This is a genomic window from Mycolicibacterium sp. MU0053 (assembly GCF_963378095.1).
GTDB classification, from domain to species: Bacteria; Actinomycetota; Actinomycetes; order Mycobacteriales; family Mycobacteriaceae; genus Mycobacterium; species Mycobacterium burgundiense.
Map to the genome: position 1 here is coordinate 57,672 of NZ_OY726397.1, position 115,343 is coordinate 173,014.

A 115,343-nucleotide genomic window follows, 5' to 3' on the forward strand; every position below is an offset into this window, starting at 1 on the left:
GGCGGGTCCTCGAGGCCGCGCGCGCCGATACCCGGATGCCGGCGGACTCCCCCGTCGCACAGCGAGAAGCGTTGCTCCGGAGGATCGCTCGGTTGCGGGCGCAGCACGGCCACGTCAGCGCCGCGCGCCGACGCGCGGCTTTGCGGATGGCCCTGCTGCGGGCATTGCGCTACCGGTTGCTACGCCGCGGGCTCAGAGCGGGCGGACCCAAGCTGGCCCCGACCAGCGGCCGCGCCGCGCTGGCCGTGCGCGCCGCGCTGTCCCGGCTCGGCCGCCCCTACGTGTGGGGCGCGACCGGGCCGGACCGGTTCGACTGTTCGGGGCTCATGCAGTGGTCCTACCGGCAGGCCGGAGTGGGGATCGGGCGCACCACCTACGACCAGATCGACGACGGGGTGGCGGTGCCGCGATCGCAGATCCGCCCGGGGGATCTGGTGTTCCCGCATTCCGGCCACGTGCAGATGGCGATCGGCAACGGCATGGTCGTGGAGGCCCCGCACGCCGGCGCGACGGTCAAGATCAGCCCGCTGCCGAACGATGTGGTGATCCGCCGACCGCTGCCGTGAAGGTCTCGGCGGTGAATTGTTGGCGACGTGGCACCCGAGTAACTTGAGGGCATGGCCGAGCCCGGAGGTAAAGCGGCGTCCGCGTTGGACGCCCGCCAGGCCGCCCTGCTGGCCCGCCACAACAGCGTGGCCAATGCCGATCGAGCGCTGGCCGCGATCGTCGCCGACGCGCATCAGGCCACCGTCGCCGCGCGAAAGCGGTTGGACGACATCGAGGCTGAGGTTGAGGCGCTGGTGAGCCAGCAGGACGAGTTCGCGCTGGACACCCCCGCCGGGATGCGCGCGGCCCACCGACTGTTGGCGACCAAACTGCGCGAGATCCACACGGTGGTCGCCGACGCCGCGACCGACGCCGCGGCGAAGACCGCGGTCCTCGACGAGTTGCTGACGCACTACACGGCCGAGCGCACCGAATAGTCCACCGGCGCAGCCAAGGTGAATTGTCGGCCCCGGTGACCCTGCGTACTGTCCGCGACATGGAGGCAGTCCGGTGACGACCCAGCGCGAGTTCCAGGACATCGTCTCGCGTCTGCACGCCGGCACCGGCGACCCGAACGCGTGGATGACGGGGCTGTCCCCGGCCGAGGTCCAGTCGGCGTTGTTCTACAGCATCGGGACCGACGAACCGGCCCTGAACCCGATTCTCGCCAAGATCCGCGCCAACCACCCGGGGTGGTTCGACGGGGCCGCCGCGGCGCCGACCCCGCCCGGCCCGACGGCCGGGGGCCAGCCCCAGACCGGGGCGGCCGCCACCGCCGTCAAGAAGGCCGAAAGCGATCTGGCCCAGCAGAACTCGGCCACCGCCACGTTGGATCTGATGGTGATCTCGGCCGTGCTGAACGCGCACGCGACCAGCACCGAGGGCGCCGAGACCCTGCGGGCCCTGCAACGCGAGATCGATGACGCGGTCCGGACCAGAACCGACCTCGACACCCCGGCCGGCGCCCGCGACTTCCAGCGGTTCCTGGTGGGCAAGCTGCGTCACATCGGCCGGGTGGTGGAGGAGGCCGGCCTCGACGACCGCTCGAAGGCGGCGTTGGCCACGGCGTGGACCGCGCTCTACGAATCCACCAAACGGGTCGACGACGCACCGCCCGCGCCGCCGCCCGACGAACAGGCCCCGGCACCGACCAAACCGGCCGCCGCGGCCGCACCGGCGCCCGAACTGCCGCCCTACGGGGCGGAGCTGCCGATGGACCTGATGGCGGACCCCTTCGCGGGCCTGCTGCCGCCCCCGAGCGCGCAGCCGGCCGTCCCGGCCGCCGCGAGCGTCCCGCCGTCCCCGCCCGCGGTGCCGGCACCGGCGCTGCCGTCGCTGCTGCCGCCGGCGCCCGGTGGCGGTCTACCGGGGGCCGCACCGCCGGGTCTGCCGTTGCCGCGGGGCGAGGATGCCGTCGGCGCGCTGCGCCCGCCGGGGCCGCAGGAGCCGAGTCTGGAGGCGCTCGAAGAGCTTTTGGCAGCGGAGGAGGCCGCGTTGGCGGCGGAGGAATCCGACGCCGAGCCGGACCGAGACGAGCCCGTCGAGGACGAGCAGGCCGAATCCGCGGTCGACGAACCAGAATCCAGTGTCGTCAAACTGCCCGACGGGGAACTGATCAGTGCTCCCACCCCCGCGTTGGCCAGGGTGCTGCGGGCCGCACTTGCCGGCACCGCCATCGTGGACGCGTTTCACCAGCAGGGGCTCGCCATCGCGCCGCCGGGCACGCCCGTGCCGGATCCGGTCGACCCGGCCAGGATCGGTACCGGGGACGTCGCGATGTTCACCGATCGCCAGGGACTCGCGTTGGACCGGCACCGGGCACTGCTCGACGGGCAGATTCGCCCGGTCGACGCCGTCAGCGGCCCCAGTTTCCTAGGCTGGCTGCATCCCCCGGCCGCCGACGACCCCGCGCCGCCGGCCACGACCCCGAACAGTTCGACCGCACCAGCACCGACCCGGCCGGCTGCCACGGCCCAACCCGCACGATAGGAAGAAGCTGATGGAGATCAACGTCGACCTGGAGAACCTGCGTGCGGCCGCCACTCACCACGCGCAGGCCGCCGAGCAGTTGCGCGTCGTGCCGCAGAACCACCCCGGGATCCAGGAAAGCCTGGACTCGCTGGGCCCGATATTCGCCGAACTGCGGGAGGCGGGCCGGGCGCTGCTGGAGCAGCGCCGCGCCTGCTACGAGCAGCAGGCCGACGACCACGTGGACATGGCCCGCTTCCTCGAGCACGCCGCGGCCAGCTGGGAGGCCCACGAGCGGGACGCCGCCGCGCAGATTCAGGCGGTCCGGGAAGATCGATGACCGAGCCGAATCCCGACTTCGATGCCGTACACCCCAGCGGGCACATCCTGTTCCGCAGCTGCCGCGGCGGCTATCTGCACAGTGTCGTGCTGACCGAACCGGCGATGTCCACCGACGCGGACACCCTGGCCGAGGCCATCCTGCGGACCGCCGAGGTGTCCTACCTCAAGGCGCTGATGGAGGTGCGGGCCGAGATCATCGCCGCCGGCCACACGCCCTCGGACGAGGTTGCGGGACCGGCGGAACTGGTGCAGGCCATCGAGCAACTGCGCGAGCATCGACTCAGCGCCGAGCGGTGACGACTCAACGCACCCAGGTGTCGACGGTGCCGGCCGGCGGAACGATGGCGGCTGGCGGTTCGACGGGATTGGCGCCGAACAGTTCCCGCGCCCGGGCGAGCAGGGCGCGAACCTCGTCCAGCTGTTGCTGCAGCACCGAATCTGCCATGGTTGCGACGGTACTCAGACCGGCAACGGCGCACAATTCAGCGCGCAGAAATGTGTGAAGTGACCTGCACAGCAACCCCAGTACGATTGCCCAGTGGCGATCTTCGGTAGGAGGACGGCGCGCCAGCGCATGCGCAGGGCATCTCAGCAGGCCCTGTCGATTCCTGCGTTCCGGACGCCGGTGGACTGCACGCCGTGGGTACTCGGTGGACTGTGGCCCGTTGAACTCAACCAGGTGAGCCCCGAAACCGCTTCGCTTGCAGAGTATCTCCGCAAGGATCTGCAGCGCATCGCGGATTCGGCGAATCAGAAGCTGCGGGAGATCAGCGAGGCACCACTGGAGGAGCCGGTGCGCCAGGCCGAGGAGGCCAGGGTCATCAACGTGGCCCGGGCGTTCGCGGTGCTGCGGGTGGAATCGACGATCCGGCACCTGCGCAAAGAGCCCCTCGGGTTTCAGCCCGAATACCTGAGTCTGGGGGTGGCACCCGAGGAGCCCACCCAGGTGGTCCGGCGCGCCGCGGCGCCTCCGGTGGAGACGACGATCGTGCTCGAGCAGCACGACCAACCGCCGGACCGCACCCCCGAGGCCGCGCCGGTTTCCGAGGCACCGGCAGCCGAGCCCACCCCGGCGCGCGTCGACCCCGAGCCGGTTCCCGACCCCGAACCGCCACCGCCGGTGCCGGTCCCGACGGCCGCGCCCACGCCTCGGCCGCGGCCGGCGCCCGTATCCGTACCGGCCCCGCCGCGGCCCGCCCCCCGGCCCGAGCGGAGCCCGGCCTCGCAGGTCGAGTCCGCTGAGGCGCGGCTGCGGCGGCTGATCGCCCACGTCGCCCGTCAGGAACCGGGACTGGCCTGGGCGGTCGGCGATCGCGCCGATGGTTCCACGGTGTTGGTGACGGATCTGGCGCACGGCTGGATTCCGTCCGGCATCGCCGTGCCCGCGGGGGTGGAACTGCTACCGCCACAACGCCGCCGCGGAAACCCCACCGCTCTCATGGGTCCCACCGAGCGCAACGTCACCTACCGTCCCGGCGACGCATTCCGGCCGATCACCGAGCTGGATGTGACGGCGTCGGACCCCCACGTGCGCGCCGCCGAACCGGTGCCGGACCTCGGCTGGCAGCTCACCGAGGCCACGCATTGGCGCGACGGGCTGCCGCGAATGGTGCACACCATGGCCAAGGCCGGTGCGGCCGGCACCGGGGTTGTCGACGCGGAATTGGACGTGCTGCGGGTGCACCTCGATACCGCCCGCTACCAGTTGTTTGCGCAATATCCGGACGTGACCGACCGGCTGTTCTGTAATTGTCTGCTGCTGGCCGCGACCGAGGCGATCGCCGGTGGGGATCCGGTGGCGGCGAACTACCATTTTGCCTGGTTCCTCGCGGTGACGGCCGCCGACGGGAGCGGTTGGGCCCAATAGCCCTAATCCTGGGGTTATTGGTGACTCCTGAGGTTTGGGTCCGCGAAGTGAATTGACGTTGCTGGGTGGCGCTCTCCATACTGTGTCGGTGTCGGGGCCCCAGGGTGCGGAGGAACGTGCCGACAAGGCTCTGGTCGACGCGGTTCTCCGCGAGTTGAGTGAAGCGGCTGACAAATGGGAAGCGCTCGTGGAAGAGGCCGAGCGGATAACTTTCACGGTGGATTTGGGGGATATTCATGCGGTTGCCAACGCCGACGGAAAGCTCGTGCAGTTGAACCTGCATCCGCGAGCCACCGAATACTCGCATGTCGAACTCGCCGACCGACTCAACCTGGCATTTGCCGCGCTTCGCGACGAAGCGGAGGCCGATAACAGTGCCAGGTACGGCGGCAGCCTGCGCTGATGGGGACGCAGCGCGCCGTGTGCCGCACTGGTGCCCATTCCCGGGCCGGGTCCTGCCCGGCCCGAATTTTGGTGTCACGGGGGGTGTTCGGGCGCGGATATCGTAAGCAGGCAGCCGATGCGCGACCGTTGCGCAGTTCGGTGGCAGGGCATGCGGACGATCCGCCGGAAGGACTTCAACCGTGCCGCTGAATTTGTCGAACCGGGACCAGAACTCAGGTCACCTCTTCTACAACCGCAGGTTGAAGGCGGCGATCACCCGGTTCTCCGTGCGGATGAAGCACGACGATCGCAAACAGCATGCCGCGCTGGCGTTGTCGATCGTGTTCGTCCTGATCGGCGTCGGCTGGATGGCGCTGCTGCACTTCCTGAAGCCGGCCGGACTCGTCGGCGAGTCCAGCATCATCGGGGACCGGGAGACCGGTGCGGTCTACGCCAAGATCGACGGCCGGCTCTACCCCGCGCTTAATCTCACCTCGGCGCGGTTGGCCACCGGTTCCAACGCGGCCCCGACATGGGTGAAATCCGCTGAGATACGGAAGTTTCCGACCGGTCCGCGCATCGGGATCCCCGGCGCCCCGGACGACCTGGCGGTGACCGGCGGCGGCGTGTCGGCGTGGTCGGTGTGTGACACCGCGGCGGCCCGCGGTTCCGCGGCCGGACCGGTGGTGACCTCGATCGCGGGGCAGCTGTCCCGCTACGGGCGCGCCGCGGCGATGGAACCGAATCAGGCCGTGCTGGCCACCCACGGCGGCGCGACCTACCTGGTGTGGAACGGGCAGCGCTCCCGGATCGACCCCCGCGATCGGTCGCTGACGTTCAACCTGGGTCTGGATCCGGGCCAAACCTCCCCCATCGCGATGTCCAATGCCCTGTTCGACGCGCTGCCGGCCACCGAACCCCTGGTGGTCCCGGCCATTCCCGAGTTGGGCCGGCCGTCGCGCTGGCTGCCCGAGGTTCCGGTGGGCACCGTTCTGCAGAGCAAGGACGCCGCGGGCACGGTCAGCGGCTTCTACGTGCTGTTGCCGGGCGGCGTGCAGAAGATCAGCGCGTTCGTCGCCGACCTGTTGCGCACCGCGGTGTCTCAGACGTCGGCCGCGCCGCTGCTGGTGACCCCGGACAAGCTGGTGGGCATTCCCGATGTCAGCGAACTCAACATCGGCTTCTACCCGAGTGCGCGCCTGAACTTCATTGACACCGACGCCAATCCGGTGACCTGCGTGGGGTGGGAGAAGATGGCCACCGACCGGCAGGCAGGAGTCACCGTGTTCAACGGCAAGGGCCTGCCGGTGTCGCCCAGCATGGACTCGCATCTGGTCAAGCTGGTCCGGGACGATCGGCATCCGGATTCGGTGGTGGCCGACCAGATTCTGCTGTTGCCGGGCGCCCCCAACTTCGTCGCCACCACCAGCGGTGTCGTCACCTCGGATACCCGGGAAAGTCTGTTCTGGATCTCCCCGCAGGGGGTCCGGTACGGAATCAGTTGGGATGATCAAACTTTGAACGCCATCGGGCTCAATCCGGGCAGCGCTGTGCAGGCACCGTGGCCGATCATCCGGACCTTCGCGTCGGGTCCGGCGATCAGCCGCGAGGATGCACTGCTGGCCCGGGACACCCTGCCCAGCGGGGGAACGGCCGCACGCATTCCAGGCATGGGAGGGTAACGATGTCCAAACGGGGTTTCGTCCGGGCACCGCGTAAGCCGGCACCATCGGTGCCGCCGGCCCGCGTCGCGGTCAACGCGCCGCTGGAGTTGCCCGAGCGCGAACCGCGCAACATCCTGCTGATGATCGCGATCCCGGCCCTGCTGGTGGGCATCCTGGGAATGCTGGTGGTGATGTACACCTCCGGGGCGCGCTCGATGCGGGGCGGCTTCTTCCCGATGATCGGCCTGATCGGGTTTGCGGCAATGATGTTCAGCGGCCGGTTCGGCCGCGCCCGTAAGATGACTTGGGGCGAGCAGGAGAAACAACGCCGGATCTACCTGCGCCAGCTCGACGAGGACCGCGACGAGATCCAGCGCGCGGCCCACGATCAACGGCACAGCCAGCTGTTCGTCCACGGCGACCCGCAGCAGTTGGACACCGTGATCGGCGGTCCGCGGATGTGGGAGCGGCGCAACACCGACGTCGACTTCCTCGATGTCCGCCTCGGCATCGGCGTCCAGCAATCCAGCGAATCGGCGGTCTCGCTGCAGTGGCCCGAGGTGCCGGTCGGCGAGGAACTCGAGCCCGTCACCGGGCGCGCCCTGCGCGACTTCATCCTGGAGCAGAGCAAGATTCGCGGCATCGGCAAGGTGCTGAGCCTGCGGTCCAAACCGGGGTTCAGCTTTCTCGGGCCGGAACCGGACGAGCTGCGCAGCCTGATGCGGGCCGTGCTGTGCTCGCTGGCGGTGTACCACAGTCCCAGCGATCTGAAGATCATGGTAGTCACGCGGCATCCCGAGGCCTGGCAGTGGGTGGTGTGGCTGCCGCACAACCAGCACGACGAGATGTTCGATGCGTGCGGACTGCGACGGTTGGTGTTCGCCTCGCCGATGGACCTCGAGGTCGCCCTCGATGCCGAACTGCACCGCAAGGGCCGCGGCCCCTGGGCGCCGCCGTCGGGCAGCAGCCCGCTGTCGATGCCCTCGCCGATGGAGGCGACGGGAGGCTCGGCCCTGGGCCCGCACTGGGTGATCATCGACGACAGTGTGGGCACCCCCGAGCAGTGGGAGGGCATCACCGGCCAGAAGGGCATGGCCGGAATCACCGTGCTGCGGTTGGCGACCCGCCCCGGCGTCGGGGTCGGGTTCGCCGAGCAGGACGAGCGCTTCGAACTGCGGGAAGGACGCCTGCGGCATCGCGAGGCCTTCTACGCCGTGGCCGACATGCTGGCCGAGAGCACCGCGGACCGCTATGCGCGCGCGATCGCCCGCTGGTCGCCGACCACCGCCGGCGAGCTTTCCGAGACCGACAGCCAGGGCGGCGAGTTGCTGCGGCTGCTGGGCATCAGCGACCCACGCAAACTCGAGGTGGACCGGCTGTGGGCGGAGAGCCGCGGGCGCGGCGACCCCAAATGGGGCATGGTCCCGGTGGGCGTGCGCCCCAACGGGGAGCTCGAACACATCATCCTGCGCGCCAAGGACTTCGGTGGCTACGGCTTCCACTCGGTGGTGATCGGCACGTCGGGTTCGGGTAAGTCGGAGTACTTCCTGTCGTTGTGCAACGGGATCGCGTTGACGCATTCGCCGGAGACGTTCATCGTCATCTTCGTCGACATGAAGTTCGAATCGGCCGCCCAGGACCTCGAGGGCCTGCCGCACGTGGCCGGCTCGCTGTCGAACCTGGGCAAGGACGACCGGCATCTGGCGGAACGGATGCGCAAGGCGATCAACGGTGAGATCGCCCGTCGCTACCGGCTTTTCAAGGACGCCGGTGCGCGTGACGCCAACGAGTACGAGGAGATGCGGCTGGCCGGCCGGGATCTGGAACCCGTGCCGATCCTGCTGGTCATCATCGACGAATACCTCGAACTGTTCCACCACCATCAGGACTGGATCGACCTCGTCATCCACATCGGGCAGGAAGGCCGCGGCTGTAACGTCTTCTTCACGCTCGGCGGGCAGCGACTGGACTTGTCGTCGCTGAGCAAGGCCAAGAGCAACATCGCCTTCCGGGTCGCGCTGCGCGCCGAGACCGCCGAGGATTCGCGCGACGTGATCGGCAGCGACGCCGCCCTGCACCTGCCGTCGCAGAAGAACGGCTACGCGCTGTTGAAGGTGGGCCCGCGCGAACTCGAACAGTTCCGCTGCTTCTACGTGTCGGCGCCGTTCGTGTTGCCGAAGAAGACCAGCACCGTCGACAAGACGGTGGACCTGAGCTTCGGTCAGCCGCGCGCCCTGACCTGGGAGTACCAGCCGCTGTCCGAGGAGGACAGTGCGGCCCTGGCGGTCGCCGACGATCCCGAGGAACCCGACGAATACCTATATCACGCCGACGGATTCAAGAAGAAGAAACTACTGGAGGTCATCCGGGACTCGCTGCTGGCGCACCCGGCGCGGCCTCCGCATCGGATCTGGCTGCCGCCGCTGGAGGAGTCCGAGTGCGCCGACGCGCTGGTGCAGCGGTTCCGGGGGCGGCCCTGGCACGTCGACTACGGCCAGAACCCCGGGCTGGTGATTCCCGTCGGCGTGGTCGACATCCCCGAGGATCACCAACAGAACGTGCACGTCCTCGATGTCGAGATGGACAACGTGATGGTGGTGGGCACCGCGCAGCGCGGCAAGTCCAGCACGCTGATGACGTTGATGATGTCGGCGGCGCTGATGTATCGGCCGGATCGGGTGACGTTCTTCTGCATCGGCGCCACCCTGTACGCGATCGAGGATCTGCCGCACGTTGCCGGCGTGGTCAGTGTGACTGACACCGAAGGGGTTTCGCGCACCATCGCCACCCTGGAGGGTTTGATCCGGGCCCGCGAGGCGGCGTTCAAGCACTATCAGATCGATATCTCGGAGTTCCGCGAACGCCGGTTCGGCGCCGCCGGTGGCGGCGGAACCGACCCGGACGACAAGTTCGGCGACGTCTTCCTGGTGGTCGACAACTTCGGTGACCTCTACGAAAAGGACATGGCCCTCGGCGACCGGGTGATCGCGCTGGCCCGGCAGGGCCTGTCCTACGGGGTGCACGTGATGACGAGTAGCAACGGGTGGCTGGTCGGACAGCGCCAGGCCCTGGTCGGGGTCTCGAACGCACGAATCGAGTTGCGGCTCAGTAACCCCGACGAGACCGCGATGAACACCGGCATCGAGCACCGCAAGGCGGCTCGGCGGGTGCTGGACCGGCCCGGCTTCGGTATCACCCGCACCAGCCACGAACTGTTGGTGGGCATCCCGGAGATCACCGGCCCGGGCGGGGAGCGCATCGGCACCCGCCAGGTGGGCCGGGTCATCGCCGGGGTGACCGGCGCCGATCGCGTCGAGGCCCTGGTGCGGCTGCCCGATCGCGTCGGCCTCGGCGAACTCGTCACCGCACACCGGGCCAGCCCGGCCGCCGTCGACCCGTGGGCGATCCCGTTCGCGCTCGGGGAGACCGCACTGCAGCCGGTGACTCTCAATACCCGGGTGTCGCCGAACCTGTTGGTGGTGGGGCGGCAGGGCTGCGGCAAGACCTCGACGCTGGCTGCCGTCGGGCAGTCGGTGATGGCCGCGCTGTCGCCCGAGCAGGCGCAAATTATCATCATCGACCCCAAGACCAGCCTGATCGGCAAGGTGCAGGGCCCGCACGTGCGCGCCTACGCCTACACCGCCGAGGACGTCGACCAGGTGCTCGAATCCCTGGCCGCCGAGTTGCAGGACCGGCTCCCGCCGTCCGGACTCAGCCAGGAGGAGTTGCTGAGTCGGACGACATGGCAGGGTCCGCACTATTTCGTGCTGATCGATGACGAGCAGGAGTTGCGCCCCTCCGGCGCGGTGCTGGGCAAGCCCGCGGCGGTGGGTCCGCTGCTTCCGCTCATCGAACGCAGCCGCGAAGTCGGCCTGCACATCGTCGTGTCTCGTTTGCCAGGAAACTGGGCCGGTGCATCGGCGATGAACCCGCTGATGCAGCGGCTGACCAGTTCCCGGACGCCGACGCTGTTCATGGACAACGATCCGACCGTGGTCAAGGTCTACGGCCGGATCTCCGCGCAGCAGTTGCCGCCCGGCCGGGGTCAGCTGGTCTCGACCGAGGGTGAGATCGAGGGGGTGTTGGTGGGCTTTCCGGACCCCGCCACGTCCACATCCGCAGAAATAACGTCCGCACCACAGCCCAGCACACCTTAGGATCATCGATACCGCAGTTGACGGGGTGCGGGGGAAACCTCAGCAACAACAGGAAGGTAATGCCATGACGAACCCGATTGTCGATGTCACGCCACCCATGGTCGGTTTGTCCGCGGCCACCGAGGCGGGCGTCGCCGCCGCCCAGGGGGCCAGCGCGGGGGCCGCCTCGGCGGCGCTGCTGGGCATCTTGGAGATGGCCGGCGATGTCACTTCGATCGCCTTCGCCAACGCCCTACGGGCCTCCGGCGCGGCCTACGTCGCCGCCCTCACGGAACACACCGTGCAACGTGGCATGTTTGCCGGTGCGCAGGGGATCGCGGGTGCCACCTTCGAGGCGACCGAGACCGCGCGCAGCGCCGCAGCCGCCCTGACTTCAGCGGTGTTGTAGACCCGGTCGTCAGGGGGACCAATGATCGACCCAGGCTGGGCGATACGCACGCCCGACCAGAATGATTTGCTGCTCAAGGCGGCCCCGGGGGGCCTCCCGAGCATGATGGCGGCCCTGGCGGCCTACACCGCCGAGATGGCGTCCACCGAGACCGCCGCGGGTGTATCGACGTCGAACATGTTGGCGCTCAGCGCCGAGTTCCAGGGTGCGACCAGCGTGGCCTCGACCGCCACCGTCACCGGGATCAACACCGTGGCGCATCTGCTGTTCGGGTGGCTCGCGGAGAAGCCCCCGCTGATCGGGACCGCGGTCAACGCGTTCACCACGGCCTATTCCTCGATGATCCCGGCCGCACTGTGCGTGCTCAACCGCGAGGAGTGGGGGATGTTCAACGCACTGAACACGGTCCTGCCGGGCATGTTCGTGATCCCCATGGCCGACCGGGACCGCGAGTACTTCGGCCACTTCTGGCCGAACAATGCCAGTACCGGCGCCGCCTACTCGGCGACGTTGACCTCCCTGATGCCGTTGTTGGCGGTGCCGCCGCCGATCACGCCGCAGAACGCGGCCCCTGCCATGCCGGCGGCCGCGGCGTCGGCGATGGCGGAGACCGCCGCCACGACCGCGGCCGGCGACGCGATGCGTGCCTCCAGCAAGGCGGCCGGTCAATTCTCCTCGGCCGGCGGCAACGGCGCGGGATCGTTCATGGATGTCGCCCAGAACGCGCTCGGTCCGGCTCAGAAGGCGTTCGACGCGCTGCCGCAGGCCTTCGAGGGCATCCTCGGAATGCCCACGTCGATGATGCAGCCCGCGATGTCGGCGGTGCAGGGCTTGACCGGAATGTTCGGCGGTTCGTTCAACGGAGCCAATGCGGGCGCCGCCGGGGACGCGATCCGGCCCGGCGGGGCGGGGATGCCGGGCGCCGGTGGACTCGGCGTGGCCACCGGCGGTGGCGGCGGCGGCATCGGATCCCCCGCTGCCGCACAGGGTATGACGAGCTACGTGCGTCCGGCGAGCGGTTTCGCGCCCGAGAACGGCGGCCGCGCGACGGGGCTGCGATCCCCGGGGCTGCTCAACGCGACGGAGATGCGCGGGCCGGCGATGGCGGGCGGCGGCGCGATGCCGATGGGACCGGCCGGCATGCTTGCCCGTGGCCAGGGTGAGGGCGGGCAGGAACAGGTGACCCGCGCGCGCATCGTGACCGAGGGGGACCGGGACAGAACCTAGCCGGGAAACCAGCAGCAGCGCGTCCGACCGCACCCGAGGGAGATAGCCAGCGGAGTGGGGTTTGAGGCGGCTGTTTACCAAATCCCACCATTCACACTGATCACAGGGGTGGAGACTGGGCCCCATCGCGGTTACACTCCAGCAGTCGCATTTGCTAATTGGTGAAGTGACACCGTCCGGAATGCACTTAGACTCACATTTACGTCCCCACAAGCGGGGGGAATAACCAAAGGGAGAGGGACAGAAATGGCATACGAAGTCGGCGGGCAGGGCACGATCGATGTACCCCCGGAGCAGTTGCGGGAGACCATGAACTCGGTGGTCTCGGCCATCATGCAGAGCGGAAACCTGAGCAATGACTGCATCAACCTGATTCAGGATCTGGTGGGCGGGGGCGCATTCCGGGGCCCCGCGGCCGTGATGGCCGGCCAGACCATGAATGAGATCAATGAGGCCATGCAGAAGATCCTCACGCACGGCACCGCGCTGGCCGAGCACCTCGGCGATACCGCTGACTTCATGGACAACAACGAAGGGGATTCGGCCGCTCAGATCCAGGCCGTCCTCGGCAGCATGGCCCGCTAGCTCCCCACCGCCTGATACTTCCAAGGAGACAAGATGACTCAGATCACGTACAACAAGGCAGCCATCGCGGAGGCCGCCGACCGGGTGATTCACAACGCCGCCGGGATGGGCGACGACTACACCGACGTCCACAACCGGACCAGTGCCCTGCTCGGCGAGTTCTCCGGCAAGAACGCCGTGACCTACGCCGAGCATCAGACCCAGTTCATGCAGGGTTTCGAGAGCCTGATCGAAACAGTGATGCAATTCGGCGCGACCGTGCACGCGGTGTTGGGCAATGCGACGGCCACCGACGTGACGCTGGCCAGCAGGATGTGACCTGACAAATCGACCGGTGGGGTGCGCGCCTAGGTGCGCACCCCACCGCATGTCCGGGGGAGAGACTCATGCTGACCACCACGATCGATGGACTCTTTGTCCTGCAAGTGCTTTCGGGCATCGAGGTGCTGGCGCCCGAGCTCGGGCTGCGGCCGCACCTGCCCAGTGTCGAGAGCAAGGAGGCGGCGCTGGAGCTTCCGATCGCGGCCGAGCTGCGGGAGCAGGGCGTCATCGACGAAGCCGGTGGTGTGGACGGGCCGGTGCTGGAATGGCTCACGGTGGTCGCCCGGCGCGACGTCGCACTGCTGCTGCACGTGCTGACCCCGGATCACGACGGCCAGCCCAGGCGAGTGCTGCTGGCGCGGTACGCGCAGTGGTGGGTGGCCCTGGAACGCACGGATCATCTGATCCGACTCAGTCCGGCCGGGACCGCGACGGCCGAAGGCACCGCGAGCACCGTCGTCACCGACCAGCTCAACCGGCTCTGCGGCAGCCAGGCACCGGCCCCGCTGCGGCCGGTGACCCTGGATGCGGCAGCGCTGGTGGAATCCGTACAAGACCGCGACGGGTTGCGGCGCTACCTGATGACGCAGTCCCTCGACGCCGACCAGATCCGGCTGCTGGTATTGGCCGGGGACCCAAGCCAATCGGCGCAGGCGTCGATCGCGGCCGTGCAGTCGGGGGTGGCGACCGAATCGCCGACCCGGGCGGTCAGCGGCGCCGACTCGGCGGCCATCGTGGACACCCCCGAGGGTCGACTGGTCTACGAGACCATCCGGCGCGACGGCAAGAAATGGCTCTTGGTGAGTCCGGGTACAACGAAGTGTATTGCCGATGCCGTGGGCCAGATCCTGCGCGGACTCCCCGCCAGTGCTGACTGGTATTCGTACCGAAAGGTTGTGTAAGTGAGTACCTTCGCGCCCGTGTTAGCGTCGAAACCGTGACGGCTCCATGGGGGAATGAACCGGGCAGTGTTCCGGACAACGAACAATCGAGACACCGCGAATCCGCCGGGGGTTTCCACCGGCACCCGGATTCGGTTTCCGGTTCGTTGCGGATTTCCGACATGGTGGCCCCCCGGAAGATTCCACCGGGCTCGGGATGGCGAAAGTTCGTTTATCTTGCGACGTTCAAGACTGTCAATTTCGGCGAGTCGCCGGCCGAGCGACACTATCGCGAACTCCGCGAACGCATCCGCCGCCACATCCGCAAGCAGTACGTCGTCGGCGTGATCTCCGGCAAGGGCGGGGTCGGCAAGACCACCATGACCGCCTCGATCGGCGCGGTGTTCCGGGAGTGCCGCCCGGAGAACGTCGTCGCGATCGACGCGGCACCGGGTTTCGGCACGTTGGCCGGCCGGATCGACGAGACGCCGCCGGGTGATTACTCGGCGGTGCTCAACGACACCGATGTCCAGGGCTATGCCGATATCCGAGAACACCTGGGACAGAACGCCGTCGGCCTGGACGTGCTGGCCGGCAACCGTGCCTCGGATCAACCTCGACCGCTGGTCCCGTCGATGTTCACCGGGGTGCTGTCGCGGCTGCGCCGCACCCACAACGTGATGCTGGTGGATACCGCCGACGACCTCGAGCACCCGGTGATGAAGGCGGTCTTCGACGCCTGCGACACCCTGGTGTTCGTCTCCGGTCTCACGGCCGACACCTCGCTGCCGGTGACCCGCGCCATCGACCTGCTGCGGTCGCTGGGCTACCACGAACTGGTGTCGCGCAGCATGGTGATCCTCAACGACAGCCGCAACAAATACGACGCCGACGCGCGCAAGTATCTCGTCGAGCGTTTCAGCCAATCCGGCGCGACCGTCGAATTCATGCCCTATGACCCGCATCTGGCCAAGGGTGGAATCATCGACGTGCAACATGAATTGAACAAAGAGACGCGACTGCGGTTGTTCGAGATCACCGCGGCCATCGCCGACAAATACACACCCGATGCCGATCGGCCGCGCTAATGGCGAAGGTTTCCTTTCCCGCGCGGTGCGCCGTCGCCGTGGTGTGCGGCGAACATCTCATTTCGCAGGTGTATCCCGCGTCGGTTCCCGTTGAGGTTTTCCTCGACGACATCGTCGAATTGCTCGACGACGAGTTGAAGCGCCGCGGTCTCGGCGGGTTGGAATCGGGCCTCGGCTACGAGTTGCAGCGCGCCAATGGCACCCGCCTCGAAGTCACCAAGACACTCGACGAACTCGGCGTGGAGGATGGCACCACCCTGGTGCTGGTGCCCGCCGGACAGGGCGATTCCTTTGCGCCGCAATATGAGTCGCTGTCGACGGGCCTGGCCCGGGTGGGCAAGAAGCTGTTCGAACCGGTCACCGCCGCGACCGCGGCGCACACCGCGATCGCGATCGCGGCGATGTGCGCCGCCGCGATCCTGGTGCTGGCCCTGCGTCATCGCACCGTCGACGACGCCCTGCTGCCCACCATCGTTACCGGCGTCTTCGGACTGCTGCTGGCCGGCGGCGCGGGCGCGATGGCCAGCTGGTGGCCGCAGCGCCAGGACCTGCTCAGCGGGTTCGCGTGGCCGGCGATACCGCTGCTCGCAGTCAGTCTGGGTGCCGCCGCCCCGGGCGGGCTCGGGTCCGCCCATCTGTTCATCGCGGGCCTGGCGGTGCTGGCGATGACCTGCGGGCTGATGGCGCTGACCAAGCGCCACATCACCGTCGGGGCCCTCATCGTGACGCTGTGCGCGTTGGGCGGTGCGGTGGCGTTGGCGCGGATGTGGCGGCCGATCCCCGCGCAATGGCTCGGCATGTGCGGGCTGATCGCGCTGCTGCTGCTGGTGACGCTCGCGCCGACGTTCGCGCTGTGGGCGGCCCGGATCCGGCCGCCGCACTTCGGTTCGATCACCGGCCGGGACCTGTTCCGGCGCAGCGACGGCCTGCCCGTGGACGCCGTCGAACCGGTGCCCGACGAAGGCTTCGAGGACGCCGAGGGCGAAGCGGCCGAGGTGAATCCGGACACCACCCCACGGGGCGCGGAGATCGCCGCCGCGGCCCGTCGGGCGAATCAAGTGCTCACCGGGATCTGTGTCGCGGTCGCGGCGGCCCTGCCGATCGCGGTGTGGGCGACGTTGCTGCCGGGACAGGCCAAGAGCACCGCCGCCACCGTGTTGGCCATGCTGTTCGTGTTCATCTTCATCAGCCGCGGCCGCAGCTTCACCGCCAAGCAGCAGGCGGTGGCGTTGGTGTGCGGCGCGTCGGCCGCGGTCTGCGTGGGCGTCGTGAAGTACGTGCTGGCCGCACCGGCGGACTCGGGTTCGGCGGTGCTGTGGGGGACGCTGGCGCTGGCGGTCTTCGCCGGCCTGGGTCTGCTGGCGGGACTGCTGGTGCCGGTCACCCGGTTCACGCCGTTGGTCCGGATGCTGGCCGAATGGCTTGAGCTGCTGGCGATCGTGGCCGCGCTGCCGCTTGCCGCGTGGATCGGGGGACTGTTCACATGGGTTCGAATGCGATGAGGTCGGCGGGCCTGGCCAAGCGGGGCCGCGCGCTCGGGGCGGCGACCGCCGCGCTGCTGTTGGTCGCGTTGAGCACCAATCTTCCTGTCGCCCACGCGATTGCGCCGCCGTCGGTCGATCCGGAGATGGTGCCCGCCGACGGCCGGCCCGGACCCGATCAGGCGATGCGGCAGAGCAACATGTGCGCCCAGACCATCACCGTGGAAGATCCCAACGTGACCGTGACGGCGCCGGGCTTCACGATGCTCAACATCGCCAAGGCGTGGGAGTTCTCCACGGGACACGGTGTCCCGGTCGCGGTGATCGACACCGGCGTCAACCCCCATCCGCGGCTGCCGGTGGTCGCCGGCGGCGACTACATCATGGGTGGTGACGGCCTGCTGGACTGCGACGCCCACGGCACCATCGTGGCCTCGTTGATTGGCGCTGCGCCCCAGGGCAGTCCGATGCCGCCGCCGATGCCGCCGCGGCCGGCCTTCCCGCCGCCCGAGGGACCCGCGCCGGTCACCGGCGGCCCGCCACCCCCGGCCGGGCAGCCCGCGCCGCCGGCGCCGCCCCCGCCGCCGGCGCCGGTCACGGTGACCGAGATCCGGCCGGCGCCCCCGGCCGAACCACCCCCGCCCCCGCCGCCACCGGCACTGCCCGCCAACGCTCCCGGCCGGCCGCTACCGGACCTGCCCCAGAATCCGGCGGTCCCGCCGCCGCCGCCGGACTCGCCCGACGGCGTGGCCGGCGTCGCCCCGCACGCGGTGATCATTGCGATCCGGCAGTCCTCGCGGGCGTATGAGTTCGTCGACCCGCAACCAGGGGACAACGAGGCACGCCGCAAGGCCGGCACCATCCAGTCCCTGGCCCAGGCCATCGTGCACGCCGCGAATATGGGCGCCAAGGTGATCAACATCAGTGTCACGTCCTGTGTTTCGGCCGCCGATCCGCTGGATCAGCGCGCCCTCGGCGCCGCGGCGTGGTACGCGGCGACCGTCAAGGACGCCGTCATCGTGGCGGCCGCCGGCAACGAGGGCGAAGAGGGGTGCGCGCAGAACCCGTTGTTCGATCCGCTCAACGCCGACGACCCCCGGGACTGGCGACAGGTCAAGACCGTCTCGTCGCCGTCGTGGTTCGCCGATTACGTGTTGTCGGTGGGTGCCGTCGACAACTCCGGCGCGCCGCTGCCGAAGAGCCTGGCCGGACCGTGGGTGTCGGCGGCCGCTCCCGGGGTCGGGATCATGGGGTTGTCCCCGAACAACGGTGCCCCGGTGAACGCCTACCCGCCGAGCAAGCCGGGTGAGCCGAACACGCCGTTCTGGGGGACCAGCTTCTCGGCGGCCTACGTCAGCGGCGTGGCCGCGCTGGTGCGCGCGAAGTTCCCGGAACTCACCGCGCACCAGGTGATCAACCGGATCCGGCAGACCTCGCACAACCCGCCCCGCGGCGTCGACAATCAGGTCGGCTACGGCGTGGTGGATCCTGTTGCGGCACTGACCTTCAACGTCCCGCCGGGCGAGCGACTCGCGCCGGGCTCGGAAAGTCGACTGGTGGTGCCGCCGCCACCGCCGGCACCGCCGGACCATCGGGCCCGCAACGTCGCGCTGATCTTCGGCGCCGCCATGCTGGGCGCGGTGCTGCTGGCGTCGCTGGTGGCGCGGGCCAGGCGGGCCCGATGAGCGCCGCCACCCGCATTGCCGTCATTGTCGCGGTGTTCGCCGCGGGCCTGCTGGGCTGGGGCGTCGGCGGTTACCTCGGGGCCGGCATCGGGTTGGTGTTCGGGGTGGCCGTCGCCGTGATCCGGTGGTGGCGGCTGCCGCTGTGGTCGTGGTGGGCGCTGTTCCGCCGGCGCAACCGCGGGATCGAACTCGTCGAACCGATCACCGTCGCCAACGACCGCTCCGGCGGCGGGGTCCGCTATCAGGATCAGGTCGCGATCGTCGCGGTGCACGTGTTGGGCAAGGCCCACACGCCCACGGTGTTCACCGGATCCACCGCGGCTGTCACCGAGAACACCGTCGATCTGGCCGCACTGCGGGATCTGCTGCGGCACAGCCTGGGACTCACGGTCGAGTCGCTGAGCCTGGTGACCGCCGGTGCGCGTCGCCGGGCGACCGGTGACTATCCCCGGGTGTACGACACGTTGATCGGCACGCCGCCGTATGCCGGGCAACGGGAAACCTGGGTGATCGCCCGGATTGCCAGCTTCCCGAACGCCGACGCCCTGCAGTGGCGGATCTCGGCCGGGACGGCCGCGCTGGCCGCCGCGCAGCGCATCAGCGCCGAACTGCGCCACCGCGGTATCCGGGCGAAGGTGGCCACCGCAACCGACATCGTCGAGATGGAACGCCGCATCGGGCATGCGGCGCTGGGGCAGGGCCGGCAGAAGTGGCGTTCGGTGCGCAGCGACAACGGCTGGCTGACGTCGTATTGGTATCGACCGCAGGACATTACGCCGGAAACCATGGATCAGGCCTGGTCGCTGCGCGTCGACGGCGTCATCCAGAACTGGACGCTGTTCGCCGACGGCACCGCGACCGCCACCGTGACGGTGCGCACCACCCAGCCGCCCACCGCGCCGCCGAGCGTCATCATGCGCACCCTGCCGGGGGAGCAGGCCGCGGCCGTCGCCGCGAGCATTTGCGGGCCCACCCGGGCGTTGCGGCGCATCCGGCGCGGACCGGCGCCGGCCGCACTGCCCGTGCCGGTGGGCCCGTCGGGCGTCCTGATCGGCAAGGTGGGCGCCGGCGATCGGTTGCTGTTGCCGTTCGGCGACCCCGGCGAGTTCAGCCGCGTGCACATCGCGGCCGACGACGTGGTGGCCAAACGCCTGGTGGTGCGCGCCGCCGGGGCCGGCGACCGAATCACCATCCACACCCGGGATCCGCAGCGGTGGGCCACCGTGCGGATGCCCGACATCGCGGTCACCGAGGGCACCCGGCCGGCCGCCGGCACCACCGTCAGCGTGACCGACGGTGTGCTCGCGCCGGCGCCGCGGCCCAACACGGTGATCTCGATCGGGCGTCCGGGCGAGCCGGTCCGGGGGACCGCCGACGTGCACATCACCCAGATCGGACCCGCCACCGTCGAGGTGAGCGCGCGCGGCTGGGCGCGGACGGTCGAGGTGGAGCTGTTCCGCGCCGAGAACCGCTACGTTTCGGCCGAACCGACCAGCATGTTCGAGGACCGGGAACTCGTTGAGGAAAGGCGCTGACCCGCAAGCGATGACGACCAGTACCAGCATGACCGCGGCCGCCCGTAGGCACTTCGACCAGGGTATGGCCTTGCTTGCCGCCGAACCGGACGCCGCGCAGGCGAAGTTCCGGGAGGCCACCGAGACCGACCCGGCGATGGCCGATGCCTGGCTCGGGCGGATCGCGGCCGGTGACGACGCGCTGTCGTCCCTGCAGGAGCTCTACGCCTACGGGGCGCGGCTGCACCGCGAAACCAACCGGATCGGCGCGACGCTGGCCGCGCACATCAAGGCCGGCCCGTACCTGGCGATCACCGTCACCGAATCGTCGCACGCCGGGCTCGCGTTGGCCTCGGCGTTGGTCGATGACGGTCAGTTCGAGAAGGCCGAAGCGCTGCTGGGCGATTCGGCGCTGCTGGACACCTGGGAGAACCACCAGTGGCAGCAGTATCTGCGGGCCTATCTGATGTTCGCCACCCAACGCTGGCCCGATGTCATCTCGGTGGCCGCGACGGTGCTGCCGCCGCAGGCGATCATCATGTCGGCGGTCACCGCGGCCACCAACACCCTGGCCGCGCATGCGGCCGCGCACCTCGGGCAGGGGCGGGTCGCGCTGGATTGGGCGGACCGCATCGATCTGCGGGCCCGCGGTGAACATAGCGCGGAGGCGCGGCGTCGGGATCTGACCGACGCGATCGTCGCGGCGATCGACCCCGCCGAATTCCCGCTGATCGCCGCGGATCTGGCCTACGTCCGCGGGATGGCCCACCGGCAGCTCGGCGAGGAGGACAAGGCTCAGGTCGCGCTGTCGAAGGCGACCATCAACGGCGCCCTGATCGCGTGCGCGCAGGAGGCGCTGGCCGATCCGAATCTGCGGCTGGTGGTGACCGACGAGGCCACCATCAACAGCCGCACCAACCGGTGGGACGTCAGCACCGAGCAGAGCCTCGAGGATCGCCAGCAGGAGGAGAACGAGGGCCGCCGCGCCGAACTCCTGGAGGAGGGGCGGGCGCTGCTCAACCATCAGGTGGGGCTGGCCGACGTCAAGCGCGCCGTCGCGGAGCTGGAGGACCAGATCGAGGTCCGGGCATTGCGATTGGCCCACGGCCTGCCGGTCACCAACCAGACCAACCACATGTTGTTGGTGGGTCCGCCGGGCACCGGTAAGACCACCACCGCCGAGGCGTTGGGCAAGATCTACGCGGGCCTGGGCATTGTGCGCCACCCGGAGATCATCGAGGTCAAACGGGCGGACTTCTGCGGCGAGCACATCGGCTCGTCGGGGCCGAAAACCAATGAGCTGATTGATCGTTCGCTGGGGCGCATCCTGTTCATGGACGAGTTCTACAGCCTGGTGGAGCGCCACCACGACGGCCGTCCGGACATGATCGGTATGGAGGCCGTCAACCAGCTGCTGGTGGCGTTGGAGGTGCACCGGTTCGACTTCTGTTTCATCGGTGCCGGCTACGAGCGTGAGGTCGACGAGTTCCTCACGGTGAACCCGGGTTTGGCGGGACGGTTCAACCGCAAGCTGCGGTTCGAGTCCTACAGCCCGGATGAACTGGTGGAGATCGCGATGCGCTACGGGCAGCCGCGCGCCACCGTGATCGAACCCGCCGCGCGCGACGCGCTGAATGCGGCGTGCCGGGCGCTGCGCGCGTACCTGGCCCCGGACGGCAGCCACGGCGTGGACGTCATGCAAAACGGGCGATTTGCCCGCAACGTCGTGGAACGCGCTGAGCGGCTGCGCGATTCGCGGGTCGCCGCCCAGCATCGCACCGACAAGGGGTCGGTCACCATCACCGATCTGGAGACCGTCCGGACCCAGGACGTGATGGCGGCCGTGCGGGATGCCTGCGCCGAGAAGAACGTACCGATCGAGCTGTAGGGGGGCCTAGGGAGTGATCGCGTGCTGTGGGTTGAACGCGTCGGCGGGCTGCGCGAGGGCCAGCGCGACGCTGGTCCCGATCGGCCCCTCGCGGTCGAACAGCGTGGCCGACCCGGTCGCCACCCCGTCGGCGCCGTAATGGCTGTGCGCGGCCAACCCGATCAAGTCGTCGACCGGCAACCGGCCCAGCGTCACCGTGAAGTCGGCGTTGATGTAGCGCAAACCGCCGGTGCCCCAGTGGGTCAGCGAGCTGGTGATATCGCCGACGAAGGCGACGCGGCTGAACGGCGTCAGCGGTTCGCCGGCCACGATGGGACGGTCCAAGCGCACCCAGGCGAATTTCTGGGAGTCCGACTGCTCCCACGCGGCCGGCACCAGCCCGGGCTTGCCCGCGTCGTGGCCCGACCCGTAAGTCCACATCTGGAATGGCAGATCCGGCGGCATGCCGTCGAACACAGTGGGCGGCGGGGGCATGGTGACCGGCGCGCTCCACACCTGACCGTCCGGGTGCTCACCGCGCCGCAGGAACAGCGCGCTGGCGCGGGCCACCGGCCGGCCGTCCTGCATCAAGGTGGCGTCGACGAGCTTGATCCGCCTGCCTTCGCGCTGCACCAGCGTCCGGATCTGCACCGGCTGGAGGAACACCGGTCGCATCAGGTCGATCGTGAAGCGCGCGGGTTGTAGCTCGGCAGCACCGTGCTGATCGAGGGCCCAACCGAGCAGTCCGCCGACGATCTGCCCGGCCATGGTCTGGCCCCAGGGGCCGCGGGCCAGATCGCTGGGCAGGAAGCTGTCGCCGTCGGCGGTGAACAGGGCCTCGGAATCGGTGCACACGGCGCTCAACTGGAGGCACCCGGCACGGGATGCGGGGGCACCACGGAGAAGTGACCGGCGATCGCCGCGGTGATCTCCAGGAAGCGCAACCGGGTGGTCGGCGCCATCTCCCGGGTGACATCGATGACGCCGCCGGGCCGCAGATGCGGGTCGAACGGCACTTCGACCACCACCTGTCCACGGCTGGTGAACTGCTGGGCCAGCGCGGCCTTGGTCTTCTTGTCTGCGTGGCCGTCGGAGTCGTTGAGGACCACGACCGTGCGACGCAGCAGTTCGCCCATGCCGTGGTTGGCCAACCACTCCATGGTCTGGGCGGCGGCGCCGGCCCCGTCGGCCCACGGCGAGGACACCACGATGAGCGCGTCCAGGTCGCGCAGCGCTTCCTGAGTCACGGGCGAGTCCATGGTGGAACCGCAGTCGATGATCGAGATCGTGAAGTGCCGGTCCAGGCGCAGCGCGGCCTCGCGGTAGATCGCCGCGTCCAGCACCCGGCGCCGGGTGCTGGCCGGCTCACCGGCCAGCACGTACAACCCGGCCGCGTTGTTGCCGATCCGGGCCCGCAGGTCGGCGAAGGACTCCAGGTTCCGGTCGCCGGCCAGTTCCCAGTAGGAGCCACGCGCGTTGGGATCCACCCGGCTGCCGAGGCGCCCGAACGCCGTGTCGGCGTCAATGGCGACAACGCGGTCCGACGGTCGCAATTCGGCGAACACGGATCCGACGCTGGCGGCCACCGAGGTCTTGCCGACGCCACCCTTGCCCAGCACGCCGACCTTGTAGTAGCTGCGCAGCGGTGCCTGGATGATCGCCTGCAACTGGGCGGCGCGGCGATCCGAGCGGGACGGACCGAGGTTCACCAGGCCGAAGGTGGCGGCATAGACGGCGCGGCGCCATCCGCGGGCCGGGCGCGGTCGGCGCGGTTGGGGTGCGGGTGCGCCACCGAAGTCGGGCCAGTGCGGCTGCTGCGGGCCGGGGACCTGGGGTGCGGGATATCCCGGCGGCGGGCCGGCCGAATGGGGCGGGGCGGGCGCCGTCGCCCAGTTCTCGGGCGGCATCGTCCACTGCTCGGTGGGTGGGCCCTCGGGCGGGGACGAATACTGCGGCGGACCGGACTGACGATCGCGGAGAAAGTCTTCACGTTCGGTCACTGCAGGAGACCTCCTTGGACGGACTGCGTGGTGCGCGCGGCGGCGGTCCGGCGGGACAGCGGACCAGACCTACCCAGTATCGACTATCACGGTTCGCGGCCCCGCGGGCCTGCTGCGACCGTTCCGGTGCGCGCCGGCACGGAGCGGCGACGGTCGGAAACCGAATCGGTGCTACGACATTTGCGTGGCGTTCGGCCGCTTCGAGCTGCATATTCGCGCACGTCGGCGGCGCCCGCCTGGGCGCCCCTGAGCGTGACATCAGGGTTCAACCTGCACTTCGGCGGTATGGGGGTCTGGTCGAGCGCGACCCGAAGCGCTGCGGTTAAACCGTTGCAGTGCGACGGTTGCGACTGCTACGGTTCAGTCACAGCGACCGCGCCAGAGAGGAAGACTCATGACAAGCGCACTCAGCCCGGGCCAGCCCGGCTACGACTGGGCAACCCCCTACGACGTCGTCGGCGCCTGCGTCACCGACCCGGACCGGTGGGCCGTGGCGGCCGACGAGGTGGCCAAGGCCATCTGCCGGACCTGCCCGCGGCGCTGGCTGTGTGCCCGCGATGCCGTCGAGACGCCGGGCGCCGAGGGGGTCTGGGCCGGGATCGCGATCCCGGAATCCGGTCGCGGGCGCACCTTCGCACTGCGCCAACTGCGGTCGCTGGCCGAACGGGGCGGTTACCCGGTCCGGGCCTCGCGCCGGCGCCGATTCACCGAACCCGACGACACCGGACATGGGCCCGCAGCCGGCTGAGCGATACAGGTAGTGGACTACGCGTGCCGTGTCACTGCGCCCGGACGACAGTGAGATCTCAAGGGGGCGGGCTGATCCGGGAGCGGCCCACCCACCATGAGCCGAGACCGCGGTTGACAGGTCGGCCGGATGACGGCCACCGTCGAGGGGCGACCGCGGTCTCGGCTGCCGTCCGGGGGCCGAACCGGACGCAATCTAAGAATCGGCCTAACTTTTTGCAAACATCCGCTGAACGTCCCAGCTGGGGCGGCGTGGCCGCCGGGGCGGCGGTCATGGGCGCCGAACCGGGGCGCTACCAGGAAAAAAGTTCCGACAGCCGGCACGGGACGCGGGGTCGGGTGTGGTGAAGCACACGCCCCGAATTGAGCCCCCAGCAAACTTCCTAAGAGTTGATCGGCGACGGAACCGCGCCGACCGGAAAATCGAACCGGAACGCATTCGCGACGAAATCGCGTTCGACACAGTAGGATTCGATCCACGGTCGGTCGCAAGGCGCATTGCGGAGCTTGGGGATGGGCAAAGGTTAGTTAGGCTCCACTAAGTTGGCGTGTGGGGCGGTGTTTGCTTTATCGTTTTACAACTTGTTGTGACCTGATGATCGGGCCGCCGTTCAGTGCTGCACGGGCCTTCGTACAACGGTTGGGGTCACGACGAATAACCGAAGGGGCCCAGCCCGCTTCCTCCGAGTTGCGGCGCAGGGCCTGATCAGCACACGAAGAGCTGACGAAGCTCTTCACGAAGGATTCAGGTGGGTTTGCCGGTGAAAAGAGCGCCCAGCACTGTCGGACTGTACAACCCCGCATACGAGCACGACTCGTGCGGCGTTGCGATGGTCGTGGATATGCATGGCCGACGCAGTCGCGACATTGTTGACAAGGCGATTGCGGCCCTGGTCAACCTCGAGCATCGGGGTGCTCAGGGCGCCGAACCCAACACCGGCGACGGGGCCGGAATCATGCTGCAGGTGCCGGACCGGTTCGTGCGCTCCGTGGTGGAGTTCGATCTGCCCGAACCCGGCAGCTACGCCACCGGGATCGCCTTCCTGCCGCAGTCGGCCAAGGATGCGGCCGCGGCCTGCGCGGCGGTCGAGAAGATCGTCGAGGCCGAGGGACTGGAACTGCTCGGCTGGCGCGACGTCCCGACCGACGAGTCGTCGCTGGGAGCGTTGGCGCGCGACGCGATGCCGACCTTCCGGCAGTTGTTCATCGGCGGCGCCTCCGGCATGGAACTCGAGCGGCGGGCCTATGTGATCCGCAAGCGTTCCGAGCACGAATTGGGCACGAAGGGCCCGGGCCAGGACGGCCCCGGCCGCGAGACCGTGTACTTCCCAAGCCTTTCCGGGCAGACCTTCGTCTACAAGGGCATGCTCACCACACCGCAGCTCAAGGCGTTCTACCTCGATCTGCAGGACGACCGGCTCGAGAGTGCGCTGGGCATCGTGCATTCCCGCTTCTCCACCAACACCTTCCCGTCCTGGCCGCTGGCGCACCCCTTCCGGCGGGTGGCGCACAACGGTGAGATCAACACCGTCACCGGCAACGAGAACTGGATGCGGGCCCGGGAATCGCTGATCCACACCGATGTCTTCGGCTACCACAACGACCTGAACAAGATCTTCCCGGTCTGCACGCCCGGCGCCTCCGACACCGCGCGCTTCGACGAGGTACTCGAGCTGCTGCACCTCGCCGGCCGCAGCCTCCCGCACGCGGTGCTGATGATGATCCCCGAGGCCTGGGAGCGGCACGAGTCGATGGACCCCGCCCGCCGCGCCTTTTACGAGTTCCACGACTCGCTGATGGAGCCGTGGGACGGTCCGGCGTCGGTGTGCTTCACCGACGGGACCGTCGTCGGCGCCGTGCTCGACCGCAACGGCCTGCGGCCCTCGCGCATCTGGGTCACCGACGACGGACTGGTGGTCATGGCGTCGGAGGCCGGCGTGCTGGACCTCGACCCCAACAAGGTCGTGCAGCGGATGCGCCTGCGCCCGGGCCGGATGTTCCTGGTGGACACCGCGCAGGGCCGGATCGTCTCCGACGACGAGATCAAGGACGAACTGGCCGCCGAGCACCCCTACCAGGACTGGCTCGACGCGGGGCTGTTCCCCGTCGACGAACTGCCGCAGGGCAACTACGTCAAGATGCCGCACCACCGGGTGGTGGCCCGGCAGCAGATCTTCGGCTACACCAACGAGGACCTGAACCTGCTGATCGCGCCGATGGCCCGCAGCGGTGCCGAGGCGCTGGGCTCGATGGGCACCGACACCCCGATCGCGGTGCTCTCGCAGCGGCCCCGGATGCTGTTCGACTACTTCCAGCAGCTGTTCGCCCAGGTCACCAACCCGCCGCTGGACGCCATCCGCGAAGAGGTGGTCACCAGCCTGCAGAACACGCTGGGCCCCGAGGGCGACCTGCTGAACCCCGACGAGAACTCCTGTCGCCAGATCGTGCTGCCGCATCCGATCCTGCGCAACGCCGAACTGGCCAAGCTGATCAACGTCGACCCCGATCACGAGATCCGCGGTCGCAAGCACGGCATGAGGGCCGCGGTGGTCCAGTGCCTGTTCCCGGTCGCCGACGGCGGCCAGGGCCTGCGGCGCGCGCTCGAGGATGTCCGCACCCGGGTCTCGCAGGCGATCCGCAACGGCGCGCGCATCATCGTGCTGTCGGACCGCGAGTCCAACGAATGGCTCGCGCCGATCCCGTCGCTGCTGTCGCTGGCCGCGGTGCACCACCACCTCGTGCGCGAACGCACCCGGACCCAGGTGGGTCTGGTCGTGGAGTCCGGGGACGCGCGCGAGGTGCACCACATGGCAATGCTGTGCGGCTTCGGTGCCGCCGCCATCAACCCCTACCTCGCGCTCGAGACCATCGACGACATGATCGAGCGCGGCGTCATCACCGGTCTGAGCAGCGACGAGGCCAAGAACAACTACGTCAAGGCCGCCGGCAAGGGTGTGCTCAAGGTGATGTCGAAGATGGGCATCTCCACGTTGGCGTCCTACACCGGCGCGCAACTGTTCCAGGCGGTCGGCGTGTCCCAGCGGGTGCTCGACGAGTACTTCACCGGATTGCACTGTGCCACCGGCGGTATCGGCCTGGACGATATGGCCGACGACGTCGCCGCCCGGCACGATCTCGCCTATCTCGAGCGCCCCGACGAGCGCGCGCATCGCGAACTCGAGGTCGGCGGGGAATACCAGTGGCGCCGCGAGGGCGAATACCACCTGTTCAACCCCGACACGGTGTTCAAGCTGCAGCACTCCACCCGCACCGGCCAGTACCAGGTGTTCAAGGAGTACACCAAGCTGGTCGACGACCAGAGCGAGCGGATGGCCTCGCTGCGCGGCCTGCTGAAGTTCAAAGAGGGTGTCCGGCCGCCGGTTCCGCTCGACGAGGTGGAGCCCGCCAGCGAGATCGTCAAGCGGTTCTCCACCGGTGCGATGAGCTACGGCTCGATCTCCGCCGAGGCGCACGAGACGCTGGCCATCGCGATGAACCGGCTTGGTGGACGGTCGAACTCGGGTGAGGGCGGCGAGTCGGTGGACCGCTTCGAGCCGGACGCCAACGGTGACTGGCGGCGCAGTGCCATCAAGCAGGTGGCCTCGGCGCGCTTCGGGGTCACCAGCCATTACCTGACCAACTGCACCGACATCCAGATCAAGATGGCTCAGGGCGCCAAACCCGGTGAGGGCGGCCAGCTTCCGGGGCACAAGGTGTATCCGTGGGTGGCCGAGGTGCGGCATTCGACCCCGGGCGTCGGGCTGATCTCGCCGCCGCCGCACCACGACATCTACTCGATCGAGGATCTGGCGCAGCTGATCCACGACCTGAAGAACGCCAACCCGGCCGCGCGCATCCACGTCAAGCTGGTCAGCGAGAACGGGGTCGGCACGGTCGCCGCGGGCGTCTCCAAGGCGCACGCCGATGTGGTGCTGATCTCCGGCCACGACGGCGGCACCGGCGCCACGCCGCTGACGTCCCAGAAGCATGCCGGCGCGCCGTGGGAGCTCGGCCTGGCCGAAACCCAGCAGACGCTGCTGCTCAACGGGCTGCGGGACCGGATCGTGGTGCAGGTCGACGGTCAGCTCAAGACCGGCCGCGACGTGATGGTGGCCGCGCTGCTCGGCGCCGAGGAGTTCGGTTTCGCCACCGCGCCGCTGGTGGTCTCGGGTTGCATCATGATGCGGGTCTGCCACCTCGACACCTGCCCGGTGGGGGTCGCGACCCAGAATCCGGTGCTGCGTGAGCGCTTCACCGGCAAGCCCGAGTTCGTGGAGAACTTCTTCCTGTTCATCGCCGAGGAAGTCCGGGAACTGATGGCCCAGTTGGGCTTCCGTACCCTCAACGAGGTCGTCGGCCAGGTGAGCACGCTGGACACCACCCAGGCCGCCGAGCACTGGAAGGCCTACAAGCTGGACCTGTCCCCGGTGCTGCACGAGCCGGAGTCGGCGTTCATGAACCAGGACCTGTACTGCAGTTCGAGCCAGGACCACGGCCTGGACAAGGCGCTCGATCAGCAACTGATCGCCCAGTGCCGCGAAGCGCTGGACCAGGCCACCCCGGTGCGGTTCCGCACCAAGATCGCCAACGTCAACCGCACGGTCGGCACGATGCTCGGCCACGAGGTGACCAAGGCCTATGGCGGGCAGGGGCTTCCGGACGGGACCATCGACATCACCTTCGAGGGTTCGGCGGGCAACAGCTTCGGTGCGTTCGTGCCCAAGGGCATCACGCTGCGGGTCTATGGGGACGCCAACGACTACGTCGGCAAGGGCCTGTCGGGCGGCCGGATCGTGGTGCGCCCGTCGGACAACGCGCCGGAGGGCTATGTCGCCGAGGAGAACATCATCGGCGGCAACGTGATCCTGTTCGGCGCCACCAGCGGCCAGGCGTTCCTGCGCGGTGTGGTGGGCGAGCGGTTCGCCGTCCGCAACTCCGGCGCCCATGCGGTGGTCGAGGGGGTCGGTGACCACGGTTGCGAGTACATGACCGGCGGCCGCGTCGTCATCCTCGGCGAGACGGGACGCAACTTTGCCGCCGGCATGTCGGGCGGGGTGGCCTACGTCTACGACCCGGCCGGCGTGCTGCCGGACAATCTGAACGGAGAGATGGTCGATCTTGATGAACCCGATGACGCCGACCTCGAGTGGTTGCACGGCATGATCACCGCCCACGTGGACGCCACGGATTCGGCTGTCGGGCAGCGGGTGCTGTCGGACTGGGCGGCCCAGAGCAAGCACTTCGCCAAGGTGATGCCGCGCGACTACAAGCGCGTGCTGGTGGCGATCGCCGAGGCCGAAGAGGCCGGCACCGACGTCGGCACCGCGATCATGGCGGCCGCTCGTGGCTGATCCCTACGGCTTCCTCAAGCACACCCAACGCCAGACGCCGCCGCGTCGGCCGGTTCCGCTGCGCCTCCAGGACTGGAAAGAGGTCTACGAGGAATTCAGTCACGAGACCCTGCAGGTGCAGGCCTCGCGCTGCATGGACTGCGGTATCCCGTTCTGCCACAACGGCTGTCCGCTGGGCAACCTGATCCCGGAGTGGAACGACCTGGTGTTCAACGGTCGGTGGCGCGACGGCATCGAACGGTTGCACGCCACCAACAACTTCCCCGAGTTCACCGGCCGGCTGTGCCCGGCGCCGTGTGAGTCCTCGTGCGTGTTGGGCATCAACCAGGATCCGGTGACCATCAAGCAGGTCGAAGTCGAGCTGATCGACAACGCCTTCAACGAGGGCTGGGTGGTCCCGTTGCCGCCGTCGGTGCTCACCGGCAAGAAGGTCGCGGTGGTGGGTTCGGGGCCGGCCGGTCTGGCCGCGGCCCAGCAGCTGACCCGGGCCGGCCATCACGTGACGGTGTTCGAGCGGGCCGACCGCATCGGCGGCCTGCTGCGCTACGGCATCCCCGAGTTCAAGATGGAAAAGCGCCACATCGACCGCCGGCTCGAGCAGATGGCGGCCGAGGGCACCGAGTTCCGCGCGGGCGTCAACGTCGGCATTGATATAACAGCGCAGCACCTCCTCTCCGATTACGACGCGGTGGTGCTGGCCGGCGGCGCGACCGCCTGGCGTGACCTGCCGATCCCGGGCCGCGAGCTCGACGGCATCCACCAGGCCATGGAGTTCCTACCGTGGGCCAACCGGGTGCAGTTCGGTGATGATGTGCTCGACGAGAACGGGCAGCCGCCGATCACCGCCAAGGACAAGAAGGTCATCATCATCGGCGGCGGCGACACCGGCGCCGACTGCCTCGGCACCTCGCACCGGCAGGGCGCGGTCAGCGTGCACCAGTTCGAGATCATGCCGCGGCCGCCCGAGACGCGGGCCGAGTCGACGCCGTGGCCGACGTATCCGCTGATGTTCCGGGTGTCCTCGGCGCACGAGGAGGGCGGCGAGCGGGTGTTCGCGGTCAACACCGAGAAGTTCCTGGGCGAGGACGGCCACGTCACCGGGCTCAAGGCCCACGAAGTGGTGCTGAACGCCGGCAAGTTCGAGAAGGTCGAGGGCTCGGACTTCGAGCTGGCGGCCGATCTGGTGCTGCTGGCGATGGGCTTCGTCGGCCCGGAGCGCGAGGGGCTGCTGACCGAGCTCGGTGTCGAGTTGACCGACCGCGGCAACGTCGGTCGCGACGATGATTTCCAGACCTCGGTGCCCGGCGTGTTCGTCGCCGGGGACATGGGCCGCGGCCAGTCGCTGATCGTGTGGGCGATCGCCGAGGGACGCGCCGCCGCGGCCGCGGTGGATCGGTTCCTGGTCGAGGAGACGGCGCTGCCGGCGCCCATCAAGCCGACCGACGTCCCGCAACGGTAGTCACACCCGTCACTCCAGAATCATCCGATCATTCATCGGCGCGCCTCGAGGGGTTTGCCGGCTCTGCGGTGTTAAATACATCACACCGGGCATTGCGGTATGGTGGTGGCTCGGTCCAGCTATAACGACCGCAGGAGTGATAGCAGTGCACGTCAACCCGATAACTCGGACACGAGTGGGGCGAATCGCCTGGTCATTGTTCCGGCACCCCGTCAAGAGCCGTGAATTCCCGGCCAAACACGAGCGTTTGGTGACCCGGGCCGAACTGCTCCGCTACGGCGTCTAGCAACTTTTCGCGCGTGCTGGACGGTCATCGCTGACGTCCGCGCAACTTTGCCCGCCCCATGGCGGCGCAGTTGCTGGCCGAATTTGCGGCCACCGGCGACGAATTCGAGGGCCGCGCCCAGGTCACGCCTGCAGGCCCGAATCCCGGATGGCCTCGGCCAGCGGTTCCAGCACCGCCGGATCGTGCGGCGGCGGTAGGTACACGATCGCCAGGTCCAGCCCCTCGGCGCCGAGCGCGGCGGCCTCATCAACCGCGCGCTGGTAGTCGAGGTTTGGATTCAGCCGCACATGCGCGGACACCGTGATCTCCGCCGGATCCCGCCCGATGTCGGCGCAGTGCGACGCCAACACGGCCCGCTTGCGGGCGAACTCCTCGGGCGGACCACCGACAAAGTTCCAGTGGTCGGCATAGCGGGCGGTGATGCGCAGCGTGCGCTTCTCGCCGCTGCCGCCGATGCAGATAGGTGGATGGGGCTGTTGCGGGCCCTTGGGCTCGTTGCGGCCTCGACCAGTTGGTAGTAGGTGCCGTCGAACGTGGTGGTCTCCTGGCTCAGTAGGCCTTTGAGCACCTCGCAGGCCTCCTCGAAGCGATCGAAGCGCTCCTTGATCGAGCCGAGTTCGATGCCGTAGGCCCCGGACTCCTCCTCATTCCAGCCGGCGCCGATGCCGAGTTCGAGCCGACCATTGGACACGATGTCCAGCGCCGAGGCCATGTCGGCCAGCACGGCCGGGTGACGGTAATGGATGCCAGTGACCAGCACGCCGACCCGCAGCCGCCGGGTGGCCTGCGCCAGCGCGGTCAGCGTGACCCAGCCCTCCAGACACGGCCCCGATGGGTCGGCGAAGATCGGATAGAAGTGGTCGAACGTCCAGCCGGACTCGTACACGTCGATGTCGTCGGCGGCCTGCCAGACCGCGAGCATGTCGGACCAGGCGGTGTTCTGAGGGGAGGTTTTGAACGCGAATCGCATTGGCTCGAGCTCAGTCCGTCCGCGCCGAATCGAGGCACTATGGAAGGCATGGCACCCCTGGATCCGGCCGCCGCACTGCGTCAAATCGCCTACTTCAAGGACCGCGCGCGCGAGGACAGCCGTCGGGTGATGGCCTACCGCAAGGCCGCCGACGCGGTGGCGGCGCTGACCGAGGAACAACGCGAGAAGCTCGGCCGCACCGACGGCTGGCAGTCGCTGCCCGGGGTCGGCCCCAAGACCGCCAAGGTCATCGCGCAGGCGTGGTCCGGGCGCGAGCCCGACACCTTGGTCGAGTTGCGAAGCACGGCAAAGGATCTCGGCGGTGGAGAGATCAGGACCGCGTTGAAGGGCGATCTGCACCTGCACTCGAACTGGTCGGACGGCTCGGCCCCGATCGAGGAGATGATGGCGACGGCCAGCGCGCTCGGACACCAGTACTGCGCGTTGACCGATCACTCGCCGCGGCTGCGGATCGCCAACGGTCTATCGGCCGACCGGCTGCGCCACCAGCTCGACGTCATCGACGAACTGCGTGAGAGGTTCGCGCCGCTGCGCATCCTGACCGGGATCGAGGTCGACATTCTCGAGGACGGCACGCTGGATCAGGAGCCCAAACTGCTCGACCGTCTCGATGTGGTGGTGGCCAGCGTGCATTCGAAGCTCGCGATGGACGCGCCGGCGATGACCCGCCGGATGGTGCGGGCGGTGACTCATCAGCGGGTCGCGGTGCTCGGGCACTGCACGGGCCGACTCGTGGAGGGCAACCGCGGCCTGCGGGCCGAATCCAAGTTCGACGCCGAAAAGGTGTTCACCGCGTGCCGCGACCACGGTACGGCCGTCGAGATCAACTCCCGGCCGGAGCGCCGGGATCCGCCGTCGCGGCTGCTGAAACTGGCCGCGGAGATCGGGTGTCATTTCTCGATCGACACCGACGCGCACGCTCCCGGCCAGTTGGACTTCCTCGGCTACGGGGCGCAGCGCGCGCTGGATCACGACGTCCCCGCCGAGCGGATCATCAACACGTGGGCGACCGAGGAGCTGCTGGCCTGGACCGGGGGCTGACCGGACGCGTCGTTAGACTCCGGCGATGCACGCCGAACTCGGGATCGACACCACACTGACGCTGCTCGCCGCCGGGCTGATCTTCCTGCTGGCGCTGATCCTCGGGATCTGGAAGTACCGCGAGATGGCGACCTCCGAGAATCATCTGGCCCACCCCTACGTCGACATCGCGCACCGGGCCGCGCTGCTGTACTCGTTCGCGACCCTGCTGGCGGCGGTGTTCGTGGAGTTGAGCGCCTGGCCCACGGCGGTGAACCTGACCGCGGCCGGGGTGCTGGTGTTCTTCTTCGTCTTCGCGATCGCCACCTACATCGTGCACGGAGCCAAGCGCGACACCACCAACCAGTTCAGCCACCCGGACGGCGCGCTGCACGCCGGCATGGCCCTGCTGATCATCGGCGAGGTCGGCGGCTTCGGGGTGCTGCTGACCGGCTTCATCGCCGGGCAACTCCTCTAGTCGGGCAGCTGCGGCACCTCGATTCCCGGATCGCGCCCCAGCAGCACGCCGCGGGTGAGCGCGGCAGTGCCGAACCGGCGCCGCACGTCGTCGACCGCGAGATCCACGGCCAGTAGGTCGGCGCCGGCGTCCAGCGGCAGTTCGAGCTGCTGGGCCCCGCCGCGGTCGATGTTGGACACCGCGAAACCGATCAACGTGAGCCCGCGTTCGGCGGTCACCGGGGTCGCGTCGGCCACCAGGGCGCGAGCGGCCGACAGGATCGGTTCGGTCGACGCGGTCGCGCGCGGCAGGGTGTGGGAGCGGGTGGCACGACCGAAGTCGGCGAACCGCAGTCGCAGCGTCACGGTGCGCCCGGTGCGCTGTGCCGCACGCATCCGTCGGGTGATGCGATCGATCAGGTTGACCACCACGGCATCGACCTCGGCGGCCGTCATGGTGTTCCCGGCGCGGCCCAGTGCGCGTTGCGCGCCGACCGAGCGGCGCCGCACCCCGGTCACGACGCGGCGCCGATCGATGTTGCGCGACAGGCAGTAGAGCTGGTGGCCCATGGCGCCGCCGACCATCGCGGCCAACGTCGTCTCGGTCAATTCGGCGACCTGCGCGACGGTGTGGATCCCGTGCGCCCGCAACTTCTCCTCGGTCTTGGCGCCCACGCCCCACAGCCGTCGCACCGGCAGCGGATGCAGAAACGCGAGCTCGCCCTCGGCGGGGACCAGCAACAGACCGTCGGGTTTGGCGACCTGGCTGGCGACCTTGGCCAGGAACTTGGTGCGCGCGATGCCGACGGTGATCGGGAGACCGACGCGCTCGCGGACCTGTTCGCGCAGCCGCGCCGCGATCGTCACCGGATCCCCGGCGGTCCGCGCCAGCCCGCCCACATCGAGGAACGCCTCGTCCACCGAGATCGGCTCGACCAGCGGGGTGGTGTCGTGGAACACCTCGAACACCGCGGCGCTGGCCTGCGAATAAGCCGTCATCCGGGGCGGGACCACGATGGCATCTGGGCACAATTGCCGCGCCTGCCGTCCGCCCATGGCGGTGCGCACCCCGCAGGCCTTGGCCTCGTAGCTGGCCGCCAGCACCACGCCGGCCCCGACGATCACCGGGCGGCCGCGCAGCGCCGGGTCGTCGCGCTGTTCCACGGCGGCGTAGAACGCGTCGAGGTCGGCGTGCAGGATCGCCACGGGGGCGGCATCGGACACGAACATATGTTCGCATTGCGGTGTGACAGCGCCGCCGAGATTGACGAATTGCCGGAAGCCACTCGCACAAGGTGGCCCAACCGCACCTTTGGGCGTTTTAGGCGGGGCCGTAGATGCTGGTCATCCAGATGTGGGTGAGGGTGTCGACGAGGCGGTCGGCCGGGACGGCGCCCGATTCCTCGGAGATCGCGGCGATCATGGCGCGTTCGTTCATCTGATTGAGCGCGGTCGCGAGTTCCCGGGCGGGCAACGTGTCGGGCGCGGCGCCGCGCCCGCGTTCGGCGGCGATCAGCGCCGCGGTCTGGTCGATCCACTTCTGCATGAACCCCGACCACAGGGCGCGCACCTCGGGGTTGGTGGAGATGGCCTCGGCGCCGGCGCGGGTCAGCACGGGATCGGACGCGAATGCGCTGTAGAACGTGTCGATGCCGTCCCGGAAAGCCCGGCGCGGGTCGGCGGGCACGGCGCTGATGTCGGACAGTCCGGTGTCGGCGTGCTGGATCAGCGGGTCCAGCAGCGAGAGCAGCACCGCCTCCTTCGACGGGAAGTAGAAGTAGAACGTCGGGCGCGACAACCCGGCCCCCTTGGCCAGGTCGACGACCGAGATCTCGGCGAACGCGCGCTCTTCCAGCAGCCGGCGCGCGGTCGCCAGGATGGCCTGTTCGCGGTCGTCGCCCGAGGGGCGGGAGGGACGACGCCCACGGTTCGCCCGGACGGGGCCTACTGTTGTCACACCGGGTACTTTACAGGGTGTCGATGTTCTCGACACCCGTTGACGCGATCAACACCCTGTTGATAGGTTGACGTCATGACCGAATTTGTCGACGTTGTCATCGTCGGGGCCGGAATCTCCGGCATCAGCGCCGCCTGGCATCTGCAGGACCGCTGCCCGGCCAAGAACTACGTGATTCTCGAACGCCGCGACGACCTGGGCGGCACCTGGGACCTGTTCAAGTACCCGGGCATCCGGTCGGACTCCGACATGTTCACCCTGGGCTTCCGCTTCAAGCCCTGGAAGTCGGCGAAGTCGATCGCCGACGGCGCCTCGATCAAGGCCTACATCAAGGAGGCCGCCGAGGAGAACGGGATCGACCAGCACATCCGGTACGGCACCACGGTGACCGCCGCCGATTGGTCCGACAGCGAGAACCGCTGGACCGTCACGTTCGAGCGGGACGGCCAGCAGAGCCAGATCCAGTGCGGCTTCGTGTTCGCCTGCAGCGGCTACTACGACTACGACGAGGGCTACACCCCGAAGTTCGAGGGCGCCGAGGACTTCGGCGGCACCATTGTGCATCCGCAGCACTGGCCCGAGGACCTCGACTACGCGGGCAAGCAGATCGTCGTCATCGGCAGTGGTGCCACCGCGGTGACTCTCATTCCGGCACTGGTCAATTCGGGCGCCGGGCATGTCACGATGCTGCAGCGCTCGCCGACCTTCATCGGGACGCTGCCCGAGGTCGATCCGATCGCGGTGAAGGCCAACAAATACCTGCCGGAAAAGCTGGCGCACTTCGTCAACCGCTGGTGGGCGATCGGCTTCAGCACCGGTCAGTATCAGGTGTCGCGGCACTTCCCGGAGTTCATGCGCAATCTGCTGTTGACGCGGGCAAAGCGCCGGCTACCCGCGGGCTACGACGTCAAGACGCACTTCAATCCCAGCTACAACCCGTGGGATGAGCGGCTGTGCCTGGCACCCAACGGCGATCTGTTCAAGGCGATCCGCCGCGGCAAGGCCGAGGTCGTGACCGACACCATCGACCGATTCACCGAGACCGGCATCAGGTTGACCTCCGGTCGGGAGTTGGCGGCCGACATCATCATCACCGCAACGGGTTTGAACATGCGGCTGTTCGGCGGCGCGGCCGTGACCCGCAACGGTGCGCCGGTCGACATCTCCGAGCGGATGACCTACAAGGCGATGATGCTCTCCGACATCCCGAACATGGCGTTCACCATCGGCTACACCAACGCGTCCTGGACGCTGAAGGCCGATCTGGTGTCCGAGTACGTCTGTCGGCTGCTCAACTACATGGACAAGCACGGCTACGACGCCGTGGAACCCCGGCATCCCGGCCCCGAGGTGGAGCCGCTGCCGTTCACCGACTTCTCGCCGGGGTACTTCCAGCGGGCGCTGGACCAGCTGCCGAAGTCCGGCTCCAGTGGGCCGTGGAAGGCCAAGCAGAACTACTTCTTCGACATCCGTGCCATCCGGCAGGGTCGGGTCGACGACGATTCCTTGCAGTTCACCAAGCACCGGGCGCCGCAGCCGATCTCGAGCTGATCGCCCGGGCCGGCGGCCGGGGTCAGACCACCACGATGCCGTCGTCGTCGCTGTAGGCGGTCTGCCCCGGAACGAAGGTGACCCCGCCGAAGGACACCTCGACATCGCGCTCACCGGCGCCGGTCTTGGTGCTCTTGCGCGGGTTGGTGCCCAGCGCCTTGACGCCGATGTCGAGGGTGCGCAGGATCGCGGAATCGCGTACCGCGCCGTTGATGATCAGCCCGGCCCAGCCATTGGAGCGGCCGAGTTCGGCGATGACGTCGCCGACGAGCGCGCTGTGCACCGACGCGTCGCCGTCGATCACCAGCACGCCCCCGTCGCCGGGCTCGGACAGCACCGACTTGAGCAGGGCGTTGTCCTGAAAGCAGCGCACCGTGCTGATGCGCCCGGCGAACATCGACCGGCCGCCGTACTGGCGCAGTTGGAGGTCGCAGCTGCGGACCTCGGGGCCGATGTCGTCGACCAGGTCGGCGGTGGCGCGCGGTTCAACAGTCACGGGAGGAAATCCTAGCGGCCGATCGCCGTGGTCAGTCCTGGTCGTCGCGGCGCAACCGGCGCACCCACAGGATGGCCACCAGCGTCACCGCGAACGCGACGATGAACGGGACCGGCGAGCGGGACCCGTCGTCCAACGGGGCGGGCACCGGCGGCGGCACCGCGTCGGCGGCCCGCTCGACCGCCGACTTTGCCTGCGCGGCAGCCTCCTTGGCGCCGTCGGGTCGCGCCGAGCCGTTGCCGGCGGCCAGCGGGGCCGGGGCCGGCGGGGGCGGGGGCGGGGGCGGAGCGGCCTTCTTGGCCGGGGCTTTCTTGGCGGGAGCGGCCTTCTTCGCCGCAGCCTTCTTGGCGGGGGCGGCCTTGGTGGCCTTCTTCGCCTGGGCCTTCTTGGCGGGTGCCTTCTTCGCTGGGGCCTTGGCGGCCGGTTCAGTGGGAGGCGGGGTAGCCGCAGGCACGTCGGGTGCTTGGGACGCCGGCTCGGGGCGTTCGTCAGGCTGGTCCCGCTGCTCGGCCATGTGGGCTGCTCCTTTGCAGTTCGTCGTCACCAATCACCGCAGTGCCACCCATCATGCCAGGTGGGTCCGCGCGCCCAAGCGCTCAGCCGGTCACCGTCAGGCCGGCGGCCAAGGTGAGCGCCGCGGTGAGCAGCCCCAACTCCACCAGGCAACGGCGCAGCGAATCCCGGGCGCCGAGCCGGTGGGACGTCGCCGCGACCAGCCAGCCGGTGCGGTGCGCCCAGGCCACTGCCAGGACGGCCGCGGTGACGCCGATCTTGGCGAGCAACACCCGGCCGTAACCCGTCTGGACCAGGTCGGCGGCCGAGCCCAGCGCGGTCAACGCGGTCAAAACCCCGGTGCCCACCAGCACCGCCACGGTGGGCAGCGCCACCCGGGAGAACACCGGCAGCACGCGGGCCCACTGACCGCGGGTCGACACCGTCAACGCCAGGGCCGCCAACGTCCCGAACCACAGGGCGGCGGCCAACGAATGCACCACCACCGAGATCGAGGACAGCAGCCCGTCGGCGACATGACCGGTGACCGCGCGCGCCGCGATCCCGGCCGTGACCACGCCGACGGTCGCGGCACCGACCCCGGGCGAGCGGGGGGCCGCCAACACCAGCACGCACACCACCGCCGCCGCGGCGACACTGAACAGCGCGGCCCGGCCGGGCGCGGTGCTGCCGGCGAAGTCGACCAGGGTGGGCAGCGACAGCGCGGTGACGGCGCCGCCGCTGGCCTGGGCGGCCGCGAGCACCAATCGAATCAGCTCGGCGACCAGCCACGTCGCCGCGGCCACCGCCAGCGGCCCGGCGGCCCGGTTGACCACCTCGTCGCGGTAGCGGGGGCCGTCGAGGCGCGCCACGAGCGCCAGGCCGAGACTGGTGGCGGCGGCGAGGTCGGCCACGGCCCGCGCGGCCGTCATCGCCGGCGACAGCTCCGCGCCGCTGACCAGCCACGCCAGCGTCGTGGTGGCCAAGACCAGCGCCACGCCGAACCCGACCGCGACAACCCGCGGCCGGACCCGGCGCTCGGTCACGTCCGGCGCCGGAGGGCCCAGACGACGGCGCCGGCGACGACGGCGATCGCGGCCAACGCGAACGGCCAGACCGGCAGCGAGGAGTCCGCGGGGGCTTCGGCCAGCGGCGGCCCGGGGTCACCGGCACCGGCGGAAGTCAGCTCGAAGGCCCATGAACCCGAGACGACGTGGCCGTCGGCCGAGGTGGCCCGGTAGTTCACGGTGTAGGTGCCGGCGGGTCCCAACGGCCGCACCGGCACGCTGATCACCGCACCCTCGACGACCGGGTCACCGTCGGTCCACAGGTTGCCGTCGGGTCCCACCACCGTCATCGCCGCGAACGTCGGCTGCATCGGCTCGTTGAAGGTCGCGCTGACCCGCTCGGGGCCCGAGGTCAGCGAGGTGCCGTCGACCGGGTCGGTGCTCATCAAGGTCGCATGTGCGGCCGCCACCGCGGTACCGGCGAAGGTCAGCATCGCCACCAGAGCCGCCACCACGCCGAACCGCCGGACGGTCCGGGCGGGGCGGTGCGCACTGATCGGGAGGGAGGTCATGGCCACACTTTCTACGAGCCTGCTACGGCACTTCTCGGGGTTTCGGGATGGGGCGGCGGGACGGCAGTCACAGCACGCCCAGGCGCGCCATCAGGTCGGCGTCGATGCCGTCGAGTTGATCCGAGATCGCCGTGTGCGCGGCCCGGCGCTGGCTCACGGGCATGTTCTCGGCCGCGGCCACCGCCGCGGACAGGTCGGTCAGTCGCCCGGTCATGGCCTCGACGAACTGCTTGGTCTCGGTGTCCTTGGGACTCTTCTGGGCGACGGTGCCCAGCGTTCGCTCGGCGCCGGAAATCCGCGCCGACAGTTCGCCACCGTGGCCGGAGAACTGCCCGATCTGGCTCAGCGGGACGCCGAGGCGCTCGGCGCGGCGCTCGTCGAGCAGCCCGCGAGCGGCGGTGGCGGCCCGGTAGGCCAGCGGGATCAACACCGGGGCCAACAACCGTGCGACGGTCAGCACCCGTCGAACCCGGATGGGGGAGAACAACTTTCCTTCGCGGGCGGCCCGCAATTGGGTCTCGGCGATCTTCAGTGCCGCGCGATCGCTGGCACGTTGGGCCTTGAGTTGAGCCTGCAGCGCCTTGTTCTGCGCGCGCTGTTCGGCCTTGAAGCGGCGTACCTCGTTCTTGGCCTCGAGCTTGGCCTCCAGCCTCGCCTTTGCCTTGAGCGCCTTGGCCTCAGCGCGACGCGTCGCACGACTCTTGCGCTTCTTGAGCAGCGCCATTCCGGCCGCCTTCCGTGTTCATTGCGCACTTTTGCCGGGCCGATGGACAGGCCCGGCAACCCTGTGCCAACCCTAGCGCCTGGCGCTATCCGGCAAATCGCCACCTGCGGATATGCCACAATGTCTGCAGATATTTCTGGGGGCGGACCCGGGTTCGCCGGACGACGAAAACAGGGCAAAGTGGACGGGGCGCGAGTGCAGGGCGCGGCGATCGGCGGGATGGTCGCCTGCGGTTTGCTGGTCGGGGGTGTCGGTGGCCTCGGCGTGGCCGTGGCGTCCGCGGCCCCCGGTGTCACCCGCGATGCCGACAGCACACAGCGCGGCGATCGCACCCCGCGCGCCGAGGACCGCACCAACGAGCAGGACCGCAAGCTCAACCGCCGGGGGCCGGAGCGAGCGCGGCCCGCCGCCGAAGCCGACACGGCCGAGGACGGCGACGCGGACCGGTGGCGCGGATTCACGCGCCGGGCGGTGCGGACCGCGGGCGACGAGAAGTCCGAGGGTTGGTCCAAGCGGAAGGGGCCGCGGGAGTACCCGACCTGGCACCGGCGGCACAAGGATCGGCACGACTTCCCGGACGGCCAGTGGCGGCCGCCGAGGGACTGTGATCACCACGATCCGGATCCGGAGGAGCCGACCGAACCCGAGGTCCCCGACATCGTGGAAAGCGGCGGCTCCGACGGTCCCCGGATCCAGTGGGGCGTCCAGCGCGACCAGCCCGAGGCGGCGGCCGAGGCCGAGACTTCGACGCGGACCCTGGACGCGGAAAAGGTGCTGCGAGCCGCCATGGCGGCCCCGCCGCCCCCGCCGCCCCCGCCGGCGGCCGCGGTACCGGTGATCGCCCCAGTGCCCGTGCCGGTCCCCGTCCCCGTGCTGGTGGTCCCCGGTCCGGCCGCGGCACCGCAACCCGCGGTCCCGCCCCCGCCGCCGCCCGCACCGACGGCGGATCGGCCGGCGGCGGACGCCGACGTGGCCGCGGGCCGCGACGACGACCGGCGGGCCGCCCCGGTCGTGCCCGCGGCGTTCCGCGCCGGTTATCCGGACTATCTGCGCACGGCGGCGATGACCGAGATCGCCGGCTTCGCGCTGACCGGTGCCGCCGGACTGCTGGGCTTGACCGCCGCCGGGGGGTTGGTGGGCTACCGACAGGCCAAGGCGGGCCACGCCGTGCGGGCCGCCGGGACGGCGCGATTCCTACAGTGATGGGCCCCGCCCGGGGCATGAAGGGAGGGGCATGTCGGCGAGTCGTCGCGTGACGCGCGCCGTCGGAGAGGTGCTGGACCTGGCCCCCCGGCGTGGCGAGGTCTCGCTGCACCGGTTGGTGGAAGCCGTCAGCGCCAGCCGCGGCCGCACCATCGAGATCACGATGGCCGATCTGCCCGACGGGGTGTGCGGGCAGTGGCGGCAGTACGCCGACCGCGACGAGTTCCTGATCCAACGGGGGCTGCCGACCTGGGATCGGACGCTGGCCCACGAACTCGGTCATCTGGTGTTGGGCCACGAGGGGATTGCCGTGGCCGAGATGGCCCGGATGTCCTCCGAGGTCGCCAGCGACGACCTGATCAGCTACATGCTGAACCAGCGCACGGGCTGCATGGGCCCCGGCGGCGAGGACATCGAACAGGAAGCCGAGGACTTTGCCGCCCTGCTGATCTACCGGCTGGGCCGCATCCCGTCGGATCGCTCCTCGATTGTGCAGGTCCGACTCGGCGAGGCGTTTGGTTGACCATCTGGGTGATCGCCGGTCTGCTCGCGATGGCGACGGGCGTCCGGATCGGCTGGGCGTTGGTCAACAAGCAGTCCCTGGTGAGTACGGCGATGATTGTTGCGCTGGGCAGTTTGGCGTTGGTGGCCGCACTGAACTGGCCGCCGCTGACGCTGCTGATCGACACCTGGCTGCGCTGGCCGAACCTCGCGGTGGGCCTCAGTCAGCTGGCGCTGATCGCCTGCGCCGCCGGCAGTTGCGTGATGATCACCAGCGTCGCCTCGCCCCGCAGGGCCGACACGGTGCGTCGAATTGCCTTGGCGCAGTATGGTTTGGCCGCTGCCGTGGCGGCTTTGACCCTGGTGCTGTTCTTCCGTGCCGGCCGGCAGCCGGAGATGGCCCCGCAGGAGTATCTCGCGAAGAATCTCGGCTCGAGCGGCCTGGCGCTGCCATGGCTGGTGCCGCTGCTGTACGTGATGCTGGCGTTGACGATGGTGGCGTGGGCGGGGGCGCGCCATTCCAACCGGACCCGCCGGGGGCGGGCGCTGCTCGTCTTCACGTTCGGGATCACCCTGATCCTGCTCGCCAGCGCCTTCTTCCTGATCCGCGCGGTCAGCGCCACCCCGTTGGTGGGCATCGGGACCGCGGTGGTGCTGCTGGGCAGCGCGATGGCGGTGGTGGGCGCGGGGTCGCTGCTGCCGACGGTCGAGGATTGGTTTTCCGGCCGGCGGGAGCTGAAGTTGATCGAGCCGCTGCACACCGAGTTGCAGCGACGCCGGCCCGACATCGGGATCGGGGTGCGCCCGCGCGGTCCGGTGGTGTTCCGGGTGGCCGAGGGCCTGTCCCGGATTTCCGACGCGCTGTATCTGGAGGCGATCGCCGCCCAGCAGCGCCCGGCGAGCCCCGGCGACGGCGCGGCGGCCGAGCGGCCCGCGGTGGCACCGGTTGCGCAGGCGCGCAGGATCGCCGAATGGATCTACTCGGGTCGACCGGCCAGCAGCGAACCGGAACGATTTCCGGGGTCCCGCTGGCTGCGGCAGCCCGACAGCTACTCCGACCGCGAATGGATCATCGAGATCGCGCGGCAGTACCGCGACCTTGCCGAATAGCCGGCGCTGCTAGTCGAGTTGTTCCTTGCGGCGCAGTTCCTCGGCCTTTTGCACCAGATCCTGCTGCGCCTCCGGGGACAGCCCCACCGTGCGGGCAGCGACCCGGCGGACACCCTCGTCCCGCATGTGGGCCAGCCAGGTCAGTTCCTTGTCGAGCTTCTCGTAGTACTCGTCGTCGGTGAAGTAGGCGGGCTTGATCCGGAAGAAGTTGGCGAGGGCGGCCATGGTCGCCGCGGACGGGTTGGTGCGGTTCCCCGAGCGAAGCTGCGAGAGGTAGGGCGCCGACATCGTGACACCCTCCGACTTGAGCGCGCCGATGACCTCGGCCGAGGTGTGCGGCCCCCGACCCGGCGGATATACCGTGTCGAACAGCCTATTCAAGCGCGCAGCGAACGTTGTACTCATTGTTTCTCCGACCTCCACATCCGCACCGCACAGTCGCCCCGACGATGTATTTGCTGATCATCGTAGCGACAGATGCGCTGTTAACCAAGTGCAAACGACCAATAAATTGACGCTCGACGCAACATAAGGTAGCAGCGAAACGCCGAAGCGGGCCGGAACCGCCGAAAACTCGGCTCGTCAGCGTGCACAGCAGCGGAAATGAGGCGCGGGCCCGGGTTGGCGTTTCGGAGCCCGTTCGCCAGCGTGGACGTTCCCAGGCCCAGGATTTTTTCCGGGCAACGATGGTCCGTGCCGGGGGTCTGTGCGGCCAATCTTTGCTGCCGACCGGTTTTGACTGGCGTACGCAGGGTTTTTCCCCGACTTTTCGGTGTTGGCCCGCCGATTTACCCCGCGTCGGTCGCGTTGGCGGGATCGGCGTCGTCGGCGCGCTGCGGCGGCATCGCGGCGCGGGCCCGTCGCCACCGAACCCACCCGACTATTCCCGCTGCCGCCGCCGCGACAGCAACCGACCCCGTGACCGCGACCGCGGCCGTGTGCCACTCCAGGGCACCGTGGAACAGCATCCACAGGCCGAAGAGCAGGAACAGGACGCTGGCCAGCATGTGCAGGAGGCGTTCCGGGAGTCGACGGTGCATCAGCCGTCCGACCACGATCGCGACCGCGTCCGCGAGCACCATCCCGACGGTCGCACCCACCCAGACGCCGGCCCAGTGGTTGTCGCTCGCGAGCGCGACCGTGGCCAGCATGGTCTTGTCGCCCAGTTCCGCCAGCACGAACGACGAGATCACCGCGAACAGGATGAAGCGGGGTTCGGCGACGGGTTTGGCCTCGTCGTCGGAAGTACCGCCGGTGCGCCAGGTCCAGACCGCGAAACCGAGGAATGCGACGGCGGCGGCGAAGGCGATCGGCCGCTCCGGCAGCGCCAGGCCCAGGAAGTGCCCGATGGTCACCGAGATGCCGTGTACCAGGAACGCCGCGATGCCGACCCCGGTCAGCACCACCCACCAGCGGTGGCGCAGCGCAAAGGTCATGGTGATCAGCTGGGACTTGTCGCCGAGTTCGGCAACGAACACCACACCGAGGCTGATCAGGGCCGCCGCAAGCATTGGAACCGACCTTTCGACTGGTGGCGGAGATGCCGAGGCAACACCGGCCATTCGTCGAAGGTCTCACCCACCGAACAATGCGTTCGGTTCGCCGGCCGGGCTTTCGCCAGTATGTCGACACGACGATTGGGGGCTACTCCCCTTCGCTGACCACCACAGCATACGGACGCCCGCACGGTAAGGCGAATGTTCGGGTTGCCGTACTTGGGATTTCGTGCTCTCGGCGATGAATTGGCTAGGCGGCAAGCAGCATTGCCAGGATGGCGGTGTCGGGGTGGCTGATGGGGTCCACTCCGACGCGACTGACCATCGAGGTGACCGTGCCGTCGGATTCGGCCTCGACCCACGCAGCGCGATGTTCGAGGCCCAAATGCGGTAGCCCGGGCAGCAATACACACCCGGATGCCGCACCCGCACACTCCGGCAGTGAGGGCATGGTCTCCGACGGGGGGTGCAACATGAGCAGCGCTGGGGGCAGATGATCGGCGAAATAGCCTGGCGCGATCGCGGATTCGCCGACCACGGGACCCTCGGCGATGACGAGGCCGACGGTGTCCGGCGGCGGCGCCTCGGGGAGTTCCTCTCGGACGCCGAATACGGTTGTGGTGGAGAGCAATCCCGGCAGGGAGGCCACCCGCACCGCGGCCATCAACAGTTGGGCCCATTCCTTGGTGGAATCCGGCCAGCGGCCCGAGACCACGAAGCCCTTCAGGGCGCCACGAGAATGAAAGGGGGCGAGGCCGATAGCCCGCCCGGACCCAGTCTCCATCTCTGCCTCCGCAACTTCGGACTGCTCTGCGCGACACGACTGCGGGTCGGTCTGTTCAGGATGGGGCAAAACCCGCTGGCACGCAAGAGGACACGAGTGCCAGCGCGGAAACGATGCGAAGTCGATAGCGCGTCAACGAGATCGGGGCGCCGCGCAGCGATGCACGACGCCCCGAGGCGGCCAGGTGGGACCGAGCTGAAATCAGGACGGCGGGTAGACGCCCATCGCCTTGGACTTCTCGGTCTGCCAGAAGATGTCGGCGATCTCATCGATGGTCTTGAGCAGCTTCTCGGCGACGGCGATGTCGGTGGACTTCTTGACGTCACCGGCGCCGTGCACGCCGTCCCAGAACAGCTGATGCAGATTCGGGAACTGCTCGAAGTGCTCCGGGGCGAAGAAGTCGGCCCACAGCACCATCAGGTGATGCTTGACCTCCTCGGCGCGCTGCTCCTTGATCAGGACCGCGCGGGTGCGGAAGTGCTCGTCATCGGAGTCGTGGTACTTCTGGAGGGTCTTGAGGCACGACAGCGCCTCGATCTTGGCCTGCGCGGGGTCATAGACACCGCAGTACAGGTCGCAGTGAGCATGGGCGGGTGTGGCGTTGGTGAAAAGTCGATGCAGCATAGCCCTAACCTACCCTCAGGACATGGCGCATAACCATCGACTCTGGCGATGGCCGCTACGACGGTTCGTCGTTGTCGAGGATTCGATGCGGCCGACCCTGAACCCGGGGGACGGCCTGCTGGGCCGGCGCGGGGGGCGCGTCCGCCCCGGTCAAGTGCGCATCTTCCGCGATCCCACGCTGGCCGCGCGCTGGTTGGTCAAGCGCGTCGGGCAGGTGCACGGATCCGGCCCGGACGCGACGTTCGAGGCGTGTTCGGACAATCCTGACGCCGTCGGCGTCGTCGACTCCCGCCGGTTCGGCCCGGTGGCCGCAGCCGACACCTACCGGATGGTGTTCAAGGTGCGCGGCGCCGGCCGCCGGCGCTCGTAGCGCGGATCAGAACAGGACGATCAGGGCCAAGACCCCTAGCAGTACGACGGCGATCACCCCGGCGCGCAGCAGGGCGAGCAGGTAGGACCGGTTGCACGTGGACGAATACCACTGCGACGGCTGCGTGCCCGAGCCCGGGCCGAGCGGTTGAGTGGTCATCACATGCTCCTGACCGGTGGATTCAAAACTGCCCCCAGTGAGATCTGTCACAGAAACGCTGTTGTGACGGCGATCATAACGCCTTGGGTCCCGAAGCGAGAAATTGCTGCGTCCCGCCCAGCCCGCAGGCATTTTCGCACAGCCGCGACGACGGCCCCGGCACCGGATTCCCCGCCCGTCACCGGCTGCGAAACGCGTCGATTTCGCTCGGCTCGGCGGGCGGCTGTTGATGGACGGCCGTCGGCGCCGGGTCGGTTATCCACAGCGGACCCGGGATCGGGCGCAACGTGCGAGGCGGAGCGCATGCGGGCGCCGGGCACGCTGTGGATAAACCTGTGGAAACTGTGGATAGCGGGGGCGGATCCGGGACTTCGCTGGCGTGGACGTGACAGGATCGAGTCATGACTGCCGTACCCCAGGCACACGTGCGTGACCTGCCCACGACGTTCGAAGGCGACGTCGTGCTGCTCGACGTCCGCGAGGACGACGAGTGGCAGCGGGGACACGCGCCCCAAGCCCGCCACATCCCGATGAACGACGTACCGACCCGGCTGGCCGAGCTGAATCCGGGCACCCAGCTCTACGTCATCTGCCAGGCGGGCGGACGTTCGCAGCAGGTCGCCCAATATCTGCAGGCCAACGGCTACAAACCGGCCAACGTCGACGGCGGAATGCTGGCCTGGCAGCAGGCGGGGCGGCCCGTGGTGACCGATTCCGGTGCACCGGGCACCGTCTGATCCGCCGCCGCCGATCCCCCGACCGCCGAAACAACGGCGCGGCCGTCGTTAGGCTGGTGCGGTGATTCAGGTCTGTTCCTCGTGTAGCACCCGGTGGAACGTCCGCGACAAGCAGCGGATGTGGTGCCCGCGGTGCCAGGGCAGGCTGTTGGCGCCGGCCGCCACGGGGGCCGGGGCGCCCCCGGATGTCGCCGGCTGGAGCCGGTCCGCGCAGACCGGCGGCGCCGCGCCACCGACCGGTGGCGCGCCCAAGCTGCCGCCCGGCTTGCGTTGGATCGCCGTGCGCCCGGGTGCACCCCCGAGCCCGCGGCCGCGGCGGCGTCCGCTCGGTCCGACGCCGCGCTACGACTTCATCCCGCGCTGGAGCCTGCCGGACCCGATCACCTACGGCGTCGAGCCCACGGCGCCGGAGCGCACCGGACCCACGGCCGCCCAGGTGCGCGGCGTCCTGACCGTCACGACCGTGGCGTTGGCGGCGGCGGCGCTGATCTACTTGATCCGCTATGTGCTGCTGATGGTGAACCGCACGGTGCTGCTGCCCCCGTTCGTCGCCGCGGGCGCCACGCTGCTGAGCATCCTGGTCAGCCTGGCCGCCCTGGCCGCGGTGATCGCCTGCTGGGTGGTCCTGACGCGGTGGCTCATCGCGCGGCGAGCCCAGCTGTTCGCCCACCTCGGCCGGACCGACCGGCCGACCTCGGCGCTGTGGACCGGCTGCCTGCTGCCGCCGGTCAACCTGTTCTGGGCGCCGGTCTTCGTGATCGAGACCGCCACCCTCGAGGGCCTCTACCGCCGGCTGCGCACGCCGATCATCAGGTGGTGGCTGTGGTGGGCACTGAGTGCGGTGCTGTCGTTCATCGCCGTCGCCTCGCTGTTCACCTACGGCTGGTTCAGCATCGGTTTGAACTCGTCGGCGCAGGGCGTCGCGGACAACACCGTGGCGATGATCTGCGCGTACCTGGCGGCGCTGGCGACGGTCGTGGCCGTGCGCCGGGTCTACCAAGGATTCGAGGACAAGCCGGTCGAGCGGCCCGCGCACCGCTGGGTGGTGGTGGCGGCCGGTCCCGCCGCCGGTCCCGCCGCCGGGGAGGCCGACGGCACCGGGGCAGCGGCGGGCGACTTCGCCCGTCCGGTTGAGCCGACGGGCCAGGAACCGGCAGCATAGGGCCATGGAACCGGGTGGCGAAGGGCTCGCGGGGCATCCCTTTGTGGTGGCGCACCGCGGCGCGTCGGCCCACCGCCCGGAGCACACCCTGGCCGCGTACGAGTTGGCGCTGCAGGAAGGCGCCGACGGCGTCGAATGCGATGTCCGCCTGACCCGGGACGGTCACCTGGTGTGCATGCACGACCGCCGGATCGACCGCACCTCCTCCGGCAGCGGTGTGGTCAGCGAGATGACGCTGAATGAGTTGCGGCAGTTCGACTATGGCTCCTGGCACGGTGGCCGGCCCACCGACGGCGACGGGGCGGACACCGGCCTGCTGACCCTCGAGGAACTGGTGATGCTGGTGCTGGACTTCAAGCGCCCGGTCAAGCTGTTCATCGAGACCAAGCATCCGGTGCGCTACGGCGGCCTGGTGGAGAGCAAGGTGCTGGCGCTGCTGCACCGCTTCGGGATCGCGGCGCCGGCCTCGGCGGATCTGTCGCGCGCGGTGGTGATGTCGTTCTCGGCGGCCGCGGTGTGGCGGATCAGGCGGGCCGCGCCGATGCTGCCCACGGTGTTGTTGGGCGAGGCGTCTCGCTTCCTCGGTGGCGGGGCGGCGACCACGGTCGGGGCCACCGCGGTGGGGCCGTCGATCGGCACGCTGCGGGAGCACCCCGAGTTGGTCGACCGTGCCGCCGCGCAGGGCCGGGCGCTGTACTGCTGGACCGTCGACCACTACGAGGACGTCCGGTTCTGCCGGGATCAGGGCGTCGCGTGGCTGGCCACCAACCACCCCGGCCGCACCAAGGACTGGCTGCAGAACGGACTGACCGGGGCGGGGCGGGACTGACCGTCAGAGCGCGCCGGCAACGGGCGGCGCGGCGGGGTCCGCGGATCCGGCCGCCAGCTCGCGCGCCACGTAATCCTCGAGGTCGAACAGGTTGTCGCCGGCCCGCTCGGTGACGCGTAGCAGCGTCGTCATCGCGGCGACCTCCTCGACCTGCTCCTTGAGGAACCAGCCCATGAACTGCTCGCCGAGGTAGTCGCGCTCGTCGCGGGCGGCGGCCGCCAGCGCCACGATCGCATCGGTGACGTCGCGCTCGAGTTCCAGGGCCCGGGCCACGGCCTCGCGCGCGGAGCCGAAGCCGTTGCGCACCGAATCGACGCCCGGGATCTCCACGTCGACCCCGCGGTCGAGCAGATAGCGCACGAACATCAGCGCGTGGTTGCGTTCCTCGGCGGCCTGGCGGTAGAAGAACTTGGCCAGCTGCGGCAGGTCGGCACCGTCGAAGTGGACGGCAATCGCGACGTATTGCTGAGCGGCGGTGAACTCGTCGCGGATCTGGTCCCGAAGCAGGCCGTGGAATTTGGTGTCGAGGCTGTCGTCGCGAGTCATGATCGCCACCATACTGACTGGTCAGAGGGGTTGTCATGGAAGGTAACACTTACTTCGGGCAGCGTTGCCTAACTTGAACGGGCCCGGCCGGACCGCGCGCCGCCGCCCGGTCGGGAGTTAGCTGGATCACTCCCGGGCGCGGTGTCAGGGCTGGGCCTCGAGCACCGACTGCGGGATCGGGGCGTCGGTGGCGAGCGCTTCGAACAGCGCGCCGGCGGCCGCGTCGTCCCAGGTGACCACGGCGCCCGAACCCGTCGAGGTGTAGCTGCCGATCGGCACCGTGACGGTGACCGGGGAACCGCGCAGCGCCCAGCCGAGGCGGGCCAGATCCCACACGTGGTCGTCGGTGTCGACGGTGACCGCGTCGGCGGCCGCGCGCGGCACCGCGTACCAGCGCCACGGGTTCAGCCAGACCGCGGGGCTGGCGGCGCGATTGAGCAGCGCGGACATGAACTGGCGCTGGTTGACCATGCGGTCCAGGTCGGCGCGCGGGGTGGCCCGGCTGCGCACGAAACCCAGCGCGGTGCGGCCGTCGAGCTGCTGGCAGCCGGCCGGCAAGTCGATGCCGGCCAGCGGGTCGCTGATCGGCTCGGCCGGACACGCCGTCACCCCGCCGAGCGCGTCGACCAGCACCGCGAACCCCGCGAAGCCGATCTCGGCGTAGTGGTCGATGCGGAGCCCGGTGGCCTGCTCCACGGTTTGGGTCAGCAGCGGCGCGCCGCCGAAGGTGTAGGCCGCGTTGATCTTGTCGCTGCCGTAGCCGGGGATCGGCACGTAGGAGTCGCGGGGAATCGAGACCATCGTGGTCGGCGCGCTGGAGCCGAGGCCCGGCAGGTGCACCAGCAGGAGGGTGTCGGTGCGGCCGGAGCCCAGGTCCCCGCCGGTGGACAGCTCCGCCTGTTGCTCGGGGGTCAGATCGTGGCGGCCGTCGGAGCCGACGAGCAGCCAGGTGGTGCCGCGGCCCGCCGCGGGCCGGTCCGGATAGCTGGTGATCGCCGGGATCCGGTTTAGGGCGCCGTCCAGCCAGACCCCGGCCCCGATCACGCCCGAGCCGGCCAGCAATAGCAGCACCAGCAGGATCCGGCCCCAGGGCCGGCGCTTGCGGGTCTTTCGGGGTTGCGGCGCAACGGGTTTGGGCGCGGGCGGCGCCGGGCGGTCGCGGGCCGCGGGCACCGGGCGGCGCGGCGGCGCGGACCGAACCGGCGGGGGCTGCCGGGGGGGGGGTGGCCGCCGGGGCGGTGGCGGGGGAGGGCGCCGCGGCGGCAGCGGTGGCGGTGGGGCCGCCGGCGGTGGTGGGCGCTGCGCGGGAAAGCCGCCGGGCATCGGCCGGTGCTGGGGGTCCCGCCGGATCACCTGCGACGGTTCGCCGGGTGGGGGCGGCCGACGGCCCGGGCCGGGGGGCTGCCCGTGGCGGGGCCGGTCGTCGCTCACCAGGCCAATTTACGTGCCGGCCGGCGGTTCGATGCCCAGCCAGCCCAGGTGCGGCGCCAGCAGCGCGTACCCGACGAAGGCCACGGCGTCGATCAGAAAGTGCGCGATGATCAGCGGCCACAGCCGGCCGGTGCGCTGCCAGACGTAGCCGAAGATCAGCCCCATCACCAGGTTGCCCAGACCCGCCCCGAAGCCCTGGTACAGGTGGTAGGCCCCGCGGAGCACGCTCGAGGCGACCAGTGCGGTGACCGGGTTGACCCGGAACTGGCGCAGCCGGGTGAGCAGGTAGGCGACCACCACCACCTCTTCGGCCCAGCCGTTGGCGAAGGACACCCCCAGCAGCACCGGGATCCGCCACCAGGTGTCGCCGAGCTCGGTGGGGACCACCGCGGCGCTGAACCCCAGCGCCCGGGACGCCACGTACAGGCCCAGCCCCGGGATGCCGATCAGGGCCGCCAGGCCCAGACCGCCGAGCAGGTCCGGGCGCACTCGCAACCGGCCCAGGCCGATTCGGGTGGGGCCGAATCCGCTGCGCCACAGGAGGTAAACCGCGAGCGCGCCCCAGGCGAGCAGCTGGGTGAGGTAGGCCAGGTTCAGGCCCAGGTCGATCAGGTCGAAGTAGGAGCGACGGGGGTTGAGGGCGACTGTCTGGCCGGCCAGGCCGCGCAGCACGAAGTCGATCAGCTGCAGCGTCGCGGTGACGGCACTGAGGCCGAAGGTCACGACCAGGACGACACCGACCTCGATGCGCAGCGCGCGGCGGTCGTGGGCGCTCAGGGCCTCAGATGCGCTCGGTGCGCTCACCCCGACACGGTATCGCCCGAGCGAGGGTCAGGGGGTGCGGCGGGCGCGCAGTCCGTTGACGAAGGGGCAGCCCAGCAGGATGCGGATGGCCCGGCTGAGTCCGGTCACGTCGTCCACCGGCTGATTGAACGGAAGCCGCACGTCGTGGTCGCCGTCGGCGCCTTCGACGCGCAACCGCACGCCGTAGCGGTCCAATCCGAGCGGGCGGACCTGACCGCCGCGCAGCGGCCGCGGCAGCTTGGTCGCGAGCCGGTCGATCAGGTCGCGATGGTCGGAGTCGAGGTGACGCAGCCAGCCGGTCTCCAGCGCGCAGAACGGGTCGGGACGGGCCTCAAGCAGCGCGCTGGGCGCCACCGCTTCGGCGCCCGAGGAGTCGGCGACGACCACCGACTCGATCTCCAGCCGCAGCAGCGCGGACTCGGTGCCGACCTGCAGCAGGGCCGGGTTCGGGTCCTCGGCCGCCACCACATCCAGGGTGGCCCGCAGCATCGAGTCCGGGACCCGGTGCAGCCGGCCGCGGATCCATACCAGCGAGCGCACCGGCTCGCGCAGCGGCAGCGGCGCGTAGTCGGTCAATTCGAGGAAAGCCTGGACGCCGGCGGCCCCGGACGCCACGACGTTGGCCGCCGCCACCCCGTTGATCGGCACCGCGATCGCGACCGAGCCGTCGGGCAGCAGATGGTGCACGCTCACCGTCTCCGGATCGGCGCCGTCGAGGGCGATCAGGGCGCTTTGGGCGCGGATGCACGCGCTGCGGATGCGTTCCGCCGTCGTCGGCCCGGAGATCGTCGCCAGAGTCATAGTGGCCCTTCCGCATCCCGGTCAGGCTCCCGACCAGGCTCGATGTAAGTGAGGTAAGGCTAACTTAACCAGTGTCGGCGGGGTGCGCAAGGCCTTCGGCGTTAAGGTTTGGCGTGTGACCGCCATCGCCTACCTCGGTCCCCGGGGCACGTTCTCCGAAGCGGCGCTGGGCGGCATGACCGCAGCAGGGCTGATCCCCGGCCGGCCCGAGGTGCATCCGCTGGCCACCGACAGCACCCCGGCGGCGCTCGAGGCCGTCCGGGACGGCCGCGCCGACTACGCCTGCGTCCCGATCGAGAACTCGATCGAGGGTTCGGTGCTGCCGACCCTCGACTCCCTGGCCGCCGGCGCCCCGCTGCAGGTGTTCGCCGAGCTCACCCTCGATGTCGCGTTCAGCATCGTCGTCGCCCCCGGCACCCGCAGCGCCGACGTCCGCACGGTGGCCGCGTTTCCGGTGGCGGCCGCCCAGGTGCGCCGCTGGCTGCGGGAGCACCTGCCGGCGGCCGAGGTGGTGCCGGCCATCTCCAACGCCGCCGCGGCCGCCGACGTCCGGGCCGGGACGGCCGACGCCGGGGTCAGCACCGCGCTGGCCGCCGCGCACTACGGCCTGGCGACGCTGGCCGAGGGCGTCGTCGACGAACCGAACGCCCGGACCCGGTTCGTGCTCGTGGGCCCGCCCGCTGCGCCCCCGGCGCGCACGGGGGCCGATCGCACGTCGGTGGTACTGCGGCTGGACAACGTGCCGGGTGCCCTGGTCAACGCCCTGACCGAGGTCAGCATCCGCGATATCGACCTGACCCGGATCGAGTCCCGGCCCACCCGCGTCGAGCTCGGTACCTATGTGTTTTTCCTCGACTGGGTGGGGCATATCGAAGACACCGCGGTCGCCGAGGCACTAACCGCGCTGCACCGTCGTTGTGCAGATGTGCGATATCTCGGATCATGGCCCACAGGATCGGCGGTCGGCGCTGCGCCGCCGCAACTCGACGAGGCGGCGCGTTGGCTCGCTCGGCTGCGCCAGGGTGAGCAGGCGTGAGCGGACGGCTGGTGCTGGTCCGGCACGGACAAACCTATGGCAACGTCGAAAAGCGGTTGGACACCAAGCCGCCCGGCGCCGAGCTGACCCCGCTGGGCCGTGATCAGGCCCGCACGTTCGCCCGGACCGCCCCCAAGCCGCCGGCGCTGCTCGCCCATTCCATCGCGATCCGCGCCCGGCAGACGGCCGCCGAGATCGGCGGGCTGTTGGGGGTCGACCCACTCGAGTACCCCGACATCCACGAGGTGCAGGTGGGCGAGCTGGAAAGCCGCAACGACAGCGACGCCGTCGACGAGTTCACCCAGATCTACCGGCGCTGGCACGAGGGCGACCTCAAGCTGCCGATGCCCGGCGGGGAAAGCGGCGTCGACGTCCTGGATCGCTACATCCCGGTGGTCAACGACCTGCGGATGCGCTATCTCGACAACGACAGCTGGACCGAGGACATCGTCGTGGTCAGCCACGGTGCGGCGATCCGGTTGGTGGGCGCCGTGCTGGCCGGGGTGGACCCGCAATTCGCGCTAGACAACCATCTGGCCAACGCCGAATCAGTGGTGCTGGCGCCGATCACCGACGGGCGGTGGAGTTGCGTGCACTGGGGCGCGGTCGGTCCGCCCCTGACCCCGCAGCCCAGCGTCGCCGCGCAGCCTCACGCGGGCGACGACGCCCAGCGGGCGCCGGACCCGATGGGCTGATCGCACTCGCACCCCACCGCAACGCATTCGACGTCGAAAGCGTGCACCGTCAACTCCGGGCTCCAACAGTCGTCGTCGGTGCACTCGGGGCGGCCGTGCCAATGTCGGATGAGCGTGCCGTGACAGTGCGCGGCACCGGTGGTGCATGCTCGGCAACCTGTCTCCATGGACACGTTCCTATCACCGACCGCCGACAAAGCGGTGGTGCCGCGCGCAGCGCGACCCGAGTGAGTTCAGGCCCAACCCAATTCGTGCAGGCGCTCGTCGTCGATGCCGAAATGGTGCGCGATCTCGTGGATGACGGTGATCGTCACCTCGTCGGTCACCTCGGCCTCGGTGCCGCACATGTCCAGTAGCGCGCCGCGGAAGATCGTGATGCGATCCGGCAACGCCCCGGCGTAGGTGCTGTCGCGTTCGGTCAGCGCGGTGCCCTCGTAGAGCCCCAGCAGGTCGGGTTCCTCGGGGTGGCGATCCTCGACCAGCACCACGACGTTGTTCAGCGCCCCGGCCAATTCGGGCGGGATCCGATCCAACGCGTCGGACACCAAGTCCTCGAAGCGCTCGGCGCTCATCTGTACCGGCATCGATCAGGCCGGCGGCGGACCCTCGTCGGGTCCGGGTGGCGGACCTGCCGGGGGCGGCTCAGGCGCGGGTGCCGGGGGCGGCGGCAGGCCCGGCGGCGGCGGCGGTGGCGGGGGCGGCGCGCCCGGCGGCGGGGGGCGCGGGCTCGGGCCCGGCCGGCGGCGGGTTGGCCGGCTCGGCCGGTTCGGGCGCCGGGGTCTGGGTCTGGGTGGCCGTCGCCTGCTGCGGCAGATGCTGGCCCGAGCCCGACGACCCGGACGAACCGGAGCCGGAGGAACCGGAGCCGGACGAGGACCCCGACGACTGCGACGAACCGTAGTTCTGTCCGCTCGACGAGCCGGGCATCGGGATCGGCGGCAGGTTGAGCCGCTCCGGCGGGATCTCCGGCGGCGGGATCGGCGGATGGCCGTTGATGAGCAGCGGACCCTTGGCCTCGTTGAGCAGCGTGGCCCACCCGCCGTTGCCGAGCGTCGCGCCGATGCTGCAGGCCACCTGGTGGCTGCCGGCCGACCAGCTGGGCAGCGAGATGGTGCTGTAGATCAGTGTCAGCGTGGTGGTGCGCAGCTGCAGCGGGGCCAGGTACTCGTCGGTCAGCCGGGTGCAGACGTCCTTGATGAAGCCGTCCTGCTCGGCCTCGGGCGGCAACCCGCCCGGGAACCGCTCGGCGAGGTTCACCGAACCGGTGACCTCCATGGCGTGCGGGGTCGTGCAGTCCACCGGGATGTCGGTGGGCTGGTTGCTGGTCGGGTCGATCCCCAGGCAGGTCCCGGCCGGCCACACCTTGGACTGGTCGATCTCGGCGACCTTGCCCTGGAACGCGAGCTGTCCGCCGTCGGCGCCGGGCAACTGCAGGCCGCAGAGCATCCGACGTTCGCCGTGCTTGCTCCAGGCCTTGTCGCCGGACCACAGCATGCTGGTGGTGAAGCGGCTGTTGGGGTCGTAGCGGGTGCCGAGGTAACGCTGGACCGCGGCCTGGCACTGCTCCTGGCTGATCTGCTGGATGCGGGCCGGGGACGGCGGCGCGGCATCCGGGCCGTACTCGGAGCCCGGGAAGGTCCGCATGTCGACGGATTCGGCGACTTCGAAGCGGTGCTCGTCCTTGCAGTCCACCACGGTGGCCTCGTCGGGAACGCCCTCCGGCCAGTTCAGGCAGTCGCCGGGCTGGGCGTTGTTGAACGCCTCGGTGCCGCGGGTGCCGGTGCTGGGAACCGGGTTGGCCTCCAGGTAACTGGCCAGCCCGCCGCGTTGGGTGCCGACCGGCAGCGCCGTGATGAGGCCGGCGATCAGCAGGGCGCCCAGCGCGGTGAGGACCAGCGCGCGCCGGGTGGACCGGGCATGCAGGGTCTGCAGCCACGCGAACCGTTCGCCGCGCGCTGCGGGCGGCTCATCGATGGTCGGTTCGGCGTCGGGCGCGACGGCTTCGGTCTCGGCGGTCTCGGTCTCGTCGACTTCGTCGGTCGCGAGGGTTTCGTCGAGGGATTCGCCGTCCCCGGTGTCGACGGAGTCGGTGGTGGCCGCTTCGTCGACCGGGTCGCCCTTTTCAGCCGGGTCGTCCTGCTCTGGTACTTCGGACATTGGATCTATTGTGACAGGCGCGCCGGGGGGTGTGACAACTGTGGCAGAAGTAGCGTTATGTGGTTGTGTCCCGGGGCCCCGGCCGGCAATGACGACCTCGGCGACGTCGGCCGCCGACGGCAAAAGTAGTGTTGACGGGCGTGATCGACCTCAAGACGCTCCGCGAAGACCCCGATGCCGTTCGACGGTCGCAGCGCAGCCGGGGGGAAGACCCGGCCCTAGTCGATGCGCTGCTGGCCGCAGACACCGCTCGCCGCGCCGCGGTGTCCGCCGCGGACAACTTGCGCGCCGAGCAGAAGACGGTCAGCAAGCAGGTCGGCGCGGCCGGCCCGGAGGAGCGGCCGGCGGTGCTGGCCCGGGCCAAGGAACTCGCGGCCGGGGTGAAGGCCGCCGAGGCCGCCCAGGCCGAAGCCGAGCGGGCGTTCACCGCCGCGCACCTGGCGGTCTCCAACATCATCATCGACGGGGTGCCCGCCGGGGGTGAGGACGACTTCGTGGTGCTCGACACCGTGGGGGAGCCGCCCGCGATCGCCGCCCCCAAGGACCACCTCGAACTGGGGGAGTCCCTGCGGCTGATCGACATGGAACGCGGCGCCAAGGTGTCGGGTTCGCGGTTCTACTTCCTGACCGGCCGGGGCGCGCTGTTGCAGCTCGGGTTGCTGCAGTTGGCGGTGCGGGTGGCCTGCGACAACGGCTTCACGCTGATGATCCCGCCGGTGTTGGTGCGCCCCGAAATCATGTCCGGCACCGGGTTTCTCGGCACCCACGCCGACGAGATCTACCGGGTGGACTCCGACGACCTGTATCTGGTGGGCACCTCCGAGGTCCCGTTGGCCGGCTATCACTCCGACGAGATCCTGGACCTCGCTGCCGGTCCGCTGCGGTACGCCGGCTGGTCGTCGTGCTTCCGGCGCGAGGCCGGCAGCTACGGCAAGGACACCCGCGGCATCATCCGGGTCCACCAGTTCGACAAGGTCGAGGCGTTCGTCTACTGCAAACCCGAGGACGCCGCCGCCGAGCACGAGCGGCTGCTGGGCTGGCAGCGGGAGATGCTGGCGCTCATCGATGTTCCGTACCGGGTGATCGACGTCGCCGCCGGGGATCTGGGGTCGTCGGCGGCGCGCAAGTACGACTGCGAGGCGTGGGTGCCCACCCAGCAGGCCTACCGCGAGCTGACTTCCACCTCGAACTGCACGACGTTCCAGGCGCGTCGGCTCGCCACCCGGTACCGCGACGACAACGGCAAGCCGCAGATTGCCGCGACGCTGAACGGCACCCTGGCGACCACCCGGTGGCTGGTCGCGATCCTGGAGAATCACCAGCAACCTGACGGCAGCGTGCGGGTGCCGCCGGCCCTGGTGCCCTACGTCGGTACGGAGGTACTGGAACCGTGATCACCCTTGATTTCGACGAGATGCGCAACTGGTTCGGTCTCGGGGTGGCGGGCAACTTCGCCGGCCACCTGGAGCAGGCCGGCGAGGCCGCCGACTTCGTCAGCGTCGTCTCGGAGGGCAATGCGCCCAAGGGCATCTTCCCTTGGTACGCCCCCGGTAACGACGGCTTCCTCGGTGAGTTCCCACTGTCCAGCGACCGTATCCAGTTGCCCGCCGAGAGCCCGGACTTCGACGGACCGCTGAACCTGCAGATCGAGCCCGAGGTGGGTCTGGCCTGCCGGGTGAAGTGGAACGGCGATACCGTGGCGACGTTGGAGCCGTTCGCGTTGGGCGCGTTCAACGACTGCTCGATCCGACGCCCGGGCGCGCCGAAGATCAGTCACAAGAAGAATTGGGGCCCCGCCTCCAAAGGTGTTGCCGGACAGTTCTTCGAGATCAGCGACCTCACCCCCGACGGGCCCACCGCGACCCTGCGCCTGGTGTGCTTCCTGCACGGCCCCGACGGCAAGGAACACGCCTACGGCGTGGACAGCCCGCTGCTGGGCTACTCGTACTACGGCGAGGTCCTGCTGGACTGGGTGGTCGAACGGCTGGCGAATCAGAAGGGCGCCGCGGACACCCCGCTGGAGGACGTCGGCGCGCTGATGGTCGCCGCCGGCCGGCCGGACACGGTGCTGATCGGGATCGGGGCCACCCGCTACACCGAACTCGGGGAGTCGACCTACCTGCAGGGCGGCGACGAGGCCGTGGTCCGGGTGTACGACACCGCCTCAGAGGCGGCTTCGGAACTGCGGCAACGGGTTTCGACGCGCTGACGGTCAGCGTTGCGCAAGTACCTCGTCCAGGCCGGTGAGGAACTCCGCGGGCCGCAGCGGCGTGAACGCGGGCTGCCGTCGCTCCCCGGCGACCTCCAGGGTCACCAGCGTCGACTTGATCGGCCGCCACACGTCCAGCGGCAGCCAGCGGCGAAGATCCAGATCCGAGCTGCCCCAGATCCGGAACCGCTGGGTGAAGTAGCCCAGCGGTTCGGCGCGGTAGCCGCGGATCGAGGCGATGGGGATCACCTTCGAGGTGCCCGACGGGAAGTGGTAGCGCCGCAGCGTGATCGCGTGCCGGTCCAACTGGACCAGTCCGTCGTCGTAGTACTGCCGCGGCGGCGCGCTCATTGCCGCGACGCCCGCAGTTCGTGACCCTTGGAGGTCAGGCAGCGCCCGTTGGTCAGATTCCACTGCCAGCCGTGCAGATTGCAGGTCAAGGTGTTGCCGTCGACCACGCCGAACTTGGACAGGTCGGCCTTCAGGTGCGGGCACCGACGTTGAATCTCCCAGCCGTCCAACGTGATCGAAGCCGAGTCGTCGTGGGCCTCGGCGAACCAGCCGTCGGCGTAGGCAATCCGCTCGTCGGTGAGGCACTTGAAGAACGTGTAGAGATACTCGTTGTAGCCGCCGACCCGCCAGGCCTTGAACCGGGTGGACAGGAAGATCGTGTTGACCCAGTCCGGCTCGCGGTCGCGGACCACGGTGCGCACCAACTCGGTCGGGATCTCGAACCCGTAGCGGAACTTCTCATCCGGGATGGGTTCACGCACAGCGCGTTTCGGAAAATCGAGGACCACGGTCTCCTGATGGTCGCGGGACTGCAGCCGCAGTTCCACCGGGTAGCCGATGCCGTCACAGATCTGGTCGGTCTGCAGCATGATGGGCTCGAACAGGGCCCGCAGCGGCTCCAGCAGCGGTTCTCCCGCCGCGGGCGCCCAGCGCGCCTTCTCGGCCGCCAGCACCGGCGCCATCCGCCGCGCGTAGTCCTCGATGTAGGCGGCCTTGTCGGTGGTGAAGATGGCCTCCACCTGCGCGGTCGGCAACGGGTGGGCCAGCGAGTTCAGTTGTGCGCCGGTGAAGTCGGCGACCGTGCCCGGAATCATCAGCAAGCCGGCGTCGTGCCCGTGCCGGCGCATCTGGTCGAGGAACACCATCTGGTCGGGAAAGATGTTGGCCGGGTCGCCGTGGTCGTCGTTGAGGTCGCGCAGTTCGGCGTCGAGGAAGCACGGCGGGCCCGCCGAGGGGATCACCCAGGTTGCTCCCACCTGGGCGATGTATTGCCGGCACCGGTCCATTTGGCGCTGGCGCTTCTGCACCCCGAACGCCTCCTTGGCGCGCGCGGGCATGTCGTAGACCATCGGGTACCAGATGGCGCCCGAGTACTGCAGCATGTGCACGTCGATGTGGCCGAACTCGGCGTGGACCATGTCCAGATCGATGGGCCGGGCGTCGTTCATGTTGAAGGCCGTGGTGGTGCGGTCCGAGACCACCAGCCCGGAATCGCCGATCGGGCCGTCGGCCGGGGCCCGCAACGCGATGATCATGATGTCCAGTTCGCCCTTGGGCCCGGACACGGTGTGCCGTTGCGAATCGGTGGTCTCGAAGAACCGGTGAAAGCCCAGCTTCTCCAACTCGCGTTTGAGGTCCGGGACGGGGAAGTCCGGCAGCAGCACCACGGCGTCCTTGTTGACGTGGGCGCGCAGCGTCTCCGGATCGAAGTGGTCCTTGTGCAGGTGCGACACGTACAGGTAGTCGCAGTCGCCGAGGGCGTCCCAGTCCAGTTCGCTGTTGTCGGGGAAGACGAACCACGAACCGAAGTACGCCGGGTTGACCCACGGGTCGCACAGGATGGCGCCCGCGGCGGTATCAATCCGAAAGCCGGCGTGGCCGACGCTCGTGACCTGCACTAATACACTCCGAACGGTAATTTTGCGCGGGCTTTTCCGCGCCTTCTGCTGTGCCGAGCTTAGTCGCCGGCGGCCGCGGCGGCCGCCGACAACCGCCGGTGTCGGTCGATGCGGTGCGCATCGGCGACGTCGGTGCCGAGGTCCGAACGGCCGGCGGACGGCGCCTACGTCCTGAGGGCGCGCCACCCGCCCCGGCTAGGCTGGTTGCTGTGGAACCCGTATATGGCACCGTCATCCAGCTGGCCCGCGCGGCCTGGCGTGTACAGGGCCTCACGTTCACTGTGACGGGCGTGGAGAACTTGCCCAAGACGGGCGGTGCCGTCGTCGCCATCAACCACACCAGCTATTTCGACTTCACCTTTGCTGGGCTGCCCGCGTACCGACAGGGCCTGGGCCGCAAGGTCCGGTTCATGGCCAAACAGGAGGTATTCGACCACAAGGTCGGCGGCTTCCTGATGCGCAAGCTGCGGCACATCCCGGTGGACCGGGAGGCCGGCGCCGACTCCTTCGCTGAGGCGTGCCGCCGGCTCGAGCAGGGCGAACTCGTCGGCGTGTACCCCGAGGCCACCATCAGCCGCAGCTTCGAGATCAAGGAATTCAAATCGGGTGCCGCGCGGATGGCGATCGCGGCGGGTGTCCCGATCGTGCCGCACATCGTCTGGGGCGCGCAGCGGGTCTGGACCAAGGGGCATCCCAAGAAGCTGTGGCGACCCAAGGTGCCGATCTCGGTGGCGGTGGGCGAACCGATCGCCCCGACGCTGCCGGCCCCGGAACTGACCGCGCTGCTGCACAGCCGCATGCAGCATCTGCTGGAACAGGTTCAGGACGCCTACGGGCCGTATCCGCCCGGCGAATTCTGGGTGCCCAAACGGCTCGGCGGCGGCGCGCCGTCCCTGGGTGAGGCCTCCCAACTGGATGCGGAGGAGGCCGCCGAGCGGGCCGCGCGACGGGCGCAGCGGTCGGAGTAGTGGGTCATGGAGCCGGTTTTCCGCACCCTGGAGATCGCGGCCGGGCTGGCTCGACGCGTCGTCGGAACAAAAATCAGCTTTCACGGGTTGGACAACATGCCGACGCGCGGCGGCGCGGTCATCGCGATCAATCACACCAGCTACATCGACTTCCTGCCGGCTGCCCTCGCGGCCACCGAGCGCAGGCGGCGGATGCGGTTCATGATCAAAGCGGAGATGCAGGAGGTGAAGTTCATCAACTTCCTGATCGCCCACTCCGGAACCATCCCGGTGGACCGCACCGCGGGCGCGGGCGCGTATGCCGTTGCGGTGCAACGACTCCGCGAGGGTGAACTGGTCGGCGTCTACCCGGAAGCCACCATCAGCCGATCGTTCGAACTGAAGGAGTTCAAGTCGGGTGCGGCCCGGATGGCGCTGGAGGCGCAGGTGCCGCTGATCCCGATGATCGTCTGGGGCGCGCACCGGATGTGGACCAAGGACCACCCTAAGAGATTGGGCCGCAACAAGATTCCGATCACCGTGGTGGTCGGCGCACCGCTGCCACCGGTAGGTCACGCCGGCCAACTCGAGACCACCCTGCGGACGTCGATGACGACGATCCTGCACGACGTACAAGCGCGCTACCCGCATCCCGCCGGCGCCTATTGGGTGCCGAAGCGGCTCGGCGGCGGCGCCCCCACCCTTACTGAAGCCAAGCTGCTCGACGAGGCCGAACTGGCCCAGCGGGCCCGGAAGCGGAGTGACCACCAATGACATTGCCAGCCCTGATTGCCACCGATGTGGATGGCACCCTGCTCGACGAGGACGAGAAGATCACCCCCCGCACCCTGGAGGCGGTGAACGCCGCGGTGGCCGGCGGCGCGCAGTTCATCCTCGCCACGGGCCGCCCGCCGCGTTGGGTGGCGCCGGTCGTCGACGAGCTGGGGTTTGCCCCGATCGCGGTGTGCGCCAACGGGTCCGTGCTCTATGACCCGTCGACCGACCGGATCCTGTCGGTGCGGACGCTGTCGGTGGACGCCCTGGCGCGGCTGGCCGACATCGCCGAACGGGTGATCCCCGGCTCCGGCCTGGCGGTCGAACGGGTCGGGGAGAGCGCGCACGACGCCGCGACGCCGCAGTTCGTCAGCTCGCCCGGCTACGAACACGCCTGGCTCAACCCCGACAACACCGAGGTGTCGCTCACGGACCTGCTGTCGGCCCCGGCGATCAAACTGCTGATCCGCAAGACCGGCGCGACCAGTGCGGAGATGGCGGCCGAACTGGGCCCACACCTCGGCAGCGATGCCGATATCACCTACAGCACCAACAACGGTCTGATCGAGGTGATGCCGTCGGGGGTCAGCAAGGCCACCGGGATCGCCGAATTCGCCGACCCGTTGGGGATCGGTGCGGACGAGATCATCACCTTCGGCGACATGCCCAACGATGTGTCGATGCTGGCCTGGGCCGGCCACGGGGTCGCGATGGGCAACGCGCATCCGGCGGCAATAGCCGCGGCCAACGAGCTGACCACCCCGAACACCGACGACGGGCTGGCGCGCGTACTCGAACGCTGGTGGCTCTAGCCCCCGCCGTTCTCCCGCCCAAAGGTGAGTTTGGGCCACTTTGTGCGGGTGGCTTTCGGCATTACGCCGATCTCGGCGCCCGGCCGGCGTCGCTCAGTTGGAGATCCGGGTGAACCGCTCCAGCTGGACCGGTGGTCCGTCCGGGGGCGGCGGCGGCAGCCGTTGCGCCACCCCGTCGACCACCCGGGTCACCAAGCCGGATTCGCGGTCGAAGTTCAGCGTTCCGCGTTGGAAGTTCTGCACGATCCACAGCGGTTCGTGCATCTCGGCGCTGGTCGGCAGGCCCAACAGCCCGCGCTCGTAGCCCAGCGACGCCCAGGCGGCGTAGATGGCGCCGGTCACCGGTTCGGCCCCGCTGTCCGGCGACCAGTACATCGCGCCGTGCTCGAAGGTGGCGTAGCGGGCGTTGCGGTCGGCGAAGGCCTCCGGGGAGGTCGGCGCGCCCAGGGGTGAGGCGGCCCCGCCCATCGACTCCCACTTGGTGAAGATCGCGCCGCCGCGCAGCCGGTCCTCCAGCGTCAGCGGGGGCGCGGGCTGGTTGAAGCGGGCCGCCAGGTTGCGGATCTCGTCGAGTGCGGCGTAGGCGGCGTCGCCCGGGCAGTCGGTGTTTCCGACGTCGCGGTGGGTGAAGATCGTCGGCAGCGTGGGCATGGAGCCGCGCGCGAAGTGCGTGAAGCGGCCACCGGCCGAGGGCAGCACCACGGTGCCGCGGGGATCGACATGGTCGAGCCCGAGGCGCCAGCCCAGCAGCCGGCCCATGGTGCCCAGCAGAATGTCCGGCGGCCGAAACTCGTTGAAGTTGCCCAGCATCGCCACCCCGAAGGTGTTGTGGTTGAAGCCACCGGAGTGCGAGCCCTCGACCGGGCGGTCGGTGCCCCCGGCGCGGCCCTCGAAGACCTGTCCGTACTTGTCGACCAGCGCGTTGTAGCCGATGTCGCACCAGCCCAGCGTCTGGGTGTGATACGCGTAGATCGCTCGGATGATCGCCGCGGAATCCTCCGGGGCGTAGTCGTTGTTGCCGGCGGTGTGGTGGACCACCCCGGCGCGCACGGTGTCGCCGTAGACCGGCGGCCCGCAGCGTCCCGTCGGTCCGGCGCCCCACTGCGCGCGGCTGATGATGGCCGGCGGCTGGCCGGCCGGCAGCGCCGCGGTCGGCGGCGTCCACTGGATGTCGACCGGCGCCTGGGGCGGGCTGATGAGCACCGCCGAGAGGTTCTGGCCCAGCGGTTGTTCGACGTTGGCGGGCCGGTAGCCGAGTTCGTCATCGTGGTTCGGCGCCGAGTCACCGGGCGTCGCGGCGGTGGTCACCGGCGCATCGGTGGGCCGGTGGACCGCGATCTGCACCCGGGTGGTGTTGCCGACGAACACCGGGTCGGTGCCGCGCGGCGCGCTGTCGATGCTGTCGTCGGCGGCCGAGCGCAACGCCTCGGCCTCGTACCACGGACCCCAGCTGCCGTCGGCGCGTTTGGCGCGGATGCGCGCGGAGGTGTCGGTCAGATCGTCACCGGTGAGCGCCACCATGGAAAACGGTGTCGGCTGCGACAGTTCGCGCACGGTGACTCCGCCGCCGATACCGTCGAGCGGTTGCTCGGTGAGCCGGGTGTCCTCGGCGCTGGGGCGGTCCTGCTGGGCAGGTGAGCCGTCGAGCGCCCACGGGAGGATGACAACTGTCGCCGCGATTGCGGTGAGCAGCAGGGCCGGCGGCGGCCGGCGGCCGAAGCGGCGGGGCACGGCCTGATGTTACGTAAGTGTCGTGTGTTGCTCGTGTTTCGACACGGTACGAAAGTGAACAAAGTGATTACGTGCAACGGCACCGCAGGGACTCGGGCTCGATGGGGGTCGAGTGCGAGCCCACCCTGCGGTGCCGTTTGGTTACAGGATTCGGTTGGGTGCTTATCCCGCAGCGGCCGGGATCGCCTCGGCTGCGCCCGCCGCGGCTCCCGCGGCAGCCTCGGCGGCCGGAGCCGCCGCGCCCTGCGCCGCCGGCGCCGCGGACTGCACGGCGCTCATGATCGACGGCATCACCACGCCCTTGAGCAGGTCGATCGCCTGGCCGGCGCCGAGCTGCTGAGCGGCGCTGCTCAGGTCGCTGATCAGGCCACCGCCGCCGCTCGAGGCCACCGGCATCGCCGACAGCGACGGGTCACCCAGAATCGGGTAGGTGCCCGCCATCGGGTCCAGCCCGATCGGCGCGCTGATCGGCATCTCGTTGGGCAGGCCCAGGCCGGGTGCCGCGCCGGGCACCGCGGCCAGCGGATCCGGTGAGGTCAGCGACGGGTTGAGGCTGACATCGGTCAGGCCGGGGACCGTGGCGGCCGGGCTGGTGAGCTCGGGCGTGAGCGCCGGGTTGGCCAGCGCGGGATCACCGAGTGCCGGGGTGGTCAGGCCGGGAGTCGCCGGCGTGGTCAGGCCCGGGGTGGTCAGGCCGGGGCTGGTCAGGCCCGGGGTCGTCAGGCCGGGGGCCGTCAGACCCGGCGTGCCCAGGCCGAGGCCGGGATTGGTCAGCGCCGGGCTGGTCAGTCCGGTGCTGGGCATGGCGCCCGCGGGGCTGAGCCCGGTGGGCATCGGGGGCAGATTGATGCCGAACTGCGACAGCCCCTGCTGCAGGGCGGACATCAACTCGTTGGGCAGGTCGGTCACCACGGCTGCCTGCTGGAAGTCCCGCTCCTGCGGGGCCGGGGACAGCTCGGAAAGTGCGATCACGGCAAAAGGACTCGCGACTGCCAGGGCGGCGACTGCGCTCATGGCTGTCGAGAGCTTGCGTCGACGTCGGTTTGGCACGGAAGTCTCCTCAATCTGGACTACGTGTGTGCATCTGAAAACTACTGAATCGACGGTACAGCTGAGACTGGTGTGACTGGAGTGACGATGCGCAATCGTGAGCTAATCGCGACACGGCAGAGTTGTGGTCGCGGTCGCGGCCGCCAACGCCGGCAGCGTCCAACCCGGTGCCCGAAGCGCCCGCCGGCGCTGGCCGAACGGACCTCGGGGCCGTTCCCCGTGGCGTCGGGCCGGGCCAAGTTGCTGCGGTCCGATACCCTTGCTGCCGATGACCTCACCTCCTTCCGGTCGCTACGACCTATTGGTCGTCGGGTCCGGTTTTTTCGGCCTGACGATCGCTGAGCGCGTGGCCACGCAACTCGGTAAGCGAGTGCTCGTGGTCGAACGCCGCCCCCACATCGGCGGCAACGCCTACTCCGAGGCCGAACCGCAGACCGGGATCGAGGTGCACAAATACGGTGCGCACCTGTTCCACACCTCCAATCAGCGGGTGTGGGATTACGTGCGGCAGTTCACCGACTTCACCGACTACCAGCACCGGGTGTTCGCGATGCACAACGGGCAGGCCTATCAGTTCCCGATGGGCCTGGGCCTGGTGTCGCAGTTCTTCGGCCGTTACTTCACCCCCGACGAGGCGCGCGCGCTGATCGCCGAGCAGGCCGCCGAGATCGACACCGCCGAAGCCAAGAACCTCGAGGAAAAGGCGATCTCGCTGATCGGCCGGCCGCTCTACGAGGCGTTCGTCAAGCACTACACCGCCAAGCAGTGGCAGACCGATCCCAAGGAACTGCCCGCGGCCAACATCGCGCGGTTGCCGGTCCGCTACACCTTCAACAACCGCTACTTCAACGACACCTACGAGGGTCTGCCCGTCGACGGCTACACCGCGTGGCTGGAGAACATGGCCGCCGACGAGCGCATCGAGGTGCGCCTGGACACCGACTGGTTCGAGGTCGGCGACGAGCTGCGCGCGCAGAGCCCGGATGCCCCGGTGGTCTACACCGGCCCGCTGGACCGGTACTTCGACTACGCCGAGGGTCGGCTGGGCTGGCGCACGCTGGACTTCGAGCTCGAGGTGCTCGACGGTTGCGGGGACTTCCAAGGCACCTCGGTGATGAACTACAACGATGCGGACGTGCCCTACACCCGCATCCACGAATTCCGGCACTTCCATCCGGAGCGGTCCTATCCGAGCGACAAGACCGTGATCATGCGGGAGTTCTCGCGCTTCGCCGACGCCGATGACGAGCCGTACTATCCGATCAACACCGACGCCGACCGGGCGTTGTTGACGGCCTACCGGAGCCGCGCCAAGGCCGAGACCGCCACCGCCAAGGTGCTGTTCGGCGGCCGATTGGGTACCTACCAGTACCTCGACATGCACATGGCCATCGCCAGTGCGCTCAACATGTACGACAACACGCTTGTCCCGCACCTCGTTGACGGGGCCCCTCTGACAGACGAAAGCAGTACCGCATGAGTGACATCCCCTCCGGCCCGCTCGATGCAGCGGAGTCCCGGGCGGTCAGCCTGCTGTCCCGGGTCATCCTGCCCCGACCCGGCGAACCCCTCGACGTCCGCAAGCTCTACATCGAGGAATCGAGCACCAACGCCAAGCGCGCGCACGCCCCCACCCGCACCTGCCTGGAGATCGGCGAGGGTTCCGAGGTGTCGTTCGCGACGTATTTCAACGCGTTCCCGGCCAGCTACTGGCGCCGCTGGTCGACGCTGGAGTCGGTGGTGCTGCGGGTCGAATTGTCCGGCTCGGCCCGGGTCGACGTCTACCGCACCAAGGCCACCGGTGCCCGGATCACCGTGGGCGGGGCGCCGGTGACCAGCCCCGGTCCGTCCACCCCGGCTGGGTCCGATGTCGGCGGGCCTCGTGCTCGCGGAACTACACCGCTCGCCGAACCCGCTGGGTCCGATGTCGGCGGGCCTCGTGCTCGCGGAACTACACCGCTCGCCGAACCCGCTGGGTCCGATGTCGGCGGGCCTCGTGCTCGCGGAACTACACCGCTCGCCGAACCCGCTGGGTCCGATGTCGGCGGGCCTCGTGCTCGCGGAACTACACCGCTCGCCGAACCCGCCTGGACCGAGTTCGAGATCGGTCTCGATCCGTTCGAGGACGGCGGCTGGATCTGGTTCGACATCACCACCGACACCGACGTCACGGTGCACAGCGCGGGCTGGTACGCCCCGGTGCCCGCGCCCGGGCGGGCGAACATCGCCGTGGGCATCCCCACCTTCAACCGGCCCGCGGACTGCGTCAACGCCCTGGCGGCGCTGACGTCGGATCCGCTGGTCGACGAGGCGATCGGCGCGGTGATCGTGTCCGATCAGGGCAACAAGAAGGCCGTCGACCACCCGGACTTCGCCGACGCCGCGGCCCCGCTGCAGGGCCGGCTCACCATCCACAACCAGCCCAACCTCGGCGGTTCCGGCGGTTACAGCCGGGTGATGTACGAGGCGCTGAAGAACACCGACTGTGAGCAGATCCTGTTCATGGACGACGACATCCGCATCGAGCCCGACTCGATCCTGCGGGCCCTGGCGCTCAACCGGTTCGCCAAGTCGCCGACCCTGGTCGGCGGCCAGATGCTCAACCTGCAGGAGCCCTCGCACCTGCATGTGATGGGCGAGGTGGTGGACCGCTCGAACTTCATGTGGACCAACGCGCCGTTCACCGACTACGACCACGACTTCGCGAAGTTCCCGTTGGCCGCCGAGGCCGACCGCAGCAAGCTGCTGCACCGCCGCATCGACGTGGACTACAACGGCTGGTGGATGTGCATGATCCCGCGGGTGGTGGCCGAGGAACTGGGCCAGCCGTTGCCGCTGTTCATCAAGTGGGACGACGCCGAGTACGGGTTGCGCGCGGCGGCCCGCGGCTACGGCACCGTGACGATGCCCGGCACCGCGATTTGGCACATGGCGTGGAGCGACAAGGACGACGCCATCGACTGGCAGGCCTACTTCCATCTGCGCAACCGGCTGGTGGTCTCGGCGCTGCATTGGGACGGCGACGCCAAGGGCCTGGTCAAAAGCTCGTTGAAGGCGACGCTGAAACACCTTCTGTGCCTTGAGTATTCGACGGTGGCGATCCAGAATCGGGCCATCGAGGACTTCCTGGCCGGCCCCGAGCACATCTTCTCCATCCTGGAGTCGGCGCTGCCGGAGGTGCACCGGATGCGCAAGCAGTTCCCGGACGCGGTGTCGCTGCCCGGGGCCACGTCGCTGCCGGCGCCGTCGGGCCGGCGCGCGGTGCACAAGCCGCCGGTGTCGCTGCCCGCGATCGGGGTGCGCCTGGCCCGCGGCGTCATGCATCAACTCAAGAAGGAAGACCCGGCGCATCACGTGCGGCCCGAGTTGAACGTGGCCACCCAGGATGCGCGCTGGTTCCTGCTGTGCCGGGTCGACGGGGTCACCGTCACCACCGCCGACGGGCGCGGCGTGGTCTACCGGCAGCGGGACCGGGCCAAGATGTTCGAACTGCTGCGCGCCTCACTGCGCCAGCACGCCCGCCTGGCCCGCAAGTACAACACCATGCGTCGGGTCTACCGCGAGGCCGCGCCGACGTTGACCAGCAAGCAGAAGTGGGAGTCGGTACTGCTGGAATCCAGCCCGGAAACCAGCAATGCCTGACGGATCCGGCACCGCGGCCGCGGAGGTGCCGCCGCCCGCCGCGGAGGAATCCGCGCTGATCGCCGTGCAGGCCGTGCTGGCGAACAAGCCCGCGGTGCTGCCGATCGCGCGCGCGATGTCGCACTTCGGCGAGCACAGCCTGGGCTGGTTGGCCATCGCCGGTATCGGTGCGCTGGCCGCGCCGCAGCGCCGCCGCGAGTGGGTCACCGCCGGTGCCGGCGCGTTCGCCGCGCATGCCGCCGCGGTGGTCATCAAGCGGGTGGTCCGCCGCACCCGGCCCGACCACCCCGCGATCGCCGTGCATGTCGGCACCCCGAGTCGGCTCAGTTTCCCGTCGGCGCACGCCACCTCCACCACCGCGGCGAGCATCCTGATGGCCCGCGCGACCGGGCTACCGCTGCCCGCGCTGCTGGTGCCCCCGATGGCGCTGTCCCGCCTGGTGTTGGGCGTGCACTATCCCACCGATGTCGCCACCGGCGCCGTCGTCGGCGCGTTGGTGGCCAAGGGCGCCGAGGCCGTTTCGGTCCGGTTGGACCGCCGTAGCAGAGGAGATCGATGACTGAGACTCCCGAGGTGGCCGGCCCGCCCAAGAACCTGACCGCCGGTGTGATCAAGGCGCTGCGTCCGCGGCAGTGGGTCAAGAACCTGCTGGTGCTGGCCGCGCCGCTGGCCGCCCTCGGCGGCGAGGCCACCTACGACTACAGCTTTGTCCTGAGCCGGGTCGCGATCGCCTTCGCGGTGTTCTGCATGGCCGCCTCCTGCATCTACCTGGTCAACGACGCCCGCGACGTGGAGGCCGACCGCCAACACCCGACCAAACGGTTCCGGCCGATCGCGGCCGGGGTGGTCCCCGAGGGCCTGGCCTACGCGCTGGCCGGGGTCCTCGGTGTCGCGGCCCTCGCGGTCTCCTGGTTCGTCGAGCCCAACCTCGCGCTGGTGATCGCCGCCTACCTCGTCATCCAGCTGGCCTACTGCTTCGGCCTCAAGCATCAGGCCGTCATCGACATCTGCATCGTGTCCTCGGCGTATCTGATTCGTGCCATCGCCGGCGCCGCGGCCGCGCAGATCCCGCTCTCGCAATGGTTCCTGTTGGTGATGGCCTTTGGGTCGCTGTTCATGGCGGCCGGTAAGCGCTACGCCGAACTGCAGTTGGCCGAGAAGACCGGCGCCAAGATCCGGAAATCGCTGGAGAGCTACACCAGCAGCTACCTGCGCTTCGTCTGGACGCTGTCGGGCACCGCGGTGGTGCTCTGCTACGGACTGTGGGCCTTCGAGCGCGACGGCAACGCGGGCTCCTGGTTCGCGGTGTCGATGATCCCGTTCACGATCGCGATCCTGCGCTACGCCGTCGACATCGACGGCGGCATCGCCGGTGAACCCGAAGACATCGCCTTGCGAGATCGAGTGCTGCAATTCCTTGCAGTCGCGTGGATCGGATCTGTCGGTGCCGCGGTCGTCTTCGGCTGAGGCCACACCGACGCTGCGGCGGGCGCCGTTGCGGACCGAGGGGCCGTCGTCGTCCGCCGAGCCCGCTTCGCCACCGTCGCGGCCGGACCCGGCCCCGCCAGTGAGGCGGCGGCCGCCGCTGCTACCGCGGTTCCCGCTGCCGATGTCGGCGCGAATCAGCCTGTGGTGCAGCGTCGTGGTGGTCGCGGTGTTGTTCGGCTGGGGCGCGTGGCAGCGCCGTTGGATCGCCGACGACGGCCTGATTGTGCTGCGGACCATCCGAAACCTGTTGGTCGGCAATGGTCCGGTGTTCAACGCCGGGGAACGGGTGGAGGCCAACACCTCCACGCTGTGGACCTACGTGATGTACCTCGGCGGCCTCGTCGCCGGGCCGGTGCGGCTCGAATTCGTCGCGCTGGCAGTGGCATTGACGCTGTCGGTGCTGGGCGTGGTGCTGCTGATGCTGGGCGCCGCCCGGTTGTACGCGCCGAGCCTGCGGGGCCGCAGCGCGCTGCTGTTGCCCGCCGGTGTGCTGGTGTACATCGCGATTCCGCCGGCCCGCGACTTCGCGACCTCCGGTCTGGAGAACGGCATGGTGCTGGCCTATGTCGGCCTGCTGTGGTGGATGTTGGTCTGTTGGTCGCAGGGACTACGCACCGGGGGTGATCGGCCGGCCGCGCGGTGGAGCGTGAACGGCACGGGATTTGTTGCCGCCCTTGCCTTTGTCGCGGGCCTGAGCGTCCTGGTGCGGCCGGAGTTGGCGTTGATCGGCGTCGGCGTGCTGGTGCTGATGCTGGTGACCACCCGCGGTTGGCGACCCCGGGTGCTGATCATGGTCGCCGGCGGGCTGCTGCCGGTGGCCTATCAGATCTTCCGGATGGGCTACTACGCGTTGCTGGTGCCGGGCACCGCGGTGGCCAAGGAGGCCTCCGGTTCTCGCTGGGAGCAGGGCTTCCTGTACCTGGCCAACTTCAACAATCCCTACCTGTTGTGGATTCCGGCGGTTCTGCTGATCGCGTTGGGCCTGCTGCTGGTGTCCACCCACACCCGGCCCTGGTGGATCCACCACGAGGTGTCCGGTGAGCGCAGCCGACTGGTGCGCACGCTGCGGAGCCCGCCGGCGGTGGTGGCGTTCTTCGTCCTGAGCGGGTTCATCCAGGCGGTCTACTGGATCCGGCAGGGCGGCGACTTCATGCACGGCCGGGTGTTGCTGACCCCGCTGTTCTGCATGCTGGCGCCGGTGGCGGTGATACCGATCATCAAGCCCGACGGCACCCGATTCTCCAGGGAGGCAGGCTATTTGCTGGCCGGGGCCATGACGGTGCTGTGGGGCGCGGTGGTCGCGTGGGCGCTGTGGGCCGCGAATTCACCCGGCATGGGCGCCGACGCCACCCGGGTCACCTATTCCGGGATCGTCGACGAGCGCCGGTTCTACTCGCAGGCCACCGGGCACGCGCACCCGCTGACCGCCGCCGACTATCTGGACTATCCGCGGATGCGCGCGGTGCTCGCGGCGCTGAACAACACCCCCGACGGGGCTCTGTTGCTGCCGTCGGGCAATTACGACCAGTGGGACGTGGTGCCGGCCTTCCCGCCCCCGCTGCCCCCGCCGCTGCCGGGCGAGGCGCCGCGCAACCCCGAAACCGTGCCGCACACCGTATTTTTCACCAACCTCGGCATGCTCGGGATGAACGTCGGACTCGACGTCCGGGTGCTGGACCAGATCGGGCTGGCCAACCCGTTGGCCATGCACTCCGACCGCCTCGAGGACGGCCGGATCGGCCACGACAAGAACCTGTTCCCGGACTGGGCGGTGGCCGAGGGGCCCTTCCTCAAGGAGCCGCCCTACATCCCGGCCTACCTCGACGAGGGCTGGGTGCGGCAGGCCGAGGCCGCGCTGGAGTGCCCGGCGACCGAGATGATGCTGAAGTCGATCCGCGAACCGATGGGACCGCGCAAGTTCCTGTCCAACGTGCTGCGCGCCTACGACTACACCAAATACCGCATCGACCGGGTGCCGCTGTATGAGTTGCAACGCTGCGGTCTGGAGGCGCCCGAGCTGCCCGAAGCCCCCTACACCGGGCTGCCGGCCACCGGCCCGTAGGAACCGGTGGACGGCGACGGTAACGCTGTGGCGCCCCCGCAGCGATACCCACTCCGGGTGCGTACCCGCGCACCGGCCGCGTCGTGCCCTGAACACGAATCGAGCCACGAACGAACGGACGGATCGCCACGTTGAGGACGAACCCGCGACGGGCGCCGGCGGCGGCCCCCCGCCTGAGCGCCCTGCTGGCTGCGGTCTTGCTGTTGCCCGCGCTATCGCTGCTGGTGGGCGGTGCGCCCGCAGCCAACGCCTTCTCCCGCGAGGGCCTGCCCGTGGAGTACCTCTCGGTGTACTCGCCGGCGATGGGCCGCGACATCCAAGTGCAGTTCCAGGGCGGCGGCCCGCACGCGGTCTATCTGCTCGACGGCCTGCGCGCCCAGGACGACTACAGCGGTTGGGACATCAACACCGCGGCATTCGAGTGGTTCCACGACTCCGGTGTCGCCACGGTGATGCCGGTCGGCGGGCAGTCCAGCTTCTACAGCGACTGGTACTCGCCGTCGAACTTCAACAACCAGTCCTATACCTATAAGTGGGAGACGTTCCTCACCAGCGAACTGCCGGCCTATCTCGCGGCCAACAAGTCGGTGTCGACCGGCGGTAACGCCGTCGTCGGGCTGTCCATGTCCGGCGGCGCGGCCCTGATCCTGTCGGCCTACTATCCGGGGCAGTTCCGGTATGCGGCCTCGCTGTCGGGCTTCCTGAACCCGTCGACGCCGTTCATGAAACAGGCCATCCGGGTGGCGATGCTCGACGCCGGTGGTTACAACGTCGACAACATGTGGGGCCCGCCGTGGGATCGGGCGTGGAAACGCAACGACCCGGTGGTGCAGGTGCAGACCATCGTCAACAACGGGACCCGCCTCTGGATCTATTGCGCCCCAGGCGGTTCCACCGAACTCGATGCGAACGGGGACCCGAACCAGGCGCTGAGCGCGACCAGTTTGGAGACCCTGGCGATCGGGAGTAACAAAGTGTTCCAAGAGAAATACCTGGCTGCCGGCGGCAACAATGCCACCTTCGACTTCCCGCCCGCCGGCAATCACTCCTGGGCCTACTGGGGCCAACAGTTGCAGGCCATGAAGCCTGATCTGATCGCGACGCTCAATGGTTAGTCGAGGTTCCGCCGACAAGGGTCGGACGGCGATTTTGTGGTTGACTACACGAGCGCGTGGACATAGTTGTCGGCGGCCCAGTGCCGCGACGGGATTGTCAGTGACGCTGAATACGTGCGGCATATGAAAGAGATGGGATGGGTAGTTCTATGAGTTTTGTCGAGAAGATGCGCGGTGCATGGGGGCGCCGCCTCGCAGCCGGAGCCGCTGCCGCGGCCCTGCTGCCCGGTCTGATCGGCGTCGCCGGCAGCACCGCGACCGCTGGGGCGTTTTCCCGCCCGGGTCTGCCAGTGGAATACCTGATGGTTCCGTCTGCCGGAATGGGCACGGATATCAAGGTGCAGTTCCAGAGCGGCGGCGAGAACTCCCCGGCCGTGTACCTGCTTGACGGTCTGCGTGCGCAGGAGGACTTCAACGGCTGGGACATCAATACCCCGGCGTTCGAGTGGTTCCACGGCTCGGGGCTGTCGGTGGTCATGCCTGTCGGCGGCCAGTCCAGCTTCTACGCCGACTGGTACAAGCCGGCCACCAACAAGGGGCCGACCAAGACCTACAAGTGGGAGACCTTCCTGACCCAGGAGCTGCCGACGTACCTGGCCAGCAGGGGCGTCGATGGCAGCCGCACCGCGGCGGTCGGTCTGTCGATGGCCGGTTCGGCCGCACTGAACCTGGCGATCTGGCACCCCAACCAGTTCCAGTACGCCGCCTCGCTGTCGGGCTACCTGAACCCGTCCGAGGGCTGGTGGCCGTTCCTCATCAACGTCTCGATGGGTGACGCGGGTGGCTACAAGGCCAACGACATGTGGGGTAAGACCGAAGACCCCAACAGTGCCTGGAAGCGCAACGACCCGATGGTGAACATGGACCGCCTGGTGGCGAACAACACCCGGGTCTGGATCTACTGCGGTGACGGCAAGCCTGCCGAGGTCGACGGCAGCGTCGCGGGCGACAACTTGCCTGCGAAGTTCCTGGAGAGCTTGACGCTGCGCACCAACAAGACGTTCAAGGACGAATACGTTGCTGCCGGCGGCACCAACGGTGTGTTCAACTTCCCGGCAGGCGGAACGCATGACTGGCCCTACTGGGGACAGCAGCTGCAGTCGATGAAGCCGGACATCCAGCGGGTGCTGGGTGCGGTTCCGCAGGACCCGGCTGCCCTGGCGGCTGCCGCGGCGGCCGAAGGCGAGGCGGTTACCGCTGAGCCGGTCGGCACGGGCGGCTGACAAGTACTTGACGCCAAACGGCGGTGGACCCTCGAGGTCCGCCGCCGTTTTGCGTGCCGCGGCACCGCGATTGGGCGGACCCAAACACCCGGTGTCTGGTGATGTGGTTCACTACGTTGCGGACGGGGCTGTCATGACAACCGGCGAGGATGGCACAAAGGTGGGTACGACAATGTTGGCAGCGGTGACGCGGGTGTTGTGTGCGGCGGTCCTCGGCGTGGCGCTATGGGGTGTCGGAGCGGTTCAGGCCGCCCCGGCCGCCCAGGCCGACACCGTCGAGTACCTGCAGGTGCCCTCGGCGGCGATGGGCCGCGACATCCCGGTGGCGTTTCAGGCCGGCGGCCCGCACGCGGTGTTCCTGCTGGATGCCTTCAACGCCGCTCCCGACGTCTCGAACTGGGTCACCGCCGGAAACGCGATGAACACCCTCGCCGGCAAGGGCGTCTCGGTCGCCGCGCCCGCGGGCGGCGCCTTCAGCCTGTACACCAACTGGGAGCAGGACGGCAGCAAGCAGTGGGAGACGTTCCTGAGCACCGAGCTGCCGGACTGGCTGGCGGCCAACAAGGGACTCTCGCCCACCGGACACGGCATCGTCGGCGCGGCCCAGGGCGGCACCGCCGCGGTGACGCTGGCCGCGTTCTACCCGAACCGGTTCCGCTACGCGGGCTCGATGTCCGGGTTCATGAACCCGTCGAACACGTTCCTCAACGGCGCCATCCAGGCCGGGATGATGCGCTTCGGCGGTGCCGACGCCAACCGGATGTGGGGACCCGCGCAGCTCGGCCGGTGGAAGTGGCACGACCCCACCGTGCATTCGCAGCTGCTGGTCGACAACAACACCCGGCTGTGGGTCTTCTCACCCCAGACGCTGACGGCCAGCGATCCCGCGGCCATGATCGGCTACGCCGACCAGGCCCAGGGCAGCAACCGTTCGTTCTACTCGCAGTACCGCTCCAACGGCGGCTCCAACGGGCACTTCGATTTCCCGACCAGCGGTGACCACGGCTGGGGATCCTGGGCTCCGCAGCTCGGCGCGATGTCGGGCGACATCGCCGCGGCAATCGGCTAGCAGTTAGCCGGCCGACCCACCGGGGTACCGGGCGTTCTTGTGGCAGAGCAGGTTCGCCGAGCCGGTACCGTGGAGTCGTGTTGCAGCCGACCAGGTGGTTACTACCAGGACGTGCGCCGTGGATGACGGCGTCGTCGTTGTTGGTGGCCGCCACCACCGCGGTCACGGTGTGTGCTTGCTCACCCGGGGAGACCGTGATGACGTCCTCGGTGGCACCGCAGGAGCCCGGCGTGGCCGCCGCCTCCCCGCCCAGCAACCTCGCGACCACCGTCGAGCAACGGGAGTACCTCGAGGCGCTGGCCAAGGCGGGCGTCAACCCGTCGAGTGATCTGATGGCGCTGTCGATAGGCTCCTACATTTGTCAGGCACATGGAGCGGGCCAAAGCGATCAGGCGGTACGCGATTTCGTACTGCCGCTGATCCGCGGCGACCTGCGCGATGCGCAACCCGATGTTGCGGCCGCGGCGATGGCCAATCAGGTCGACGCCGTGACTTCTGCCTACATGCGTATCGCAACCGACCGACTCTGCTAGCAGGAGAAGATGGCTCGCACAACGAAGGCCGCGCGACGTCGTCGGCACCGCATCCTCGGACTCATCGCGGCCGCGGCCGTCGCCGTCGTCATCGCCCTGATCGTGACCATCGTGGTGGTCATCGTGCGGCGCCCCGAGGCCCCGCCCACCGCCGTGCCGCCGTCGGCGGTGCCGCCCACCTCGGTCTCGCCCGAACGCAAACCGCGGCCGGAGTTCCAGGACGCCAGTTGCCCGGACGTGCAGGCGCTGGTGATCCCCGGCACCTGGGAGTCCTCCCGCACCGACGACCCGTTGAACCCGACGCAGTTCCCGATCTCGTTGATGCTCCAGGTGAGCCGTCCGCTGCAGGAGCAGTTCGGCGCCGACCGGGTCCAGGTATTCACGGTGCCCTACACCGCGCAGTTCCATAATCCGTTCTCCAACGACGGGCAGATGTCGTACAACGACAGCCGCGCCGAGGGCACCCGGGCCGCCGTCAAGGCGTTGACTGACATGAACGAGAAGTGCCCGCTGACAAGCTATGTGCTGATCGGTTTCTCGCAGGGCGCGGTGATCGCCGGCGACATCGCCAGCGACATCGGCAACGCCCGCGGGCCCGTCGACGAGGATCTGGTGCTCGGGGTGACGCTGATCGCCGACGGTCGCCGCGAGATCAACGTCGGCAAGGACGTCGGCCCCAACGCCCCGGGGCACGGCGCCGAGATCACGCTGCACGAGATCCCGATGCTCTCCACGCTGGGACTGGCGATGACCGGTCCGCGGCCCGGCGGCTTCGGTGCGCTCAACGATCGCACCAACCAGATCTGCGCGGCCGGTGACCTGATCTGCGCTGCTCCCGACGGCGCCTTCAGCATCACCAACCTGCCGCGGACGCTGGAGACCCTGGCCGGCGGCGCGGGTCAGCCCGTGCATGCGATGTACGCCACTCCGCAGTTCTGGAGCGTGGACGGCCAGCCCGCCACCGAATGGACGCTGAACTGGGCGCGCGGGCTGATCGAGAATGCCCCGCACCCCAAACACGGTTAGCGGGGGTTGCGCCCGGCTGTCACAACCGGATCACGAGGGGTGGGGAAATTTGGCATCCCCCCTACCGGCCCGTAACATTAAGAGCAGACTAAGACCTGCGGGCCGGCAAGCCTCACGGCGTCTGTACGATCTGTGAGGTTCGGGGTCGCGTCGCGCGGGTCGGCCACGCTGGTCGATGCGTCACCTCAGATGACGGCCTCGGCTGACCCATAGCAGTTTCGACAGGAGAGATGCATGCCGTTCCACAACCCATTCATCAAGAACGGGCGGATCGTCTTTCCCGATAACGCCAGCATCGTCAAGCACGTCGAGAAGTGGGCCAAGGTGCGCGGCGACAAGCTGGCGTATCGCTTCCTGGACTTTTCCACCGAACGTGACGGCGTGCCGCGCGATCTGAACTGGGCCGACTTCTCCGCCCGCAACCGCGCCGTCGGCGCCCGGCTGCAGCAGGTCACCGAGCCCGGGGACCGGGTCGCCATCCTGTGCCCGCAGAACCTCGACTACCTGGTGGCGTTCTTCGGCGCGCTGTACGCCGGCCGCATCGCCGTCCCGCTGTTCGACCCGTCGGAACCCGGCCACGTCGGACGGTTGCACGCCGTGATCGACGACTGCCAGCCGTCGGCCATCCTCACCACCACTGAGGCCGCCGAGGGAGTGCGCAAGTTCTTCCGCAGCCGGCCGGCCAAGGAACGTCCCCGCGTGATCGCCGTGGACGCCGTGCCCAACGAGGTCGCCGCGACCTGGATCCCGTTCGAGGACGTCGACGAGACCACGATCGCCTACCTGCAGTACACCTCGGGCTCCACCCGGATCCCGACCGGCGTCCAGATCACCCACCTCAACCTGGCCACCAACGTCGTGCAGGTGATCGAGGCGCTGGAGGGCGAGGAGGGCGACCGCGGTGTCACCTGGCTCCCGTTCTTCCACGACATGGGCCTGATCACCGCGTTGATCGCGCCGATGATCGGGCACAACGTGACGTTCATGACGCCCGCGGCGTTTGTGCGCCGGCCCGGCCGCTGGATCCGCGAGATGGCCCGCAAGCCCGACGACACCGGCGGCGTCATCTCGCCGGCGCCGAACTTCGCCTTCGATCACGCGGCCGCGCGCGGCGTGCCCAAGGAGGGTGAGCCGCCGCTGGACCTGTCCAACATCAAGTCCATCCTCAACGGCAGCGAGCCCATCTCGGCGGCCACGGTCCGCCGCTTCAACGAGGCGTTCGGCCCGTACGGGTTCCACCCGCAGGCCATCAAGCCGTCCTACGGCCTGGCCGAGGCGACGCTGTTCGTCTCGACCACCCCGCTCAACGCGCACCCGACGATCATCTCGGTGGATCGCGACGAGCTGAACAACCACCGCTTCGTGCAGGTACCCGACGATTCGCCGAAGGCCGTCGCGCAGGCCGGTGCCGGCAAGGTCGGCGTCGCCCAATGGGCGACCATCGTCGATCCCGAAACCGCCACCGAACTGCCCGACGGGCAGATCGGTGAGATCTGGATCAGCGGCCAGAACATGGGCACCGGGTACTGGGGCAAGGAAGAGGAGACCCGCGAGGTCTTCCAGAACATCCTCAAGTCCCGGACCGAGCCGTCGCACGCCGAAGGCGCCGCCGACGACGCCACCTGGGTGCGCACCGGCGACTACGGCGCCTACCACGACGGCGAGCTCTACATCACCGGCCGCGTCAAGGATCTGGTGATCATCGACGGCCGCAATCACTACCCGCAGGACCTGGAGTACTCGGCGCAGGAGGCCAGCAAGGCCCTGCGCACCGGCTACGTCGCGGCCTTCTCGGTGCCGGCCAACCAGCTGCCCGACGAGGTCTTCGAGAACGCGCACTCCGGACTCAAGCGCGACCCCGACGACACCTCCGAACAACTGGTGATCGTCGCCGAACGCGCTCCCGGCGCGCACAAGCTGGACATGGCTCCGGTCACCGACGACATCCGGGCCGCCATCGCGGTGCGGCACGGCGTCACGGTGCGCGACGTGCTGCTGACCCCCGCGGGCGCCATTCCGCGCACCTCCAGCGGCAAGATCGGCCGCCGGGCGTGCCGGTCCGCCTACCTGGACGGCACCCTGCGGTCCGGCAAGGTGGCCAACGCCTTCCCCGACCAGACGGATTAACAACCGAGGCGAACCAGAGACCGAACCGAGCTGGGACGCATCCGCCGGGGAGACTCTCCGCCGAAAGAAGATGTGAGGCCTTCGATGTCTGAAGACAACGCGAATCCCGACGACTCGAATCGCGACAACTCCACTCCCGACGGCGAGGTCGCCACGCCCAACGGCGAGGTGGTCCCGGCGCGCTCGGACCTGACGGTCCCCGAGATGCGAGCCTGGCTGCGCAACTGGGTGGCCAACGCCACCGCGCAGCCCGCCGACTCGATCAACGAATCGGCCCCGATGGTCGAACTCGGCCTGTCCTCCCGCGACGCGGTCGCGATGGCCTCCGACATCGAGGACCTGACCGGCACCACCCTGACCGCGACGGTGGCCTTCCGGCACCCGACCATCGAGGCGCTGGCCCAGGTGATCGTCGAGGGCGAGCCCGAACAAGAAGGCGGCGACGGCGCCGACGAGGACTGGTCGCGCCCCGCCGAGATCGACCCGGAGACCGCCGACATCGCGATCGTCGGGGTGGCGACCCGGCTGCCCGGCGACCTGAACAGTCCCGACGAGTTGTGGACCGCGCTGCTGGAAGGCCGCGACGCCATCACCGACCTGCCCGAGGGCCGGTGGGAGGAGTTCCTCACCGAGCCGCGCATCGCCGAGCGCGTCGCCCGGGCGCGGACCCGCGGCGGTTACCTGACCGACATCAAGGGCTTCGACGCCGAGTTCTTCGCGCTGTCGAAGATGGAAGCCGACAACATCGATCCGCAGCAGCGCCTGGCGCTGGAACTGACCTGGGAAGCCCTGGAGCACGCCCGGATTCCGGCCTCGAGTCTGCGCGGCGCACCCGTCGGGGTGTTCGTCGGCAGCTCCAACAACGACTACATGTTCCTCGCGGTCGCCGATCCGACCACCGCGCACCCGTACGCCATCACCGGCAACGCAAGCTCGATCACCGCCAACCGGGTGTCCTACTTCTACGACTTCCGCGGCCCGTCGATGACCATCGACACCGCCTGCTCGAGCTCGTTGGTCGCCATCCATGAGGGCGTGAAGGCGTTGCGCGCCAAGGAAGCCGACGTGGTGGTGGCCGGCGGCGTCAACGCGATGATCACCCCGATCGTGACGATCGGTTTCGACGAGGTCGGCGGCGTGTTGGCGCCGGACGGCCGGATCAAGTCGTTCTCCGCCGACGCCGACGGCTACGCCCGGTCCGAGGGCGCGGGCATGCTGGTGCTCAAGCGGGTCGCCGACGCGCGCCGCGACGGCGACGAGATCCTGGCCGTCATCGCGGGCAGCGCAGTCAATCACGACGGCCGGTCCAACGGCCTGCTGGCGCCGAACCCGGACGCCCAGGCCGAGGTGCTGCGCAAGGCCTACAAGGACGCCGGCATCGACCCGCGCACCGTCGACTACATCGAGGCGCACGGCACCGGCACCATCCTGGGTGACCCGATCGAGGCCGGCGCGCTGGGGCGCGTCGTGGGACGGGGCCGTCCCGCCGACCGGCCGGCGCTGCTGGGCGCGGTGAAATCCAATGTGGGCCACCTGGAGTCGGCCGCCGGCGCGGCCAGCATGGCGAAGGTGACGCTGGCGATCTATCACGACAAGATCCCGCCCTCGATCAACTACGCGGGCCCCAACCCGTACATCGACTTCGAGAACGAGCGGCTCAAGGTCGCCGACACCGTCACCGAGTGGCCGCGCTACAGCGGACACAAGATCGCCGGGGTGTCCGGCTTCGGCTTCGGCGGTGCCAACGCCCACGTGGTGGTGCGCGAGGTGCTGCCCTCGGACCTGGTGGAACCCGAACCCGAGCCGGAAACCGCGCCCGACCACGTCGACAACGACGACGCGAACGCGGTCTACGTCGGCGGCGTCCGGATGGACGAGTACGGCGAGTTCATCGACGAGGACGACTCCGCGCAGGGCGACGCCGAATTCTTCGGCCACGCCGAGGAGCAGGACCACGACCTGCCGGAACTCACCGACGAGGCCAAGCGCCTGCTCGAGGTGGCCCGCGCGGAACTGGCGGACCAGCAGGCCGAGGAGCCGGTCAAACCGATTGTGCCGCTGGCGGTATCGGCGTTCCTGACCTCGCGCAAGCGGGCGGCGGCCGCGGAGCTGGCGGACTGGATCGACAGCGCGGAAGGCCGCGCGGCCTCGCTGGAGTCCATCGGCCGGTCCCTGTCGCGGCGCAACCACGGCCGCTCCCGCGCGGTGATCCTGGCCCACGACCATGACGAGGCGGTCAAGGGTCTGCGCGCACTCGCCGAGGGCAAGCAGAGCCCACTGGTGCTCGCGGCCGACGGCCCGGTGAGCAACGGACCGGTGTGGGTGCTGGCCGGCTTCGGTGCGCAGCACCGCAAGATGGGCAAGAGCCTCTACCTGCGCAACGACGTCTTCGCCGACTGGATCAACACGGTCGACGCCCTGGTGCAGGACGAGCTGGGCTACTCGATCGTCGAGTTGATCCTCGACGACTCACAGGACTACGGCATCGAGACCACCCAGGTGGTCATCTTCGCCATCCAGGTGGCCCTCGGCGAGCTGCTCAAGCACCACGGCGCCAAACCCACTGCGCTGGTGGGACAGTCGCTGGGCGAGGCGGCCGCGGCCTACTTCTCCGGCGGCCTGACGCTGGCCGACGCCACCCGCACCATCTGCTCGCGCTCGCACCTGATGGGTGAGGGCGAGGCGATGCTGTTCGGCGAGTACATCCGCCTGATGGCACTCGTCGAGTACTCCGCCGACGAGATCAAAACCGTGTTCTCCGACTATCCGGATCTCGAGGTTTGCGTGTACGCCGCCCCGACCCAGACCGTCATCGGCGGCCCGCCCGAGCAGGTCGACGCGATCATCGCCCGCGCGGAATCCGAGGGCAAGTTCGCGCGCAAGTTCCAGACCAAGGGCGCCAGCCACACCCAGCAGATGGACCCGCTGCTCGGCGAGTTGGCCGCCGAACTGCAGGGCATCGAGGCCCGCCCGCTGCAGACCGCCTACTTCTCGACCGTGCACGAGGGCCAGCTGATCCGCGCCGGCTCCGAGCCGATCCACGACGTCGAGTACTGGAAGAAGGGCCTGCGCCACAGCGTCTACTTCACGCACGGGGTGCGCAACGCCGTCGACAACGGGCACACCACGTTCCTGGAGTTGGCGCCGAACCCGGTCGCGCTGATGCAGGTCGGGTTGACCACCGCGGCCGCGGGACTGCATGACGCGCAACTGATTCCGACGCTGGCCCGCAAGCAGGACGAGGTGGACTCGATGACCACCGCGCTGGCCAACCTCTTCGTGTACGGCCACGACCTGGACTTCCGGACCCTGTTCCCGGTCCCGTCGGACCGGCCGTTGGACCCGGCGCACGACTACGCGAAGATTCCGCCGACCCGGTTCCGGCGCAAGCCGCACTGGCTCGACGCGCGCTTCTCGGGCGACAACACCGGCGTGGTGCCGGGCTCGCACGTGGCGCTGCCGGACGGCAAGCACGTGTGGGAGTACGCCCCGCGCACTGCGATGGACTCCGGCAGCCTGGCCGCACTGGTGAAAGCCGCTGCCATTCAGGTACTTCCGGATGCCCAGCTGACCGCGGCCGAACAGCGCGCCATCCCGGCCGAGGGGGCCCGGCTGGTCACCACGCTGACCCGCCACCCCGGTGGCGCGGCGGTGCAGGTGCACGCCCGCATCGACGAATCCTTCACGCTGGTCTACGACGCGCTCGTGGCCCGGGCCGGTCAGGCCGGCACGCTGCCGGCCATGGCCGCCGCCGGTGCCGCGGTCGCACAGCCGACCGGCGAGACCGCACTGCCGGCCGGCGAGACCGGTGCCGCGCCGCTCGCCGGTGACCCCGTCGACGCCGAGATCCTCAGCGACAACCTGACCCAGGGCGCCAATCTCGGTGCCAGCTTTGCCAAGTGGACGCCGGACTCGGGCGAGAGCGTCGGCGACCGGTTGGCCGCGATCGTCGGCGGCGCCATGGGCTACGAGCCCGAGGACCTGCCGCGCGAGGTGCCGCTGATCGAGCTGGGCCTGGACTCGCTGATGGCGGTGCGCATCAAGAACCGCGTCGAGTACGACTTCGACCTGCCGCCGATCCAGCTGCAGGCGGTGCGCGACGCCAACCTGTACAACGTCGAGCAGCTGATCATCTACGCGATCGAGAACCGCGACGAGGTGGCCCAGCTGCACGAGTTCCAGCAGACCGCCAGCCCCGAAGAGGTCGCCAAGGCGCAGGCCGAACTGCTCGGCGGGGCCAGCACGGCCGCCGAGATCGAGCAGCGCCTGGCCGAGGTGAAATCGGAGACCGGCTCGGACACCGAGCCGTCCGCCGGGCCCGCCGACGCGGCCGAGCTCAACGCCAAGGCCGCCGAGACCGCGGCGACCGTGCCCGCGCCGCCGCCGCCCACGAACCCGGCCGGCCCGGGTGCCGTCCCGCCCCCGCCCACCAACGCAGTGCCGCCCCGGCCCACCAACGCAGTGCCGCCCCCGCCCACCAACCCTGAGGGCCCCGCCAAGGCCAAGGCCACCGCAGCCGCCGCGGCGGCCAAGGTCCTCACGCAGGAGGCCGTCACCGAGGCGCTGGGCGCCGACGTGCCGCCCCGGGACGCGGCCGAACGCGTCACGTTCGCGACCTGGGCGATTGTCACCGGCAAGTCGCCGGGCGGCATCTTCAACGAGTTGCCCGCACTCGACGACGAGACCGCCGGCAAGCTCGCGGAGCGGTTGACCCAACGCGCCGAGGGTGAGATCCCCGTCGACGCCGTGCAGTCGGCCAAGACCATCGAGGAGCTGGCCAGCGTCGTGCGGGAGCAACTCGAGGAGGGCGTGGTCGACGGCTTCGTCCGGACGCTGCGGGCCCCCACCGAAGGCCCTGAGGGCAGTTCCGCGGTCCCGCTGTTCGTGTTCCACCCGGCCGGCGGGTCGACGGTGGTCTACGAGCCGCTGCTGAAGCGGTTGCCGGCGGACATCCCGGTCTACGGCATCGAACGCGTCGAGGGCTCCATCGAGGAGCGCGCCGCCGAGTACGTGCCCAAGCTGCTGGAACTGCACCAGGGCCCGTTCGTGCTGGCCGGCTGGTCGCTGGGCGGTGCGCTGGCCTACGCGTGCGCGATCGGCCTCAAGCAGGCCGGCGCCGATGTGGAGTTCGTCGGCCTGATCGACTGCGTGCGCCCCGGTGAGCCGATCGATCAGAGCCAGGAGGGGATGCGGGCCCGCTGGGACCGCTACGCCCGGTTCGCCGAGCGCACCTTCAACGTCGAGGTGCCGGAGATCCCGTACGAGGAGCTCGAGAAGCTCGACGACGAGGGCCAGGTCAAGTTCGTCCTGGACGTGGTCAGCCAGAGCGGCGTGCAGATCCCCGGTGGCATCATCGAGCACCAGCGCACGTCCTACCTGGACAACCGGGCGCTGGACACCATCGAGATGCAGCCCTACGACGGCCACGTCACGCTCTACATGGCCGACCGCTATCACGATGACGCGATTGTCTTCGAGCCCGCGTATGCCACCCGCGCACCCGACGGCGGCTGGGGCGAGTACGCCCCGCAGCTGGAGGTCGTGCACATTGGTGGCGAGCACATCCAGGCCATCGACGAGCCCTATATCGCTAAGGTCGGGGCACACCTGAGCCAGGCGATCACCGCGATCCAGGCCCAGCAGGACAAGTAAGGAACTCAGCGACGTGACCGCAGAATCTGTGCCCCAGCCGGCGACGGCGACCACCGCCGAGAAGCTCGCCGAACTGCGGGCCAAGCTCGAATTGGCCAAGGAGCCCGGCGGCGAGAAGGCCGTCGCCAAACGGGCCAAGAAGGGCATCCCGAGCGCGCGGGCGCGCATTCATTCGCTGCTGGACCCCGGCAGCTTCCTGGAGATCGGCGCGCTGGCGAAGACGCCCGGCGACCCGGATGCGCTCTTCGGCGACGGCGTGGTCACCGGCCACGGCACCATCAACGGCCGCCCGGTCGGCGTGTTCAGCCACGACCAGACGGTGTTCCAGGGCTCGGTCGGGGAGATGTTCGGCCGCAAGGTCGCCCGCCTGATGGAGTGGGTGGCCATGGTCGGCTGCCCGATCATCGGCATCAACGATTCCGCGGGGGCCCGGATCCAGGACGCGGTGACCTCGCTGGCCTGGTACGCCGAGCTGGGCCGGCGCCACGAACTGCTGCGCGGCCTGGTCCCGGAGATCTCCATCATTTTGGGCAAATGCGCCGGCGGAGCGGTGTATTCGCCGATCCAGACCGACCTGGTGGTCGCGGTCCGCGATCAGGGCTACATGTTCGTCACCGGCCCGGACGTCATCAAGGACGTCACCGGCGAGGACGTCAGCCTCGATGAACTCGGTGGCGCCGACGCGCAGGCCCGCTACGGCAACATCCACCAGGTGGTCGACGACGAGGCCGCGGCGTTCCAGTACGTGCGGGACTACCTGCAGTTCCTGCCCGCCAACACCTTCGACGACGCGCCGACCATCAACCCGGGCCTCGAGCCGGAGGTCACCCCGCACGACCTCGAGCTGGACTCGATCGTGCCGGACGCCGACAACATGGCCTACGACATGCACGAGATCCTGCTGCGGATCTTCGACGACGGCGACGTGTTCGACGTGGCCCAGCAGCAGGGCCCGGCGATCATCACCGCGTTCGCGCGGGTCGACGGCCGTCCCGTCGGGGTGGTCGCGAACCAGCCGATGCATCTGTCGGGGGCGATCGACAACGAGGCCTCCGACAAGGCCGCGCGGTTCATCCGGTTCTGCGACTCCTACAATCTGCCACTGGTTTTCGTGGTGGACACCCCCGGTTTCATGCCGGGTGTCGAGCAGGAGAAGGGCGGCATCATCAAGCGCGGCGGCCGCTTCCTGAACGCCGTGGTGGAGGCCGACGTGCCCAAGGTGACCATCACGATCCGCAAGTCCTACGGCGGGGCGTACGCGGTGATGGGCTCCAAGCAGCTCTCGGCGGACCTGAACTTCGCGTGGCCGACCGCGCGCATCGCGGTGATCGGCGCCGAGGGTGCGGCCCAGCTGCTGGTGAAGCGCTTCCCGGATCCCACCGCCCCGGAGGTGCAGAAGATCCGCGACGAGTTCATCGAGGGGTACAACCTGAACATGGCCACGCCGTGGATCGCCGCGGAGCGGGGCTTCATCGATGCGGTGATCGAGCCGCACGAGACCCGGCTGCTGCTGCGCAAGTCGCTACAGCTGTTGCGGGACAAGCAGATCAGCCGGGTGCAGCGCAAGCACGGCCTCACCCCGATCTAAGGGCCGGGGCTCCCCCCACACCCCCGCGAGCGTGCGTGTTCGCGGGCAACACGCCGGGCGATCCCCGTATTTTGCGCCCGCTCGCCGGGCCGAGACGGTTGGATGGACCTCATGTCCAACCACTTCACCGGGCTGAGCCTGGGCCCACCGCTGGGGGACCAGCGTCTCGACCTGTGCGATCTGTACGCGTTCCCGTCGCCCGCCGAACCGGCCAACACGGTGCTCATCCTCAATGCGAACCCCACCGCAGATGCGCTGCACCCAGACGCGATCTACCGGTTGGCGATCGACAACGACGGCGATCTGCGCACCGACATCGCCTTCAGCTTCGTGTATTCCGAACCCCGCGACGGGCGCCAGACGGTGGACGTCTTCCTGGCCGTCGACGGTGACGCCGAATCCGACGAGGCCGTCGGGTCGAACCTGTTTTCCGGCGTCGAAGTGTCCTTCGGCAAGGAACCCCGCATCCACACCTCGGGCAGTTTCACCTTCTTCGCCGGCGCCCGCAGCGACGCGTTCTTCTTCGACTTCGACGGCATCAAGAACCTGTTCGACACCTCCGGCGGCCGCAACTTCACCGCGCCGCACCTGGGCGGCACCTCGCCGTGGACGGGGGTGGACTCCAACCTCGAGGCCAACGTGTTCTCGATGGTGCTCGAGATGCCGACCTCGGCGCTGGGGGCCGACCCGGACCTGGGGATCTGGGGCCGCTGCAGTGTCCGCCGCGACGGCAAACTGCTGCACGTCGACCGCGCCGGGCATCCCTCGGTGAGCAGCTTCTTCAACACCGACGAAACCAAGGAGGAGTACAACGCCGGCGAACCCGTCCGGGATCGGGAACGCTGGATCGGCATGTTCATCCACCTGATGGGACACACCGGCGGTTACACCCGCGACGAGGCCATTGCGGCGATCGACAACGAGGGCACGCTGCCGGACATGTTGACCTACAACCCGGCCAAACCCGCAAAGTACCCCAATGGCAGGACCTTTCACGACGATGTCATCGACTACCGGCTGGCGTTTCTGACCAAGGGCGAATGCCCGCCCAGTGGCCTGCGCCCGCACGTCGACACCCTCGGCGAATTCCCGTATCTGGGGCCGCCGCACTGACATCGGCTCAGATGGGCTCCAGGCCCAGCCAGTTGTCGACCGTGAAACGGTCCCCGCGCGCGACGATCCTGGCGCCGCCCGGCCCGGGGTAGTGCGCGGGAACGACGGCGGCACGGCGCCGCGCGGCCTCGGTGAACACCCGCTTGCGGGTGACGGCCGCCTCGCCGGCGTTGAGGTCGAACGCGCAGGCGTCGCCGGGGCGCGGAATCTGGATGGGGCAGTGCGTCAGGTCCCCGACGAACACCGCGGGCACGCCGGCGTCCAGCCAGACCACCGAGGATCCCGGCGTGTGGCCGGATGCCGTTCGTAGCCAAAGGGATTCGGACAGCTGATAGTTGTCGTCCCAGAGCTGCACCTGCTCGGCCACCGGGTCGACGCTGTCGGCGAACACGTGGGCGGCGCCGTCGTCGTGGCCGGCGCCCTCGGGCCCGAAGTGACGATGGTCGGCGTCGTGCATCAGGTAGCGCGCGTTGGGGAAGGTCGGGACCCAGGCACCGTCGACGAGGTGGGTGTTCCAGCCGACGTGGTCGGTGTGCAGGTGAGTGTTGATCACGACGTCGACCGCCTCGGGTTCGACGCCGGCGCGCCCGAGCGCACCCAGGAAGTCGGTGGACAGGTTCGACAGCGGCGGCAGATGGGGCCGGTCGCGGTCGTTGCCGACCCCGGTGTCGACGAGCACGATCAGGCCGTCGACCTCGATGACCCAGCTCTGTATCGCTAGCCGGAACTGTCCGGCGTCGGGGCGGTAGAAGTTCGGCACCAGTAGGCCGGATTCGTCCTCCCACGCCTGGGCCGGGGTGCCCGGGAACAGCGCGGTGCCGGCCTCGAATTGATGCTCGACGACGCGGCTGAGGACCGCCTTGCCCATCTTGATGCTGCCGGTCATGGCTCGACCGTACGATGCGAGCCGTGGTCGGCGGGACTTTTAGCGCGGGTGGGTGAGTCCCACAGCACGGATCAGCGTCCACCTAGGTACTGATTCAGCGGCGAAATGTGTACCGGGCCGGCCGCTCGCGCCTGGAGATCGGGAGCTAACTACCCCCACCCACCTCGGCGGGCAGCGGCGTGATGGGTGCCGACTTCGTCGTCGGCGCACTGGCGGTGCCTGCCACGTGGAAGTCGATCCACGGTTCCTCCCGGATCACCTGCTCGCCCTCGCTGATGATCAGCGACTTCGCCGCCACGGTGTACTCGATGCCGTAGTTCTTGGCGATGAACGCGCCGTCGTCGGCGCGGGTGGCGGACAGGATCATTTTGGCGCCGTCCCGTAACCGAACACCCCGGTACTGGTAGCCACCTTCGGCCGACGTGCAGATCGCCACGCGGGACTTGTCCGTGCTGCCGAACTCGACCACGGTGTTCGGCGGGGCGCACCGAGCGGTGGAGTCGACGTAACCCTGGGCGTCGGTGGCGGGCGCGGCGCCGGCAACCGGCGCGCCGATCGCAAGCAGCGCGACCCATCCTGCGGCGGCGCAGAGGCGGGGGGAAATCCGGAATGAAGGCATCGACATCCACCTGACCACGTTCCTGATACTTGCGCGACCGACGACGCCGAAGCTCGGCTGATTCGTTAGGTCACCGAGACACTGACCATGGCGGCACACAGCCGGGGCTGCTCGCCACGGCTGGGCGTCCAGTGCTGTACCCGACAGTGCGAGTGCGAGCCGACCGCGAGGGTGCGCAAACCACGCTCTCGCGGCGGCGTGTCGGCCGGGGACCCGCCCGCTCGCGGGTAAGGGGTAAGGCGGGTAGGCGGGTAAGGGGGTAAGGCGGGGAAAGGAAGGGGCTAGGTGTAATGACCAGGCAGGTTGTGAACGCGTAGGCGCTCGATGGGGGTCTTTCCTCCGATACCGGTGTGGGGTCGGTGGTGATTGTAGTGATGCAGCCAATCTTGGTAGGTCTGCGCGCGGGCGTCGTTGGACCGGTAGGTCTGGGCGTAGGCCCATTCGGCGGCCAGGGTGCGGTTGAAGCGTTCCACCTTGCCGTTGGTCTGCGGCCGATACGGTCGGGTTCGCTTGTGCGTGATCACATCGCCTAGTGCTTCGGCGAAACACTTTGAGCGGTAACATGATCCGTTGTCAGTGAGGACGCGCCGAACGATGATGCCATGGTCTACGAAGAAGGCGTTGGCGTTGCGCCAGAACGCTGCGGCGGTCTCCTTGCGTTCGTCGTCGAGTTCTTCGGAGTAGGCCAGTCGGCTGTGGTCGTCGACCGCGTGGTGCAGGTAGGCGTAGCCCATCCCGCTGCGGGTTTTGCGCCCCGCTTGCCGGCCGAGCTTGCGGTGCCCACCACCATCGGGGATACGGCCGAGCTTTTTGATGTCCACGTGCACCAGATCGCCCGGCGCCGCGTGCTCGTAGCGGTTGGGCTTCGGGCGGCGTACCGGCAGGCCGGTGGCCTGATCCAGGTGCCTCAACAGGGGCATCTTGTAGCGCTTGAGCACCGCCTGCACCGTTGATCGCGGCACGTGCAGGTGTGCGGCGATCCGATCGGGCCCCCAGCGGCGGGTGAAGCGCAGCTTGACGATCCGACGCTCCCGACGTGCCGGCAGCCGGTTGGGGCTGTGGCGCGGACGGCTGGGTCGGTCGAACATCGCCTCCGCGCCACCGACCCGGTAGCGATCGGCCCACTTCTTCGCTGTGGCCGGTGAGCACTGGAACCGCTCAGCAGCACGTCGGATCGACCAACCCTCATCGACAATCAGCTTGGCGAGTTTCAATCGCCCCTTCGGGGTCAGCGAAGCATTAGCGTGGGACACGAGGACCTCCTGGTGATCGGCGTGTGTGTGGTAACCACACCGATACCGGAGGTCCTCACCTACTTCCGCGCACCACGCCGTTCACAACCTCCCTGGCCATTACAGCTAGGGCTTGATGCGGATCTGGCCCGGCTTCCACAGTCCCGAGCGGGTCGCGTCGCCCAGTTCGATCTCGGCCGGCGTGGCCTCGACCACCGTCTCGAACCGGCGCAGCGAACCCCAGTCGCGGCCCCAGTCCTGCGACAGATACGTCGCCATCACGTGCTGGCGCAGCAGCAGGTCGGAGATGCCCAGCAGGCCGCCGTTGATGCCGTCCTGCCAGGTGTCGGTGTCCAGCCGTTTGGCGTTGTAGTCCGGGGTGATCCGGTAGTTGGGCACCTCGGTGACGCCGTTGGCGTGCAGCATCGGCTGCTGGCACGGGAAGGCCAGGCCCACCGCCCAGTCCATCAGCACCGGCTGATCGGAGCCGACGTACTCCTGGATCGAGCGCAGTTCCGGCACCCGCGGCGGCGTGACGGCGATCCAGTCCCCGGGTGTCAGCGACGCGTCGTCGGCGACCACCCGGACAAACGTTGCATCCGTGGGGATCTGGGCCCGCGGAAAGCGCAGATTGCGCCAGGACGGGGCGGGACCCAGATCGTAGGGGGTCATCCGCCCGGTCGCCATCGGGGCGCCGTCGGGGCCGGGGCGGCCGTATTCGAGTTCGACCGCCTGCCCCTCGGTGCGGCCGTTGAACACGCTGTTGCCGGTGATGGTGCCGGCGGCGGTGATGACCACCAGCGGCTGCGCGTCGTTCTCGGCCGGCAGTTCGTACCATGCCGAGGTCAGGGTGCTCGGCTGCTGCGGCCCGGTGGCATAGCTGCCGGCCAGCGGCACCCGCGCCGGGTCCAGTCCGTAGGGCAGGGGCACGGTGGACCCGTTGATCCCCGGCCGCTCGAGTTGCTCCGGCTGATCCCAGTCGTAGTCCGAGCCCGGCACCACGCGGTTGAGCCGGATCGCCTCCGCCACAATCTTTTCGGGCACGCCGTCGGAGGTGAAGCCCACCGGACGCTCGCCGCCCAGCGGGCCGAGGGTGCCGGCCGGGCCGCCCACCGGGGTCAGGAATCCGTTGTTGGGGTCCGGTTCCACCAGCACGTCGTCGGCCAGCCCGCAGCCGCCGGCGAAGGCGCGGAGGTTGGCCCAGGCGTTCGAGTACGTCGGGTATTGCCGCACCACGCCGATCAGCATGGAGGCGATGAACACCAGCACCATGAAGCCCGCGGCAAGCGGGATCGGAGCCGCGGTCACCGCGCGGGCAATCCGGCCCTCACCGCGGTCGCGGGGCGCGAAGTGCAGCCACGCCGTGTAAACGGCCGAGATCGCGAACAATGCGAAAAACATTGTGCTGACCGTGATCCCGCCGATTGCGGGTTTGTCGTTGTTGAACGGCACGCCGAAGCTCGACACGTACCACCAGCCGTTGGTGGTCGACCAGCACAGCGCCATCACGAACAGCAGCGCGGTCACGAAGGCCATCCGGTTGCGGGACCAGCGCAGCACCGTGCGCGACACCAGCACGGTCGCCAGCGCCGCCACCGCGGCACCCACGGCGGCGAACAGCCCGAAGTGGTGCACCCACTTGGTGGGGGTGAACATCAGCACGAAGATGGTCGCGAAGATGACGCCCATCAGCCGCCAGGCCGGCCCGCGGGCCACCCCGGAGATCCGCTTGCGGCGCAGCATGATGAACATCGCGGCGAACAGCGACAGCGCGGTGATCAGGAACCCGAACCGGCGCGACAGCGACCCGTCCACGGTCGGCAGGATCAGGTAGTAGTAGCGCAGGTTCTCGGTGTACCACTCCTGACTCGGGCCGATCGCGGTGCGAATCCGGGTGGCCTCCAACACCGTTGCCAGGGTCTGGTCGGCGAAGACGACCGTGAGCACCACGGTGCCGGCCGCCAGCAGCGGCAACAGCAGCGGCCAGATCCCGACCACCTGTCTGCGGCGCACCAGAATTCGCAGGATCGGGCGGCCGCCGGCGATGAGCGCGGCCACCGCGATCAGACCGGTGGGCTGGATTCCGAGCGTGAAGGCCGCGGTGATGATCGCCAACGCCGCCGGGGTCAGCCGGCCGGAGGTGATCGCGCGTTCGATCAGCACGTAGGTGATCAGGGCGCCGGCGGCGATCTGGCCCTCGGGGCGCAGCCCGTTGTTGAACGGCATCCAGGCCGCGAGCAGCACCATGCCGGCCGTCCACAGCGCGGGCCGGCTGGCCAGTACCGCGGGCCCGAGCCGGGGCAGCACCTCGCGCGACAGCAGCAGCCAACACACCAGGGCGGCAACCAGATCGGGCAGCCGCATCCAGATGCTGGCGGAGCTGACATGCGTCATCAACGCCAGCAGGTTGTAGTACCAGCCGAACGGGTCCTCGGGGCTGCCGAACCAGCGGAAGTAGTTCGACATGTAGCCAGCGTGGTCGGCCACCCGCGCCATGCCCAGGATGTAGCCGTCGTCCGACGAGTTGGCCCCGGCGACGTACCAGAGCAGGAAGGCGCCGATCACCGTGGTGTCGACGGCGGTGAAGGTGCGCCAGCGGCCCGGTATCAGCCGTTGCATGCGGCGGCCGTCGAGGCGGTCCAGCCGCCACAACGCCAGCACCGCGATCACGGTGGCGAAGATCGCCAGCAGGATCGCCGCGAGCTTCAACGGGGTCGGGGTGCTGGAGAACCGGGTGTCGATGGTCGCCGAGAACGACAGGCCCGGCGGCGCGGGGCCGGTCAGCTCGGTGAACACGCCGACGATCGCCGGCCGCAGGTTCGGGTCGGCGAAGCCGGTGCGTTGCGCGGTGCCGTCGGGCCGGGTCAGACCCACGAACTCGGCGAAGGTGCCGTCCTCGGACGAGGTGATCTCGATCCGTTGGCAGGCCGCGCTTTCGACCCGTTCCCGGCGCAGGCTGGCCACCACCACGTTGCGGTCGGTGATGTCGACGCGCTGCGCGCTGACGTTGACGAACAGGCCGTTGAGCGCCGCGTCCTTGCCCTCGGCCGGGGCGGTGCCCAGCACCAGCGCACCCGCGGCCGGCACGTCACGGATCACCTGGCACGGGATGGTCGCGGTCAACGAGACCGGGGCTTGGGAGATCAGCGGCGAGGTGACGTTGCGGTATTCGTCGCCCTGCGGCCAGTTCAGCGTCGCCGTGGTCTGCACGACCGGCAGCAGCGGGGTCGCGACGGCCAGCACGAAGCCGATCAGGCCGGCGACCATCGCGATCCAGCGGGCCAGCGTGACGTCCTTGGCGGCGGAGCCGGTGCTGTTCGGCACCGGGGCGGCGGTGTGCGTATCGGTCATGGCAGCGCCCTGATCGGTCCGGTGCGGTGCCAGCCGGAGACCCGCTGGGTGCCGGTGTCGAGCACGGCCTCGGGTGCCTGCTCGGCGGGTACCACGCGGATGAAGCGTTCGATGGAACCCCAGTCGCGGTACCAATCGTCGCGCAGATAGGTCGGGACGGTGGCGGTGCGCAGCAGCGCCTGGATGAACAGGAACGGACCGCCGTCCTCAGCGGACTGCCATTGGTTCGACGACGTCACCACCTGCTTGAAGTTGGGCAGAATGCGGTACTCCGGCAGCTCGGCAACGCCGAGACGCTCGGCGAAGGGACGTTGGCAAGGGAAGTTCGCGGCGGTCGCGATGTCCATCAGCACCGGGGTCGACGAGCCCAGGAACTCACTCGCGGTCTGCAGCACCGGGACTCGCGGCGGCGTGAAACCGAACCACTGGTCCTCGGACAGGTTGGGGTCGTCGGCGACGATCCGCGCGACGTTGGCCTCCGGCGGCGCCCACGCCAGCGGGAAACGCAGGTTGCGCCAGGCCTTCTGGGCGACGATGTCGATGGGCTGGACCTCGGCCAACTCGGTGTAGCTGCCGTCGGGATGGTGCACACCCCACTGCAGCTTCAGCGACTGGCCGTAGTTGAACCCGCCCTCTTCGTCGTAGTACCAGATCGCGCCCGCGGCGGCGACCGTCACCAGCGGGCGGTCCGGGGTGCGTGGCGGCAGCTGGTACCAGGCGGAGGTGGCCTCCGCGGCGACGCGATTCTCGCCGTAGCTGCCCAACACCGGGGTGCTCTCGGGGTCCAGGCCGAACGGCAGGAACACCCGCGAGCCGTTGACCCCGACCGGGCCGTAGCCGCCACCGGTGCCCGCGGCGTAGCCCACGCCGACGTTGGGCTTGTTGGGGGAACCGTCGGAGTTCACCAGTCCCGGGTTGGCGGTGACGGGTTCGGCCGGCTCCAGGATTTCGCTGATGCCGTTGGGGGTGAACCCGATCGGGTCTGCGCCGCCCAGCGGACCGTACTCGCCGAACTGCTGGCCGGGCACCGGTTGCAGGATCCCGGCGTTGGTGTCGGGTTCCACCAGCACGTCGTCGGCCATGGCGCAGCTGGATCCGGTCAGCGCCGCGACGTTGGCCTTGCCGGTGGTGTAGACCGGGTAGCGCTGCACGAAGCCCTTGGCCATCGAGCCCACCTGCAGCAGCACCATGAGCATCGCCACGATCAGCATCGGGGTCGAGGCCAGCACGCGGTTGCGGCGGGTGTTGGCCACCTCGGTGTGTCCGGCGTAGTCGATCCGGAAGTGCAGCCAGCCGGCCAGCAGCGCGCCCACGATGGCCAGCACCAAAAACATCGTGGTGACCGGTTGGCCGGCGAGCACCGGCTGCCGGTCCCACCACGGCACGCCGTAGTTGCCGGTGTAGAACCAGCCGTTGATGCCCGAGGTCGCCCAGGCCACCACGAACAGCAGCGCGGTCACATACAGCGCCAGGTTGCGGCGGCTGTGCAGCCCGACCCGGGAGAACGCGAAGGCCGTGACCCCGCCCAGCGCGCCGGCCAGCCCCGCGAACGCGCCGAACTGCACCGCCCACTTCGTCGGCGTGAACGTCAGCAGCAGCAGACCCACCGCGGTGGAGCCGATCAACCGCCACACCGGGCCGTTGGCGGCGCCGGGCACCTTGCCGCGCCGCAGCAGCACCGCAAGCAGACCGAACAGGCACAGCAGCATCAGCAGCACCGCGAAGCGGCGCGCCAGCGAGCCGTCGACGCTTTCCTCGACGGTCAGGAAGTAGTAGCGCAGGAAGTCCTGATACCAGGCGATGGTCGGGCCGACGACGTATTTGATGCGCGCCGATTCGGCGACCGTCGCCAGGGTCTGATCGCGGAACACCAGCACGAAGATCAGCGACAGCGCGGCCGCCAGCGGCGCCAGTTGGGCCACCAGCCCGTCGACCGGACGCCGGTCCCGCACGATCCGGGCGATGGCGCGGGCGCCCACCAGCAGCGGCGCCAGCGCGATCAGCCCCTGCGGCGCGGTGGTGACAGTGAACACCGCGACCACGATGGCCAGGGCGGCCAGCCACAGCCGCCGGGTGCCGATCGCGTTCTCCACCAGCGCCCAGGCGGCCAGCGCACCGAACGCGATCAGCGGTTCGGGGCGCAGCCCGTTGTTGAACGGCAGCCAGGCCGCCAAAAACACCGCGCCGGTGGTCCACACCGTGACCCGGTTGACGGCCAGCGCGCGGCCCAGCCGCGGCAGCGCCCAGCGGCTCAGGATGAGCCAGGTCGCGATGCCGGCGATGGTCGCGGGCAGCCGCAGCCACACCCCGTGGGTGCTGATCGCGGCCAGTTGCGCCAGCACCGACTGGTACCAGTCGAAGGGCGCCTCGCCGGCGCCGAAGTAGCGGAAGTAGTTGGCGGTATAGCCGGCCTCGCCGGAGATGCGGGCGATGGTCGCGTTGTAGCCGTCGTCGGAGGACGTCGCGCCGATCAGATGCCACACCAGCAGCGTGCCGATGACGCCGACGTCGGCCAGCCAGGTGGCCAGCCCCACCCGGGTCAGGCGGCGCCAGGCGCGCCGGACGGGATGCGCCGAGCGCCGATTCAGCCACGCCAGCGCGACGATCGAGGCCAGCACGCACCCGACGCCGAGCACCATCACCGCGAGCTTGAGCGCGGTCGGTGAGCTGATGAACCGGGTGTCGATGTCCACCACTGCCGACAGGCCGGGCTGCGGCGGCACCCGCAGGTCCGTGAACAGGCCGGCTACCTGGGGCTTCTTCTCGGCGGCCAGGGTGCCGGCGGCGCCGGGCAGGCCGATGAAGTCTGCGCCCACCTCGCCCGCGTCGGCCCAGATGTGCAGGGTGCTGCAGGCGCCGGCGTCGACGTCGGCGCGCGGGGCGGCCGCGGCCACCGAATCCCGGAACGCGACGAAGACGACGTCGGCGTTGGCGCGGACGAACAACCCGTTGCGGCTGGCGTCGATGCCGCGCTCCGGAATGGTGGAGAACACCAGTCCGCCCTCGGGACCCAGGGTGGCGACGGCCCGGCACGGGATGGACACGTCGAGGCTGCGGGGCGCGCCGGACACCAGCGGCGCGGTGACCTCGCTGACGAAGCCGTCCGCGGCCGGGGCCTGCGGCCAGGCGATGGTCGCGGTGGTCTGTTGCACCGGCAGCAGCGGAACCAGCCCGCACAGCAGGATCCCGGCGATCCCCGCGACGACGGCGATGATGCGAGCTGTGCCGATGGCGCCCGGCCTCTTCCTCGCAGAAGTACGCTGCTCGTCGAACCGGTCGGGTGGGAGATCTGGCACGAGGGTCGATGGTATGCGACCGGGCTAGGACGCCCCTAAGGGCCGCGCCGAGTCAGGACTGGCGCAGCGGTGCCGGGCTCCACAGTCCGCTTCGGGTGGCGGTGCCGAGGTCGATGTCGGCGGGTTCGGCGTTCGGATAGAACGGCAGCAGGCGCTGCAGCGAACCCCAGTCCCGGAACCAGTCGTCGTTCAGGTACGTCGGCACCGTGGACGCCCGGAACAGCAGTTCGCTGATGCCCAGCGGCCCGCCGCCCAGGTAATCCATCACCGGGGAGTTGGCCTCGGCGCCGAACCGGTCCGGCAGGATGCGCCACTTGGGCACCTCGGTGACGCCGTTCTGGTGGCCGAACGGCCGCTGGCACGGGAACGCCAGGCCCACCAGCCAGTCCAGCAGCACCGGGTCCTCGGACCCGACGACGTCCTGCAGGGTCTGTAGCTCGGGGATGCGCGGCGGGGTCAGCGCAATCCAGTGCGTCGGGGCCAGGTCGTCGTCGGTGGCGACCAGCCGGATCTGGGTGGCCTCGCGCGGGATCGCGTCCAGCGGTGCGCGCAGGTTGCGCCACGCCGGTGCCGCGCCCACGTCGGCGAAGCCGATCGAGCCGCCGGTCTTGCCGTCGGCCAGGTCCTGATCGGTGGCCCACTGCACCATGACCTCGCCCGGATCGAAACGCCCGGCGGCCGAGACCACCAGCAGCGGTCCGGACTCCTGGCGCGGCGGCAGCCGGTACCACGCCGAGCGCAGCACCGCGGGCTGCTGCGGACCGGCCCGCCAGCTGCCGAGCACCGGGGTGGTGGCCGGATTCAGGCCGAAGGGCAGCCGCGCCCGCGACCCGTTGGCGCCGGTGGTCGCGATGGTCCCGCCTTCGGTGCCGGCCTCGCTGGTGGCGCTGTCGTTGGCGCCGGTATCGGCGAAGTTGGTGGCGGCCGAGGTGTCGGTGACGTCGTCGGCGGAGACATCCGACGGAATACCGTTGGGGGAGAAGCCCGTTGCGATCACCGAGCCCAGCGCGTCGCCGACGCCGACATTGCCGGCCGGGGCCAGCATCCCGGCGCCTGCATCCTGCTCGACCAGCACGTCGCTGGCCAGCCCGCAGGTCTTCCCGGTCAGGGCCTGCAGATTGGACCGTCCGACCGACCAGGCCGGGTACTGCGCCGTCATCCCGAGCGTCAGGGACACCACCTCGAAAAGCACCAGCCCCCAGGACGCGAGGGCCAACGGCGAGCGCAGCAACCGGCCGGCCCTGGTGGACCGCCACGGGGTGTCGCCGTTGTGCGGCGAGGTGAACTTGAAGTGGAAATAGGTCGCCAGCAGCAGCGTCAGCACCGACAGGCCCAGCAGGATCGTGGTGAAACCGAAACGGTACTCGGGGAACTGGTTTGACCAGGGCACCCCGAAGTTCGAGACGTACCACCAGCCGTTGACCGTGGCGAACGACAGCGCCACCACGAACAGCACCACGGCCGCGAAGATGGTCCGGTTGCGTCGCGACTTCATGGCGTGCGCGGTCACCGCGACCGCGGCCAGCGCGCCCAGCGAGCCGGCCAGGCCGGCGAACACCCCGAAGTGGTGCGTCCACTTGGTCGGGGTCAGCATCAGCGCCAGGAACGACACGATGGTGATGCCGATGATGCGACGGCTGGGCCCGGCCGCGGTGCCCGGGATTCGGCCCTTGCGCAACGACATCGCGACCGCGACGCCGAGCGCGAGCAGCACCGAGAGCACCGCGAAGCGGCGCGCCACCGAACCGTCGGGGCTGGTGGTGAACAGCCGCGAGTAGCGGATGTGTTCGTCGAACCAACTCAGGCTCGGCCCGATCGCGGACTTGAAGGTGCTGGCCTGGATCTCGCTGGCGAAGGTCTGGTCGCGGAAGATCAGGATCACCGCGACGGTGGCGGCCGCGGCCACCGGCGCCAGCAGCGCGAGCCGGCCGAACCGTCGGGACCGTCGATGCAGGATGGTGCGCAGCGGGCCGATCGCCACCAGCAGCGCGCCGATGGACGCGACGCCAGTGGGCCCGGAGAACAGCGTGAGCGCGCCGATGATGCAGGCCACCGCGACCGGCAGCAGCCGGCTGGTGGCCACCGCGCGTTCCACCGAGCACCACGTCAGCAGGATGCCCAGGGCGATGATCGGCTCGGGGCGCAGCCCGTTGTTCAACGGCAGCCAGACCGCCAGGAACATGCCCGCGGCGGTCCAACTGGCCGCGGTGCTGCTCTTGACCGCGCTGCCCAACCGGGGCAGCACCTCCCGGCTGATGATCCACCAGCAGGCCAGCGCCATCAGCAGGGTCGGCAGCCGCATCCAGATGCTGGCGGTGGACACGTGCGACCACAGCGCGAGCAGGTCGTAGTACCACCCGAACGGCGCCTCCGGGGTGCCGAACCAGCGGTAGTAGTTCGCCATGTAACCGGCGTTCTCCGAGACCCGGGCCATGGTGAGGATGTAGCCGTCGTCGGCGGTGTTGGCCCCGACGAAGTGCCACCACACCAGTACCGCGCCCACCAGCGCGTCCAGGCCCGTCATCGACCACCAGCGCGACGGCAGGAAGCGGCGGTGCCGGACCCCGTCGGCGGTGTCGAGGACGTGCAACGCGATCAGCGCCGCGATGGTCATCAGGACGCCGAGGATCATCGCGATGAGCTTGAGGGTCGTCGGCGCGGTGCTGTAGCGGCTGTCGATGGTGGCCGACAGGCTCAGGCCCGGCGGCGCGGGCCCGGTGAGGTCGGTGAACACCCCGACGATCTGCGGCCGGAAGTCGTAGCCGCTGCGTTCCCCGCGCAGCGGGCCGGTCGGGTCGTCCGGGGTCAGGTCGGTGCCGTCGGCCTCGGTGAGCCCGACGAACTCCGCGGTCACCTTGTCGGCGTGCGCGGTGAACCGCAGTTCCTGGCAGGCCGGACTCAACACCGCGCTCATCGGGGCGACGACCACCGGGGTGTTGCGCACCACGACGTTGAGGTTGTTGTTGGCGCGTTCGATCAGCAGTCCGCGGTCGACGGCCTTGGGCGCCTGCTTGGGCACCGTCGAGAGCAGCACCGAGCGGCCGGCGGTGCCGGGATCGTCGAGTCCGGCGGCCACCTGACACGGCACGGTGATGTCCAGATCGGTGGCCACATAGGAGATCAGCGGTGCGGTGACGCTGTCGAGCCGATCGTGCTGCGGCCAGTTCAGCTCCGCGGTGGTCTGCTCCACCGGCAGGAACGGGGTGGCGATCGCCAGTAGGACGCCCAGCAAACCGGCGACGATGGCGACAGTGCGCGCAGTCCGGAATCTGGGCGCCGTGTCATTCACGGACCTAGATGGTAATGCGCCCGACACCTGCGGCTGCGGGGTCATCAGTGCTGGTTCCTGATCGCCAGCACGAACGGTCCGAAGGTCTCGACCGTGAAGTGCGGTTCGGCGAACAGCTCCGAGCCCAGTTCGACCGTGTAGCGGCGGACGTTCGGCTGGTTGGGATAGACGTCCTCGGCCAGCCGCAGCGTGTAGGTGTCACCGGCGCCGCGGCGCATCAGGAACACCTCCGGCGGCGCCCAATCCAAGGCATCGAGGTCGGCGACGAACTCCTCGGCGGTCTCCAGTTCGGCCCAGTCCTCGATGGCCGCCGCCCGCTGGTCGAACTGCGCCAACGGGTTGGCGTAATGCGAGGTCAGGCCCTGGAAACCGAAGTAGGGGTAGTACGCCAGGAAGCTGTAGTCGGCGGTCAGCACCACGGTCTCGGCGCGCGGCTTACCGGTGGCCGCCAGGATCGCCGCGTCGATCTGCCCGTAGTACTTCTCCGAGCCCGGGGGCCGGCGGTCGCCGCGCTGCCCGTCGCCGTCGGTGTCGGTGTAGGCCACCGCCAGGTCGGGGCGCAGCACATCGGGAATGTCCTGGCTGAACGCCATCCCGCCGGCCAGGCCGAGTACCGCGGCCACCGGGATCAGCGTCCGGTTCCAGCGGCCGGCGGCGGCGAGGGTGACTTCGATGAAGCCGAACGCCCCGGCGGCGGCCAGCAACGTCGTCAGGGTCGGCTGCAGACGGAACGACAGCAGCGTGGTGCCCGCCAGCGTCGTCAGCATCGACAGCAGCGACCACAGGTAGATCGTGAGCACACCGACGGCCAGCGCCCCGGCCCGCACCGAGGACCGGGCCCGGACGATCAACCACAGCGTGCCCAGCATGCACAGCGCGCCCAGCAGCGAGAACTGCAGCATCGGGAATGTCAACACCGCGCCGTCGGCCGGCAGATAGTGCTGGGCGCTGCCGGTGTCCGACATCGGGTCGCGGGTGGCGCGCAGCACGAACGGCAACCAGGTGATCAGCGCGATCGGGATGGCGATCGCCGCGCACACCGCCAACCGCAGCAGGGGTTCGAGGCTGCGCCGGCTGACGGCCAGCACGACCGCCATGACGGTGACCGTGAGTGCGGCCAGACCCAACAGCAGGGTGTAGAACGTCGCGGTGACACCGAGGAAGATCCCCACGCCGATGATCGCCGCCCACCCCGAGTGATTTCGGCGCGGTTCCGTGCGCTCAGCGCCGGAAACCGCGCCGAAATCGCGGGCTTGGGCGCGCAGACCCGACCAGGCCAGCACCAGCACCGGCGGCAGCAGCACCGTGATCACCGCCGCGTAGGGCTCGGGGGAGGCGTAGGCCAGCATCACCGCGGCCGTGGTGACCGTGACGATCAGCGCGTACTCGAACCGGATCAGCGCGCTCCACAACGCGAATGCCAGCACCACCGCGATCGCGATCGAGGTGATGGCCCACGGCTTGTACATCTCCCAGCCCGGTGTGCCGGTCAGGGCGGCCGCCCGCCCGCCCAACCAGAACCAGCCCGGCGGGTAGAACGGCGGCAGCCCCGCGTAGGTCATGTCGCGCAGCGCGGCGCTGTCGGTGAACCGGGTGAGGTACTCGGTGCGGAACTGCTGATCCACCGAGATACCGAACAGGTACAGCTTGGTGGCGCCCAGCGGCATGCCGAGCGTGGCCACCACGAACGCGGCCAGAAATGTCGTCGCACCCAGCTGGGCCAGCACTCGCCGGCCCCGCCGCCACAGCCAGCCGGCGCCCAGCAGGGCTGCCAGGCAGGCGAATTGGCCGACGGTGGTCAGGGCGTGCAGTTGGTTGCTGGACGGGAAGGCCGGCCACTGCACGCGGCTGATGGCGATCAGCGCGATCGCGCAGACCACCACGGCGATCGCGGCCGCCAGCACCATCCGGCCGCCCGCGCTGGCGGCGCGGAGTAGCGCTGTATTCATGATCAGATGGGCAGCTTGCGGAAGATGGGCCGCGGGATGTGGCGCATGACCGACATCAGCACGCGGACCGGGGCGGGCGCCCAGACCAGGTCCTTGCCCTTGGCGGCCGAGGCCACCGCCAACTCGGCGACGTCTTCCTTGTCCACCGTGAACGGCGCCTCCTTGGCGCCCGTCGCCTTCCAGTGCTCCAGGGTGGTGGTCGTGCGGACCTGCCCGGGCCGAATGACCAGAACCCGAACCCCGAACTCGCGCAACGCCTCTCCGAGGCCCAGGTAGAACCCGTCGAGGCCGGCCTTGGTGGAGCCGTAGACGAAGTTGGACCGACGGACCCGTTCGCCCGCCACCGACGACATCGCGATGATCTGGCCGCTGCCCTGCGCCCGCATCTTCTGGCCGACCAGCACGCCCACCGAAACTGCGGCCGTGTAGTTGATCTGGGCCGTCAGCACGGCCTTGGCCTGATCCTGCCAGAGTTCTTCGGCATCGCCGAGCACCCCGAACGCCACGATCGCGACATCCACATCGCCGCTCGCCCAAGCGGAGTCGATGACCGCGGGATGGGCCCCCGTGTCGAGGGCGTCGAAGTCCAGGTACTTGACCGAGCTTGCGCCGGCGGCCCGCATCTGCTCGATCGCGGCCTCGCGGCGCGGGGCGTTCGGCAGGTCGGCCAGAATGACGCGCGCCTGGGCGTCCCGCAGATAGCGGGCGCAGATCGCCAGACCGATCTCGGACGTGCCGCCCAAGAGCAGAATGGTCTGCGGGTTACCTACAGCATCGAAAACCACTACTGAAGCTCCAGACGTCGGGCCATGTCGGACATGAACACTCCTTCGGGATCGACCTTGCGGCGCACAGCGATCCATTCGTCGATCCGCGGATACATGGCGTGAAAGGTTGCCGCGGTGGTGCGGGAATCCTTGGCGGTGTAGAGCCGGCCGCCGAACTCCAGCACCCGTTTGTCGAGCCCGGTCAGAAACTCGCCGAGGCCGGCCTTGATGGGGAAGTCCACACAGATGTTCCAGCCCGGGATGGGGAAGCTGAGCGGGGCCCGGTTGCCGGGGCCGAACAGCTTGAACACGTTGAGGAATGACACGTGCCCGCTGGCCTGGATGTCGCGCACGATGGCCTTGAACTCGTCGACGGCCTCGGTGGGGACCACGAACTGGTACTGGCCGAAACCGGCCGAGCCGTACGCCCGATTCCACTCACCGACCATGTCCAGCGGGTGATAGAACTGCGTCAGGTTCTGGGCCTTGCCGCGGTAGGTCTTCCCCATCCGGTACCACAGCTCGGTCATGGGACCGAAGGTGAACTTGTTGGCCAGGCCGTTGGGGAACACGTCCGGGGCCGTGAAGTATTGCGGCGCATCGAATCTCAACGGATTCTTGGCCAGCGACTCGGGCAGCTGGTCGACGGTGGCCAGCGAGCCGCGGGAGATGACGGCGCGGCCGAGTTTCGGTGGGGCGCTGATCGCGTCGAACCAGGCGCTGGAGTAGGTGTAGTTGGCCTCGGTGCCGTCGCTGTGGAAGGCGATGGTCTCGTCGAGCCCACCGGTGACGTCGCCGTCGGCGATGAAGTAGGCGGTCTCGGTCGGGGTCATCGCGATGGTGGCGCGCAAAATGATGCCGGTCAGGCCGTTGCCGCCGATGGTGGCCCAGAACAGCTCGGCCTCGGCGCCGTCGGGCGTCAGCGGGTGGACTTGGCCGTCCGCGGTGAGCAGGTCCATGCTGCGCACGTGGTTGCCGAAGCTGCCGGCGCTGTGGTGGTTCTTGCCGTGGATGTCGCAGGCGATGGCACCGCCCACGGTGACCTGTCGGGTGCCCGGCAGCACCGGCACCCACAGGCCCAGCGGCAGCGCGGCACGCATCAGCTGATCCAGGTTCACCCCCGCGTCGACGTCCACCAGGTGGGTGTGGGAGTCCATCGAGTGGATCCGGTTGAGCACCGACATGTCGACGACCAGGCCGCCGCCGTTCTGGGCGTTGTCGCCGTAGGAGCGGCCCAGACCGCGCGCGATCACGCCGCGGCCGGCGCCGGCCGCGGTCCGTGCGACCGCCTCGACGACTTCCTCGGAATCGCGGGGGGCGAGCACCTCGGCGACCGAGGGTGCGGTGCGCCCCCACCCCGTCAGGCGCCGCGTCGTAACGGTAGACATCGCTGGCAAGGGTACCGCGCGACCTGCGACGCTCAGCGCAGCCGGAAGATCACGGCCCGCTGCACCACGAAGTTGATGACGGTCGCGGTGCCCTGGGCGATCACAAACGCCAGCGGCACCTGCCAGGGGCGACCGGCGAATTCGAGGTAGAGCACGTAATTGATGCCGACCTGGACCACGTAGGTCAACGCGTAGAGCACCATGACCGCGATGAACCGGGCCGTGCTCGGCGGCGCCTGGAACGTCCAGCGCCGGTTGATCAGGTAGGCCGTCATGGTGCCGGCGATGAAACTCAGCGTCTTTGCCACGTTGACGTGCAGGCCGACCGCCAGCAGCGCGATGTAGAGGCCGAAGTCCACGACGGCCGAGAACCCGCCGGTGACCAGGAAGCGCAGCACCTGCGTCTTGAGGGTCAGCGGGGAGCCTGACGGAACGGTCTCGGACATCGCCGGGAAGCTTACGGGGCGGGGAGGCTGCGACAATGGTCGCGTGGAGGATTTGGTCCGGGCTTGGCGAGCCCTGATTGCGCCGCACACGTCGTCGCCCGAGGCCGACGACATCGGGCGTGCGCTGCTGGCGAGTTGGACCGAGCCGCACCGGCGTTACCACGACGTGGTGCACCTGCGCGGGGTGCTGGCCGCGATCGACGACCTCGCGCCGTTGGCCGCCGATCCGGACGCGGTCCGGCTGGCCGCGTGGTACCACGACGCGGTGTACGCGGGCAGCCCCGACGACGAGGAGAACAGCGCCCGCAAGGCCGAGGCCGAGTTGACGGCGCTGGGCGTGCCGGCACCCTTGGTCGCCGAGGTGGCCCGGCTGGTGCGGATGACCGTCGAACACGACCCCGCCCCCGGGGACAGCAACGCCGAGGTGCTCTCCGATGCCGACCTCGCCGCGCTGGCCGTCGCGGCCGAGGACTACCGCCGCAACACCGCGGCGATCCGGGCCGAATACGCGCACGTCCCCGAGGAGGCCTTCCGCGCCGGCCGGGTGCGGGCCATCGAGGCGCTGCTGGTGGGGCCCTGGCTGTTCCGCACCGAGATCGCGCGGCAGCGGTGGGAACGGCAGGCCCGGGCCAATCTGCGCGCCGAGCTGGCGACGCTGTAGCCCGGAGGCTCCCGGGCCGGTGTCAGCGCCGCGGTTCCAGCGTCGTCCGGATGATCGCGACGAGCGCGTCGACCGCGGCGGCGAACGCGTGTTCGGCCGGGGTGCCGAAATTGACGACGATGCCGTCGGGCCGCTCGACGTGCGGGCTGGCGTGCGGGTGCCGCGCCCGCGACAACCCCTCGAGCGCCACCCCGGCGTCGCCCGCGCGCTGCAGCACCTCGTGTTCGGTGCCCGCGGGTAGCTTCAACAGCAGGTGCAGACCCGCCGGCACCCCGCTGACCTCAAGCGCCGGCGCCGCCTGCCGCAGCCGCTCCACCAGCACCGCGCGCCGCCGTTGATAGCTCGCGCGTTGTCGTCGAATGTGCTTGTCGTAGTTGCCGTTCCGGATGAATTCGGCCATGGTCAGCTGGGTCAGCGCGTCGACGTACCACTGCTGACCGCCGGCCGCGGCCAGCACGGCGTCCAGCAGTTCGTCGGGCACCACCATCCAGCCGAGTCGCAGCACCGGCGAGAGGCTCTTGCTCGGCGAGCCCAGGTACAGCACCCGGTCGGGCGCCAGACTCTGCAGTGCCCCAACGGGTTGCCGGTCGTAGCGGAATTCGCCGTCGTAGTCGTCCTCCAGCACGTAGCCGCCGGTGCGCTGCGCCCAATCGATCACCGCGGAGCGTCGCGACGGGTGCAGCGGCACGCCGTGCGGGTAGTGGTGGGCCGGCGTGAGCAGCGCGGCGGCGACGTCCACCTGGTCCAATCCGGCTACCACGGCGCCCATCTCGTCGATCCCGATCGGGACCGTCTGCGCCCCCGCCGCAGTGAGGCAATCGCGAAAGAGGAAGAGCCCGTAGGCCTCCACGGCGATCCGCGCGGACGGGCCGAACACCCGGGCCAGTAGTTCGATGGCATGTCGGGTGCCGGCGCAGATCACGACGTTGTCGGCGGAGAGGTGCACGCCGCGGGCGCGGGACAGGTACTCGGCCAGGGCGGCGCGCAGTTCGGGGCGCCCGCGTGGGTCGCCCATCCGCAGCGCCTCGGTGGGCGCGGCGTCGAGCGCGCGGCGCGCCGAGGCCAACCAGGCCGACCGCGGGAAGGCCGACACGTCCGGCGAGCCCGGCATCAGATTGTGGGTCGGGGTGGCGCCGGTGCCGCGCGGCCGCGCCGGGAACTGCGGACGCCCGGGGTTGACCACCCAGGTCCCCGCGCCCTGACGGGACGCCAGCCAGCCCTCGGCGACCAGTTCGGCGTAGGCGTCGGCGACGGTGTTGCGCGAAATCCCCAGGTCGGAGGCCAGCGTGCGGGACGGCGGCAGCACCGTGCCGACCCCGAGGCGGCCGGATCGCACCGCGTCGCGCAGCGCGGTGAGCAGGACGTCGCGCACCCCGCGCGTGCCCGGGACGATCGACTCCCGCAGGTCCAGATGCAGGTCTCGCGTGCCCGTATTGGCCCATGAACTCATGCCTGAATTGCACCACACAAACATGCCGATTCGGGCCTAGCGTGGGTGCCATGACACAAACGCTGGAAGTCACCCGCATCAACATGAACCGCGTCTCCCCCGAGCTCTACGCGGCGATGATCGCGCTCGACAACGCCGCGAGCAAGGACCTCGATCCGACGCTGGCCGAGCTGATCAAGATCCGCGCCTCGCAGCTCAACCACTGCGCGTACTGCATCGACATGCACACCCACAGTGCGCGCAAGCGCGGCGAGACCGAGCAGCGCATCTACCTGCTCTCGGCCTGGCGGGAGGTGCCCGATCTCTACACCGAACAGGAGCAGGCCGCGCTGGCGCTGACCGAGGAGATGACCAATCTGTCCGGCGGCGAACACGTCTCCGACGCGGTGTATGCGCGCGCCGCGGCGGCCTTCACCGAGCGCGAACTCGGTCAGGTGATCGCGATGGCGTTGGCCATCAACGCCTGGAACCGCATCGGCGTGACCACCCGCCTGCAACCGCCGACGCGGCGCTAGGGTCGTTCGGCCCGTCGGCCGATGCCCGGTGTCCCTGGCACGTTGTGGGCCACCGCACGACAATGGCGTCATGAGCGCTGAACCCCAACCGGTGACCACGCTGACCGACCAGGAGAGCTGGGAACTGCTGTCCGGCGTGTACCTGGGTCGGTTGGTGACCACCCTCGGTGGGCGGGCCGAGATCTTCCCGGTGAACTACGTGGTGCAACGCGGCACGATCCTGTTCCGCAGCGCCGAGGGCACCAAGCTGTTCGGCACGGTGATGAATGAGAGGGTGCTCTTCGAGGCCGACGATCACAACGCCGTCGGCGGCTGGAGCGTCATCGTGCGCGGCAACGCCGAGGTGCTCTACGGCTCCGAGGACATCGAGGAGGCCGAGCGGGCCGGCCTGTACCCCTGGACCGCGACGTTGAAGCTGCGCTACGTCCGCATCACCCCCACCGAGACCTCGGGCCGACGCTTCGTGTTCGGCCCCGAACCGGACGGTGGCCACGTCCCGGGATAGTTCCCCCCACTCGCCACTCGCCACTCGCCACTCGCCGCGAGCGGCTCGCCGCGAGCGGGCGTGTCCCCGGCCGACACGCCGCAGATTTCACCGAGTTTGCGCACCCTCGTCGCAGAGGTGGTGACGGCGGCGGTGCTCGCTGGCCCATATTGGGGCGCTGTCACGGCTAATGGGCGTCGAGATTGTGGTGGCAGCACCGAGATCGCTGTGGTGGCGACGAGGTTGTGCTGGTGGCGGTGATTGGTGCGAATTCGCGCAAAGGAGTCAATCCCAGCGCCGTGAATGCAATCTCGGGTGGGGCGCCCCGGTGCGAGCGCTCCGCGCCGCCTACACCCAATAAGGGACCCGTGCCCGGTACTGGCGCATCGCGAGCATCGCGACCGTCCAGCCGACGATCGTCAGCACGATGACCACGACCCAGTGCCGTAGTTCTTGGGTGTCGCCGAGCAGTGGGGCGCGCACGATGTCGAGGTAGTGCAGCAGCGGGTTGAGTTCGACGATCTTCAGCCAGCCCTCGGCGCCCTGCTGCTGCAGGGTCTTGTCGTTCCAGATGATGGGCGTCATGAAGAACAGCAACTGCGTGATCGAGAACAGCAGCGGCCCGATGTCGCGGTAGCGGGTGGCGAGGATGCCGAAGCACAGCGACACCCACACACAGTTCAGCGTGATCAGGCCCAGCGCCAGGATGAACGAAAGGTCGGCCCAGGACCAGGGTTTGGGGAAGATGATCGCGATGATCACGTAGATGATGATGTTGTGGCCGAACAGGATCATCTGCCGCCACACCAGCCGGTAGACGTGCACGCTCAACGGGGTGGGCAACTGCTTGATCAGGCCCTCGTTGGCGACGAACACCTCCGAGCCCTCGATGATCGACGCGTTGATCAGATTCCAAATGATCAGTCCGAGCGTCACATAGGGCAGGTGCTCGGACAGTTCGAGCTTGAACAGCTTGGAGTACAGCGCACCCATCGCGACGGCGGTCGTGCCGGTGGCGATCGTGATCCAGAACGGGCCCAGCACCGAGCGCCGGTAGCGCTGTTTGATGTCCTGCCAACCCAAGTGCAGCCAGAGTTCGCGCCGGGCGAACCCGTCGGCGAGATCGCGGCGGGCCCGCACGAACGTCCGGGACTGCGCGGTGGCGTCGGTGAAGGTCATCCTTCTGTTCTCCCGTTGCTTCGCTCGGCCCTGACGAACCGCTCGCGTCGGCCGAGTCGGCGCAGCCGCACCCAGTCCCGAAATCCCGCAGGGTCCCGACGAGATACCAGAAAGTACCAGCCGAACCGCACCCATTCCTGCGGCAGCAGCTTGCGCAGACCGGGTTGGGCCAGCAAGTAGCCGCGGTTGCGGTAGGTGAAGAAGCGTTTGGTCTCGTCGTCGGGATATTGGGTGTGCATCCGACCGCCGAGGATGGGCTTGAACTCGTCGCTGCCCTGCGGGTGCAGATACACCGCGTCCAGGCAGGTTCCGAATGGCAGCCCGGACCGCACCAGGCGGCGATGCACCTCGACCTCGTCACCGCGGAAGAACAGTCGAATGTCCGGCACGCCAACGGCTTCCACGGTCTCGGCACGAAACAGCGCGCCGTTGAACAGCGAGGCGATGCCGGGCAGCAGATCATCGGCCCCGTCGCTGCGCAACTCGGCGGCGAACCGGCGCCAGACCAGGCCGCGGCGCAGCGGGAACGCCAGTCGCGCCGGATCATTGAGGTCACACACCATCGGCGAGACCTCGGCCAGGCCGTGGCGCTGGGCGCAGTCGAGCAGCGTCGTCAGCACCTCGGGGCCCTCGGGGCGGCCGTCGTCGTCGGCGAGCCAGATCCAGTCCGCCCCGGCCGCGAGCGCATGCAGCATGCCGAGCGCGAACCCGCCCGCCCCGCCGAGGTTGCGTCGCGAGCCCAGGTAGGTCGACGGGATCGGTTGTCCGGCAACAAGTTCAGCCACTCGGCCGTCGTTGTCATTGTCGACGACAATGAGCTGGTCGGGACGACGACGCTGGGCGGCCAGCGCATCCAGCGACTTGGCCAGTTCGTCGGGGCGACGGTGGGTGACGACCACCGCGCAGACGCGCTCACTCATACCGGCGGTGACTCTCGGGCGACCTTGTCGAGGACCTCGCGGACGGTGCGCGCCGCGTCGGGCCCCTCGTAAGCGTGCACCACCTCTTCGATACCCCCGGTCATCCGGATCGTGCCGTGGTCGATCCACATGGCCGTCTTGCACAGCCGCGCCAGAAATTCATTGGAGTGGCTGGCGAACACCAGGATCCCGGAGCGCTCCACCAGGCTCTGCAGCCGCGTCTGGGCCTTCTTCAGGAAGTCGGCATCCACCGCGCCGATGCCCTCGTCGAGCAGCAGGATCTCGGGGTCGATGCTGGTGACCACGCCCATCGCCAGGCGCACGCGCATACCGGTGGAATAGGTGCGCAGCGGCATCGACAGGTACTCGCCCAGTTCGGTGAACTCGGCGATCTCGTCGACCTTGGCCATCATCTGTTTGCGGGTCTGTCCGAGGAACAGCCCGCGGATGAGGATGTTCTCGAAACCGGAGATTTCCGGATCCATCCCGACGCCGAGGTCGAAGACCGGCGCCACCCGACCCCTGACCCGCGCAATCCCGCGGGTGGGCTCGTAAATCCCCGACAGCAACCGCAGCAGGGTCGACTTGCCGGCGCCATTGTGCCCGACCAGGCCGACGCGGTCGCCCATCTCGAGCGACATCGTGATGTCGCGCAGCGCCTCGATGACGACGACGTTGGAGTCGTTGCGGCCGATGCTGCCGCCGGCCTTGCCGAGGAAGGCCTTCTTCAGCGAGCGCGACTTGGCGTCGAAGATCGGGAACTCGACCCAGGCGTTACGGGTCTCGATGTGGGGAGCGACCATCGCCGGTGGCTACAGGTACTGTCCGGTGCCCGGGTGCGATCCGCCGGGGCGACCCGGCACACCGACGCCGGGGGGCAGCGCGCCTTGGCGCATCTGTTCCAGCTGGGCACGCGCGGCCATCTGCTGGGCGAACAGCGCGGTCTGGATGCCGTGGAACAGCCCTTCCAGCCAGCCGACCAGCTGGGCCTGGGCGATTCGCAGCTCGGCATCGGAGGGCACCGCGTCCTCGGTGAACGGCAGGGCCAGCCGCTCGAGTTCCTCGCGCAACTCGGGCGCCAGGCCGTCCTCCAGCTCGCTGATCGAGGTGCGGTGGATGTCGCGGAGGCGGTTGCGGCTGGCGTCGTCCAACGGCGCGGCCTTGACCTCCTCCAGCAGCTGTTTGATCATGGTGCCGATCCGCATCACCTTCGCGGGCTGTTCGACCAGGTCGGTGATGGGTTTGTCGTCGTCGTTCGGGCCGCCGGCCATCAGCTGGGGGTCTTGGGCCCCGATGATCTCGATGTTGTCGTCATCCGTGCTCACGTTCGGTGTGCTCCTCCGCGCATTCGTAGAGGCGGTACTCGCCAGTGCAGTTCTTGTCGTGAACCTTCGCGTCCACGCCTCGGACTCAACTAGTGACACTAGACCGTCGGGCATGGGGCGCTGCTGCGCTACCACTGGCACGCCGGGCGGCCTGGGCGTGGTTTCGCAAACACCACGAGGCTACCTCCCGAGCGGCCCCGGGCTCAGCGGCGCCAGCCAGGGTCCGCGGCCCGGGCGGTACCTTTGACCCGCGCCGCGCCGATGGTTGCCGGACGCAGCCGCCGGCAAATGTTTTGCCGCTGTCGTGCCTGCGGGGCCGACCGGGCGCCGCCGCTGTAGCGCAGGCGATTCCCAGTAGGCCGACCCGTGAATTCCCGGATCCGGGACGGCACTTCCGGGGCCTCCGCCAACTTGTCGGTGGACGGTGGAGTTAGCCGGACGGGGAGGCCCGTCGAAACAGGGGACTCACCAGCAACGATCGGGCAAACAGCACTCGGCCCGCGAAGCGGCCTGCACTAGTATGGCTGGCCAGGTGGCCCGGATCGGATGTGCGCTGGCGGAAAAATCCCTAGCGCCGCGGCAGAAGGGTGAATTGCCTGGACCTTCTAAGGACGGCTGGGATGGCATTTGACGTTGCCAGGGTGCGAGGATTGCACCCGACGCTGGGTGACGGTTGGGTGCATTTCGATGCGCAGTCGGGGATGCTGATCCCCGACGCGGTCGCCACGACGGTCTCGACGGCGTTTCGCACGTCGGCCGCCAGCACCGCTGGTCCCCACCCGTATGCCCGCCGCAGCGCGACGCTGCTGAACGCGGCGCGCCAAGCGGTCGCGGACCTGGTCAACGGCGATCCTAGCGGGGTGGTGCTCGGCGCCGACCGCGCCGTGCTGCTGGGGTCGCTCGCGGATGCGTCGTCGTCGCGGGCCGGATTGGGCTACGAGGTGGTCGTCAGCCGGCTCGACGACGAGGCGAACATCGCCCCGTGGCTGCGTGCGGCAAATCGGTACGGCGCCAAGGTCAAGTGGGCCGAGGTGGACATCGAGACCGGTGAGTTGCCGTCGTGGCAGTGGGAGAGCCTGATCTCCAGGTCGACCCGGCTGGTGGCGCTGACGTCGGCCTCGTCGACGTTGGGGACGTTGGTCGACCTGCGCCCGGTCAGCAAGCTCATGCACGACGTCGGCGGGCTGGTTATCGTCGATCACACCGCCGCTGCGCCCTATCAACTGATCGACATCGCCGAACTCGGCGCCGACGTCATTGCGCTCAACGCCGCGAGCTGGGGCGGCCCGCCCATCGGTGCGCTGGTGTTCCGGGATCCGAGCCTGATCAACTCGTTCGGTTCGGTCTCGCTGGACCCCGACGCCAGCGGCGCGGCGCGGCTCGAAGTGGGCCTGCATCAGTACGGGCTGCTGGGCGGCGTCGTGGCCAGCGTCGAATATCTAGCGGGGCTCGATGAGGCGGCGGTGGGCACTCGACGCGAGCGGTTGGCGGTGTCGATGCAGTCGGCGGCCCACTATCTGGACCGGCTGTTCGACTATCTGGTGAGTTCACTGCGGTCGCTGCCGCGGGTGATGCTGATCGGTCAGCCGGAGGCGCGCATCCCGGTGCTCAGTTTCGCGGTCGCCGACATCGACGCCGACCGGGTGGTGCAGCGACTCGCCGACAACGGCGTGCTGGCGGTCCCGAACGCGCACTCGCGGGTGCTGGAGGTCATCGGGGTCAGCGACGTCGGCGGTGCCGTCACCGTCGGGCTGGCGCCCTATTCCACGGTCGCCGAGGTGGACCAGTTGGTCCGCGCGCTGGCCTCGCTCGGCTGAGTACCGGCAGCGGCCTCAGTCCAGCGTCAGCAGCACCTTGCCGGAGACCGCGCCCGAGGACAGCAGTCGATGCGCCTCATCCGCGCGTTGAATCGGAATTCGTTCTCCGATAACGGGTTTGACCCGTCCGTCGGCGACCATCGGCCAGACCGAATCCACCACGGCCCGGACGATGGCGC

Annotated in this window: 98 protein-coding genes and 1 pseudogene (2 of these 99 cut by a window edge); 57 read left to right on the forward strand and 42 right to left on the reverse strand. The window is 69.3% G+C overall.

Annotated elements, in window-relative coordinates:
- From RCP80_RS00255 to RCP80_RS00275, 5 genes are all read left to right on the forward strand, one after another.
- Positions 1-566, forward strand: partial view of a C40 family peptidase gene (locus RCP80_RS00255; RefSeq protein WP_308480440.1) — the 3' portion only. It extends 265 nt beyond the left edge of the window; the window shows 566 of its 831 coding nt (coding positions 266-831); its start codon lies off the left edge, out of view; it ends in the stop codon at positions 564-566.
- A gap of 51 nt (positions 567-617) precedes the next feature.
- Complete coding sequence (locus RCP80_RS00260; RefSeq protein WP_308480441.1) at positions 618-983, forward strand: DUF4226 domain-containing protein; 366 nt, start codon at positions 618-620, stop codon at positions 981-983.
- 73 nt (positions 984-1,056) lie between these two features.
- A complete protein-coding gene (locus tag RCP80_RS00265; protein WP_308480442.1) occupies positions 1,057-2,535 on the forward strand; it encodes a DUF4226 domain-containing protein in 1,479 nt (492 codons plus the stop codon).
- A gap of 10 nt (positions 2,536-2,545) precedes the next feature.
- The gene (locus tag RCP80_RS00270; protein WP_308480443.1) at positions 2,546-2,854 is read left to right on the forward strand and encodes a type VII secretion target; all 309 of its coding nucleotides are present in this window, start codon (positions 2,546-2,548) and stop codon (positions 2,852-2,854) included.
- On the forward strand, positions 2,851-3,153 hold the full coding sequence (locus RCP80_RS00275; RefSeq protein ID WP_308480444.1) for a DUF2694 family protein: 303 nt from the start codon (positions 2,851-2,853) through the stop codon (positions 3,151-3,153). The genes RCP80_RS00270 and RCP80_RS00275 overlap by 4 nt, the downstream gene beginning before the upstream one ends.
- A gap of 4 nt (positions 3,154-3,157) precedes the next feature.
- On the opposite strand, the gene RCP80_RS00280 is transcribed toward RCP80_RS00275, so the two are convergent.
- A complete protein-coding gene (locus RCP80_RS00280; RefSeq protein WP_308480445.1) occupies positions 3,158-3,301 on the reverse strand; it encodes a hypothetical protein in 144 nt (47 codons plus the stop codon).
- 129 nt (positions 3,302-3,430) lie between these two features.
- Between RCP80_RS00280 and RCP80_RS00285 the strand changes: the two genes are divergently transcribed.
- The 14 genes from RCP80_RS00285 to eccA all read left to right on the forward strand — a co-directional run bounded on the left by RCP80_RS00285 (position 3,431) and on the right by eccA (position 21,986).
- Positions 3,431-4,723, forward strand: a complete 1,293-nt coding sequence (locus RCP80_RS00285; RefSeq protein ID WP_373693418.1) for a DUF5631 domain-containing protein — start codon at positions 3,431-3,433, stop codon at positions 4,721-4,723.
- Between the two features lie 88 nt (positions 4,724-4,811).
- A complete protein-coding gene (locus RCP80_RS00290; RefSeq protein WP_308480447.1) occupies positions 4,812-5,126 on the forward strand; it encodes a DUF2710 family protein in 315 nt (104 codons plus the stop codon).
- A 181-nt stretch (positions 5,127-5,307) separates the two neighbouring features.
- The gene (eccB, locus tag RCP80_RS00295) at positions 5,308-6,789 is read left to right on the forward strand and encodes a type VII secretion protein EccB (RefSeq protein WP_308480448.1); all 1,482 of its coding nucleotides are present in this window, start codon (positions 5,308-5,310) and stop codon (positions 6,787-6,789) included.
- A 2-nt stretch (positions 6,790-6,791) separates the two neighbouring features.
- Positions 6,792-10,928: a type VII secretion protein EccCa gene (eccCa, locus tag RCP80_RS00300; RefSeq protein ID WP_308480449.1), complete on the forward strand. Its 4,137-nt coding sequence runs from the start codon at positions 6,792-6,794 to the stop codon at positions 10,926-10,928.
- Positions 10,929-10,992: 64 nt separating this feature from the next.
- Positions 10,993-11,316: a PE family protein gene (locus RCP80_RS00305; RefSeq protein WP_308480450.1), complete on the forward strand. Its 324-nt coding sequence runs from the start codon at positions 10,993-10,995 to the stop codon at positions 11,314-11,316.
- A gap of 21 nt (positions 11,317-11,337) precedes the next feature.
- Complete coding sequence (locus RCP80_RS00310; RefSeq protein ID WP_308480451.1) at positions 11,338-12,543, forward strand: PPE domain-containing protein; 1,206 nt, start codon at positions 11,338-11,340, stop codon at positions 12,541-12,543.
- Positions 12,544-12,789: 246 nt separating this feature from the next.
- Complete coding sequence (locus RCP80_RS00315) at positions 12,790-13,128, forward strand: hypothetical protein (protein ID WP_308480452.1); 339 nt, start codon at positions 12,790-12,792, stop codon at positions 13,126-13,128.
- 33 nt (positions 13,129-13,161) lie between these two features.
- Positions 13,162-13,446, forward strand: coding sequence for a WXG100 family type VII secretion target (locus RCP80_RS00320; protein ID WP_308480453.1), 285 nt, complete (start codon positions 13,162-13,164; stop codon positions 13,444-13,446).
- A 68-nt stretch (positions 13,447-13,514) separates the two neighbouring features.
- Entirely contained in the window at positions 13,515-14,351 is an 837-nt protein-coding gene (locus tag RCP80_RS00325; protein ID WP_308480454.1) for an ESX secretion-associated protein EspG, read from the forward strand.
- Positions 14,352-14,386: 35 nt separating this feature from the next.
- On the forward strand, positions 14,387-15,418 hold the full coding sequence (locus RCP80_RS00330; RefSeq protein WP_308480455.1) for a MinD/ParA family ATP-binding protein: 1,032 nt from the start codon (positions 14,387-14,389) through the stop codon (positions 15,416-15,418).
- The gene (eccD, locus tag RCP80_RS00335; RefSeq protein ID WP_308480456.1) at positions 15,418-16,920 is read left to right on the forward strand and encodes a type VII secretion integral membrane protein EccD; all 1,503 of its coding nucleotides are present in this window, start codon (positions 15,418-15,420) and stop codon (positions 16,918-16,920) included. The genes RCP80_RS00330 and eccD overlap by 1 nt, the downstream gene beginning before the upstream one ends.
- Positions 16,902-18,584, forward strand: coding sequence for a type VII secretion-associated serine protease mycosin (mycP, locus tag RCP80_RS00340; RefSeq protein ID WP_373693419.1), 1,683 nt, complete (start codon positions 16,902-16,904; stop codon positions 18,582-18,584). The genes eccD and mycP overlap by 19 nt, the downstream gene beginning before the upstream one ends.
- Positions 18,581-20,119 carry a type VII secretion protein EccE gene (eccE, locus tag RCP80_RS00345; RefSeq protein ID WP_308480457.1) on the forward strand — a complete coding sequence of 513 codons (1,539 nt, stop codon included), beginning with the start codon at positions 18,581-18,583 and terminating at the stop codon, positions 20,117-20,119. The genes mycP and eccE overlap by 4 nt, the downstream gene beginning before the upstream one ends.
- A gap of 10 nt (positions 20,120-20,129) precedes the next feature.
- Positions 20,130-21,986 (forward strand): type VII secretion AAA-ATPase EccA, encoded by a 1,857-nt coding sequence (gene eccA, locus RCP80_RS00350; protein ID WP_308480458.1) that lies wholly within the window; start codon positions 20,130-20,132, stop codon positions 21,984-21,986.
- Positions 21,987-21,992: 6 nt separating this feature from the next.
- On the opposite strand, the gene RCP80_RS00355 is transcribed toward eccA, so the two are convergent.
- Positions 21,993-22,829 (reverse strand): thioesterase family protein, encoded by an 837-nt coding sequence (locus tag RCP80_RS00355; protein WP_373693420.1) that lies wholly within the window; start codon positions 22,827-22,829, stop codon positions 21,993-21,995.
- Positions 22,826-23,965 (reverse strand): MinD/ParA family ATP-binding protein, encoded by a 1,140-nt coding sequence (locus RCP80_RS00360; RefSeq protein ID WP_308480460.1) that lies wholly within the window; start codon positions 23,963-23,965, stop codon positions 22,826-22,828. The genes RCP80_RS00355 and RCP80_RS00360 overlap by 4 nt, the downstream gene beginning before the upstream one ends.
- Before the next feature lie 394 nt (positions 23,966-24,359).
- Here RCP80_RS00360 and RCP80_RS00365 point away from each other — a divergent pair, with 394 nt between their 5' ends.
- The 3 genes from RCP80_RS00365 to RCP80_RS00375 all read left to right on the forward strand — a co-directional run bounded on the left by RCP80_RS00365 (position 24,360) and on the right by RCP80_RS00375 (position 31,522).
- Positions 24,360-24,713 carry a WhiB family transcriptional regulator gene (locus tag RCP80_RS00365; protein WP_308480461.1) on the forward strand — a complete coding sequence of 118 codons (354 nt, stop codon included), beginning with the start codon at positions 24,360-24,362 and terminating at the stop codon, positions 24,711-24,713.
- A gap of 760 nt (positions 24,714-25,473) precedes the next feature.
- The gene (gene gltB, locus RCP80_RS00370; RefSeq protein WP_308480462.1) at positions 25,474-30,063 is read left to right on the forward strand and encodes a glutamate synthase large subunit; all 4,590 of its coding nucleotides are present in this window, start codon (positions 25,474-25,476) and stop codon (positions 30,061-30,063) included.
- Positions 30,056-31,522: a glutamate synthase subunit beta gene (locus RCP80_RS00375; RefSeq protein WP_308480463.1), complete on the forward strand. Its 1,467-nt coding sequence runs from the start codon at positions 30,056-30,058 to the stop codon at positions 31,520-31,522. Before gltB ends, RCP80_RS00375 begins: the two co-directional genes overlap by 8 nt.
- A 408-nt stretch (positions 31,523-31,930) precedes the next feature.
- Here RCP80_RS00375 and RCP80_RS25955 read toward each other — a convergent pair.
- Positions 31,931-32,778 (reverse strand): annotated as a pseudogene (locus tag RCP80_RS25955) (LLM class F420-dependent oxidoreductase).
- 57 nt (positions 32,779-32,835) lie between these two features.
- Between RCP80_RS25955 and RCP80_RS00390 the strand changes: the two are divergent.
- Both RCP80_RS00390 and RCP80_RS00395 read left to right on the forward strand, forming a co-directional pair.
- Positions 32,836-33,840, forward strand: a complete 1,005-nt coding sequence (locus RCP80_RS00390) for a PHP domain-containing protein (protein ID WP_308483037.1) — start codon at positions 32,836-32,838, stop codon at positions 33,838-33,840.
- A gap of 25 nt (positions 33,841-33,865) precedes the next feature.
- A complete protein-coding gene (locus tag RCP80_RS00395; RefSeq protein ID WP_308480464.1) occupies positions 33,866-34,297 on the forward strand; it encodes a hypothetical protein in 432 nt (143 codons plus the stop codon).
- Here RCP80_RS00395 and dinB read toward each other — a convergent pair.
- Both dinB and RCP80_RS00405 read right to left on the reverse strand, forming a co-directional pair.
- The gene (gene dinB / locus RCP80_RS00400; protein ID WP_308480465.1) at positions 34,294-35,505 is read right to left on the reverse strand and encodes a DNA polymerase IV; all 1,212 of its coding nucleotides are present in this window, start codon (positions 35,503-35,505) and stop codon (positions 34,294-34,296) included. The genes RCP80_RS00395 and dinB overlap by 4 nt on opposite strands.
- 91 nt (positions 35,506-35,596) lie before the next feature.
- The gene (locus RCP80_RS00405) at positions 35,597-36,232 is read right to left on the reverse strand and encodes a TetR/AcrR family transcriptional regulator (protein WP_308480466.1); all 636 of its coding nucleotides are present in this window, start codon (positions 36,230-36,232) and stop codon (positions 35,597-35,599) included.
- Positions 36,233-36,307: 75 nt separating this feature from the next.
- Between RCP80_RS00405 and RCP80_RS00410 the strand changes: the two genes are divergently transcribed.
- Positions 36,308-37,783: a flavin-containing monooxygenase gene (locus RCP80_RS00410; RefSeq protein ID WP_308480467.1), complete on the forward strand. Its 1,476-nt coding sequence runs from the start codon at positions 36,308-36,310 to the stop codon at positions 37,781-37,783.
- Between the two features lie 22 nt (positions 37,784-37,805).
- On the opposite strand, the gene rraA is transcribed toward RCP80_RS00410, so the two are convergent.
- The 5 genes from rraA to RCP80_RS00435 form a co-directional block, all read right to left on the reverse strand.
- Positions 37,806-38,279: a ribonuclease E activity regulator RraA gene (gene rraA, locus RCP80_RS00415; RefSeq protein WP_308480468.1), complete on the reverse strand. Its 474-nt coding sequence runs from the start codon at positions 38,277-38,279 to the stop codon at positions 37,806-37,808.
- A 31-nt stretch (positions 38,280-38,310) separates the two neighbouring features.
- Entirely contained in the window at positions 38,311-38,793 is a 483-nt protein-coding gene (locus RCP80_RS00420; RefSeq protein ID WP_308480469.1) for a hypothetical protein, read from the reverse strand.
- A gap of 82 nt (positions 38,794-38,875) precedes the next feature.
- Complete coding sequence (locus RCP80_RS00425) at positions 38,876-39,817, reverse strand: CopD family protein (protein WP_308480470.1); 942 nt, start codon at positions 39,815-39,817, stop codon at positions 38,876-38,878.
- The gene (locus RCP80_RS00430; RefSeq protein WP_373693421.1) at positions 39,814-40,350 is read right to left on the reverse strand and encodes a copper resistance CopC family protein; all 537 of its coding nucleotides are present in this window, start codon (positions 40,348-40,350) and stop codon (positions 39,814-39,816) included. Before RCP80_RS00430 ends, RCP80_RS00425 begins: the two co-directional genes overlap by 4 nt.
- A 67-nt stretch (positions 40,351-40,417) precedes the next feature.
- Complete coding sequence (locus tag RCP80_RS00435) at positions 40,418-41,074, reverse strand: DUF6474 family protein (protein WP_308480471.1); 657 nt, start codon at positions 41,072-41,074, stop codon at positions 40,418-40,420.
- A gap of 120 nt (positions 41,075-41,194) precedes the next feature.
- Here RCP80_RS00435 and RCP80_RS00440 point away from each other — a divergent pair, with 120 nt between their 5' ends.
- Genes RCP80_RS00440 through RCP80_RS00450 form a run of 3 tightly spaced genes read left to right on the forward strand, consistent with a single transcriptional unit; the run spans position 41,195 to position 43,888 of the window.
- Positions 41,195-42,277: a hypothetical protein gene (locus RCP80_RS00440; protein ID WP_308480472.1), complete on the forward strand. Its 1,083-nt coding sequence runs from the start codon at positions 41,195-41,197 to the stop codon at positions 42,275-42,277.
- Positions 42,278-42,308: 31 nt separating this feature from the next.
- On the forward strand, positions 42,309-42,800 hold the full coding sequence (locus tag RCP80_RS00445) for an ImmA/IrrE family metallo-endopeptidase (protein ID WP_308480473.1): 492 nt from the start codon (positions 42,309-42,311) through the stop codon (positions 42,798-42,800).
- On the forward strand, positions 42,797-43,888 hold the full coding sequence (locus tag RCP80_RS00450) for a hypothetical protein (RefSeq protein WP_308480474.1): 1,092 nt from the start codon (positions 42,797-42,799) through the stop codon (positions 43,886-43,888). The genes RCP80_RS00445 and RCP80_RS00450 overlap by 4 nt, the downstream gene beginning before the upstream one ends.
- Before the next feature lie 9 nt (positions 43,889-43,897).
- On the opposite strand, the gene RCP80_RS00455 is transcribed toward RCP80_RS00450, so the two are convergent.
- The 4 genes from RCP80_RS00455 to sodN form a co-directional block, all read right to left on the reverse strand.
- A complete protein-coding gene (locus RCP80_RS00455; protein ID WP_308480475.1) occupies positions 43,898-44,293 on the reverse strand; it encodes a transcriptional regulator in 396 nt (131 codons plus the stop codon).
- A gap of 383 nt (positions 44,294-44,676) precedes the next feature.
- On the reverse strand, positions 44,677-45,399 hold the full coding sequence (locus tag RCP80_RS00460) for a TMEM165/GDT1 family protein (RefSeq protein ID WP_308480476.1): 723 nt from the start codon (positions 45,397-45,399) through the stop codon (positions 44,677-44,679).
- 235 nt (positions 45,400-45,634) lie between these two features.
- Positions 45,635-46,168, reverse strand: a complete 534-nt coding sequence (locus tag RCP80_RS00465; protein WP_308480477.1) for a peptidase — start codon at positions 46,166-46,168, stop codon at positions 45,635-45,637.
- A gap of 201 nt (positions 46,169-46,369) precedes the next feature.
- The gene (gene sodN / locus RCP80_RS00470) at positions 46,370-46,792 is read right to left on the reverse strand and encodes a superoxide dismutase, Ni (protein WP_308480478.1); all 423 of its coding nucleotides are present in this window, start codon (positions 46,790-46,792) and stop codon (positions 46,370-46,372) included.
- A 22-nt stretch (positions 46,793-46,814) separates the two neighbouring features.
- Here sodN and RCP80_RS00475 point away from each other — a divergent pair, with 22 nt between their 5' ends.
- Positions 46,815-47,162, forward strand: coding sequence for a S24/S26 family peptidase (locus tag RCP80_RS00475; RefSeq protein WP_373693422.1), 348 nt, complete (start codon positions 46,815-46,817; stop codon positions 47,160-47,162).
- Between the two features lie 6 nt (positions 47,163-47,168).
- Here RCP80_RS00475 and RCP80_RS00480 read toward each other — a convergent pair whose 3' ends face one another.
- Positions 47,169-47,321: a hypothetical protein gene (locus RCP80_RS00480; RefSeq protein WP_308480479.1), complete on the reverse strand. Its 153-nt coding sequence runs from the start codon at positions 47,319-47,321 to the stop codon at positions 47,169-47,171.
- A 401-nt stretch (positions 47,322-47,722) separates the two neighbouring features.
- Between RCP80_RS00480 and RCP80_RS00485 the strand changes: the two genes are divergently transcribed.
- The 3 genes from RCP80_RS00485 to RCP80_RS00495 all read left to right on the forward strand — a co-directional run bounded on the left by RCP80_RS00485 (position 47,723) and on the right by RCP80_RS00495 (position 50,049).
- Positions 47,723-48,058: a rhodanese-like domain-containing protein gene (locus RCP80_RS00485; RefSeq protein WP_308480480.1), complete on the forward strand. Its 336-nt coding sequence runs from the start codon at positions 47,723-47,725 to the stop codon at positions 48,056-48,058.
- A gap of 61 nt (positions 48,059-48,119) precedes the next feature.
- Positions 48,120-49,220: a DUF4328 domain-containing protein gene (locus tag RCP80_RS00490; protein ID WP_308480481.1), complete on the forward strand. Its 1,101-nt coding sequence runs from the start codon at positions 48,120-48,122 to the stop codon at positions 49,218-49,220.
- 4 nt (positions 49,221-49,224) lie between these two features.
- Positions 49,225-50,049 (forward strand): glycerophosphodiester phosphodiesterase, encoded by an 825-nt coding sequence (locus RCP80_RS00495; RefSeq protein ID WP_308480482.1) that lies wholly within the window; start codon positions 49,225-49,227, stop codon positions 50,047-50,049.
- 3 nt (positions 50,050-50,052) lie between these two features.
- On the opposite strand, the gene RCP80_RS00500 is transcribed toward RCP80_RS00495, so the two are convergent.
- From RCP80_RS00500 to RCP80_RS00515, 4 genes are all read right to left on the reverse strand, one after another.
- Positions 50,053-50,595, reverse strand: coding sequence for a ferritin (locus RCP80_RS00500; protein WP_308480483.1), 543 nt, complete (start codon positions 50,593-50,595; stop codon positions 50,053-50,055).
- A gap of 144 nt (positions 50,596-50,739) precedes the next feature.
- Positions 50,740-52,026, reverse strand: coding sequence for an LCP family protein (locus RCP80_RS00505; protein WP_373693423.1), 1,287 nt, complete (start codon positions 52,024-52,026; stop codon positions 50,740-50,742).
- A 9-nt stretch (positions 52,027-52,035) separates the two neighbouring features.
- On the reverse strand, positions 52,036-52,830 hold the full coding sequence (locus RCP80_RS00510; RefSeq protein WP_308480484.1) for a CPBP family intramembrane glutamic endopeptidase: 795 nt from the start codon (positions 52,828-52,830) through the stop codon (positions 52,036-52,038).
- A gap of 27 nt (positions 52,831-52,857) precedes the next feature.
- Complete coding sequence (locus RCP80_RS00515) at positions 52,858-53,631, reverse strand: DUF2470 domain-containing protein (protein WP_308480485.1); 774 nt, start codon at positions 53,629-53,631, stop codon at positions 52,858-52,860.
- A gap of 115 nt (positions 53,632-53,746) precedes the next feature.
- Between RCP80_RS00515 and pheA the strand changes: the two genes are divergently transcribed.
- Both pheA and RCP80_RS00525 read left to right on the forward strand, forming a co-directional pair.
- Positions 53,747-54,667, forward strand: coding sequence for a prephenate dehydratase (gene pheA / locus RCP80_RS00520; protein WP_308480486.1), 921 nt, complete (start codon positions 53,747-53,749; stop codon positions 54,665-54,667).
- Positions 54,664-55,362, forward strand: coding sequence for a histidine phosphatase family protein (locus RCP80_RS00525; protein WP_308480487.1), 699 nt, complete (start codon positions 54,664-54,666; stop codon positions 55,360-55,362). Before pheA ends, RCP80_RS00525 begins: the two co-directional genes overlap by 4 nt.
- A gap of 233 nt (positions 55,363-55,595) precedes the next feature.
- Here RCP80_RS00525 and RCP80_RS00535 read toward each other — a convergent pair whose 3' ends face one another.
- Positions 55,596-55,946, reverse strand: coding sequence for a metallopeptidase family protein (locus tag RCP80_RS00535; RefSeq protein WP_308480489.1), 351 nt, complete (start codon positions 55,944-55,946; stop codon positions 55,596-55,598).
- Positions 55,947-56,004: 58 nt separating this feature from the next.
- A complete protein-coding gene (locus RCP80_RS00540) occupies positions 56,005-57,519 on the reverse strand; it encodes a septum formation family protein (RefSeq protein ID WP_373693424.1) in 1,515 nt (504 codons plus the stop codon).
- Positions 57,520-57,659: 140 nt separating this feature from the next.
- On the opposite strand from RCP80_RS00540, the gene serS reads away from it, so the two are divergent.
- Both serS and RCP80_RS00550 read left to right on the forward strand, forming a co-directional pair.
- The gene (gene serS, locus RCP80_RS00545) at positions 57,660-58,913 is read left to right on the forward strand and encodes a serine--tRNA ligase (RefSeq protein ID WP_308480490.1); all 1,254 of its coding nucleotides are present in this window, start codon (positions 57,660-57,662) and stop codon (positions 58,911-58,913) included.
- 20 nt (positions 58,914-58,933) lie between these two features.
- Entirely contained in the window at positions 58,934-59,728 is a 795-nt protein-coding gene (locus RCP80_RS00550; protein WP_373693563.1) for a DUF5718 family protein, read from the forward strand.
- 3 nt (positions 59,729-59,731) lie between these two features.
- Here RCP80_RS00550 and RCP80_RS00555 read toward each other — a convergent pair whose 3' ends face one another.
- The gene (locus RCP80_RS00555) at positions 59,732-60,079 is read right to left on the reverse strand and encodes a hypothetical protein (RefSeq protein WP_308480492.1); all 348 of its coding nucleotides are present in this window, start codon (positions 60,077-60,079) and stop codon (positions 59,732-59,734) included.
- On the reverse strand, positions 60,076-61,638 hold the full coding sequence (locus RCP80_RS00560; protein WP_308480493.1) for a Rieske 2Fe-2S domain-containing protein: 1,563 nt from the start codon (positions 61,636-61,638) through the stop codon (positions 60,076-60,078). Before RCP80_RS00560 ends, RCP80_RS00555 begins: the two co-directional genes overlap by 4 nt.
- A gap of 209 nt (positions 61,639-61,847) precedes the next feature.
- On the opposite strand from RCP80_RS00560, the gene RCP80_RS00565 reads away from it, so the two are divergent.
- From RCP80_RS00565 to RCP80_RS00575, 3 genes are read left to right on the forward strand one after another with little or no spacing between them, the layout of a single operon-like run.
- Positions 61,848-62,606 (forward strand): lysophospholipid acyltransferase family protein, encoded by a 759-nt coding sequence (locus tag RCP80_RS00565; RefSeq protein WP_308480494.1) that lies wholly within the window; start codon positions 61,848-61,850, stop codon positions 62,604-62,606.
- A gap of 6 nt (positions 62,607-62,612) precedes the next feature.
- On the forward strand, positions 62,613-63,359 hold the full coding sequence (locus tag RCP80_RS00570; protein WP_308480495.1) for a lysophospholipid acyltransferase family protein: 747 nt from the start codon (positions 62,613-62,615) through the stop codon (positions 63,357-63,359).
- The gene (locus RCP80_RS00575) at positions 63,356-64,171 is read left to right on the forward strand and encodes an HAD family hydrolase (protein WP_308480496.1); all 816 of its coding nucleotides are present in this window, start codon (positions 63,356-63,358) and stop codon (positions 64,169-64,171) included. Before RCP80_RS00570 ends, RCP80_RS00575 begins: the two co-directional genes overlap by 4 nt.
- A 93-nt stretch (positions 64,172-64,264) precedes the next feature.
- Here RCP80_RS00575 and RCP80_RS00580 read toward each other — a convergent pair whose 3' ends face one another.
- On the reverse strand, positions 64,265-65,902 hold the full coding sequence (locus RCP80_RS00580; RefSeq protein WP_308480497.1) for an N-acetylmuramoyl-L-alanine amidase: 1,638 nt from the start codon (positions 65,900-65,902) through the stop codon (positions 64,265-64,267).
- A gap of 162 nt (positions 65,903-66,064) precedes the next feature.
- On the reverse strand, positions 66,065-66,952 hold the full coding sequence (locus RCP80_RS00585; RefSeq protein ID WP_308480498.1) for a hypothetical protein: 888 nt from the start codon (positions 66,950-66,952) through the stop codon (positions 66,065-66,067).
- Positions 66,953-67,220: 268 nt separating this feature from the next.
- Between RCP80_RS00585 and glf the strand changes: the two genes are divergently transcribed.
- The 14 genes from glf to RCP80_RS00660 all read left to right on the forward strand — a co-directional run bounded on the left by glf (position 67,221) and on the right by RCP80_RS00660 (position 89,590).
- Positions 67,221-68,432, forward strand: a complete 1,212-nt coding sequence (glf, locus tag RCP80_RS00590) for a UDP-galactopyranose mutase (RefSeq protein WP_308480499.1) — start codon at positions 67,221-67,223, stop codon at positions 68,430-68,432.
- The gene (locus tag RCP80_RS00600; protein WP_373693425.1) at positions 68,429-70,594 is read left to right on the forward strand and encodes a glycosyltransferase; all 2,166 of its coding nucleotides are present in this window, start codon (positions 68,429-68,431) and stop codon (positions 70,592-70,594) included. The genes glf and RCP80_RS00600 overlap by 4 nt, the downstream gene beginning before the upstream one ends.
- Positions 70,587-71,153 carry a phosphatase PAP2 family protein gene (locus tag RCP80_RS00605; protein WP_308480500.1) on the forward strand — a complete coding sequence of 189 codons (567 nt, stop codon included), beginning with the start codon at positions 70,587-70,589 and terminating at the stop codon, positions 71,151-71,153. The genes RCP80_RS00600 and RCP80_RS00605 overlap by 8 nt, the downstream gene beginning before the upstream one ends.
- Positions 71,150-72,061 carry a decaprenyl-phosphate phosphoribosyltransferase gene (locus RCP80_RS00610; RefSeq protein ID WP_308480501.1) on the forward strand — a complete coding sequence of 304 codons (912 nt, stop codon included), beginning with the start codon at positions 71,150-71,152 and terminating at the stop codon, positions 72,059-72,061. Before RCP80_RS00605 ends, RCP80_RS00610 begins: the two co-directional genes overlap by 4 nt.
- Before the next feature lie 142 nt (positions 72,062-72,203).
- The gene (gene zomB, locus RCP80_RS00615; protein WP_373693426.1) at positions 72,204-74,144 is read left to right on the forward strand and encodes a terminal beta-(1->2)-arabinofuranosyltransferase; all 1,941 of its coding nucleotides are present in this window, start codon (positions 72,204-72,206) and stop codon (positions 74,142-74,144) included.
- Positions 74,145-74,275: 131 nt separating this feature from the next.
- Positions 74,276-75,259 (forward strand): esterase family protein, encoded by a 984-nt coding sequence (locus tag RCP80_RS00620; RefSeq protein ID WP_308480502.1) that lies wholly within the window; start codon positions 74,276-74,278, stop codon positions 75,257-75,259.
- Between the two features lie 149 nt (positions 75,260-75,408).
- Positions 75,409-76,482, forward strand: a complete 1,074-nt coding sequence (locus RCP80_RS00625) for an esterase family protein (RefSeq protein ID WP_308480503.1) — start codon at positions 75,409-75,411, stop codon at positions 76,480-76,482.
- Positions 76,483-76,654: 172 nt separating this feature from the next.
- Positions 76,655-77,551, forward strand: a complete 897-nt coding sequence (locus RCP80_RS00630; protein WP_308480504.1) for an alpha/beta hydrolase-fold protein — start codon at positions 76,655-76,657, stop codon at positions 77,549-77,551.
- Between the two features lie 122 nt (positions 77,552-77,673).
- Positions 77,674-78,084, forward strand: coding sequence for a DUF732 domain-containing protein (locus RCP80_RS00635; protein WP_308480505.1), 411 nt, complete (start codon positions 77,674-77,676; stop codon positions 78,082-78,084).
- A gap of 9 nt (positions 78,085-78,093) precedes the next feature.
- Positions 78,094-79,110, forward strand: a complete 1,017-nt coding sequence (gene culp6, locus RCP80_RS00640; RefSeq protein WP_308480506.1) for a carboxylesterase Culp6 — start codon at positions 78,094-78,096, stop codon at positions 79,108-79,110.
- Between the two features lie 234 nt (positions 79,111-79,344).
- Positions 79,345-81,237 carry a long-chain-fatty-acid--AMP ligase FadD32 gene (fadD32, locus tag RCP80_RS00645; protein WP_308480507.1) on the forward strand — a complete coding sequence of 631 codons (1,893 nt, stop codon included), beginning with the start codon at positions 79,345-79,347 and terminating at the stop codon, positions 81,235-81,237.
- 204 nt (positions 81,238-81,441) lie between these two features.
- Positions 81,442-86,889, forward strand: coding sequence for a polyketide synthase Pks13 (pks13, locus tag RCP80_RS00650; RefSeq protein ID WP_373693564.1), 5,448 nt, complete (start codon positions 81,442-81,444; stop codon positions 86,887-86,889).
- A 13-nt stretch (positions 86,890-86,902) separates the two neighbouring features.
- Positions 86,903-88,477, forward strand: a complete 1,575-nt coding sequence (locus RCP80_RS00655) for an acyl-CoA carboxylase subunit beta (protein ID WP_308480509.1) — start codon at positions 86,903-86,905, stop codon at positions 88,475-88,477.
- Between the two features lie 111 nt (positions 88,478-88,588).
- Positions 88,589-89,590 carry a DUF4331 family protein gene (locus tag RCP80_RS00660; RefSeq protein ID WP_308480510.1) on the forward strand — a complete coding sequence of 334 codons (1,002 nt, stop codon included), beginning with the start codon at positions 88,589-88,591 and terminating at the stop codon, positions 89,588-89,590.
- Between the two features lie 7 nt (positions 89,591-89,597).
- On the opposite strand, the gene RCP80_RS00665 is transcribed toward RCP80_RS00660, so the two are convergent.
- The 10 genes from RCP80_RS00665 to RCP80_RS00710 form a co-directional block, all read right to left on the reverse strand.
- Positions 89,598-90,476: an MBL fold metallo-hydrolase gene (locus tag RCP80_RS00665; RefSeq protein WP_308480511.1), complete on the reverse strand. Its 879-nt coding sequence runs from the start codon at positions 90,474-90,476 to the stop codon at positions 89,598-89,600.
- 145 nt (positions 90,477-90,621) lie between these two features.
- Positions 90,622-91,101, reverse strand: a complete 480-nt coding sequence (locus RCP80_RS00670; protein ID WP_373693427.1) for a hypothetical protein — start codon at positions 91,099-91,101, stop codon at positions 90,622-90,624.
- Positions 91,102-91,376: 275 nt separating this feature from the next.
- The gene (locus tag RCP80_RS00675; protein WP_308480513.1) at positions 91,377-92,348 is read right to left on the reverse strand and encodes an IS481 family transposase; all 972 of its coding nucleotides are present in this window, start codon (positions 92,346-92,348) and stop codon (positions 91,377-91,379) included.
- A 105-nt stretch (positions 92,349-92,453) separates the two neighbouring features.
- Entirely contained in the window at positions 92,454-95,678 is a 3,225-nt protein-coding gene (locus RCP80_RS00680; protein WP_308480514.1) for an arabinosyltransferase domain-containing protein, read from the reverse strand.
- Positions 95,675-98,908: an arabinosyltransferase domain-containing protein gene (locus RCP80_RS00685; RefSeq protein ID WP_308483042.1), complete on the reverse strand. Its 3,234-nt coding sequence runs from the start codon at positions 98,906-98,908 to the stop codon at positions 95,675-95,677. The genes RCP80_RS00680 and RCP80_RS00685 overlap by 4 nt, the downstream gene beginning before the upstream one ends.
- Before the next feature lie 118 nt (positions 98,909-99,026).
- Positions 99,027-102,308, reverse strand: a complete 3,282-nt coding sequence (locus RCP80_RS00690) for an arabinosyltransferase domain-containing protein (RefSeq protein WP_308480515.1) — start codon at positions 102,306-102,308, stop codon at positions 99,027-99,029.
- Positions 102,308-104,212, reverse strand: coding sequence for a galactan 5-O-arabinofuranosyltransferase (locus tag RCP80_RS00695; RefSeq protein ID WP_308480516.1), 1,905 nt, complete (start codon positions 104,210-104,212; stop codon positions 102,308-102,310). The genes RCP80_RS00690 and RCP80_RS00695 overlap by 1 nt, the downstream gene beginning before the upstream one ends.
- A gap of 2 nt (positions 104,213-104,214) precedes the next feature.
- On the reverse strand, positions 104,215-104,997 hold the full coding sequence (locus tag RCP80_RS00700; RefSeq protein WP_308480517.1) for a decaprenylphospho-beta-D-erythro-pentofuranosid-2-ulose 2-reductase: 783 nt from the start codon (positions 104,995-104,997) through the stop codon (positions 104,215-104,217).
- Positions 104,997-106,367, reverse strand: coding sequence for a decaprenylphosphoryl-beta-D-ribose oxidase (locus RCP80_RS00705; protein WP_308480518.1), 1,371 nt, complete (start codon positions 106,365-106,367; stop codon positions 104,997-104,999). Before RCP80_RS00705 ends, RCP80_RS00700 begins: the two co-directional genes overlap by 1 nt.
- Positions 106,368-106,399: 32 nt before the next feature.
- Positions 106,400-106,813, reverse strand: coding sequence for a GtrA family protein (locus tag RCP80_RS00710; RefSeq protein ID WP_308480519.1), 414 nt, complete (start codon positions 106,811-106,813; stop codon positions 106,400-106,402).
- A 43-nt stretch (positions 106,814-106,856) separates the two neighbouring features.
- Between RCP80_RS00710 and RCP80_RS00715 the strand changes: the two genes are divergently transcribed.
- The gene (locus RCP80_RS00715; RefSeq protein WP_308480520.1) at positions 106,857-107,474 is read left to right on the forward strand and encodes an HD domain-containing protein; all 618 of its coding nucleotides are present in this window, start codon (positions 106,857-106,859) and stop codon (positions 107,472-107,474) included.
- 22 nt (positions 107,475-107,496) lie between these two features.
- Here RCP80_RS00715 and pdxR read toward each other — a convergent pair whose 3' ends face one another.
- Positions 107,497-108,924, reverse strand: coding sequence for a MocR-like pyridoxine biosynthesis transcription factor PdxR (pdxR, locus tag RCP80_RS00720; protein WP_308480521.1), 1,428 nt, complete (start codon positions 108,922-108,924; stop codon positions 107,497-107,499).
- 50 nt (positions 108,925-108,974) lie between these two features.
- Between pdxR and RCP80_RS00725 the strand changes: the two genes are divergently transcribed.
- Together RCP80_RS00725 and RCP80_RS00730 are read left to right on the forward strand one after the other, a co-directional pair.
- The gene (locus RCP80_RS00725; protein ID WP_308480522.1) at positions 108,975-109,439 is read left to right on the forward strand and encodes a carboxymuconolactone decarboxylase family protein; all 465 of its coding nucleotides are present in this window, start codon (positions 108,975-108,977) and stop codon (positions 109,437-109,439) included.
- A 70-nt stretch (positions 109,440-109,509) separates the two neighbouring features.
- Entirely contained in the window at positions 109,510-109,944 is a 435-nt protein-coding gene (locus RCP80_RS00730) for a pyridoxamine 5'-phosphate oxidase family protein (RefSeq protein ID WP_308480523.1), read from the forward strand.
- A 327-nt stretch (positions 109,945-110,271) separates the two neighbouring features.
- Here the strand turns inward: RCP80_RS00730 and wzm are convergent, their stop codons facing one another.
- The 4 genes from wzm to RCP80_RS00750 are packed head-to-tail and all read right to left on the reverse strand — an operon-like array spanning position 110,272 to position 113,293.
- Complete coding sequence (gene wzm, locus RCP80_RS00735) at positions 110,272-111,102, reverse strand: galactan export ABC transporter permease subunit Wzm/RfbD (protein ID WP_308480524.1); 831 nt, start codon at positions 111,100-111,102, stop codon at positions 110,272-110,274.
- Positions 111,099-112,022 carry a galactofuranosyltransferase GlfT1 gene (gene glfT1, locus RCP80_RS00740; RefSeq protein WP_308480525.1) on the reverse strand — a complete coding sequence of 308 codons (924 nt, stop codon included), beginning with the start codon at positions 112,020-112,022 and terminating at the stop codon, positions 111,099-111,101. The genes wzm and glfT1 overlap by 4 nt, the downstream gene beginning before the upstream one ends.
- Complete coding sequence (wzt, locus tag RCP80_RS00745) at positions 112,019-112,825, reverse strand: galactan export ABC transporter ATP-binding subunit Wzt/RfbE (protein ID WP_308480526.1); 807 nt, start codon at positions 112,823-112,825, stop codon at positions 112,019-112,021. Before wzt ends, glfT1 begins: the two co-directional genes overlap by 4 nt.
- Positions 112,826-112,834: 9 nt before the next feature.
- The gene (locus RCP80_RS00750) at positions 112,835-113,293 is read right to left on the reverse strand and encodes a bacterial proteasome activator family protein (protein WP_308483043.1); all 459 of its coding nucleotides are present in this window, start codon (positions 113,291-113,293) and stop codon (positions 112,835-112,837) included.
- Positions 113,294-113,967: 674 nt separating this feature from the next.
- Here RCP80_RS00750 and RCP80_RS00755 point away from each other — a divergent pair.
- The gene (locus tag RCP80_RS00755) at positions 113,968-115,164 is read left to right on the forward strand and encodes a cysteine desulfurase-like protein (protein ID WP_308480527.1); all 1,197 of its coding nucleotides are present in this window, start codon (positions 113,968-113,970) and stop codon (positions 115,162-115,164) included.
- A 15-nt stretch (positions 115,165-115,179) separates the two neighbouring features.
- Here RCP80_RS00755 and RCP80_RS00760 read toward each other — a convergent pair whose 3' ends face one another.
- Positions 115,180-115,343: the final stretch of an NAD(P)H-quinone oxidoreductase gene (locus tag RCP80_RS00760; protein ID WP_308483045.1), read on the reverse strand. 817 nt of this gene lie beyond the right edge of the window; 164 of the gene's 981 nt are visible here — the last part of the coding sequence; its start codon lies off the right edge, out of view; it ends in the stop codon at positions 115,180-115,182.

Bases quoted from the DNA above. Each gene is read 5' to 3' on its own strand.
- RCP80_RS00395 (WP_308480464.1), top strand. From the start codon at position 33,866: ATGCACGCCGAACTCGGGATCGACACCACACTGACGCTGCTCGCCGCC.
- RCP80_RS00550 (WP_373693563.1), top strand. From the start codon at position 58,934: ATGCGCAACTGGTTCGGTCTCGGGGTGGCGGGCAACTTCGCCGGCCAC.
- glfT1 (WP_308480525.1), bottom strand. From the start codon at position 112,022: ATGAGTGAGCGCGTCTGCGCGGTGGTCGTCACCCACCGTCGCCCCGAC.
- RCP80_RS00420 (WP_308480469.1), bottom strand. From the start codon at position 38,793: ATGGCCGAGCAGCGGGACCAGCCTGACGAACGCCCCGAGCCGGCGTCC.
- RCP80_RS00455 (WP_308480475.1), bottom strand. From the start codon at position 44,293: ATGAGTACAACGTTCGCTGCGCGCTTGAATAGGCTGTTCGACACGGTA.
- eccD (WP_308480456.1), top strand. From the start codon at position 15,418: ATGGCGAAGGTTTCCTTTCCCGCGCGGTGCGCCGTCGCCGTGGTGTGC.
- RCP80_RS00275 (WP_308480444.1), top strand. From the start codon at position 2,851: ATGACCGAGCCGAATCCCGACTTCGATGCCGTACACCCCAGCGGGCAC.
- eccA (WP_308480458.1), top strand. From the start codon at position 20,130: ATGACGACCAGTACCAGCATGACCGCGGCCGCCCGTAGGCACTTCGAC.
- zomB (WP_373693426.1), top strand. From the start codon at position 72,204: ATGTCGGCGCGAATCAGCCTGTGGTGCAGCGTCGTGGTGGTCGCGGTG.
- mycP (WP_373693419.1), top strand. From the start codon at position 16,902: ATGGGTTCGAATGCGATGAGGTCGGCGGGCCTGGCCAAGCGGGGCCGC.
- dinB (WP_308480465.1), bottom strand. From the start codon at position 35,505: ATGTTCGTGTCCGATGCCGCCCCCGTGGCGATCCTGCACGCCGACCTC.
- RCP80_RS00630 (WP_308480504.1), top strand. From the start codon at position 76,655: ATGTTGGCAGCGGTGACGCGGGTGTTGTGTGCGGCGGTCCTCGGCGTG.
- culp6 (WP_308480506.1), top strand. From the start codon at position 78,094: ATGGCTCGCACAACGAAGGCCGCGCGACGTCGTCGGCACCGCATCCTC.
- RCP80_RS00480 (WP_308480479.1), bottom strand. From the start codon at position 47,321: ATGACCACTCAACCGCTCGGCCCGGGCTCGGGCACGCAGCCGTCGCAG.
- RCP80_RS00725 (WP_308480522.1), top strand. From the start codon at position 108,975: ATGACACAAACGCTGGAAGTCACCCGCATCAACATGAACCGCGTCTCC.
- RCP80_RS00495 (WP_308480482.1), top strand. From the start codon at position 49,225: ATGGAACCGGGTGGCGAAGGGCTCGCGGGGCATCCCTTTGTGGTGGCG.
- RCP80_RS00460 (WP_308480476.1), bottom strand. From the start codon at position 45,399: ATGCTTGCGGCGGCCCTGATCAGCCTCGGTGTGGTGTTCGTTGCCGAA.
- RCP80_RS00665 (WP_308480511.1), bottom strand. From the start codon at position 90,476: ATGACCGGCAGCATCAAGATGGGCAAGGCGGTCCTCAGCCGCGTCGTC.
- eccCa (WP_308480449.1), top strand. From the start codon at position 6,792: ATGTCCAAACGGGGTTTCGTCCGGGCACCGCGTAAGCCGGCACCATCG.
- RCP80_RS00270 (WP_308480443.1), top strand. From the start codon at position 2,546: ATGGAGATCAACGTCGACCTGGAGAACCTGCGTGCGGCCGCCACTCAC.
- RCP80_RS00430 (WP_373693421.1), bottom strand. From the start codon at position 40,350: ATGACCTCCCTCCCGATCAGTGCGCACCGCCCCGCCCGGACCGTCCGG.
- RCP80_RS00710 (WP_308480519.1), bottom strand. From the start codon at position 106,813: ATGTCCGAGACCGTTCCGTCAGGCTCCCCGCTGACCCTCAAGACGCAG.
- RCP80_RS00315 (WP_308480452.1), top strand. From the start codon at position 12,790: ATGGCATACGAAGTCGGCGGGCAGGGCACGATCGATGTACCCCCGGAG.
- RCP80_RS00705 (WP_308480518.1), bottom strand. From the start codon at position 106,367: ATGTCTACCGTTACGACGCGGCGCCTGACGGGGTGGGGGCGCACCGCA.
- RCP80_RS00555 (WP_308480492.1), bottom strand. From the start codon at position 60,079: ATGAGCGCGCCGCCGCGGCAGTACTACGACGACGGACTGGTCCAGTTG.
- wzm (WP_308480524.1), bottom strand. From the start codon at position 111,102: ATGACCTTCACCGACGCCACCGCGCAGTCCCGGACGTTCGTGCGGGCC.
- pks13 (WP_373693564.1), top strand. From the start codon at position 81,442: ATGCGAGCCTGGCTGCGCAACTGGGTGGCCAACGCCACCGCGCAGCCC.
- glf (WP_308480499.1), top strand. From the start codon at position 67,221: ATGACCTCACCTCCTTCCGGTCGCTACGACCTATTGGTCGTCGGGTCC.
- RCP80_RS00475 (WP_373693422.1), top strand. From the start codon at position 46,815: ATGGCGCATAACCATCGACTCTGGCGATGGCCGCTACGACGGTTCGTC.
- RCP80_RS00575 (WP_308480496.1), top strand. From the start codon at position 63,356: ATGACATTGCCAGCCCTGATTGCCACCGATGTGGATGGCACCCTGCTC.
- RCP80_RS00465 (WP_308480477.1), bottom strand. From the start codon at position 46,168: ATGGAGACTGGGTCCGGGCGGGCTATCGGCCTCGCCCCCTTTCATTCT.
- RCP80_RS00670 (WP_373693427.1), bottom strand. From the start codon at position 91,101: ATGTCGATGCCTTCATTCCGGATTTCCCCCCGCCTCTGCGCCGCCGCA.
- RCP80_RS00435 (WP_308480471.1), bottom strand. From the start codon at position 41,074: ATGGCGCTGCTCAAGAAGCGCAAGAGTCGTGCGACGCGTCGCGCTGAG.
- RCP80_RS00635 (WP_308480505.1), top strand. From the start codon at position 77,674: ATGACGGCGTCGTCGTTGTTGGTGGCCGCCACCACCGCGGTCACGGTG.
- RCP80_RS00410 (WP_308480467.1), top strand. From the start codon at position 36,308: ATGACCGAATTTGTCGACGTTGTCATCGTCGGGGCCGGAATCTCCGGC.
- pdxR (WP_308480521.1), bottom strand. From the start codon at position 108,924: ATGAGTTCATGGGCCAATACGGGCACGCGAGACCTGCATCTGGACCTG.
- wzt (WP_308480526.1), bottom strand. From the start codon at position 112,825: ATGGTCGCTCCCCACATCGAGACCCGTAACGCCTGGGTCGAGTTCCCG.
- RCP80_RS00500 (WP_308480483.1), bottom strand. From the start codon at position 50,595: ATGACTCGCGACGACAGCCTCGACACCAAATTCCACGGCCTGCTTCGG.
- RCP80_RS00660 (WP_308480510.1), top strand. From the start codon at position 88,589: ATGTCCAACCACTTCACCGGGCTGAGCCTGGGCCCACCGCTGGGGGAC.
- RCP80_RS00605 (WP_308480500.1), top strand. From the start codon at position 70,587: ATGCCTGACGGATCCGGCACCGCGGCCGCGGAGGTGCCGCCGCCCGCC.
- RCP80_RS00515 (WP_308480485.1), bottom strand. From the start codon at position 53,631: ATGACTCTGGCGACGATCTCCGGGCCGACGACGGCGGAACGCATCCGC.
- eccE (WP_308480457.1), top strand. From the start codon at position 18,581: ATGAGCGCCGCCACCCGCATTGCCGTCATTGTCGCGGTGTTCGCCGCG.
- RCP80_RS00440 (WP_308480472.1), top strand. From the start codon at position 41,195: ATGTCTGCAGATATTTCTGGGGGCGGACCCGGGTTCGCCGGACGACGA.
- RCP80_RS00690 (WP_308480515.1), bottom strand. From the start codon at position 102,308: ATGACCCCGCAGCCGCAGGTGTCGGGCGCATTACCATCTAGGTCCGTG.
- RCP80_RS00535 (WP_308480489.1), bottom strand. From the start codon at position 55,946: ATGCCGGTACAGATGAGCGCCGAGCGCTTCGAGGACTTGGTGTCCGAC.
- RCP80_RS00260 (WP_308480441.1), top strand. From the start codon at position 618: ATGGCCGAGCCCGGAGGTAAAGCGGCGTCCGCGTTGGACGCCCGCCAG.
- RCP80_RS00730 (WP_308480523.1), top strand. From the start codon at position 109,510: ATGAGCGCTGAACCCCAACCGGTGACCACGCTGACCGACCAGGAGAGC.
- RCP80_RS00365 (WP_308480461.1), top strand. From the start codon at position 24,360: ATGACAAGCGCACTCAGCCCGGGCCAGCCCGGCTACGACTGGGCAACC.
- RCP80_RS00755 (WP_308480527.1), top strand. From the start codon at position 113,968: ATGGCATTTGACGTTGCCAGGGTGCGAGGATTGCACCCGACGCTGGGT.
- RCP80_RS00695 (WP_308480516.1), bottom strand. From the start codon at position 104,212: ATGAATACAGCGCTACTCCGCGCCGCCAGCGCGGGCGGCCGGATGGTG.
- RCP80_RS00320 (WP_308480453.1), top strand. From the start codon at position 13,162: ATGACTCAGATCACGTACAACAAGGCAGCCATCGCGGAGGCCGCCGAC.
- RCP80_RS00540 (WP_373693424.1), bottom strand. From the start codon at position 57,519: ATGTCCGAAGTACCAGAGCAGGACGACCCGGCTGAAAAGGGCGACCCG.
- fadD32 (WP_308480507.1), top strand. From the start codon at position 79,345: ATGCCGTTCCACAACCCATTCATCAAGAACGGGCGGATCGTCTTTCCC.
- RCP80_RS00285 (WP_373693418.1), top strand. From the start codon at position 3,431: ATGCGCAGGGCATCTCAGCAGGCCCTGTCGATTCCTGCGTTCCGGACG.
- RCP80_RS00680 (WP_308480514.1), bottom strand. From the start codon at position 95,678: ATGACCGATACGCACACCGCCGCCCCGGTGCCGAACAGCACCGGCTCC.
- RCP80_RS00570 (WP_308480495.1), top strand. From the start codon at position 62,613: ATGGAGCCGGTTTTCCGCACCCTGGAGATCGCGGCCGGGCTGGCTCGA.
- RCP80_RS00600 (WP_373693425.1), top strand. From the start codon at position 68,429: ATGAGTGACATCCCCTCCGGCCCGCTCGATGCAGCGGAGTCCCGGGCG.
- RCP80_RS00625 (WP_308480503.1), top strand. From the start codon at position 75,409: ATGAGTTTTGTCGAGAAGATGCGCGGTGCATGGGGGCGCCGCCTCGCA.
- sodN (WP_308480478.1), bottom strand. From the start codon at position 46,792: ATGCTGCATCGACTTTTCACCAACGCCACACCCGCCCATGCTCACTGC.
- RCP80_RS00485 (WP_308480480.1), top strand. From the start codon at position 47,723: ATGACTGCCGTACCCCAGGCACACGTGCGTGACCTGCCCACGACGTTC.
- RCP80_RS00310 (WP_308480451.1), top strand. From the start codon at position 11,338: ATGATCGACCCAGGCTGGGCGATACGCACGCCCGACCAGAATGATTTG.
- RCP80_RS00610 (WP_308480501.1), top strand. From the start codon at position 71,150: ATGACTGAGACTCCCGAGGTGGCCGGCCCGCCCAAGAACCTGACCGCC.
- RCP80_RS00280 (WP_308480445.1), bottom strand. From the start codon at position 3,301: ATGGCAGATTCGGTGCTGCAGCAACAGCTGGACGAGGTTCGCGCCCTG.
- RCP80_RS00305 (WP_308480450.1), top strand. From the start codon at position 10,993: ATGACGAACCCGATTGTCGATGTCACGCCACCCATGGTCGGTTTGTCC.
- RCP80_RS00445 (WP_308480473.1), top strand. From the start codon at position 42,309: ATGTCGGCGAGTCGTCGCGTGACGCGCGCCGTCGGAGAGGTGCTGGAC.
- RCP80_RS00750 (WP_308483043.1), bottom strand. From the start codon at position 113,293: ATGGCCGGCGGCCCGAACGACGACGACAAACCCATCACCGACCTGGTC.
- RCP80_RS00325 (WP_308480454.1), top strand. From the start codon at position 13,515: ATGCTGACCACCACGATCGATGGACTCTTTGTCCTGCAAGTGCTTTCG.